Origin of the sequence: Klebsiella sp. Q2 (assembly GCF_009900705.1) — a bacterium.
Lineage (GTDB): Bacteria > Pseudomonadota > Gammaproteobacteria > Enterobacterales > Enterobacteriaceae > Klebsiella > Klebsiella quasipneumoniae.
The window spans coordinates 848963-962027 of sequence record NZ_JAAABE010000001.1; the positions used below are offsets into that span (position 1 = coordinate 848963).

The window sequence follows — 113065 nt, forward strand, 5'->3', positions numbered from 1 at the left end:
GGTGGCCTCGCAGTGAAGATGCTGTTTATCCAGTTCGTCCGGCTTCATCGCCCGCACCACGCGGTAAGATCCCATCAGCTTCAGCCCCAGCGTCTCCTGCACGTAGCGAAACACCGACCCCTCCAGATGGCTTTTGGTTAACCCCGGCACCAGCCCCACCGGCATGACCGTCAAATCCAGCGACACCGGCTCGCCGTTGAGCAGCCGCAGGCGGACAAAGTCATACACCGGGGCATCGGCGTCGATCAGCAGCGAACTCTGCTCCTTGTCAGTGGGAAAACGCACCTCGAAGCGCACCACTTCGCTTTGCACCTCGCCAAGATGTTCCCAGGTTTTGGTGGCGCCGAAATAGTCGCTACCGGGCAGCTCCCACTGCGACAGCTGAAGGAAATTTTTCCGCACAAAGGTGCCCTGCCCTTTGCGAGTATAGATAAGCCCTTCGACGATTAACTGGCGCATCGCCTGCTGGATGGTCATCCGGCTGGTGTTGAACTCCGCCGCCAGCGCAAACTGGTCGGGTAGCGGCGCGCTGGCAGGATACTGCTGGCTGATGATGCGTTTTTTTATTTCCCGCGCAATTTGCAGATACTTCGCCGTCATTCCCGGTCCTTTTACATTCAGTGAGTGACTGGCGGGCAGCATACTTGACCTGACCGCCAGAACATCGTTACATCACGTCGCCGTTGCTGTGGATCACCTGCTTCAGCCACGCATAGCTCTTCTTCGGCACCCGCCGCAGATCCTTGAGGTCATGGTTCTCGCGATTGACGTAGACCACGCCGTAGCGCTTACGCATATCACCCTGCGAGCTCAGGATATCGATTAATCCCCAACCGAGATAGCCGATCACCTGCGCCCCATCCTCAAACATGGCCGCTTTCATGGCGTTGATATGGTCGCGATGGTAGGCGATGCGGTAATCGTCGGCAACCGGATGTTCACCGTCCCACGACTCAATCACCCCGATGCCGTTTTCAATCGGGAACACCGGCAGGCGCCAGTCGTTATAATAGCGGGTGATGATGGTCCGGAAGCCCAGCGGATCGATCTGCCAGTTCCATTCTGTCGCTTTCAGGAACGGGTTATCCTGATTGCCAAACAGCATATAGTTGTTAACCGCCGTTCCCGCCGGGATGGTGTCGCTGTTCAGCGTCCGGCTGGCGTAATAGCTGAACGCCAGATAATCGACCTTCACCGTCGCCATCAGCGCCAGATCCTCAGGACGATAGATATCATCGAACCCTTCAGCGGCGACAAAATGCATCACTTCCGGGCTGTAGCCCTCCCCGGCGTAAGCCCGCAGCAGGTTCTGGTTTAAAAACTCGTCCAGCTGCTGGGCGCACAGGATATCGCGCGGTTTGCAGGTCGCCGGATAAACCAGGGCGTGGGCCAGCATTCCGCCCATCAGACACTGCGGCTTCGTCTGATGCAGGTGATCGGTCAGATGGACGTGCGCCATCATCACATGATGCTGGATCAGATACAGCTCGCGCAGGGTCTTCTCCCCCTGCAGGTAGCCGGAAATCAGAAACGCTTCCGGCGAATGGTACAGATTCTGTTCATTAAAGGTGAGCCAGTATTTCACCTTGTCGCCATAGCAGGCGATCATCTTCTGGCCATAGCGAATAAAGGCGTCCATCACCCGGCGGTCGGTGAATCCGTTGTAGCGCTCCGCCAGCGAGAGCGGCATATCGAAGTGGTACAGGCAGATCATCGGCTCGATGCCGCGGGCGATCAGTTCATCAATAAACTGATGGTAGAAGGCGATGCCCTCTTCATTAAATTCGCCGTCTCCCTCAGGACACACCCGGCTCCAGGCTATCTGAAAACGGTAGCAGTTCATGCCCAGATCCTGCATCAGATCGAAATCTTCCCGATAGCGATGATAGGAGTCGGTCGCCACCTTCCAGTCGGAAGCGAATTCCGCCGGTTGCCGGATATCGTACACCGACATCCCCTTGCCGCCCTCGTTCCACGCCCCCTCCGTCTGCATGCTGGAGACGGAATTACCCCATAAGAAATCTGCCGGTAGTCTGTTCTTCATCCTGCGCCTCGGTATATGACTAGTCATTTAAATTTCATGACTAGTCATATACCGAAAAGCGAAGGGATGCGCAAAGCCAGGGATCGTTTTCTGTGAGCCGGGCAAAAAAAAGATCGCCCCGAGGGGCGATCCTGTCGAACGGCGTGGAGGGCGGCGTACCGCTGCGAAAATCAGGCGCAGAGTTTGAAGAGCCAATAGCCGGTAAGGGCCGCCCACAGCAGCATGGGAATGGAGTAGAGATGGAAACGCCACCAGATCCGCCGATCGCCTGCCATGCGCAGCGCGATGATATTGGCCAGCGAGCCCGGCAGCAGACCAAAGCCGCCCACGTTAACCGCCCAGGCGAGCAGGATCGACGGCGGGACATAGTTGAGTAGCAGAATGGTCGAGGGCACATTGCTGATCACCTGCGACAGGCCGATGGCGGTCAGCCACAGTCCACCGCCGGAGAGCGCCCCGACCCCGCTCAGCACCTGGTGCAGCGCCGGAAGCTGGGTCAGCAGATGGACGTCGATAAACATCACCATAAACACCAGCAGCAGCGACCAGTCCACATGGACGATCACCGCCCGGGCCAGTATCAGGAAGCCCAGCAGCACCAGCGCCAGCCCCCACAGCGCCTGATTCATCTCCAGCGCGGTCAGGAACACCAGATACAATCCCAGACAGCTCCAGACCAGCTTTGGCTGCCACGATGGCGCCTTATCGCTACTCTGGTAGTTGAGCCGGTTTGCCGGGAAACAGAACCAGCACAGCGCCAGCAGGGTCAGCATCATTGCCGCCGCCAGCGGTAGCATCTGGCCGATGAATCCAGGGAAAGAGAGACCGGAGCGTCCCCACAGTAAGATATTCTGCGGGTTGCCGATCGGCGTCAGCAGCGACCCGGCGTTCACCGCCAGCGCTTCGAAAATAATCAGCCGGTTCACCGGGATGGCGCACCACTTCTTCAGCGTCAGGGTCAGGGGCACCACGATAAACAGCGCGACGTCGTTGGTGAGGAAAGTGGATAGCAGCGCCGCCGCCAGCACCATAAACATAGCCAGCTGGCGTTCGGTGACAAAGCGGCGGGCCATTTTACGCCCCAGCACGTCAAAATAACCGCTCAGTTCAATCCCCTTGGTCAACAGCATCAGGCCGCTGAGGGTGATGATAGTATGCCAGTCAATGGCCGCCGGCCAGCTTGCCGGGACAAACGGCACCATCACGCTGAGTACGCAGGCGATAATCAGCAGCAGATGGAGAAAACGGTCGCGCAGCAGCGACTGGACGAAGGGAAGAGTCATGCTTCCTGAGATCCCTGTGTTTGGGTAAATTTCAGGAACATCGCCAGCGTCTCCTCGCTCACGTGATGCTCCATTCCCTCCGCATCGCGGCGGGCAATCTCCGGGCTGACGCCGATAGCCAGCAGGAAGTTCTCCACGATTTGATGGCGCTCGCGGCTCTCCTGGGCCAGCTTCTCACCCTCCGCCGTTAAGAATATGCCGCGCCACGGGATCTGTTCGATAAGGCCGACACTGGCCAGCCGTTTGAGCATCTTGGCGACGGTGGGCTGCGAGACCCCCAGCCGGGCGGCCATATCCACCTGACGCGCCTCGCCCACCTCGCGGATGAGATCGGAAATCAGTTCAACATAGTCGTCAATCAGCTCGCGCCGATGCGCTTCCCGCACCTGGCGGAATCCTTCAACGTGCTCTTCAACATTTACCAACTGCGTCACTTTTTTTGTTATTGGCTTACCTGCGCGACGGTTCATTGTGCTTCCTCATTCGTGTGACGCGTCAAGCATCATATAAAAAGATCCACATTGTAATGGATTGCGCCAAGAGCACAAAAATTTAACGTTTTAGCCATAGCTATAAAATATAGCCTGTGCTATATCTGTATATAATGCAAACATCCATCAGGGAATGATGGAGCGAACAGGCAGGAGGAGAGCAGATGAACGAATTCAAGAGGTGCTTAAACGTGTTTAGTCATTCCCCCTTTAAAGTACGCTTAATGCTGCTCGGTATGCTGTGCGAGATGATCAACGGTAAACCGCAGCAGGACAAACCCCATTCCTGAGGAGGCGTCGCGGTACGCCGCTTCATTTTTCTGTCATCATCCGCCGCTAAACTGACCGGTTTATTCCGTTCCCCCCACCTTTTTTCAAGTTTTGTAAGCGCCCTCGCAAAACAATCTGTTATGTCTGGTTGACCTTACCATTTACAAGCCCTATCTTTGCACAGCCCTGCCACATTCGCGGCTCGCAGAGACCCTCTTCACGCACTGTCCAGCAGGTTTTACCCCTTGACGCCAGGGGATGCGCATGGCCTCTTTTTGATTGTTTACTATGAATGTCACCACCCTGAAAGATACGCTGGTCGCCCGCCGACTGGCACTGAACCCATGGACAGGATTCTACTTTTTACAATCGCTGTTGATTAACCTGGCGCTGGGCTATGAATTTAGCCTGCTCTATACCGTGGCATTTACCTGCGTGTTACATCTTCTGTGGCGCGCCTTTCCGCGCGTGCAGAAAGGGGTGGTCGGCGCCTATTCTCTACTGGCGGCCCTCTACTACCCGTTTGGCCAGGCTTACGGCGCGCCCAACTTCAACACCCTGCTGGCGCTGCACGCCACCAACGTGGAAGAGTCCACGGAAATTCTCACTATCTTCCCGTGGTACAACTATCTGCTGGCGGTATTTATCTTCGCGCTGGGGATCATTGCGGTCCGCCGCAGGATCGTCGAGCAGACCCGCTGGGGAAAAATGGAGACCCTGGGCCTGCTGTTCAGCATCGGGATCTTTTTTCTCCAGCCGGTGCAAAATCTCGCCTGGGGCGGGGTATTCAAGGTGATCGATACCGGTTACCCGGCCTTCCGTTTTGTCAAAGACGTGGTGGTGAATAATAACGAGGTGCTGGACGAGCAGGCGCGGATGGCGCAGCTGGCCGGCATGAAAGACAGCTGGCACGTGCTGGCGGTGAAGCCGAAGTACCATCTCTATGTGGTGGTGATCGGTGAAAGCGCCCGCCGCGACGCCCTCGGCGCCTTCGGCGGCCACTGGGATAACACGCCGTTTGCCAGTTCGGTGAACGGGTATCTGTTTAACAACTACGTCGCCGCCAGCGGCTCGACGCAAAAATCCCTCGGCCTGACGCTTAACCGGGTGGTCGATGGCAAACCGCAGTTTCAGGATAACTTTGTCACCCTCGCCAACCGCGCCGGTTTCCAGACCTGGTGGTTCTCCAATCAGGGACAGATCGGCGAGTACGACACCGCTATCGCCAGTATCGCCAAACGGGCGGATGAAGTGCAGTTCCTGAAAAACGGCGATTTCGAAGCCAATAAAAACACCCAGGACGAGCAGTTACTCAAGTTGACCGAGCAGGTGCTCTCCACCCAGCGCACCCAGCCGCAGCTGATTGTTCTGCACCTGATGGGCTCGCACCCGCAGGCCTGCGACCGGACCAAAGGCAAATACACGGTTTTCGTCCAGTCGAAAGAGACCTCCTGCTATCTCTACAGCATGACGCAAACCGATACCCTGCTGGCTAAGCTCTACAGTCAGTTGCAAAATTCCGGTGCCACCTTTTCCCTGACCTACTTTTCCGATCATGGCCTGGCGTTCAAGGAGCGAGGCAAAGAGGTGCAGTATCTGGCGCACGACGATAAGTTCCAGCAGAACTTCCAGGTGCCGTTTATGGTGCTCTCCAGCGATGACAAAGCGCATAAAGTGATTAAGGCGCAGCGCTCGGCGAATGATTTCCTCAGCTTCTTCTCGCAATGGACCGGAATCAAGGCGGCGGAAATCGCCCCGCGCTATCGGTTTATCTCTGAGCAGAAGGCCGGCCCGGTGTATATCACCAACTTCCAGCTGCAGAAGGTAGACTATTCACACCTCGGCAGCGATGAGTTCACCATCAACTAAAACGACGCGATCAGCGCCGGCCAACCAGCCGGGCTGGCGATCGCCAGACAAAAAAAATCCGCCCCGGAAGGCGGATTTTTTATATCACCGGAGTGATTAGAAGCGGTAACCCACGCCAGCAATCCAGGTGCCGACGTCAACGTTACGAATACGAGACTGCTCGTAGGAGAAGTCCAGGGCAACGTTTTCGATCGGGTTGAACTGCAGACCAGCACCGTAGGAGAAACCGTAGTCGCTCATATCGGATTTATTAGGGAAGTTGTTGTTCTGGAATTTACCGTAACCAACACCCACTACGCCGTAGATGCTTGCCCAGTCGTTCAGACGGTAAGCCGGACCTGCGGTGATGCCGTAGTACTGACCTTTGTTGTAAGTACCGTTGCTGTTGTTATCCTTCTCGGTGTAGGTGAAGGAACCGATAACACCCAGCGGGTTGTTATCTTGCTCGTAACGGTATTTCAGGTTGAAACCGCCAGCTTTGTTCGCTTTACCCTGCATGTCGCTCTGCGCGTAACCGCCGGTTACAGTAGAAGTTGCAGCAAATGCAGTGGTACCTACGGATGCAGCCAGAACAACGGCCAGTGCTGAAAGACGTGCAATTTTATTCATAACCACCTCAAATGTGTTTCTAATAAGTCCTAAGCCTTAAATATATCAAAAACTTTTGGGAAACTCTTTGGAGTTTACATTGTCTAACATACTTTTTCATGTAACCAAAAGTTTCCATATTTCTATAACAATATGGAAAACAACAGTTTTTGGCGTTAACTTACAGTTTAACGCTCATTAAGAAATTCGCAAGCATCCAGATTAATCCTAATCACCTGGTGAATTTCTCAGCAACTTTCGCCATTGTACTGTTTTTGCCCCTGTTTTTTTCAACATTAGCTCAACCGCCAGCAGCTAATTCCAGTACACTGGAACTTTTACCCCTTTTGACAAAAACTGACAGGAGAAAGGATGCCCGGTCCATCCCGAAAAGCGGCGGCATGGTTGCCGATAGTGGTGATTTTAATCGCTATGACCTCGATTCAGAGCGGCGCATCGCTCGCCAAATCGCTGTTCCCGGTGGTCGGCGCCCCGGGGGTTACCGCCCTGCGCCTGGCGCTCGGGACGCTGATCCTTGTGGTGGTGTTCAAGCCCTGGCGGTTGCGTTTCTCTCCGGCCCAGCGCGTGCCGCTGCTGCTGTACGGCCTGGCGCTCGGGGCGATGAACTATCTGTTTTATTTATCCCTGCAGCGTATTCCGCTCGGCGTGGCGGTAGCCCTCGAGTTTACCGGCCCGCTGGCGGTGGCGCTTTTCGGCTCGCGTCGCCCGCTGGATTTTGTCTGGGTGGCGCTGGCGATCCTCGGGCTGTGGTATCTCCTGCCGCTGGGCCAGAACGTGGCGCAGGTGGATTTAACCGGCGCGCTGTTCGCTCTCGGCGCCGGAGCCTGTTGGGCGGTCTATATTCTGACCGGCCAGCGCGCGGGCGAGGAGCATGGTCCAGCCACGGTGGCGATGGGGTCGCTTATCGCCTCGCTGGTCTTTGTCCCGTTAGGCATGGCGCAAGCTACCGATACGCTGTGGCAATGGTCGCTGCTGCCCCTGGGGCTGGGGATTGCCATTCTCTCCACTGCACTCCCCTACTCCCTGGAGATGATGGCCCTGACGCGTCTGCCGACGCGCACCTTCGGCACGCTGATGAGCCTCGAGCCGGCGCTAGCCGCCCTGTCCGGTATGGTCTTCCTCGGCGAAACCCTGAATCTCTCCCAGACCCTGGCGCTGGGCGCTATTATCATCGCCTCAATGGGCGCCACGCTGACCATGCAGCGGCAGAGCAAAATTAAGCAAGTCGATATCAATTAACATTCTGTTACGGCGGCGGCCCGCGCGAGTTACGGGCCCGCCAGCCTCCGCTAACCTTCTGACTTAGCTTGCTTTTTCAAATAGCCAACCACTTTACGCTATCGGAGTAATATGGCCTGCCGATGCCTCATACTTTAAAACCCTTGCTATACTTAGTCCCGAAGTTACCTGGGACAACGCTCCACATCATTCAGCTTTGAAGTGTGACGAGCATCAATATCAAGAGGATATGAAACGATGAGTACCGCTAAACTGGTTAAATCAAAAGCATCTAATCTGGTCTATACCCGCAACGATGTCGCTGACAGCGAAAAGAAAGCGACCATTGAGCTGTTGAATCGCCAGGTGATCCAGTTCATTGACCTGTCCCTTATCACCAAGCAGGCACACTGGAATATGCGCGGTGCGAACTTTATCGCCGTGCACGAAATGCTGGATGGCTTCCGTACCGCGCTCACTGAGCATCTGGATACCATGGCGGAGCGCGCCGTACAGCTGGGCGGCGTCGCCCTGGGCACCACTCAGGTGATCAACAGCAAAACCCCGCTGCAGAGCTATCCGCTGGATATCCATCATGTTCAGGATCACCTGAAAGCGCTGGCGGACCGTTACGCGGTAGTGGCGAACGATGTGCGCAAAGCGATCGGTGAAGCCAAAGACGAAGATACCGCAGATATCTTCACCGCCGCTTCCCGCGACCTGGATAAATTCCTGTGGTTTATTGAAGCGAACATCGAGTAAGGCTTTGCCGTCGGCCGTAGCGCGGTCGACGGCGCCTTTGCTTTCCCATCCCAACCCTTGCTGTTTTTCCCCTCCGCCTTTCCCTCACCCGCTGTCCTTGCACCATTTCAGGGCGTCAAATTGATGAAAATGCGCACAAAAGTAAAACAATTGTAATAATCACCTCACACAATCGTTACACCGAGATTGTTTTCCCATCAGGGTTTGCGCTAAAAATGGGCTCGTTATTCAGCGACCTCAGGATGCACCAAAATAACGCCCCGTTATGGTGCACTCTTTGCCTGAAATGATCGATATTGTGCAGCGGCTACCGCTTCGTTTGTTTAAAAACAACAGGTTGTAAAAGTGGCACGATTTTTTCATTAGGCTAGTCGTTCTCGCAGGGGATCGTCCCGTGGATATAAAAGGAAATGCTATGAAGTCTGTATTTAAAGTTTCACTGGCTGCACTGACCCTGGCTTTTGCGGTTTCTTCCCATGCCGCCAATAAGACCCTGGTTGTCGCCACCGATACGGCGTTCGTCCCGTTCGAATTTAAGCAAGGCGATAAGTATGTGGGTTTTGACGTTGACCTGTGGGCGGCCATCGCCAAAGAGCTGAAGCTCGACTACACCCTGAAGCCGATGGACTTCAGCGGCATTATCCCGGCGCTGCAAACCAAAAATATCGATCTGGCGTTGGCGGGGATCACCATTACCGACGAGCGTAAAAAAGCCATCGACTTTTCTGACGGCTACTACAAAAGCGGCCTGCTGGTGATGGTCAACGCCAATAATAACGACATCAAAGATGTGAAAGATCTGAACGGCAAAGTGGTCGCGGTGAAGAGCGGCACCGGCTCCGTTGACTACGCCAAAGCTAATATCAAAACCAAAGATCTGCGTCAGTTCCCGAACATCGATAACGCCTATATGGAGCTGGGTACCGGCCGCGCGGATGCCGTCCTGCACGATACGCCGAACATCCTCTACTTCATCAAAACTGCGGGCAACGGCAAATTCAAAGCGGTAGGTGAATCACTGGAAGCGCAAAACTACGGTATCGCCTTCCCGAAAGGCAGCGACGAGCTGCGTGAGAAAGTGAACGGTGCGCTGAAAACGCTGCGCGAGAACGGCACCTACAACGAAATTTATAAAAAATGGTTCGGCACTGAACCAAAATAATAAAAATGTCCTTCGCCGGGCGCAGGCCCGGCGACATCACAACGGTCTTCCGGCACAGACGCTGCGGGAGACCGTATTTTGGCGGAGGCTTTCCTCTGCTCTCGACACGGTAACAGGAACGTATTATGCAGTTTGACTGGAGTGCCATCTGGCCCGCCATTCCGATTTTGCTGGAAGGCGCCAAAATGACGCTGTGGATTTCCGTCCTCGGCCTGGCCGGCGGCCTGATCATCGGTCTGGTGGCCGGTTTCGCCCGCTGCTTCGGCGGCTGGATCGCCAACCACATCGCGCTGGTGTTTATTGAAATCATTCGCGGCACCCCGATTGTGGTGCAGGTTATGTTCATCTACTTTGCGCTGCCGATGGCCTTTAGCGATCTGCGCATTGACCCCTTCTCCGCGGCGGTAGTGACCATCATGATTAACTCGGGCGCCTATATCGCGGAAATTACCCGCGGCGCGGTGCTCTCCATTCATAAAGGCTTCCGCGAAGCGGGCCTGGCGCTCGGCCTGTCGCGTCGCGAAACCATTCGCCACGTGATCCTGCCGCTGGCGCTGCGCCGCATGCTGCCGCCGCTGGGCAACCAGTGGATCATCAGCATCAAGGATACCTCGCTGTTCATCGTCATCGGCGTCGCCGAACTGACCCGTCAGGGACAGGAGATCATCGCCGGCAACTTCCGCGCGCTGGAAATCTGGAGCGCCGTTGCCGTGATCTACCTGATCATCACCCTGGTCTTGAGCTTTATTCTGCGTCGTCTTGAAAGAAGGATGAAAATCCTGTGATTGAATTTAAAAACGTCTCCAAGCACTTTGGCCCAACCCAGGTGCTGCACGATATCTCTCTGAAAATCAATCAGGGTGAAGTGGTGGTCATCATCGGCCCGTCCGGCTCCGGTAAATCGACGATGCTGCGCTGTATCAATAAACTGGAAGAAATCACCAGCGGCGATCTGATTGTCGATGGCCTGAAGGTCAACGATCCAAAGGTGGACGAACGTCTGATTCGTCAGGAAGCCGGAATGGTGTTCCAGCAGTTTTACCTGTTCCCGCACCTGACGGCGCTGGAAAACGTGATGTTTGGCCCGCTGCGGGTACGCGGCGCCAGCAAACAGGCAGCGGAGAAGCTGGCGAAAGATCTGCTGGCGAAAGTCGGTCTGGCTGAGCGCGCGCATCACTATCCGTCTGAACTCTCCGGCGGCCAGCAGCAGCGTGTGGCCATCGCCCGCGCGCTGGCGGTGAAGCCGAAGATGATGCTGTTTGATGAGCCCACCTCCGCGCTCGACCCGGAACTGCGCCATGAAGTGCTCAAGGTGATGCAGGATCTGGCGGAAGAGGGTATGACGATGGTGATTGTGACCCACGAAATCGGCTTTGCCGAAAAAGTGGCCTCGCGACTGATCTTTATCGACAAAGGACGAATTGCCGAAGACGGCAATCCACAGGAGTTGGTGAACAACCCGCCAAGCCCGCGTCTGCGCGAATTCCTGCAGCACGTCGCCTGACCCACAACGGCTCTCTCCCTCGCGGAGAGAGCCGCTTTCCAGATTCCTCTTCCCTCCCCTTCCGCCAGCGGCTTCTATACTTACCCGTTTACGTTGCAACGGAGGTGCCCATGCCGTGGATCCTGCTTTTGCTCGCTGCGCTGTTTACTGCCCCGCTTTCCGCCGCCGCCCTGCCCGGCGTGCCGACCGCTAACGCCGATAAAACCAGCGCCAGCGAACCCGATGTAGAACAGAAAAGAGCGGCCTATGCCGCGCTGGCCGACGTGCTGGCCAACGACGCCGCCCGTCAGGAGCTCATTGACCAGCTGCGTAAAGCGGCCGCCACGCCGCCGCCCGACAGCACCCCGACGCTGACGCCGCCGGCGGTGAAAGAAGAGACCACCGTGCTGGAGAACGTCACGCAGATCAGCCGGGAATATGGCGATGAGCTCTCATCGCGCTTTTCCCAGTTGTGGCGCAATATTACCGGCTCGCCGCATAAGCCCTTTAATCCACAAACCTTTACCAGCGCCGCCTGGCATTTTTTACTGCTGGCCGGGCTGGTGTTTGCCTTCTGGTGGCTGGTACGCCTCGCGGCGCTGCCGCTGTATCGTAAAATGGGCGAATGGGGACGGCATAAAAACCGCGATCGCGGAAACTGGCTCCAGCTGCCGTTGACCATCGCCGGGGCGTTTATTATCGATCTGCTGCTGCTGGCGCTGACCCTGTTTGTCGGTCAGCTGTTGAGCGATCGTCTGGATGGCAACAACCCCACTATCGCCTTTCAGCAGAGCCTTTTCCTCAACGCCTTCGCGCTGATCGAGTTCTTTAAAGCCATCCTGCGGCTCATTTTCTGCCCGCGCATTCCAGCGCTCAGGCCCTTTAACCTCAGCGACGAGGCCGCCTCCTACTGGAGTCTGCGCCTGAGCGCCCTCAGCAGCCTGATCGGCTACGGCCTGATCGTCGCGGTGCCGATTATCTCTAACCAGGTGAATGTTCAGGTCGGCGCGCTGGCTAACGTCATCATCATGCTGTGCATTACGGTGTGGGCGCTGTATCTGATTTTTCATAACAAAGCGGTGATTACGCAGGGGCTGATCCATCTGGCTGACCGCTCGCTCTCCTTTTTTAGCCTGTTTATCCGCGCCTTCGCCCTGATTTGGCACTGGCTGGCCTGCGCCTACTTTGTGGTGCTCTTCTTCTTTTCCCTGTTCGACCCAGGCAACAGCCTGAAATTTATGATGGGCGCCACCCTGCGCAGCCTGGCGATTATCGGCGGCGCGGCGCTGGTGTCCGGCATCCTGTCGCGCTGGATAGCCAAAACCATCACTCTCTCCCCTGCCACCCAGCGCAACTATCCTGAGCTGCAAAAGCGGCTGAACGGCTGGATCTCCGCCTCGCTGAAGGCAGCGCGCATTCTCACCGTCTGTGTCGCCATAATGCTGCTCCTGAGCGCCTGGGGGCTGTTTGACTTCCGCGAATGGCTGCACAACGATGCCGGGCAAAAAACGGTGGATGTGCTGATCCGTATCGCTCTTATCCTCTTCTTCTCCGCTATCGGCTGGACGGTGCTGGCCAGCCTGATCGAAAACCGTCTGGCCTCGGATATCCATGGCCGTCCGCTGCCCAGCGCGCGGGCCCGTACGCTGCTAACCCTGTTTCGCAACGCGCTGGCGGTGGTGATCAGCACCATCACGGTGATGATTTTGCTCTCGGAGATTGGGGTCAATATCGCGCCGCTGCTGGCGGGCGCCGGGGCGTTAGGGCTGGCCATCTCGTTTGGCGCGCAAACCCTGGTTAAAGACATTATCACCGGCATTTTTATCCAGTTTGAGAACGGGATGAATACCGGCGACCTGGTCACCATCGGGCCTTTGACCGGCACGGTGGAACGGATGTCGATTCGCTCAGTGGGGGTGCGCCAGGATACCGGCGCCTATCACATTATTCCCTGGTCCTCGATCACCACCTTTGCCAACTTCGTGCGCGGCATTGGCTCGGTGGTGGCTAACTATGACGTCGATCGCCATGAGGATCTGGATAAAGCCAGCCAGGCGCTGAAGGCGGCAGTGGACGATCTGCTGGCCCAGGAGGAGATCCGCGGCCTGATCATTGGCGAACCGTCGTTCGCCGGGCTGGTGGGGTTGAGCAATACCGCCTTTACGCTGCGCGTCAGCTTCACCACCCTGCCGCTGAAGCAGTGGACGGTGCGCTTTGCCCTTGATACCCAGGTGAAAAAGCACTTCGATCGCGCCGGGGTTCGCGCCCCGGTACAGACCTGGCAGCAATTGCCGATGCCGGGCGCCGACAGCCCGGCCGTGGAGTAGTTAGAACGGACGGCGGCGTTTGGCGTCGTCCATAAAGCTCCAGGCGATAAAGCGGCTCTGCTTTTGCCCCTGGGCCATCTCTTTTTTCACCACTTTCACTGCCCCGACCTCGGTCAGCAGGCGGTAGAGCGGCGGCAGATTGTCGCCGCGCGACACCAGCGAGGTAAACCATTTCACCTGGCGGGCGAAGGCCTGACTTTCGCGGATCATCTGCGAGATAAAGGCCACTTCGCCCCCCTCGCACCACAGCTCCTGCTGCTGACCGCCAAAGTTAAGCCCGCTGTCGGCGCCGAGTCCGAGATTGCGGCGCTTGCGCTCGCCGCCCGCCCGGGCGCTCTCTGCGGAGTCATGGAACGGCGGATTGCACAGGGTGGCGTCATAGGTCTCGTTTTTGTGGATCACGCCGTGGAAGATGGCCTGGCTCTCTTTTTGCCGACGCAGACGGATCTGCCGGGTCAATCCCGGGTTGCCATTAACAATCGCCTGCGCGCTGGCGAAGGCTTCCGGGCTGATTTCGCTGCCGGTAAAGCGCCAGCCGTATTCGTGAACGCCGATCAGGGGATAGATGAGGTTGGCGCCGGTGCCAATATCGAGGATCGTGGCTTGCTTCGGCACTTCGCCGCTGTCCCCGGCCAGCAGATCCGCCAGATGATGAATATAATCGGCCCGCCCGGGCACCGGCGGACAGAGAAAACCGTCAGGAATGTCCCAGTGTTTGACCGCGTAGAAATGCGCCAGCAGCGCTTTATTCAACGCCTTAACCGCCTGCGGATTGGCAAAATCAATGGTCTGCTCACCCCGCGGATTGAGCGTAATGTATCCCTGCAGGTCAGGATGAGCCTGGCAGAGCGCGGGCAGGTCGTAGCGTTGATGGTGGCGGTTACGCGGGTGTAACCCCGGTTTCTGGGCTTTCATGACAATCTCCTTTGAACAGCCGCGTAAGATACCCGTTGACGGCGGCGCGGTAAATAAGGGAGTCTGGATATCTCCTTTATCCGTGACAGGTGCAGCATGTACTTTTATCAACCTTCGCAGGGCCACGGCCTGCCGCATGACCCGCTGAACGCGATAATCGGGCCTCGCCCGATAGGCTGGATCGCCTCGCAGGACGCCGAGGGCCAGCATAATCTGGCGCCATACAGCTTTTTTAACTGCTTTAACTATCGCCCGCCGATCATTGGTTTCGCCAGCAGCGGCTGGAAAGACAGCGTGCGAAATATCGTCGAAACGAAGGAGTTCGTGTGGAACCTGGCGACGCGCCCGCTGGCCGAAGCGATGAACGAAACCTCCGCCTCGATCCCGCACCATGAGGATGAATTCGTGCGCGCCGGGCTCACCGCCGCCGCCAGCCGCCTGGTCAAGGCCCCCCGGGTGGCGGAGAGCCCGGTGAACTTTGAGTGCCGCCTGTCGCAATGTATTCAGCTCGCCACCGCCGACGGCAATCTTGTCGATACATGGCTGGTGCTCGGCGAAGTGGTCGCCGTGCATATCGATGAATCACTGCTGGATAACGGCATCTATCAAACCGCCCGCGCTCAGCCGATCCTGCGCGCCGGAGGTCCGAGCGCCTATTACAGTATTGATGACAGCCTGCGTTTTGACATGATCCGCCCGGACGCCCGCTAAATAATTTACCGGCCAGAGTATCGCTACCCTGCGCCGGTAGCATGCAAAACGCCTTGTTTTTGCATAAAAAATTCCCTGCTGCGCGGTCTGGAAAGGCCTACACTTAAGCTATGTCCCATGCTGTTTATGAGGATATGCTGATGAAAATCACCTCGCTGCTGTTTGCCGCTGCGCTTGCCGCTCAGGCCAATGCGGCCTCTTCCCTGCCGCTGACACCTGAACTGCCCTATGACGGGCCACTGCGCCCTGTCGGCACCGTCTCCGCCTCCGGCGCCCCTACCCTTGACGACCTGGTTGCTGCCCTCGCGGATAAGGCCCACCGCCGTGGGGCGATAGCCTGGCGGGTCAATGCCGCCAGCAGCGGTAACCGGCTGTACGGTTCAGCTATAATTTATCAATAACCTTTTACAGGAGGCAGACGATGGCATCAGGTTGGGCAGGCGACGGCGCCGTTCAGGATCAGATCGACAGCACCATTGACGATGCGGTGGCTCGCGCCCGCCGCGAGCTTCCACGCGGCGAAAGCAACAAATTTTGTGATGAATGCGGAGAACCGATTCCGGAGGCTCGCCGACAGGCTATTCCTGGCGTCAGATACTGCGTGAAGTGCCAACAGGAGAAAGATTTACATAACAATACATTTTCAGGATATAATCGCCGTGGTTCCAAGGATAGCCAGCTACGCTGACTTTCCTTTACCGTTCATGACAGCTTTTCGCATTATCTTTTCGCGCACACTTTTTGGCGATAAATGTCGCAATATGTGCCCTTAAGCGTGCCGGTCTCCCTCGCTCCGCCATCAGACGAAAAGAATCAGAAATAATTTATTAATAATCAGTAAATTATTAGTCATTCAAAAAAATCGATGAAGACTGTGAATTTCCTTCGATTTTATCTCCCGCAAAAAAGCGTGATACTTATCACATCGACGGAACATCGTCCCCTGAACAGAACAACCTGCGAGAGATTAACTATGAAAAACATCAAATATGCTGCCGCTGCCATCGCACTGACCGCCCTTTCCTTCGGCGCCTTTGCCGCCGAGCCGGTTACCCCCGCTCAGGCTGAAAGCATGAATAAGATCGGTGTGGTGTCTGCGCAAGGCGCAACCACGTTAGATGGTCTGGAAGCGAAACTGGCTGCTAAAGCCGAAGCCGCTGGCGCAACCGGCTATAGCATCACTTCCGCTAACACCAACAACAAACTGAGCGGTACCGCGGTTATCTATAAATAATCGCAACTCAACCCTGTAAGCCACTGAATTAACCCTGAAAAGACCTTTAATACCCTTGCCTTGCCCGTCCGAGCCACCGGACGGGCTTTTTTTTATCCTGCCGATCCGCTCACCAGCAGTCGTTGACGCGGCTGAGACCCTGCTCCAGGGTTGAGACCTCGCCGCAGGCCAGCAGACAGCAGGCGAGCTGGATCTTCAGCGAGTGGGGTACCGGTTCGACGCCGGCGACGCAGCGCTCGATCCAGCGCGCGGTCACTTCGGGATCTTTCGAGGCCGGCAGAATAACTTCCGCCGCCGCCTCGGTCTGGCGGTCGCACAGCACCCGCACGCCCTGGTCATCAATCAGGCTGATCTGCGGGCAGCGCTGCGGGTTGGCGTACACTTCGCCTTCGGTACCGTGCATCAGCAGCGCGCGGCCACCGGTCTCGCGAAAGAAGCCCGCCACCCGGGGAACATATTCCGGATGCGACACGCTGGAGAGGCGTAGCGCCTCCCCTTCGCCAAACGGCGTGGCCAGTTTGGCCAGCGTATGGGCGCTGTTGCGTACGCCCATCCGCCAGCGCATCGCCAGCTGTTTCTCCAGCGGCGGGCAGAAGGCGCCCACCGGGATATACACCGGTTCATGCCCCTCCAGCTGCGCCTGCGCCTGACCGGCATGCCGGGTAGCCGGAATGTCCAGCAGGGTAAAAATGGTCTCGGTCAGCACCCGGGTCGGATCGTGACTGACGCCGTGAACCACGACCGGAAACCCCAGCTTATGCAGGAGCATCGCCAGCAGCGGCGTCAGGTTCGCCTGCTTGCGCGCGCCATTGTAGCTGGGGATAACGATCGGCATCGGCTTGCCTGCCGGCGGGGTCAGGCGCAGCGTATGCTGCTGCATCGCGGCGTAAAAGCCTTTCATCTCCGCTTCGCCTTCGCCTTTGATGCGCAGGGCGATTAATATTCCTCCCAGCTCCAGCTCCGGCACCTCGCCGTTCAGCATCCGCGCGTAGAGCGCACGGGCGGTCTCTTCATCCAGGTCGCGGGCATGATTCTTACCGCGGCCCACCTCTTTTATAATTTTGCTGTACTCCATGGCTCCCCCTGGTGCAACGCGCCGTCGTCAGCGACGTTTGCGGCCTGTCTGTTTTGCTGTCTGTTTTGCTTTCCGTTTTACTATAACCTCCGGAACGCCCGGCTGCTCAATGGGAAAAACAGGTAACGCGTTCAGTAGACGCGCGCCGTAGTTTTTGGTCAACAGACGCTTATCGTAAATCACCACCTCTCCCCAGCAGTGATGGCTACGGATCAAACGCCCCACCTGCTGAATAAGATTAAAGGAGGCGCTGGGCAAACTCTGTACCTCGAAGGGATAACGATTGAGGCTTTTCAGCCATTCGCCTTCGGTGATCACTACCGGGCTGTCGATGGGCGGAAAGGCGATTTTATGGATATGTACCTGGCTTAACAGATCGCCTTTTAAATCGAGACCTTCGGCAAAGGACTGCAGGCCCACCAGCACGCTGCGCTCGCCGCTTTCCACCCGTTTGCGATGCAGCTCCACCAGCCGGTAGCGCGGCTGGTCGCCCTGCACCAGCAGCATCAGACGCAGGTCGGTCACATGCTCCAGGAAGCGATTCATCGCTCGCCCACTGGCAAACAGCACCAGCATCCCGAGATGCTTCTTGCTCTCCACCTGCTGGCGAAAATAGGCCGCCATCTCGGCAATGTGCTGCTCTTCGTTATCTATCAACGGTTCATAGCGCATTTGAGGAATAATAATTTTCCCCTGCTCCACGTGGTTGAACGGCGAATCCAGCGCCACGAAGCGGTCACCCGCTTTTTCCTTCAGGCCGCTCATCTCCTGCAGGCGCGAGAAGCTGTTAAGAGAGCGCAGCGTCGCTGACGTCACCACGATATGCGGCACGCTGCGCCACAGCAGCCGCTCAAGCTGATCGCTGACGCGGATGCCGACGCAGTGGAACCAGACGTGGATCTGGCCGTCTCGCACTACCCGCGTCGCCCATTTGGTCACCGGCGCGCCAGAGGACTGCGCCAGCGACGCCAGACGCCACAGCTTGCTTTGGCTTTCAAACATGCCGAGGGCGCGGTTCATCTGCAGCAGCACCCGATGCAGACGCACCACGTCATGGCTGCCGGTCTTTTCGCTGAGATCGTTAAGAAACAGCTCCGCCAGCCCGCGCAGCGTCTCGGTGAGCTTCGCCAGCCGCTGGCAGATCTCCATCACCTCCTGCGGCAGTTCGCCCATCGGGAAGCGATGCTCCGCTTCCTGGCCGGCGGGCATGTAGAGATTGAGAATATTATTCAACGACGCAATCAGCTCGAACAGCTCTTCGCAATGGCCGGCGAGCCGCTCCGGATTGGCCAGCGGCGGCGTGGTTTTCGGGCGGAACTGCTCCATGCAGGTAGCCACCAGCTTGCAAAACAGATCCAGCTGCAGGCGAAACCAGGGGGCGGTGATCTCGGCGCTCATCTCCAACGCGTCGCGGGCGACGTCCGGCAGATGATGGCCTTCATCAAGGACCAGCAGCAGGTTTTTCGGCTCCGGCAGCACCGCCTCGCTCTCCATCGCCGCCATCACCAGCGCATGGTTGGCTACCACCACTTCCGCCTCCTGAATTTCCCGCCGCGCCACAAAGAACGGACACTCGCGATAATAGTGGCAGTTGCGGTTCAGGCAGCTGGCCTTATCGGTGCTCAGCCGGCTCCATAGTCCATCGTCGATGGCTTTGTCGGTATGGTCGCGCAGGCCGTCCCAGCGATAGCTGTCAAGGTCCTGCTTCAGCGTCGCGCACAGTTTCTGCTCCGCCTGGTTGTTCGGGGTGAGATCGTCGTCGAGGAAAGCCAGCAGATCCTGCTGCGTCGGCTCGGTGCTGGCCAGCGCCGCCAGGTTGCGCGGGCAGACGTAGCGTCCGCGACCAAAGGCGGCGGTGAAGCGCAGGTCGGGGATAATCTTGCGCAGCAGCGGCAGGTCTTTACTGTAGATTTGATCCTGCAGGGCGACGTTGGCGGTGCTGACCACCAGCGTTTTTTGTTCCTCACGGGCGATGGCAATGCCAGGGATAAGGTATGACAGCGTTTTACCGACGCCGGTCGGCGCTTCGATAGCCAGATGCCTGCCCTCATCCCCGGCGAGGGTTTTCGCCACATCAGCGATCATCTGCCGCTGCGGGGGGCGGGGAATAAAGTCCGGGATCTGTTCCTGAAGCGCCTTATACCAGGCGGCGATTTGCGCTTTCAGCGCAGCGGTCAAAGCCATGAGAAAACCTGAATACTGTATAAACAGCCACTATTGTGCCATTTTTACCCGTCCGGAGGTATTGCTTTCTGCTGTGTGTGGAAGCGTGCTCGACAAATAGTGTAATGGAAAGAAAAAGGCCCGCCGCCGCGTAGCGGACAGACGGGCCTGAGCCGTGCTTAACCGCGTTATCGCGGCCCGGGCATCAGCCTGTTATTCGCCAGCCGGCTTACGCGGGCGACGGCGGCGCGGCGGTTTGCCGTCCTGAGTGCGCGCTTTCGGCGCCTCGCCGTCCTGACGACGCGGGGCGCTGCTCTGGCTGCGCGGCTGTCCACTGCGCCCCTGCCCCTGGCCGCCGCGTCCCTGCCCCTGACCACGACCGCCGCCGCGCTGCTGGCGACCGTTCTGGATAGGTTCGGCTTTAATCGACGGGTCCGGCTCATAGCCGGCAATCGCGATGCGCGGAATCTCTTTTTTCAGCAGGCGCTCGATATCGCGCAGCAGCTTGTGCTCATCGACGCACACCAGCGACAAGGCTTCGCCGGTGGCCGCCGCGCGACCGGTACGCCCAATACGGTGGACATAATCTTCCGGCACGTTCGGCAGCTCGTAGTTCACCACGTGCGGCAGCTCTTCGATATCCAGTCCGCGGGCGGCGATATCGGTCGCCACCAGCACGCGAATGCCGCCGGATTTAAAGTCGGCCAGCGCGCGGGTACGCGCCCCCTGGCTCTTGTTGCCATGGATCGCCGCGCTGCGGATGCCGTCTTTGTTGAGCTGCTCCGCGAGGTGGTTGGCGCCATGCTTGGTGCGGGTAAAGACCAGCACCTGCTGCCAGTTGCCTTCGCCGATAAGCTGCGACAGCAGTTCGCGCTTGCGGTTCTTATCAACAAAATGGACGTGCTGGGTGATCTGCTCGGAGGCGGTGTTGCGACGCGCCACTTCCACTTCCAGTGGGTTGTGCAGCAGTTTCTCCGCCAGGCCTTTGATCTCGTCGGAGAAGGTCGCCGAGAACAGCAAGTTCTGCCGACGCGGCGGCAGTTTCGCCAGTACGCGGCGGATGTCATGGATAAAGCCCATATCCAGCATGCGGTCCGCTTCATCCAGTACGAGGATTTCCACTTTATCGAGGCTGACGGCGTTCTGATGTTCGAGGTCCAGCAGACGGCCCGGGGTGGCGACGAGGATATCGACGCCGCCGCGCAGCTTCATCATCTGCGGGTTGATACTCACGCCGCCGAACACCACCAGCGAGCGAATATTCAGATATTTGCTGTAATCCCGCACGTTCTCGCCCACCTGCGCCGCCAGCTCGCGGGTCGGGGTCAGGATCAGCGCGCGCACCGGACGACGGCCCTTCGCGTGCGGCTCGTTCTGGATCAGGCGCTGCAGCAGCGGCAGAGTAAAGCCCGCCGTTTTACCGGTGCCGGTCTGGGCGCTGGCCATCAGGTCGCGGCCCTGCAGTACCGCCGGGATCGCCTGCTGCTGGATAGGGGTCGGCTCAACGTAGCCCTGCTCAGCGACAGCGCGCAGGATATCGGGATTCAGGCCAAGGGAATCAAAAGACATAACAACTCCGAACCGCCCCGGCCCGGTGAAGGGCGTAGTTTTCAGGGAGATTATTGCGATAAGAGATGGCAAAAACCACAATGCCATGAAGGGGCGCAGTCTAGCAGATTTTGTGACAGGCCGCATAAAATCTGTAAAAGAATGCCGCGCCTGGCTGGCGGGAGGAAGAAGGCCGCTGAGAGCGCTCAGCGGCCAGGCGCGTCGCCGCAGCGCGGTTAACGCAGACGATACTTAATCTTTTCGACGATCTTCGCGGTGGAGATGCCGTAGCGATCGTGGAGGGTCGGCAGCGCGCCGGCCAACAGAAACGCGTCAGGCAGACCAACGGTATCCATCTCGCAGCGAACCCCCTTGCGCATCAGCAGGGCGGCCACCGCCTCCCCTAACCCGCCGACAGCGGTGTGGTTTTCGGCGGTGACCACCAGCCGACCCGGCTTCGACGCCTGTTCAATAATCGCTTTTTCATCCAGCGGTTTGATGGTCGGCACGTGCAGGACCGCCACGCTGATATTATCGGCCCGCAGCTTTTCAACCGCCTCCAGGGCGCGCATGGTCATCAGCCCGGAGGAGATAATCAGCACGTCGTTGCCGTCCTCAAGCAGCTTCGCTTTGCCCAGTTCGAACTGATAGTCGTATTTATCCAGCACCAGCGGCACCTTCCCGCGCAGCAGACGCATATACACCGGACCCTGGTGATCGGCAATGGCCGGTACCGCCTGCTCAATCTCCAGCGCATCGCAGGGATCGACGATGACCATGCCTGGGATACCGCGCATGATCGCCAGATCTTCGGTGGCCTGATGGCTGGGGCCATAGCCGGTCGTCAGGCCCGGCAGCGCCGCGCAGATCTTGACGTTCAGATGTTCTTCAGCGATCACCTGATGAATAAAATCATAGGCGCGACGGGTCGCAAAGGCGGCATAGGTGGTGGCGAAGGGAATAAATCCCTCCTTCGCCATGCCTCCCGCCGCCGCCATCAGCAGCTGCTCCGCCATTCCCATCTGGAAAAAACGATCCGGGAAGGCCTGGGCGAAAATATGCAGGTCAGTATATTTTGACAGGTCCGCGGTCATACCGACGATTTCAGGGCGCTGCGCCGCCAGTTTCGACAGCGCGACGCCGAAGGGCGCAGAGACGGTCGCCTGGCCTTCATCGGCAATCGAAGCAATCATCGCCGACGTTTTTAAACGGGGTTTACTCTGGCTCATTACAGCACTCCTTCCGGTTTGTTAGCGTCCAGCACCGCAATCGCTTTTTGCCATTCGTCGGCATCGACGCGAATAAAATGGTTCTTATCGCGGGTTTCGAGGAACGGCACCCCTTTGCCCATCAGCGTGTCGCATAAAATGACCCGCGGCTGGTTGCCGGAATAACTTTTCGCGTTGTCAAAGGCGGCCATCACCGCCGGCAGATCGTTACCGTCTACGCGCTGTACGTACCACCCGAAGGCGGCCCATTTATCCTGCAGCGGCTCAAAGCCGAGGATCTTGCGTGAATCGCCGTCGGCCTGCTGTTTGTTGACGTCGACAAGGTTAATCAGGTTGCTCAGGCCATAGTGAGCCGCCGACATCGCCGCTTCCCAGGTCGAACCTTCGTCCAGCTCCCCATCGGACATCGAGTTGTAGACCCAGGCCGTGCTCTGTTTCTGCCGCAGGCCGAGCGCCATGCCGACGGCGATAGACAGTCCCTGCCCCAGCGAGCCGCCGGACATCTCCATCCCCGGGGTGTAGGTCGCCATGCCGGACATCGGCAGGCGGCTGTCGTCGGAGCCGTAGGTTTCCAGTTCCGCTTCCGGAATAATGCCCGCCTCCAGCAGCGCGGCATAATAAGCGATAGCGTAATGGCCATGAGAAAGCAGGAAGCGATCGCGCCCCTCCCACTCAGGATCTTCCGGGCGATAGGTCATGGCGTGGCTGAAGGCGGTAGCCAGCACATCGGCATATCCCAGCGCCTGGCCAATATAGCCCTGCCCCTGCACTTCACCCATTTGCAGGGCGTAGCGGCGGATACGCCACGCCGCCGCAGCGACTTTTTGTGATTCGGTGATCTTCATCTCTGTGCCTCGCTTAGTGAATTAACATGCCGCCGTTAACGTCCAGGGTGATACCGGTGGAGTAGGAAGAGAGGTCGCTGCCGAGGAACAGCGCGGCGCGGGCGATGTCCACCGCGTCGCCGAGGCGGTTCATCGGAATGCCGGCAAGAATATTGGCCGTCATCTCGTCCGTCAGCTTGCCGGCGGTGATGTCGGTCTGAATCAGCCCTGGGGTAATGCAGTTAACGCGGACGTTATCCGGGCCAAGTTCGCGCGCCATCGCTCGCGCCAGGCCGAGCACGCCGGCTTTTGCCGCGCTATAGTGCGGACCGCCGAAGATACCGCCGCCGCGCTGGGCGGAAACGGACGAGATGCAGACGATGCTGCCGGATTTTTGCGCCCTCATCGTGGGGATCACCGCCTGCGACATCAGCAGCGTGCCGCGCAGGCTGACATCGAGCACCGCGTCATAGTTGGCGCGCTTGATATCCATCAGCTTCAGCGGCTGGGTGATCCCGGCGTTATTGACCAGCACATCGACCCGGCCGTATTTCGCCAAAATTTGTTCGATGGCCGCCTGCACCTGCACTTCGTCGGCGACGTTCGCCGCCAGGCCGAGATGGCCTTCGCCCAGTGCCGCCGCGGCGGTTTTACTGGCTTCGCCATTGAGGTCGATAATGACCACTTTCGCGCCGTTTTCGGCGAATAATTTCGCAGTCGCAAACCCCAAACCGCGTGCGGAGGCCGCGCCAGTAATAATGGCGACTTTATCTTTTAATAACATAGTTTCACTCCATGACATTACGTCATATTAATTAACAGGATCTATTTTCGTTATTGTGGCTCATCGAGGAAAAGAATCACCACCAAACCCAATGCGGCGCAGATACCAAAATAGGTAAATACAGAATTAAAGCTCCCCGTCTTATCCAGTAAGAAACCGGCCACCATCGGCGCTACAAATCCGCCGAGGTTACCGCCGCTATTTATAATAGAAGAGGCAATGGGATAAGTTTTCGTATCCGAAACCGCCATACCGTAGGCGGTAAAAGCCGGCCAGCCGATATTCAAACAGAAACCGACAAAGAATAAACCAATACAGACCGCCAGGGTGCTTGCCGGTATATTTAGCATAATTAACATCATGACTACGGTTGATACCGCTGTGAATATCATGGTGGGTTTGCGCCGGCGGCCTAATAATTTATCCGAAATCCATCCGCCGCCAATCGCGCCAATAAAGCCGCCAATGCACGGCATACTGGCTACGAAGCCCATACTCATCACATCGAAACCGCGCTCTTTCACTAAATACAGCGGAATCCAGGTTAATAACCCATATAACACGCTGACCATCATAAAATAGGCCAGGCAGTCTCCGAGAATATTTTTTGAGGTAAATAAGCCCTTCGCCGTATCCACAGGCGCCATTTTTTTCACCCGGATAATTTTATCCAGCCAGGTGAAGCGATCGGCGATTAATATATTTTCGCGTACACCGTCGTTATGATGGCTGTCGCGCCCGGCGTTAATCTCTGCCAGTTCGCTTTGAGATACAAATCCGCTCTCCGCGGGCTTTGACTTGACCAACAGGTACCACGCTATCGCCGCCACGATCCCGGGAATGGCAAAGGAGAAAAAGACCCACCGCCAGCCCCAGGTCACCGCAATCCACACCGCCAGCGGCGGCACGATAATCGGCGCAAACATGGTCGCCGCGATGTAAACGCCGGTTGCTGTGGCTTTCTCTTTCGGCGGAAACCAGTTATTTATCGTCGACGCCAGCCCCACCGGGCAGGGACCTTCGCTCAGCCCCAAGCCCAGCCGCACCAGCTTCAGACCAAACACGGAGCTCACCGTGCCCATCAGCCAGGTAAAAGCGGAAAAGCCGAAAATGGATAGCGAAACCAGCCCCCGGGTGCCGCGTCTGGCGATGAAAAAGCCGGCCGGGATCTGGCTGACCGCATAGCCGAGGAAAAACATACTGGCAATCGCTCCGGCCTCAAAATTATTGATATGAAATTCATCAATGATAAACGGCAGTACCGCGCCGATATTCGTTCTGTCGGCGTAATTGATGGCATACACCAGGAAAATCATCGTCAAAACCACAAAACGATATTTTGTTTTCCTGGCATCAGTACAGACCAGCGTATCTATACGTGACATAGGGTTTCCTCATCTTATACCTCATCCACTTCGCCGTAGGTTGCCGTCTGGGTCGCCGCGTTTCACGCGCCCCGGCGCAACAAGAGAGACATGTCTTTTTGCACAGCGAAACAGGTGGTTAGGTGTTTTATTATTACGATCCAAGCGCATCGCAGTTTGTGATCAGGCCTGTGAGGGGAATATAACAACCCAAAAATGAAAAGGTATTCAAAAAAGCTCAATTATGATTGAGAAAAATTGAGTTAGTGACTCCCCGCAAATTTTTAATGTTTACTGAGAGGCGTGCTTTTAACGAGATAAATTGTTAAGCCCATCACAAATTAAAATGGTTTTTTCGCTTTTCTCTGGGCTGTTCATCACGGCTGCGCCACGCTGTTCGCCATTTTCTTTTATTCGCGCCCCGCGCAGGATGCCGCCATGAGTCAACCACTGCCCAATAAAAATCTGCCGATGCCCTCTTTACGCAATATCCAGGCTTTTATTGAAGTCGCCGCGACCGGCAGCCTCAACCTGGCGGCAGAGAATCTCAACATTACCGCCTCGGCGGTCAGCCATCAGATAGCCAGTCTGGAGCACTTGCTGGGAAAAAAACTGTTCTCCCGCAGCAGCAAAGGCGTGATGTTAACCGCGGTGGGAGAAAAATATCTCAAAGAGGTCTCCGGAGCGCTGAATATGATTGGCCAGGCCACCAGCCAGGTGATTAACGATATTCATCAGGATTATTTACGCATTCACTCGGCGCCGAGCTTCGGCCTGCTGTGGCTAATGCCGCGGCTGGATAAATTCCGTCAGGCGTGGCCGGAGTTAAAAATCAGCCTCACCTGCTCTTACGAAAGCATCCAGTTTTCCCGGGATAATATTGATATCGATATTCGCCACGGGCTGTCGCAGTGGCCGACGCTGCTGGTCAGAACCATTAAAAATGAGTGCGTCCTGCCCTACAGCGCCGCCTCTTATTTAACCCGCCATGCGGTTCACGCCCCGGAAGATCTGCTGGCCTGCGATCTGATCCATTCCGACAGCACCTTAATTAACTGGAGCAACTGGCTGTCGTGGCACAAGGTCCGCGGCTGGCACAAAAACTTTATCTTTAATTTCGACCGGTCGTACATGAGCATCGAGGCGGCCCGGATGGGGATGGGGGTGATCCTGGAAAGCAATCTGCTGGCCGGCGGCCATGTGCGCCAGGGACAGCTGACGCCGGTGTTTGCCGACGAGCGGAGCATGCCAGTCGGCGCGCACCACTTCGTCCTTCCCCACGCTAATGAACAGAAGGAGAAGGTCCAGCGCTTCTTCGCCTGGGTCGCCGGTGAGCTAGAGGAAGACGGCTTTCATATTTAGCCTTGGCGGGTGGACAAAGCGCCAGTCGACGCCTAAAGTTAATCAATCGATTGATTAATTTTTAAGAGCGCGATGACCAGTAAAGGCGAACAGGCAAAAAGTCAGCTTATCGCGGCCGCTATCGCCCAGTTTGGCGAGTACGGCCAGCACGCCACCACCCGCGACATCGCCGCCCAGGCCGGGCAGAATATCGCCGCTATCACCTACTATTTTGGCTCGAAAGACGACCTGTATCTCGCCTGCGGCCAGTGGATCGCCGATTTTATCGGTGACAATTTTCGCCCGCACGCCGAAGCGGCGGAGGCCCTGCTCGCCGGAGAGTCGCCGGATCGCCAGGCGATCCGCGCCCTTATCCTCAGCGCCTGCCATAACATGATCCTGCTGCTGACCCAGGAGGATACGGTCAACTTGAGCAAATTTATTTCCCGGGAACAGCTGGCGCCCACCGCCGCGTACCATCTGATCCACCAGCAGGTGATCGCCCCCCTGCACCACTATCTCACCCGGCTAATCGCCGCCTGGACTGGCCGCGATGCCGGTGATACGCAAATGATCCTTCATACCCACGCCCTGCTGGGCGAGGTGCTCGCTTTCCGTCTCGGGCGTGAAACTATCCTGCTGCGCACCGGCTGGACGCAGTTTGACGCGCAAAAAACCGAACAGATTTTTGAGGTCATTACCTGTCATATCGATTTCATCCTGCATGGGTTATCGCAAAGGAGTTTGGGCTGATGAAAAAACCCGTCGTCGTCATTCTGCTGATCGTGATTCTTCTCGCCGCGCTGGGCGGCGGCTGGTGGTGGTACCAGAGCAGCCGGCAGCAGCCGCTGACCCTGTATGGCAATGTCGATATCCGCACCGTCAATATGAGCTTCCGCGTCGGCGGCAGGCTGGCCTCGCTGACCGTCGACGAAGGCGACAGCATCCGCGCCGGGCAAACCCTCGGCGCGCTTGACCGAGCTCCCTATGAAAACGCCCTGCTGCAGGCGCAGGCCAACGTCTCCACCGCCCAGGCGCAGTATGACCTGATGATGGCCGGCTACCGCTCGGAAGAGATTGCCCAGGCCGTGGCGGCGGTAAATCAGGCGCAGGCCGCTTACGACTACGCGCAAAACTTTTATCAGCGCCAGCTGGGTTTACGCGCCAGCAGCGCCATTTCCGCCAACGATCTGGAGAACGCCCGCTCCTCGCGCGACCAGGCGCAGGCAACGCTGAAGTCAGCGCAGGATAAACTGCGTCAATACCGCGCCGGCAACCGTCCGCAGGAGATAGCCCAGGCCAAAGCCAGCCTCGAACAGGCGCAGGCGGCGCTGGCGCAGGCCAAACTGGACCTGCACGATACGGTGCTGACCGCCCCTTCCGACGGCACGCTGATGACCCGCGCCGTCGAGCCCGGCACCATGCTCAACGCCGGCAGCACGGTGCTGACGCTGTCATTAACCCATCCGGTATGGGTCCGGGCCTACGTTGATGAGACAAACCTCGGCCAGGCGCAGCCGGGACAAGAGGTGCTGCTCTATACCGACAGCCGGCCGGATAAGCCCTATCACGGCAAAATCGGCTTTGTCTCGCCAAGCGCTGAATTCACGCCGAAGACCGTTGAAACGCCGGATCTGCGTACCGACCTCGTTTATCGTCTGCGTATTGTGGTGACCGATGCCGACGGCGCCCTGCGCCAGGGGATGCCGGTGACCGTCTCCTTTAACCACGGGAACGGACATGAGTGAGGCCGTCATCGCCTTAAACGGCCTGAGCCGCCGTTTCTCCGGGATGGACAGGCCAGCGGTGGCGCCGCTGACCTGTACGATCCGCGCCGGCTACGTCACCGGGCTGGTAGGCCCCGACGGCGCAGGGAAAACCACCCTGATGCGGATGCTCGCCGGGTTGCTCAAGCCTGATGAGGGCAGCGCCAGGGTGATCGGCTTTGATCCGCTAAAAGACGACAGCGCTCTGCACGCGGTGCTCGGCTATATGCCGCAGAAGTTCGGCCTGTATGAAGATCTGACGGTGATGGAAAACCTGACCCTGTACGCCGACCTGCGCAGCGTCACCGGCGAGGCACGGAAGAAAATTTTCGACCGCCTGCTGGATTTTACCGCCCTTGGCCCGTTCACCGAACGGCTGGCGGGCAAGCTCTCCGGCGGTATGAAGCAAAAACTGGGGCTCGCCTGTACCCTTGTGGGTGACCCGAAGGTGCTGCTGCTGGATGAACCCGGCGTCGGCGTCGACCCGATCTCCCGCCGCGAGCTATGGCAGATGGTGCACGAGCTGGCCGGCGACGGCATGTTGATCCTGTGGAGCACCTCTTATCTCGATGAAGCCGAGCAGTGTCGCGATGTGCTGCTGATGAACGAAGGCAAATTGCTTTATCAAGGAGAGCCGACGGCCCTGACGCAAACCATGGCCGGGCGCAGCTTTCTGGTCTCCAGCCCGCAGGAGAACAACCGCCGCCTGCTGCAGCGGGCGCTGAAGCTGCCGCAGGTTAGCGACGGCGTGATTCAGGGCAAATCGGTGCGTCTGATCCTGAAAAAGGAGGCCCGCATCGATGATGTTCAGGAACATGACGATATGCCGCCGCTGCAGGTGGCCGACACCGCGCCGCGCTTTGAAGACGCCTTTATCGACCTGCTCGGCGGCGCCGGCACCGCCGAATCGCCGCTGGGGGCGATTATCCATCGCGTTGACGGCAGTAAAGACGAAACGGTGATTGAGGCGCAGTCGCTGACGAAAAAATTTGGCGATTTCGCCGCCACCGACCACGTCGATTTCCAGGTCAAGCGCGGCGAGATCTTCGGCCTGCTCGGCCCCAACGGCGCCGGTAAATCCACCACCTTCAAAATGATGTGCGGCCTGCTGGTGCCCACCTCCGGCAAAGCGCTGGTGCTGGGGATGGATCTTAAGGTCAGCTCCGGCAAGGCGCGTCAGCATCTGGGCTATATGGCGCAAAAATTTTCGCTGTACGGCAACCTCAGCGTCGAGCAGAACCTGCGCTTTTTCTCCGGCGTCTACGGCCTGCGCGGTCGGGCGCAAAATGACAAAATCGCCCGCATGAGCGATGCCTTCGGTCTGAACAGCATTGCCCGCCACGCCGCCGACGAGCTGCCGCTCGGCTATAAGCAGCGGCTGGCGTTGGCCTGCTCGCTGATGCATGAGCCAGACATTCTGTTTCTCGACGAACCCACCTCCGGGGTCGATCCCCTCACTCGTCGCGAATTCTGGTTGCATATCAACAGCATGGTGGATAAAGGGGTGACGGTGATGGTCACCACTCACTTTATGGATGAGGCGGAGTATTGCGACCGCATTGGGCTGGTCTATCACGGCAAGCTTATCGCCAGCGGCACCCCGGACGCGCTGAAGGCCCAGGCGGCGGATGACAACCAGACGGACCCGACCATGGAGCAGGCGTTTATTACCCTGATTAACCGTTGGGATAAGGAGAATGGCCATGAGCAGTAACCTTCTCTCCTGGCGACGGGTCCGCGCCCTGTGCGTGAAAGAGACCCGGCAGATCGTCCGCGATCCCAGCAGCTGGCTGATTGCGGTGGTGATCCCGCTATTGCTGCTGTTTATCTTCGGCTACGGCATTAACCTCGACTCCAGCAAGCTGCGGGTGGGGGTTCTGCTGGAGCAGCAGAGCGAAGAGGCGCTGGATTTCGTCCATACCATGACCGGCTCACCCTACATCGACGCCACCGTCAGCGATAATCGCCAGCAGTTAATTCAGCTGATGCAGGCCGGTCGCATCCGCGCCATGGTGGTCATTCCGGTGGACTTCGACCGCCAGATGGCCCGCCCCGGCGCCAGCGCGCCGCTCCAGCTCATCACCGACGGCAGCGAGCCCAATACCGCTAACTTCGCCCAGGGCTACGTGGAGGGGATCTGGCAGATCTGGCAGCAGCAGCGGGCGGAAGATCGCGGCGAGACCTTTGAACCGCTGATCGACGTGCAGATGCGCTACTGGTTTAACCCGGCGGCTATCAGCCAGCACTTTATTATCCCCGGGGCGATCACCATTATCATGACCGTAGTCGGCGCGATACTGACCTCGCTGGTGGTGGCGCGGGAATGGGAGCGCGGCACCATGGAGGCGCTACTGTCGACGGAGATCACCCGCGCCGAACTGCTGCTGTGCAAGCTCATTCCCTACTACTTCCTCGGCATGCTGGCGATGCTGCTGTGTATGCTGGTGTCAGTATTTATTCTCGGCGTGCCCTATCGCGGTTCGCTGCCGATCCTGTTTGTCATCACCAGTCTGTTTTTGCTCAGCACCCTGGGGATGGGGCTGCTTATCTCAACCATTACCCGCAACCAGTTTAACGCCGCGCAGGTGGCGCTGAACGCCGCGTTTTTACCGTCGATTATGCTGTCCGGGTTTATTTTCCAGATAGATAGTATGCCGGCGGTGATCCGCGCCGTGACCTACGTGATCCCGGCGCGATATTTCGTCAACACCCTGCAAAGCCTGTTTCTGGCGGGCAATATTCCAGTGGTACTGCTGGTGAATGTGCTGTTTTTGATTGCTTCGGCGGTGATGTTTATCGGTCTGACATGGTTGAAAACCAAGCGGCGTCTGGATTAGGTTTTGCCCGATGGCGCTGCGCTGACCGGGCCTACGGTTTAACCAACATCGATTATACGGTTCGCCGATCCTCCCAGGCCGGGCAAACGCAGTGCCGCCCGGCGTTGTTGAATGGGCCAAAGGAGCTATTATGTTTCACCGTTTATGGACATTGATCCGCAAAGAGCTGCAGTCGCTGCTGCGCGAACCGCAGACGCGGGCGATTTTAATCATGCCGGTGCTGATTCAGGTGCTGCTGTTTCCCTTTGCCGCGACGCTGGAGGTGACCAACGCCACCATCGCCATCTATAACGAGGACAGCGGTCGCCACGCGGTGGAACTCACTCAGCGCTTCGCCCGCGCCAAAGCCTTTACCCACGTCCTGCTGCTGAAAAGCCCGCAGGCGATCCAGCCGACCATCGATGAACAAAAAGCCCTGCTGGTGGTGCGCTTCCCGGCGGATTTCTCACGCAACCTCGACAACTATCAAACCGCCCCGCTGCAGCTCCTGCTCGACGGGCGCAACTCCAACAGCGCGCAAATCGCCGCCAACTATCTGCAGCAGGTCGTGAAAAATTACCAGCAGGAACTGCTGGAGGACAAAGCGAAGCCGAACAATAGCGAACTGGTGGTGCGCAACTGGTATAACCCGAATCTCGACTACAAATGGTTCGTGGTGCCGTCGCTCATCGCCATGATCACCACCATCGGGGTGATGATCGTCACCTCGCTGTCGGTGGCCCGCGAGCGCGAGCAGGGCACCCTCGATCAGCTGCTGGTCTCGCCCCTCGCCACCTGGCAAATCTTTGTCGGTAAAGCGGTACCGGCGCTGATCGTCGCCACCCTGCAGGCGACTATCGTGCTGGCGATTGGTATCTGGGCCTATCAGATCCCGTTTGCCGGCTCGCTGCTGCTGTTCTATTTCACCATGGTGATTTACGGTCTGTCGCTGGTGGGATTTGGCTTATTGATCTCATCGCTATGTTCAACGCAACAGCAGGCGTTTATTGGCGTGTTCGTCTTTATGATGCCGGCGATTCTTCTCTCCGGCTATGTTTCACCGGTGGAAAACATGCCGCAGTGGCTGCAGGATCTGACGTGGATAAACCCGATCCGCCACTTTACCGATATCACCAAGCAAATTTATCTGAAGGATGCGAGTCTGGAGATTGTGTGGGGAAGTTTGTGGCCGCTACTGGTCATAGCGGCCACCACCGGCTCAGCGGCGTATGCGATGTTCCGAAGAAAGATTGCGTAATTTTTTATCTTTCGCCAGCAGCGAGACCACCGCCGGGCCTGCCAGTATCACCAGCCCGGCGAGAGCCAGCAGCAGGTTGTTGTGCAGTACGCGCGACAGCAGCCACAGCGCTATCATGGCGGCGCCGAAGTACCAGGTGGTGGTGAGCTCCTCAAGGAAGTCTCCCACATCGCGCCAGCGCGCCTCATGGTGACGCTGCAGAAACAGCATCGCCAGCAGCGTGACGCTGTAGAGGACGCACAGCCCTAATCCGACGCGCACCAGCGCGCCGCTCATCCATCCCATCACCAGCACTGCCACGACCAGTAGATGCAACATAATCTGCCAGCAACTAAGACCTGTTGCGACGCGTACACGTTGTTGCCACTTCATGGCTTCTCTCCTGAAGGATTTTTCTCTGCTACTCAGAGTACCGCACTTTACGGAAAATTCCGTATCACCGCATCTTTTTGTGACGTCTACTACACTATTTTATTCAGGAAAGTGACATTTACTGGAGAATTATGGCTGAGCCAACGTCGGGATTTTCGTTGAACGTGCTGACAATTAACACCCATAAAGGCTTTACGGCGTTTAATCGGCGTTTTATTTTGCCCGAGCTGCGCGAAGCCGTTCGCAGCGTCAGCGCTGACATAGTTTGCCTGCAGGAAGTGATGGGCGCTCACGAAGTTCACCCGCTGCATATCGAAAACTGGCCAGATAAGACCCATTACGAATTTCTTGCCGACACCATGTGGAGCGACTACGCCTACGGGCGCAACGCGGTCTATCCGGAAGGTCACCACGGGAATGCCGTGCTGTCGCGCTTTCCGATTGAATACTATGAAAATCGCGATATCTCGGTCGGCAACGGGGAGAAACGCGGCCTGCTGTACTGCCGCATCGTACCGCCGCAGAGCGGCGTTACGATTCACGTCATTTGCGTCCATCTCGGACTGCGTGCCGACCAGCGGCAGGCGCAGCTGGCGATGCTGGCGGAGTGGGTCAATACCCTACCCGCCGGCGAGCCGGTGGTGGTGGCCGGAGATTTTAACGACTGGCGTCAGCAGGCTAACCAGCCGTTAAAGGTCCAGGCAGGGCTGGAAGAGATCTTTACCCGCGCCCGCGGACGGCCGGCGCGCACCTTTCCGGTCAGTTTTCCGCTGCTGCGCCTCGATCGCATTTACGTCAAGAACGCCCACGCCAGCCGCCCGAAGGCGCTGGCCCTCAAACAGTGGCGGCATCTGTCCGATCATGCACCCCTTAGCGTGGAGATTCATTTGTGAAATGTCGTTGGCAGGAAGGCAACCGCATTACGCTACTGGAGAACGGCGACCAGTATTACCCGGCGCTGTTTGCGGCCATCGGTCGCGCCAGCCGGCGGGTGATCCTCGAATCCTTTATCTGGTTTGAAGATGAGGTCGGCTGGCGGCTGCACGCGGTTCTGCTGAAGGCAGCCCGCCGCGGCATCCAGGTGGAAGTGCTGCTTGACGGCTACGGCTCGCCGGATCTTAGCGATGAGTTTGTCGGTGAACTGACCGCCGCGGGGGTGATTTTCCGCTATTACGACCCGCGCCCTAAGCTGATGGGAATGCGTACCAACCTGTTCCGTCGCATGCACCGTAAAATCGTGGTGATCGACGACACCACCGCCTTTGTCGGCGGCATCAACTACTCCGCCGAACATATGAGCGACTATGGCCCGGAGGCCAAACAGGATTACACGGTGCAGGTCGAAGGGCCGGTGGTGCTCGATATTCTGCAGTTCGAACTGGAGAATCTGCCCAACAGCGAAACCGCCCGCCGCTGGTGGCGCCGTCGTCGCCATCAGCCGGAGATCAACCAGACCCCCGGCGAGGCGCAGGCGCTGTTCGTCTGGCGCGATAACCAGGATCACCGCGACGATATCGAACGCCACTACCTGAAGATGCTGACCAGCGCCCGCCGGGAGGTGATAATCGCGAACGCCTATTTTTTCCCCGGCTACCGTCTGTTGCATGCGATGCGCAATGCCGCGCGGCGCGGGGTGCGGGTGAAGCTGATCGTCCAGGGCGAACCGGATATTCCGATTGTGAAGTTCGGCGCCCACCTGCTCTACCACTACCTCGTCAAAGGCGGCGTGCAGATCTACGAATATCGCCGCCGTCCGCTGCATGGCAAAGTCGCCCTCGCGGACGACCACTGGGCCACCGTCGGGTCGAGCAACCTCGATCCGCTCAGCCTGTCGTTGAATCTGGAAGCCAATCTGATCATCCACGACCGGGTGTTTAACCAGACGCTGCGCGATAATCTTAACGGGCTTATCGCCCGGGATTGTCAGCGGATCGATAAAACGATGCTGCCGAAACGCAACTGGTGGCGGCTGGGGGTGAGCGTGATGGCCTTCCACTTTCTGCGCCACTTTCCGGCGTGGGTCGGCTGGCTGCCGGCCCATACTCCGCGGCTGGCCAGGGTCAGCCCGCCGGTGCAGCCGGAGATTGAAACTCAGGATCGCGTCGAGTCACCTACCAGGGATAATCCACTATGAGCAAATCGCACCCTCGCTGGCGGATGGCAAAAAGAGTGCTGACCGTACTCTTTTTTATCGCCGTGATCGTCCTGCTGGTGATTTACGCGCAGAAGGTCGACTGGCAGGAAGTATGGAAGGTGATCCGCGGCTATGATCGGCTGGCCTTGTTCAGCGCCATTGCGCTGGTCATCGTCAGCTATCTGATCTACGGCTGCTACGATCTGCTTGGCCGGGCCTATTGCGGGCATAAGCTGGCGAAACGCCAGGTGATGCTGGTGTCGTTTATCTGCTATGCCTTCAACCTGACCCTCAGCACCTGGGTCGGCGGCATCGGCATGCGCTACCGGTTGTACTCGCGGCTGGGGCTCAACGGCGGCACCATCACCCGTATTTTTTCATTAAGCATCACCACCAACTGGCTGGGCTATATCCTGCTCGGTGGGGTGATATTTACAGCGGATCTGGTGAAGCTGCCGCCGCACTGGTACATCAGTCAGACCACTCTGCGCATTATCGGCGGAGTGATGCTGTTTCTCACGCTGTGCTATCTGTTTGGCTGCGCCTTCGCCAAACGCCGTCACCTGACGATCAAAGGTCAGCGGCTGGTGCTGCCCTCCTGGCGATTCGCGCTGCTGCAGATGGGGGTCTCGGCGGCGAACTGGATGGCGATGGGGGCGATCATCTGGCTGCTGTTGGGCAGCGAGATTAACTATTTCCTTGTATTGGGGGTACTGCTGGTGAGCAGTATCGCCGGGGTGATTATCCACATTCCGGCCGGGATTGGCGTGCTGGAGGCGGTGTTCATCGCCATGCTCTCCGGGGAAGAGATTTCGAAGGGAGCGATCATCGCCGCTCTCCTCGCCTGGCGCGCGCTCTATTATTTCCTGCCGCTGCTGCTGGCGACGGTGGCCTATTTGCTGCTGGAGAGTCGGGCGAAAAAGTTGCGGCAAAAGAACCAGCGCAAGCTGGCCCGCGAATGAAATCGCCCGGCGGCGCTGCGCTTGCGCGGACCTACTGGGTCTGAGCCTGTGAAAGGATCCTGTAGGCCGGATAAGGCGCAGCCGCCATCCGGCAAGAATACAGGTACCCTGCCTGATATCTTGCCCGGCGGCGCTGCGCTTGCGCGGGCCTACGGGGTGTGAGCCTGTGAGAGGATCCTCCAGGCCGGATAAGGCGCAGCCGCCATCCGGCGAAATCACGGGTACCGTGCCTGACGTCTCGCCCGGCGGCGCTGCGCTTGCCGGGCGATCGGGGATGCAACCCTTTGATATAAACAGGTTAGCGGCGGTTGCCCATAATACGCAGCAGCATCAGGAACAGGTTGATGAAATCCAGATACAGCGTTAAGGCGCCGAGGATCGAGTATTTACGCAGATTGGCGCTGTCGCGGGTATCAATCTGCTCGCCGATGTTTTTCAGCTTCTGGGTATCGTAGGCGGTCAGGCCGACAAACAGCACCACCCCGATGTAGGTCACGGCCCACATCAGCGCCTCGCTCTTCAGCCACAGGTTAACCAGCGACGCCAACACGATGCCAATCAGCCCCATAAACAGCATGCTGCCGAAGCCGCTCAGGTCGCGCTTGGTGGTGTATCCGTACAGACTCATCGCCCCGAACATCCCGCCGGTGACCACAAAGGTGCTGGCGATGGAGGAGTAGGTGTAGGCGATAAAAATGCTCGACAGCGTCAACCCGGTGAGCGCCGAATAGAGCATAAACAGGGTGGTCGCCATCCCGGGGCTCAGCCGGTGCACCATCCCCGACAGCACAAACACCAGCGCCAGCTGGGCGATGATCAGCCCGAAAAAGGTGATTTTGCTCGAAAAGACGAACATCATCACCGCCGGGGTATTCGCCGCAAACCACGCGATAAACGCCGTCAGCAGCAGGCCGACCGTCATCCAGCCGTACACCTGCGCCATATAAGTCTGCAGGCCGCTGCGGCCCTGCACTATTGAATCGGAACGCGGATATCTGTCCATGACTCTCTCCTGATTAACAAAGTTTCACTCTGTAAGCGTATCACACTACCAGCGCTCTGCCGCCTGACGATCGCTGTCGCGGGCATCGACCCAGCGCTCGCCCTCCGGTGTCGCCTCGCGTTTCCAGAACGGCGCGCGGGTTTTCAGGTAGTCCATCATAAACTCGCCGGCGGCGAAGGCGCTGCCGCGGTGGGCGCTGGTGACGCCGACAAACACAATCTCTTCCCCCGGCCACATTTCGCCGATGCGATGGATAATGGTCACCCGGCCCAGCGGCCAGCGCTCGCGCGCCTGGTCGACAATCTCCGCCAGCGATTTCTCGGTCATCCCCGGATAGTGCTCAAGAGTCAGCGCTTTCACGCTGTCGCCGAGGTTGTGATTGCGCACTTTGCCGGTGAAGGTAACCACCGCGCCGTCTTCATCGCGTTCGGCCAGCCAGAGATACTCCTCGCCAACGCTAAAGCGCGCCGGGCTAACGACGATACGAGTTTGCGTCATGTCAGCCCCCGGTGACCGGTGGGAAGAACGCCACTTCATCCCCGCTGGCGACAGGATGGTCAAAGGCGGTCAGCGTCTGGTTAACCGCCGCCAGCAGCTTGCCCTCCTCCAGGGCCAGCGCCCAGCGATCGCCGCGAGCGGCAAGCTGCTGACGCACAGCCTCAACGGTGGCCAGCTCGCTGGCGTCGAGAGTCAGCGAATCAGTCCCCACCAGCTCGCGCACCTGGGCAAAAAACAGAACCTTAATCATGGCGTTCGTCCACCTTAAAATCGCCGGACTTGCCGCCGCTTTTCGCCAGCAGGCGCACCGGGCCAATCACCATATCCTTCTGCACCGCCTTGCACATATCGTAAATGGTCAGCGCGGCAACCGAGGCGGCGGTAAGGGCTTCCATCTCGACGCCGGTTTTGCCGGTCAGGCGGCAGAGCGATTCGATGCGCACCCGGTTATGTTCCGGCTGCGCCTGCAAATTGACTTCCACTTTGCTGAGCATCAGCGGATGGCACAGCGGGATCAGCTCCCAGGTGCGCTTGGCCGCCTGGATCCCGGCGATCCTCGCCGTGGCGAAAACGTCGCCTTTATGATGGCTGCCGTCGATAATCATCGCCAGGGTTGTCGCCTGCATCTCGACATAAGCCTCGGCGCGCGCTTCGCGTACCGTTTCCGCTTTGCCGGAGACATCCACCATATGGGCTTCGCCCGCGGCGTTAATATGGGTCAGTTGTGACATACATTATTTCTTCAGGTGAGGAATAAAATTACAAGGACGGGTGCGGGCATCCAGCTGCGGGGCAATGATGTTGTCCCACGCCGTGCGGCAGGCTTTCGTCGAGCCCGGCATAGCGAAGATCAGCGTGTGGTTGGCGACGCCGGCCACGGCCCGGGACTGCAGCGTCGAGGTGCCGATCTCTTCGAACGACAGCATGCGGAACACTTCGCCAAAACCTTCCACCTCACGGTCAAACAGCGGCAGCAGCGCTTCCGGCGCCTGGTCCCCTTCGGTGAACCCGGTCCCGCCGGTGATCAGCACCACCTGTACCTCATCGCTGGCGATCCACACCGATACCTGGGCGCGGATGGCGTAGCGGTTCTCTTTGACTATCGCCTTATCGACGACATGGTGCCCCGCCTCCTGCGCCGCCTCACGCAGCCAGTGGCCGGAAGTGTCGTCCGCTTCGCCGCGACGACTGGAAACGGTAAGAATAGCAATACGGGTCGGAATAAACTCAGCGCTAGCCTGGCTCATCTGAATGCTCCTTTCGAAAACGATTATCCGCCAATATAGGACAGGTTCTGCGTAATACCGGTGTTGCCCTGATGCAGGAAATGGGTCTGCTTTTTATGGGTTAAGGCTTCGGCGATCCGCGCTTCCAGCGCGGCCTGCTGCCGATCATCGGCCATCAGGTCGCGCAGGTCGACGCCGCCTTCGCCAAACAGGCACAGGTGCAATTTGCCGACGGAGGAGACGCGCAGACGGTTGCAGGTGGTGCAGAAGTCTTTTTCGTACGGCATGATGAGGCCGATCTCGCCGGCGTAGTCCGGATGACAAAAGACCTGCGCCGGACCATCGCTGCGCTGGCGGATCTGGTGGATCCAGCCACGACGCAGCAGCTCGTCGCGCAACACCATGCCGGAGAGATGGTGACGGCGGAACAGGTCGCTGCCCTCGCCGGTTTCCATCAGCTCAATAAAACGCAGCTGAATACGACGCGGCTGGATCCAGGCGAGGAAGGTATCAAGCTGGTGATGATTAACATCGCGCATCAGTACGGTATTCACCTTCACCTTGTCAAAGCCCGCGGCGAAGGCGGCGTCAATCCCGTCCATCACCTGGTGGAATTTATCCTGGCCGGTGATGGCATGGAACTGGCGGGCGTCGAGGCTATCGACGCTGACGTTGATCGCCGTCAGCCCGGCATCGCGCCAGCGTTCGACATCGCGCGCCAGGCGATAACCGTTAGTGGTGACGGCAATCTGACGGATCGCCGGGTTTTCACGCACGGCGGCGATGATCTCGGTGAAGTCACGGCGCAGGGAGGGTTCCCCACCGGTGAGGCGAACTTTTTCAGTGCCCAGCGCGGAGAAAGCGCGCGTGACCCGGCGCACTTCGTCTACGCTAAGAAAGCCGTTGTTATTGACGGCGCCGGGCTTGTAGCCATCCGGCAGGCAGTAGGTGCAACGGAAATTGCACACATCGGTAATCGACAGACGCAGGTAATAAAACTTACGCGCGAATGCATCGGTAAGCTGTGAGGCCATATACACCTTTCCAAATACGGGAGACGCGGTCATTTCTTCCCACGCCCTGGCGACAACCGGCGGCGTCGCGGCCAAACCGCCATATCTTTTGACACAGGCGAAGAGGCTAGAGTGTTAACAGGTTATGCCGATAGTAGCGCGTTCCAGACGGTTTCGCCATTTGCGATTTCGCTATATATTCTTGTATATATCGCTACCTTCGTGCATTTTCGCTACAGAATAGCCATAAATCATCTTTTTGCCTTGATATCGGTCAGTTTGTCGGGCTCCTCCCATCGTCTTTTAGGGGTAGATCGGGTAGTGTGTGGCCGTTTATGTGAAATAAGGAATTTCTATGCGCAATCGTACATTCGCTGACCTGGATCGGGTGGTGGCGCTCGGCGGCGGGCATGGTCTGGGTCGGGTAATGTCCTCCCTCTCCTCGCTGGGCTCACGGCTGACTGGCATTGTGACCACCACCGACAACGGGGGATCCACCGGGCGGATCCGCCGCTCGGAAGGCGGCATTGCCTGGGGCGATATGCGCAACTGCATCAATCAGTTAATCGCCGAGCCGAGCGTGGCGTCGGCGATGTTTGAGTACCGTTTTAGCGGCAATGGCGAGCTTTCCGGCCATAACCTGGGAAATCTGATGTTAAAGGCGCTGGATCACCTCAGCGTGCGGCCGTTGGAAGCGATCAATTTGATCAGAAACCTGCTCAAAGTGGACGCTTTTCTTATTCCGATGTCGGAACAACCGGTGGATTTGATGGCGCTCGATCATGAAGGCCATGAAGTTTACGGTGAAGTCAATATCGATCAGCTCGATAGCGTGCCGCAGGAGCTGATGCTCACCCCGCCGGTACCGGCCACCCGTGAGGCGGTGGAGGCCATCGCCGAAGCCGATCTGATCCTTATCGGCCCGGGCAGTTTCTATACCAGCCTGCTGCCAATCCTGCTGCTTGACGAGATGGCCCAGGCGCTGCGTCGCACTCCGGCGCCGATGGTGTTTATCGATAACCTCGGCAAAGAGCACAGCCCGGCCGCGAGGCTGTCGCTGGCGGAGCGCATCGCGATTATGGAGCGCTATGTGGGCAAGCGGGTGGTGGATGCGGTCATCGCCGGCCCAAAAGCCGATATCAGCGGCATCGACAACCGGCTGGTAATTCAGACGCCGCTGGAGGCCAGCGACGTTCCCTATCGCCATGACCGGGCGCTGCTGCGAGGGGCGCTGGAGAAAGCGCTCCAGCTGCCGGGCTGATCCTGCGCGCCGGAGGATCGGCTTTCGGCGCACCTTAAAATCTTAAGGTTGTCTTAAAACAGAGCTGGCATTATACCCATATCTCTTTCTGTAGGTAGGTGTTATGTCTTTATTGCCTCTGCGTCGGCCCGTTCTCAGCCGCACAACGTATCTGATTCTCTTTGCTTGCTATATCGGTATCTTTCTCAACCTGGCTTTTTATCGCCAGGTTTTCCCGCTACTGCCGGTAAATAGCCTGCATAACTGGCTGGTATTCCTCAGTATGCCAATCGTGGCCATTTGCGTGATGAATATCCTCACCACCCTCGCCTCGTTCCTGAAGCTGGACCGGCTGGTGATTAGCCTTTTTATTCTACTCAGCGCTTCGGCTCAGTACTTTATCTGGTCCTTCGGCGTGGTGATTGACCGTTCGATGATCGCCAATATCTTCGATACCACACCGGCGGAAAGCTTCGCTCTGTTGTCGACGAAAATGGTCATCGTGCTTGGAGTTTCCGGCCTGTTGATGGTTCTGGTGGCCTGGTGGATTAAAGTTCGTAAACCTGCCTCTTTCTGGCGCGGCGCGGCGATGCGTCTGCTCAATATCGCCGTTTCGGCACTACTGATAATTCTGGTGGCCGCGCTGTTCTACAAAGATTACGCCTCGGTGTTCCGTAACAACAAAGAGCTGGTGAAATCCCTGAGCCCCTCCAACAGCATTGTGGCGCTGAACTCCTGGTATGCGCACCATCGCATGGACAACCTGCCGCTGGTGAAGATTGGCGAAGATGCCACGCAGAAACCGGTGATGCATAACGGTCCCCGTAAGAACCTGACGATTGTGGTGCTCGGCGAGACTTCGCGAGCGGATAACTTCTCACTGGGCGGCTACGATCGGGAGACTAACCCGCGCCTGCAACAGGACAACGTGGTGTACTTCCCGAAAACCACCTCCTGCGGCACAGCAACTGCGGTTTCCGTGCCCTGCATGTTCTCCAATATGCCGCGCGCGCGCTATGACGAAGAGCTGGCCCATCACCAGGAAGGCGTCCTGGATATTCTGCAGCGCGCCGGCATCCAGGTGCTGTGGAACGACAACGATGGCGGCTGCAAGGGGGCATGCGATCGGGTACCGCATCAGAACGTGACCGATCTGAAGCTAACCGGACAGTGCATCGACGGCGAGTGCTACGACGACGTGCTGTTCCATAATCTCGACAGCTATATCGATAACCTGCAACAGGATGGCATTATTGTGCTGCATACCATCGGCAGCCACGGCCCAACCTATTACAATCGCTATCCGGCTGAGTTCAAAAAATTCACCCCAACCTGCGATACCAATGAAATCCAAAGTTGTACGCAACAACAGTTGACCAATACCTACGATAACACCATTCTGTATGTCGACTATGTCGTTGATAAAGCGATAAAACTACTGCAATCTAAACAGGACAAATTCACCACTAGCCTGGTTTATTTGTCCGACCACGGCGAATCGCTGGGCGAAAATGGCGTCTATTTGCATGGTCTGCCGTACTCCATTGCGCCGGATACGCAAAAGCACGTGCCCATGCTGCTGTGGCTGTCGCCGGATTACCAGCAACGTTACGGTGTTTCCAGCCAGTGTTTGCAACAACAGGCTAAGACGAAGGATTATTCACAAGATAATCTGTTCTCCACCCTGCTCGGCCTGCTCGGCGTCAGCACCCACGAGTACCAGGCGGCAGATGATATTTTAACGCCATGTAGAGAGGCTGGTTGATGAAAATCTTAGTCATTGAAGACGATGCGCTGCTGTTGCAGGGGTTGATACTGGCGATGCAAAGTGAAGGATACGTGTGCGACGGCGTCTCCACGGCGCACGAAGCGGCGCTGTCGCTGGCCAGCAATCACTACAGCCTGATCGTACTCGACCTCGGCCTGCCGGACGAAGACGGCCTACATTTTCTCGCCCGTATGCGGCGGGAGAAAATGACCCAGCCGGTGCTGATCCTCACCGCCCGCGATACCCTTGAGGATCGCATTAGCGGTCTCGACACCGGCGCGGATGACTATCTGGTGAAACCCTTTGCCCTGGAAGAGCTAAACGCGCGCATCCGCGCCCTGCTCCGTCGGCATAATAATCAGGGCGATAACGAAATCAGCGTCGGCGATCTGCGCCTCAACGTCACCCGCCGCCAGGTGTGGCTTGGTGAGACGGCGCTGGATCTGACGCCGAAGGAGTATGCCCTGCTGTCGCGGCTGATGATGAAAGCCGGCAGCCCGGTACATCGTGAGATCCTCTACAACGATATCTACAGCTGGGACAATGAGCCAGCGACCAATACCCTGGAAGTGCATATCCATAACCTGCGCGATAAGATTGGCAAATCGCGGATCCGCACCGTCAGGGGCTTCGGCTATATGCTGGCTAACCACATCGATACGGAATAGACCATGGCTCTGTTTGCAACCGAAAACTGGACCATGCGTCACCGGCTGCTGTTGACCATCGGCGCCATTCTGGTGGTCTGCCAGCTGATCAGCGTCTTCTGGCTATGGCATGAGAGCAAAGAGCAGATCCAGCTGCTGGTGGCCAGCGCCATCGAAGGGCACAACAACCAGAAGCATGTGGAGCATGAGGTTCGGGAAGCGGTCGCCAGCCTGCTGGTGCCGAGCCTGCTGATCGTGGGTCTGGCGCTGTATATCAGCATGCTGGCGGTACGCAAAATCACCCGCCCGCTGTCACGTCTGCAAAGCGAGCTGGAGAGTCGTACCCCGGACAACCTCACCCCCATCGTGCTCAGCGAATCGGTGCCCGAGGTGACGGCGGTGACCACCGCCCTGAATCAGCTGGTTTCCCGCCTCAATCTGACTCTCGATCGCGAACGGCTGTTTACCGCCGACGTAGCGCACGAGCTGCGCACCCCGCTGGCCGGGCTGCGGCTGCACCTTGAGCTGCTGGCGAAAGTGCACGGCATGGGCGTCGACCCGCTGATCCAGCGGCTCGACCAGATGACCACCAGCATTTCGCAGCTGCTGCAGCTGGCGCGCGTCGGTCAGTCCTTTTCCGCCGGCAGCTATCAGCAGGTGCTGCTGCTGGATGACGTGGTCAAACCGCTGCAGGATGAGCTGGAGACCATGCTGGCCGAGCGCCAGCAACGGCTGCTGCTGACGGATGTCGAAAGCGAGGCCGTCGTCTCTGGCGACGCGACGCTCATCCGCGTCATTCTGCGCAATCTGGTGGAGAATGCCCATCGCTACAGCCCGCAAGGGTCGACGATCCGCGTGTCGGTGAAAGCGGGTCTGATGCCGGTGATGGCAGTGGAAGATGAAGGACCGGGGATTGATGAGGCGAAAAGCGGCGAACTCAGTAAGGCCTTCGTGCGCATGGACAGTCGCTACGGCGGTATAGGGCTAGGACTGAGCATCGTCACGCGCATCGCTCAGCTGCATGACGCCCAGTTCTTTTTACATAACCGCCAGCCGGGGCCAGGGGTCCGCGCGTGGGTGTTATTCCCGCGGCGCGGGGGTCAGAACGTCAGCACCCACTGATGGAAGAAGGCAACAATAATGACCAGGGCGGTGGCGACCGCCAGATATTCACGGAAGTTGATTTTTTGCATGGGCGCTATCCTCATCAGGTTGAGGATAGTGTCGCCTGGCGAGATTAAGCAAACATTAAGAAGGCCGCTTTGCGGCCTTTTTTCTTCACCGCGAATGGTTATCTGGCTGCGGAACAGGGCGATAAGGGCCACGCCTTGTCTGCTTCCCGCACGTCCACCTCCCGGCAGTACACGCCGGGACTCAGGAGGCGGCGATAAACAGTTCGCGCAGCTGATGCAGCTGGTCGCGAATTTGCGCCGCCTCTTCGAACTCGAGGTTTTGCGCGTGCTGCATCATCTGCCCTTCCAGCTCGTGGATTTTCTGCTGCAGCGCTTTTGGCGTCATATCCACGCCGCTGAGCCCGGCAGGCTCGACGGCCTTCGCTTTACCGCGCCCTTTGGCTTTGGTTTTCGCCAGGCTCTGGCCCAGCTGCAGGATATCCACCACTTTCTTGTTGAGCCCCTGCGGCACAATGCCGTGCTCTTCGTTATAGCGCTGCTGTTTCTCCCGTCGACGCTCTGTCTCGCCGATGGCTTTCGCCATCGAGGGGGTGATCTTATCGCCGTACAGGATAGCCTTGCCGTTGACGTTGCGCGCCGCGCGGCCGATGGTCTGGATCAGCGAGCGTTCGGAGCGCAGGAAGCCCTCTTTGTCCGCATCCAGGATCGCCACCAGCGACACCTCCGGCATATCCAGCCCCTCACGCAGCAGGTTGATCCCGACCAGCACGTCAAACTCGCCAAGACGCAGGTCGCGGATAATCTCCATACGTTCGACGGTGTCGATATCCGAGTGCAGATAGCGCACCCGCTCGCCGTGCTCCTCAAGGTACTCGGTTAAGTCTTCCGCCATCCGCTTGGTGAGGGTGGTGACCAGCACGCGCTCGTTGATAGCCGTGCGCAGGCGTATCTCCGACAGCAGATCGTCGACCTGGGTGGCCACCGGCCGCACTTCGATGATCGGATCCAGCAGACCGGTCGGCCGCACCACCTGATCCACCACCTCGCCGCCGGATTTATCCAGCTCGTAGGCGCCGGGGGTCGCCGACACGTAGATGGTTTGCGGCGCCAGCGCTTCGAATTCTTCAAACTTCATCGGCCGGTTATCCAGCGCCGACGGCAGGCGGAAGCCGTACTCCACCAGCGTCTCTTTGCGCGCCCGGTCGCCGCGGTACATACCGCCGATCTGCGGCACCGTGACGTGGGATTCGTCAATCACCAGCAGGCCGTCTGCCGGCAGGTAGTCGAACAGGGTGGGCGGCGGCTCGCCGGGCCCGCGCCCGGAGAGGAAGCGCGAGTAGTTTTCAATGCCCGAGCAGTAGCCCAGCTCGTTCATCATTTCGAGGTCGAACTGGGTGCGCTGGGTTAAGCGCTGCTCTTCCAGCAGCTTGTTGTTGGCCAGCAGCACCTTGCGCCGCTCCGCCAGCTCCAGCTTAATCTCTTCCATCGCCTGGACAATGCGCTCCCGGGGCGTCACGTAGTGGGTCTTGGGATAAATGGTGTAGCGCGGCACCGTCGATTCCACATGGCCGGTGAGCGGGTCGAACAGCGACAGGCGCTCAACTTCTTCGTCAAACAGCTCAATGCGCAGGGCGATATCGTCCGATTCCGCCGGGAAGACGTCGATCACCTCGCCGCGCACCCGGAAGGTGCCGCGCTGGAAGGCCTGATCGTTGCGGGTATACTGCAGTTCGGCCAGGCGGCGCAGGATCGCCCGCTGGTCAATCAGCATCCCCACCGTCAGATGCAACATCATTTTCAGATACAGGTCCGGGTCGCCGAGGCCGTAAATAGCCGAGACAGAGGCCACCACCACCACATCGCGCCGCTCAAGCAGCGCTTTGGTGGCCGACAGGCGCATCTGCTCGATATGTTCGTTTACCGAGGCATCTTTCTCAATGAAGGTATCTGAGCTGGGGACATAGGCTTCCGGCTGATAGTAATCGTAGTAGGAGACGAAATACTCGACGGCATTCTCCGGGAAAAACTCTTTCATCTCGCCGTAGAGCTGGGCCGCCAGAGTTTTGTTTGGCGCCAGCACCATCGTCGGCCGCTGCAGATCGGCAATCACGTTGGCGATGGTAAAGGTCTTACCGGAGCCGGTGACCCCCAGCAGCGTTTGATGCGCGAGCCCATCCTCCAGCCCCTCTTCCAGGCGGCGGATGGCTTCCGGTTGGTCTCCGGAGGGGCGAAAGGCGGAATGCAGAACAAACGATTTACTCATCAATCAGAACCTGAAAAAGATTTAGCGGCCGGTGTTTAATTCTACCCCCCGGGCCGTTTTTTGCCAATAAATTATACTGGATATTTAAACAGTTCGTGCTTATGATAGCGCCACAATATGGCCTTTTTTGCCGGTAAGCAGGGTATAAAACGCGCGCCGGGCGGAATAATCCTCCGGCCGTCAGGGTTATCCCCAGAAATTTTTACCTTTTAACATTTGTCAAGCGGACGGGTGAAAGTTTTATGGCAGCAGATGACGCTTTTCTTACACCCATTGATTTTATCTAACAAGCTGATATTTAATGTTTTTAAAGAAAAGACGCCTTTCGCGCCAATTCAGCCGCAAGCCGCGTACGCTCTAGCTTACCGCAGGTTTTCTAACTCTAATACACAAGGTTATCCACAGGAATAGTGGATAACTGTCTGCAGCCCAAGACCGCCGCCGCCCGGCGCAAATCGTCTGGCGGCCTTAATCACGTGGCGAAAAATTTTTATCGAACTATTTTTGATAACTATCCGCTTAAAGCCGCTCGATTTTTGCTGCTTTTTGCACCACCCTTTAGCGTCGGGCACCGGAAAAGTGCACCCCAGGCGCTGGCTGTGCCTGATGGTATCGGCATTTAGCGTTTTTTTCCGAGCGTTCTTTTTCCTGGCAAGAGTTTTGCAGCATCTTTCTGTCGCCCTGACGCCAGGATAAGGAGAAAACGTCCATGTTGAATTTACAGGCAGTAAATCACTTTTACGGCAACCAGCATTCACTGTGGAATGTCGATCTTGAACTACGCCCGGGGGAGTGCATTGGCGTACTGGGACGCGAGGGCATGGGAAAAACCACCCTGGTTAACTGCATTGCCGGGCACCTGCCGGTGGCCAGCGGCCGGATGACCTGGCATGACATTGGCGCCCCGCCGCAGGATCTCACGCCCCTGTCGGCCCAGTCGCGCAGCGCCATCGGTATCGGCTATGTGCCGCAGGATAAACGCATCTTTTCGCAGCTCAGCGTGGAAGAGAATCTGCATATTGCCCTCGCGGCCGGGAAACCCGGGGCTAACGCCAGCGGCGGCGAAATCTATGAGCATTTTCCCGAACTCTATGCCCTACGGCAGCGCAAAGGCGCCTCGCTGAGCGACGACGATCAGTACCAGCTGGCGTTGGCCAGGGCGCTGATTGTCCAGCCACGGCTGCTGATCCTTGATGAACCCTCGCGCGGCAGAGGGCCGCGCTGTCTGCAAAAGCTGGCGGATCTGCTGCTGCGGTTGAATCGCGATATCGGCCTGACGGTGCTGCTCGCCGAGCAGCACCTGCCCTTTATCCGCCGGGTGGCGGATCGTTTCTGTGTTTTGCACCGGGGCCGTAACGTCGCCGAAGGCGATATTATGGCGCTGGATGAACCGCTGCTGGCGCAGTGGATGACGCCGGATCCAGCGCCCTGAGATCCAGATACTGGCCGAGATCGTCGCGCTGCGCGATATCGGCAAGCCACGGTATTTCGCCGAGGAACGGCGCGGCCAGCCGGTTTTTCAGCGTCGCCAGATACTCGGCGTGGCGCTTGCCCGGCGGCTGCACGTCATTGGCGATCCACCCCGCGAGCGGCAGCCCTGCCTGGCGTACCGCCTGGGCGGTAAGCATCGCGTGGTTGATGCAGCCGAGCTTGACGCCCACCACCAGAATCACCGGCAGCTGCTCCGCCTGCGCCCAGTCGGCAAAGGTCAGGGTTTCCGACAGCGGCGTAAACCAGCCGCCGGCCCCTTCCACCAGCACCCAGTCGGCGAGGCGTTCTAACTCGCGGAGCCCGCTGGAGAGCCTCGCCGCGGCGATCGGCCGCCCTTCGTCGGCGCTGATGATGTGCGGTGAGGTCGGCTCGGCGAAGGTATACGGGTTAACCTGTTCATAGCGCAGCGCGACCCGGCTATGACGCTGCAGCGCCAGGGCGTCTTCATTACGCAGCCCTGCGGCGGTAAGCTCGCTGCCGGAAGCCACCGGCTTGTAGCCAGCCGTGTGAAAACCCAGCTGATTCGCCGCCTGCAGCAGGGCGCTGCTGGCGATGGTTTTCCCGACTTCAGTATCGGTCCCGGTGACAAAAAAACGTTTAGTCACGCTCAATGACTCCTGTAAAAAGAGAATACGTCAGCGGGCAGACGCCCTGCCGCTGCGGCCAGGCCAGCTGTAGCTCGCGCAGTTTGCCGCGGCCAAGCGGGGCTGATGCCCGCCCCTGGTGCAAATGGGTGGCACCGATGCCCTTCAGCGATCGCATGGCGCTCAGCGCGTCGGCGAACGGCAGGCTAATCTGATGCACCTCGCCGGACGCCCGCAGGCCGCTCAGCGCCGCGCGCACCGCCGCTTCGCTGAGAAAACGGTTGGCATGCGGCCGGTCGTCGATGGCCTGCCACGCCTGATTGAGCTCCGGCAGCGAGTCGGCCAGCAGCGTGCTAAACGCCACCCTGCCGCCGGGGCGCACCACCCGGTACAGCTCGCCAAGGGCGGCGCGCAGATCGTCGCACCACTGCACCGCCAGATTGCTCCACGCCAGATCGACGCAGGCGTCCGGCAGCGGCAGCGCCTCAATGTCGCCCAGCAGGTAATACTGGGCGGCGTCGTTACGCTGCGCCTCGGCCAGCATCCCGGGGGAGAGATCCAGCGCGGTCACCACGCTGCCCGCCTCACGCCAGCGGCGGCTCATGCCGCCGGGGCCGCAGCCAGCATCCAGCACCCGGGGAAAATCGCGACGCGCCAGCTGGCGCAGCAGCAATTCCGCGCTGCGCCGCTGCAGTTCATCATGTTGCGAATAGCCGCCGGCCGCCCGGCCAAACGCCGCGGCCACCGCCTGCTTATTCACCGTGGCCATGCAGCACCTCCAGTAAACGGTTAATGTCCTCAGCCTGATGGGCGGCGGTCAGGGTCAGGCGCAGACGTGCGCTGCCGACCGGCACCGTCGGTGGACGGATCGCCGTCGTCCAGCAGCCCGCGTCGCGCAGACGTGAGGCCAGGCTCAGCGCCCGGCCGTTATCGCCGACGATCAGCGGCTGGATCGCGCTGACGGAGTCGGTCAAACCCAGCGACACCTCGCCCATCCCCTCACGGAACTGACGGATGCGGGCGGCCAGGATGTCGCGACGCTGCTGTCCTTCATTGCTGCGAATCACCCGTAGCGCGGCGCTCAGCGCCACCGCCTGGGCGGGCGGCATCGCGGTGCTGTAGATCAAATGACGGGCAAACTGCAGCAGATAATCGGCCATCGCTTCGTCGCACAGCACCGCCGCGCCGCTGACGCCGAAGGCCTTGCCGAAGGTAACCACCAGCAGCTCAGGGCGCACCGCCTGTGCGGCACAGCTCCCGCGTCCTTCGTCACCGACCACGCCGACGCCGTGGGCGTCATCCACCAGCAACAATGCCCCTGCTGCCTGCGCCGCGGCGTGAATGGCCGCCAGCGGCGCACTGTCGCCATCCATGCTGAAAATGCCTTCAGTGACCGCCAATTGTTCGCCCGCCAGCGGCTTAGCCAGCAGTTGCGCGAGCTGCTGCGGATCGTTGTGAGCGAAACGGCGTAGCTGCGCCGGGCTGAGGCTTGCCGCCTCCAGCAGGGAGGCGTGGCTCAGGCGGTCGGCCACGATCCGATCCTCTTTATCCGCCAGGGCGGCGATCAGCGCCTGATTGGCGGCAAAGCCGGAGATAAACAGCAATGCGCGCGGATAGCCCAGCCAGTCGGCAAGTTCCTCTTCCAGCGCGCGGTGGGCCTCGTTATAGCCGCTTACGTGTCCCGAACCGCCGGAACCGACGCCATAACGTTCCGCCCCCTGCTGCCAGGCGGCGATAATCGCCGGATGCTGGCTCAGGCCAAGATAGTCATTACTGGAGAAGTTAAGCCAGCGCTCCCCTTCCCGCGCCAGCCAGCGCCCGGCGCCGTGCGTCACCGGCAGGCGGCGGCGAAGAGCATCCGCCGCCCGTCGCTCGTCCAGCGCCCTATCGATTCGCTGCCGCCAGGTCATAGCACCGCCGCGTTGTAATATTCCTCAGTGTCCGGGGTGAGTAAGGCCTGCTCCAGACGCTGCTGCTGCTCATTGTCGCCCTCCAGCACCGCCGTCTGCTGCGGGTTGATCCCCAGCTTGCGGAACAGCTGCAGATCTTTGTCCTCTTCCGGGTTCGGCGTGGTCAGCAGCTTGCAGCCGTAGAAAATGGAGTTCGCCCCGGCCATAAAGCACATCGCCTGGGTCTGCTCGTTCATCTGCTCGCGGCCGGCGGAGAGACGCACGTAAGAGGTGGGCATCATGATGCGCGCGATGGCGATAGTGCGAATAAAATCGAAAGCGTCGACATCGTCGTTATCCGCCAGCGGCGTACCTTTGACCTTCACCAACATGTTGATCGGTACGCTTTCCGGCGGCGTGGGCAGGTTAGCCAACTGCAGCAGCAGGCCGGCGCGGTCTTTCACGGTCTCCCCCAGCCCGACGATACCGCCGGAGCAGACTTTGATCCCGGCGTCACGCACTTTGTCCAGGGTATCCAGGCGCTCCTGGTAGGTGCGGGTGGTGATGATGTTGCCGTAAAATTCCGGCGAGGTATCGAGGTTGTGGTTGTAGTAATCGAGGCCCGCCTCGGCCAGGCGCTGCGCCTGGCTGTCGGTCAGAGTGCCAAGCGTCATGCACGACTCCAGCCCCAGGGCCTTCACCCCTTTCACCATCTGCTCCAGATACGGCATATCGCGGTCATTGGGGTTTTTCCACGCCGCGCCCATGCAGAAGCGGGTCGAGCCGGCGTTTTTCGCCTGACGCGCTGATTCCAGCACCTGCTCGACTTCCATCAGGCGCTCTGTTTCGAGCCCGGTTTTATAGCGCGCGCTCTGCGGACAATATTTACAATCTTCCGGGCAGGCGCCGGTTTTGATCGACAGCAGGGTGCTGACCTGCACCTGGCGCGGATCAAAGTGTTGCCGGTGGATTTGCTGCGCTTCGAATAACAGATCGATGAGTGGTTTATTAAATAATTCATTTACTTGCGACATTGTCCAACGTACGTGGTGAGCCATTGGCCTCTCCAAAGGGTTTTGTTAATTTACGGTTCGGTTTATACTCGTAAACCTAAATGTTTTCAAAATGGTTTACAAGTCGCTTATGACCCTGGACGATCTCGCCTTCGATCGGCGCCACATCTGGCACCCCTACACCTCTATGACTTCCCCCCTGCCGGTCTACCCGGTGGTTTCCGCCCACGGTTGCGAGCTGTCCCTCGCCGGCGGCGAACAGTTGGTTGACGGTATGTCCTCCTGGTGGGCGGCAATCCACGGCTACAATCACCCGCGCCTGAATGCGGCGATGAAAGCGCAAATCGACCAGATGTCGCACGTCATGTTCGGCGGGATCACTCACCCCTCGGCGGTGGCCCTGTGCCGCCAGCTGGTGGCAATGACTCCGGAATCGCTAGAGTGCGTTTTCCTCGCTGATTCCGGTTCGGTGGCGGTTGAGGTGGCGATGAAAATGGCCCTGCAGTACTGGCAGGCGAAAGGCCAACCGCGTCGACGTTTCCTGACCTTCCGCAATGGCTATCACGGCGATACCTTCGGCGCGATGTCGGTCTGCGATCCGCAGAACTCGATGCACAGCCTGTGGCAGGGCTATCTGCCGGATAACCTGTTCGCCCCCGCGCCGCAGAGCCGCTTTGACGGCGAGTGGGATGAAATGGATATAGTGCCCTTTGCCCGCCTGATGGCCGCGCACCGTCACGACATCGCCGCGGTGATCCTCGAACCGATCGTACAGGGCGCGGGCGGGATGCGGATGTACCATCCGGAGTGGCTGAAGCGGGTGCGTAAAATGTGCGACCGGGAAGGGATACTGCTGATCGCCGATGAGATTGCCACCGGCTTTGGCCGCACCGGCAAGCTGTTCGCCTGCGAGCACGCCGGTATCGCCGCCGATATTCTGTGTCTGGGCAAGGCGCTGACCGGCGGCACCATGACCCTCTCCGCCGCGCTGACCACCCGCGAGGTGGCGGAAACCATCAGCAACGGTGAAGCCGGCTGCTTTATGCACGGCCCGACCTTTATGGGCAACCCGCTGGCCTGCGCGGTGGCCAGCGAAAGCCTGCGCCTGCTGGAGAGCGGCGAATGGCAGCGGCAAGTGGCGGCGATTGAAGCCCAGCTGCTGGCCGAGCTGGCGCCGGCGCGGGGATCCGCCCTGGTCGCCGATGTCCGCGTGCTGGGCGCTATTGGCGTGGTTGAAAGCCGTCGCCCGGTCAATATGGCTGCCCTGCAGCGCTTTTTCGTCGAGCAGGGGGTGTGGATCCGCCCGTTTGGCCGCCTGATCTATTTGATGCCGCCGTACATCATCGCGCCTGAACAGCTGTCCCGCCTGACCCGCGCCGTTAACCTGGCGGTGCAGGACGAAACATTTTTTAGCGAATAAATAGCGGAATTGCGTCGTGGTGCAGGCTACACTTCCAGGTTAATCAGCGCATTATCAATGAGGATGAAGCATGAAACTGATCAGTCACGATCTCCAGGACGGCGGTAAGCTGCCTAATCGTCACGTCTTCAACGGCATGGGCTACGATGGCGACAATATTTCGCCGCATCTGATGTGGGATGATGTGCCCGCGGGAACCAAAAGCTTTGTGGTGACCTGCTACGATCCGGATGCGCCGACCGGCTCCGGCTGGTGGCACTGGGTGGTGGCTAACCTGCCGGCCGATACCCGCGTCCTGCCGCAAGGGGCCGGTTCCGGTCAGGCGGAGCTGCCGGAAGAGGCCGTTCAGACTCGCACCGATTTTGGCAAGGCGGGATACGGCGGCGCAGCGCCGCCGAAGGGCGAAACCCACCGCTATATCTTTACCGTCCACGCCCTGGACGTCGAGAAAATTGAAGTGGATGCCGAGGCCAGCGGCGCAATGGTCGGCTTTAACGTCCATTTCCATTCCCTCGCCAGCGCCTCCATCACCGCCCTGTTCAGTTAATCTCCCCCCCGGATAGCGGCTGTCGCCTTATCCGGGCTACTTGCGGCGCCATTTGTTTTTCGGGTGGCGCTGCGCTTACCCGACCTACAATACCCCCAGTCCCACGCAAGCGCAGCGCCGCCGGGCGATTGCCGCGGGCACGGAGCCGCTTTTATGCCGGGCGGCGGCTGACGCCTTGCCCGGCCTACGGTCCGTGCCATTTGTAGCCCCGGTAAGCGCAGCGCCACCGGGGAAATTGGCCTTACTGTTCAGTGGCTACCTGCAGCGCCGTTTTACGCACCCGCGCGTACCACACCACCGTCAGCAGCCCGAGCCAGACCAGGCCGGCAATCAGCGCCATCCGCGTCTCAGCAAACATCCCCAGCACCGCGATAACCAGCCCCATAAACAGCAGCGTCAACAGCGGCGCAACCGGCCAGAACGGGACGGGGAAGGCAATCTGGCTGCGTTCTTCGGCAGACAAACTACGGCGCATGGCGAAATGGGACAGCAGGATCATCAGCCACACCCACACCGTGGCGAATGCCGCCAGCGAAGCAATCAGCACAAAGACCTGCTCGGGGATCAGATAGTTCAGCACCACCGCCGCCAGCAGCGCGCCGCCCATGACCACCACCGTCATCCAGGGGACGCCGTTGCTGGCGATGCGCTGGAAGCTTTTCGGCGCCAGCCCCTCTTTCGACATGCCGTACATCATGCGCCCGGCGCCGAAGATATCGCTGTTAATTGCCGAAATGCTGGCGCTGATCACGATGATGTTAAGGATTGTCGCCGCCGCCGGGATCCCCAGACCGTCGAAAATCAGCACAAACGGACTCCCCTGCTCGCCAAAGCTGTTCCACGGGAAAATCGCCATCAGTACCGCCAGGGTGCAGACGTAGAACAGGATAATACGCAGCGGAATGGTATTGATGGCCTGCGGGATGACCTTTTTCGGATCTTTCGCTTCCGCGGCGGTGACGCCGATAATCTCCACCCCGCCGAAAGCGAACATCACGATGCCAAGCGAAGCGATAACGCCCTGCCAGCCGTTAGGAGCAAAGCCGCCGTGGCTCCACAGATTTTCCAGCCCGGTAGCCGGGAAGCTATGGCCGAAGCCAAAGAAGATGATCCCGGCGCCCGCCAGCATCATGGCGATAATCGCCACCACCTTCACCAGCGACAGCCAGAACTCCATCTCGCCGAACACCCGCACGTTGCACAGGTTCATGGCGCCGATAAAGAAGATGATGCTGAGGATCCAGATCCAGCGCGGGACATCGGGATACCACAATCCCATATAGATGCCGAAGGCGGTGACGTCGGCCAGGGCGACGATCACCATTTCAAAAGTATAGGTCCAGCCGGTAATAAACCCGGCCAGCGGCCCGAGATACTGGCGGGCGTAGCTGCCGAAGGAGCCGGAAACCGGGTTGCGCACCGCCATCTCGCCCAGCGCGCGCATGACGATAAACACCGCCGCGCCGCCAATCAGATAGGTCAGCAGCACCGCCGGGCCCGCCGCCTTGATGGCGGAGGCCGAGCCGTAGAACAGCCCGGTGCCGATAGCGGAGCCGAGCGCAATAAATCGAATGTGTCGGGCATTGAGCCCGCGCAGCAGATGTGGCTTGTGTTGTTGTTGCATATACAGGTGTCCTGGTTTTTTTATATGACGACAAATATGCGATGTAGGGCGGTCGGGGGAATGACTTCCCCCGACGCGGGTACAGAGAACAACGGTGATTAGTGCAGGCCTGGCAGTACGGCAGGCAGCAGACGCGTCAGGTGACGGGCCGCCAGAAGCGCAATGGCATTATCGATATCCGGGGCGAAGTAGCGATCCTGCGTATAATGAGGGACACGTTCGCGCAGCAGATGACGCGCTTCTTCCAGCAGTGGGCTGGTGGTCAGCCCTTCGCGCATATCCAGCCCCTGCACCGCCGCCAGCCACTCAACGGCCAATACGCCGCGGGTGTTCTCGGCCATCGCCCACAGGCGGCGACCGGCCGCCGGCGCCATCGAGACGTGGTCTTCCTGGTTGGCGGAGGTCGGCAGGCTGTCGACGCTGTGCGGGTGCGATAGCGCTTTGTTTTCACTGGCCAGCGCCGCCGCCGTGACCTGGGCAATCATAAACCCGGAGTTCACCCCGCCATTTTTCACGAGGAACGGCGGCAGCTGCGACATATGGCTGTCCATCATCAGCGCGATGCGGCGCTCGGAGAGCGAGCCGATTTCGGCGATCGCCAGCGCGATATTATCCGCGGCCATCGCCACCGGTTCGGCGTGGAAGTTGCCGCCGGAGATGACGTCATTTTCGGCGGCGAAGACCAGCGGGTTATCAGAGACCGCGTTGGCTTCGGCCAGCAGCACTTCCGCCGCCTGGCGGATCTGGGTCAGGCAGGCGCCCATCACCTGCGGCTGACAGCGCAGGGAGTACGGGTCCTGCACCTTACTGCAGTTATGGTGCGACTGCGAGATCGCGCTATCGTCGGTCAGCAGATGGCGATACAGCGCCGCCGCATCAATCTGCCCGCGCTGGCCGCGTACCTCATGAATACGCGCATCGAACGGACGACGCGAACCCAGCGCCGCTTCGGTGGTTAACGCCCCGCAAACGACCGCGGAGGCGAACAGATCTTCGGCTTCGAACAAACCGCGCAGGGCAAAAGCGGTCGAGGCCTGGGTGCCGTTGAGTAGCGCCAGCCCCTCTTTCGCCGCCAGGGTAATCGGCTCCAGCCCAACCTGACGCAGCGCTTCGGTGGCCGGTAGCCATTCGCCGCCGCGTACCCGCGCTTTGCCTTCGCCAAGCAGGGTCAGCGACATATGCGCCAGCGGCGCGAGGTCGCCGGAGGCGCCGACGGAACCTTTCGCCGGGATCCACGGCGTCACGCCGGCATTCACCAGGCCAATCAGCGCCTGGATCACGCTCAGGCGGATCCCGGAGAAACCGCGGGACAGGCTGTTAATCTTCAGCACCATAATCAGCCGCGCCAGGTCATCGTCCAGCGGCTCGCCAACGCCCGCCGCATGGGACAGCACCAGCGAACGCTGCAGGTTCTCCAGATCTTCCGTCGAGATCCGGGTCTGCGCCAGCAGGCCAAAACCAGTGTTGATGCCGTAGGCGGTCCGCCCTTCGGCAAGGATGGCGTTGACGCAGGCCACGCTCTCGTCAATGGCGGCAAACGCGCCGCTGTCGAGGGTAATATTCACCGGGTGGCTGTAGATGTCGCGGAGCTGCGACAGGCTGAGTTGCCCCGGGATCAGAGTTAAAGATTTCATTTCGCGTTCCCCTGCGTTGCCGCGACCATCGGAAGATTGAGACCCTGTTCTGCTGCGCATTCAATGGCAATCTCGTACCCCGCGTCGGCATGACGCATCACACCGGTGGCCGGGTCGTTGTGCAGGACGCGGGCGATACGCGCCGCCGCTTCATCGGTGCCATCGCAGACGATAACCATCCCGGAGTGTTGCGAGAAGCCCATGCCTACCCCGCCGCCGTGGTGCAGCGACACCCAGGTCGCGCCGCTGGCGGTGTTGAGCAGGGCGTTGAGCAGCGGCCAGTCGGAGACCGCGTCAGAGCCGTCGCGCATCGCTTCGGTTTCGCGGTTTGGGCTGGCGACGGAGCCGGAGTCAAGGTGATCGCGGCCAATGACGATCGGCGCGGAGACTTCGCCGCTGCGCACCATTTCGTTAAACGCCAGGCCCAGCTTCTGCCGCCATTCCAGACCGACCCAGCAGATACGCGCCGGCAGCCCCTGGAAGCTGATGCGCTCGCGCGCCATATCCAGCCAGTGGTGCAGATGCTTATCATCCTTAATGATCTCTTTCACTTTGGCGTCGGTTTTGTAGATATCCTGCGGATCGCCGGAGAGCGCTACCCATCGGAACGGTCCGATACCCCGACAGAACAGCGGGCGGATATAGGCCGGCACGAAGCCCGGGAAATCAAAGGCGTTGCTGACGCCCACTTCCTGAGCCATCTGGCGAATGTTGTTACCGTAGTCAAAGGTCGGGACCCCCATCTCATGGAAGGCCAGCATCGCCTGCACGTGGTCGGCCATCGAGCGTTTCGCCGCCAGAATGGTGCCCTGCGGATCGGATTCGGCTTTCTGCTGATACTCTTCCCAGCTCCAGCCTTTCGGCAGATAGCCGTGCAGCGGGTCGTGGGCGCTGGTCTGGTCGGTGACCATATCCGGGCGCACGCCGCGTTTCACCAGCTCCGGCACGATCTCCGCGGCGTTGCCGCACAGGGCGATGGAGATAGCGCGACCTTCGGCAGTGTATTTCTTGATGCGCGCCAGGGCGTCATCCAGAGAAGTAGCTTGTTCGTCCACATAGCGGGTGCGCAGACGGAAATCGATGCGGCTCTGCTGGCATTCAATGTTCAGCGAGCAGGCCCCGGCCAGCGTCGCGGCCAGCGGCTGCGCGCCGCCCATGCCGCCCAGCCCGGCGGTTAGCACCCAGCGGCCTTTCAGGCTGCCCTGATAGTGCTGACGACCGGCTTCGACGAAGGTTTCGTAGGTGCCCTGCACGATGCCCTGGCTGCCAATGTAGATCCAGCTGCCAGCGGTCATCTGGCCGTACATCGCCAGCCCTTTGGCATCCAGCTCGTTGAAGTGTTCCCAGGTCGCCCAGTGCGGGACCAGGTTGGAGTTAGCGATCAGCACGCGCGGCGAGTTTTCATGGGTTTTGAAAACGCCCACCGGCTTGCCGGACTGGACCAGCAGGGTTTCGTCGCTTTCCAGGTTCTTCAGCGCCTTCACGATAGCGTCATAGCATTCCCAGTTGCGCGCTGCGCGACCAATACCGCCATAGACCACCAGCTCGTGCGGGTTTTCGGCGACATCGGGATCGAGGTTATTCATTAACATACGCAGCGGGGCTTCGGTCAACCAGCTCTTCGCGGTCAGCGTCGTGCCTCTTGGCGCACGGACGTCCAGCTGGCGATATTTGCTTTGCGACATCGGGGTTTCTCCTGACAATGAACGTTGTTTACGTAGATACATATACTTGTCTATACAAGCATGCGCAAGCCAGGATTTAACAGAAATGATACAATTTTGTTATATTGCGTCAGCAATCACGTTTTGCTGACGCCAGAGTGGATCAGGAGCCAAAGCGGCCCTGCAGACGATAACGGCTGCCGGGGAACAGCAGGCGCGCGTGGGAAACGATATGGGTTGTCGACCAGGTGCGGCGACGGATCAGCAGACAGGGATCGTGGGCGTGAATATGCAGCAGCGCGCACTCTTCCGCTGTGGCCTGCACCGCTTCAACAATATGTTCACCTTCGGTTAACGGGGCGATCAGCGACAGATAATCATGGGGCGTGGTGGCGGTATAATCCTGCTGGAGATAGTTCGGCACCACCGCGGCATTGACGCAGCGATCTTCGATTTGTACCGGCACCTCGTTTTCGTAATGCACCATCAGCGAGTGAAAGATGCGGGTGCCTTCCGCTACGCTGAGCGCCGTCGCCTGAATATGATCCGCCCGGGTCTCCTCCAGCAGCAGCACCTCGCAGCGGTGCTGATGGTGACGGGCAAGAATTTCTTCGGCAATGCTGCGCACCTCAAACAGCGCCGACTGCCCTTTCGGCTCGGCGACAAAGGTCCCCACCCCTTGCAACCTGACCAGCAGGCCTTCATCCGTTAGCTCGCGCAGCGCGCGGTTGATGGTCATCCGGCTGAAGCCGAACTGGGCCACCAGCTCCGCTTCCGAAGGGATACGGTCATGCGGTCGCCAGACGCCGCTGTGAATTTTTTCACCGATAGCCTGCTTCACCTTCTCATAAAAAGGCGCGGGCGCGGAACGGGGTTGCTGTGAAAACATAGCCTGGCTTTCCTTTTGCAAAATGGGCGGCGAAACACCCAGAATATACCGGAATGGCTACTGCCACCAATGGGCGATTTGCCATGCCAGACGGGCCGCCGCGCGGGCGCCCTGACCGTCAATGTCAAACTGCGGGTTGAACTCCACCAGATCCACCGCCTGCAGCTTACCGCTGCGGCACAACGGCTCTACGATGCGCAGCAGGGTCGCCAGCGGCACGCCCAGCGCCGCCGGCGCGGATACCGCCGGCATTTCGCGCGCCGGCAGCACGTCGAGATCGATAGTCAGATACAGACGGTCGAATTGCGCGATATTGCGCTCAAGCTCCGCCAGCACCCGGGTTTCGAAGGCCTCTAATACCTGTAGATCCTCCACAATAGCCACCTCGCGCCGCGCCGCTTCCTCCCAGAGCGCCTGGGTGTTGGCCGCCCGACTGACCCCAATGCAGGTATAGTGAAAACCGCGCTGCTGCGCGTCACACTCCAGCGCCAGCTGGCGGAACGGCGTCCCGGAGCTGGCGCACTCGGCAAAGCGCAGATCCAGATGCGCATCGAGGTTAATAATGCCCACTTTTTCGCCGGGGAAGGCATCCAGTATCCCGGCGCCGTGACCGAAGGCGGTCTCGTGGCCGCCGCCCAGTACCAGCGTGCGTTTGCCGGCGCGCTGGCAGGCGGTCACCGCCTCGCGCAGCGCCTGATGCGCGGCTTCCAGCTGGTCGCCTTCGACGCTAATCGTGCCCATATCCACGCAGCGGTCGTGGCCCTGATGGCTGGCCATATTGGCCAGCGCCCGGCGTAGGGTCGCCGGGCCGTCAGCCGCTCCGGTACGCCCTTTGTTGCGCCGGACGCCTTCGTCACAGGCGAAGCCGAGCAGCGCGATATCGCCGGGCATCTCCTGCGGCGCGAAGCGTTCGGCGCGGGGAATGGTCTGGAACAGACGCAGCGCATTCGGCGCTTCCGCGCTGTCGTCGCGACCTTGCCAAAGGTTAGCGGGGGTAGCTTGCCACAGCATCATTGTAGTTCTCCTCGTACCACACGCTGCCAGAGCGGACTGCGCCCCGGCTCATACACCATCTCGACCGGATGCTCAGCATCCCAGATGGCAAAGTTCGCCACAAAGCCCGCCGCCAGCTGGCCGTGGCTGTTCTGCCGCCCCAGCGCCCGCGCGGCATGGCGCGTCACGCCGGCCCACGTCTCTTCCGGCGTCAGGCCAAATTTGACGCAGGCCATGTTCATCGCCAGATGCAGGCTGGCGAAGGGGCTGGTGCCGGGGTTGAAATCCGTCGCCACCGCCATCGGCACCTGGTACTTGCGCAACAGTTCCACCGGCGGTTTGCGGGTTTCATTGAGGAAGTAGAACGCGCCGGGCAGCAGGGCCGCCACGGTGCCGCTCTCGCGCATCGCCGCCACCCCCTCTTCCGTCAGATATTCGATATGGTCGGCGGACAGTCCGTGATAACGGCTCACCAGCTGCGCGCCGCCCAGCGAAGAGAGCTGCTCAACGTGACCTTTAACCGGGATGCCTAGCGCCTGCGCCGCCTGAAACACCCGCTCGGTTTGCTGCGGGCTGAAACCGACGTTTTCGCAGAAGACGTCGACGCTTTCAAACAGTCCCTCCCGCCACAGCGTCGGCAGGATCGTCTCGCAGACCAGCGTAATATAGCCGTCGGCGTCGCCTTGATATTCCGGCGGCGTGGCGTGGGCAGAGAGCAGCGTCGCCGAAAGCTCGACGCCATTGTCGTCGGCCAGCTGGCGGGCGACCCGCAGCATTTTGCGCTCGTTTTGCAGATCGAGACCGTAGCCGGATTTGATCTCCAGAGTGGTCACCCCTTCACGCAGCAGGCGGGCCAGCCGCGGCTGGGCCAGCGCCAGCAGCTCGGCTTCGCTGCTGTCGCGGGTGGCGCGCACGGTGGCATTAATCCCCCCGCCGCTGGCGCTGATGGTCTGATAGGAGACGCCGTTCAGACGCTGCTCCCACTCCTGGGCCCGGCTGCCGCCGAAGACGAGATGGGTGTGGCAGTCGATTAATCCCGGCGTGACCAGCCGGCCTTCGAGATCGATCCTGCGCCCGCTGGGAAGGTCATCTTCGGCGACGATCGCCGCAATGCGACCGTCGTGGACCAGCAGCGCGTGGCGCTCCAGCAGACCGTACGGTTGAGCGTGATCGGGGTTCAAGGTGGCGAGACGGGCGTTTCGCCAGATAACGAGTTCGGAAGTGGCTTCAGTCATAGCGCTTAACTTGTCATGGGTTGTATAGACATTTATTTTCATAACGTCGGGAATGTCAACAAAAGCGCGACTAAATGTTATTTATTTGTGACTAGGGACCGTCCCGGGAAAGCGTTCATTGCGTAAAGAAGGTAAGTTTTTCAGCCCGCATCTTCCCGTTTCGTTCAAGTTAGTATAAAACAGCAGGTTTTAAAGGACTTATACCCTGGCGTCTCAGCCGGGGTATTTCACTACGCTTAATTTTGCCCGGAGCAACATGAACACATATTCCGTTTCCCGTCTGGCGCTGGCGCTGGCCTTCGGCGTGACGCTGTCCGCCTGTAGCTCGACGCCTGCCGATCAACAGCCCTCAACGCAGACTGCACCGGGCACCACCGCGCGTCCCATTCTGAACGCCGATGAAGCGAAAAACTTTACCCCGGCGGCCTATTTCCAGTCGCTGAACCCCAATGCCGCGGCCTGGACGCCGTCCGCCATCAGCCTGCCGGCGCAGCCTGACTTTATCGTCGGCCCGGCGGGAACCCAGGGCGTGACCCATACTACCGTCCAGGCAGCGGTGGATGCGGCAATTGCCCGCCACTCTAACCGTCGCCTGTTTATCGCCATCATGCCGGGCGAATACCCGGGCACCGTCTACGTTCCGGCGGCGCCGGGCGCCCTGACTCTGTATGGTACCGGCGATAAACCGATTGACGTAAAAATCAGCGAAGCCATTGATTCTGAGATGGATCGCAACACCTGGCGTCGTCTGGTCAATCCGGGTGGCAAATACATGCCGGGCAAACCGGCGTGGTATATGTTCGACAGCTGCCAGAGCAAATCCACCGCCACCGTCGGCGTGATGTGCTCCGCGGTCTTCTGGTCGCAGAATAACGGCCTGCAGCTGCAGAACCTGACCATCGCCAACAACCTTGGCGACAGCGTCGATGCCGGTACCCACCAGGCCGTTGCCCTGCGCAGCGATGGCGACCAGGTGCAGATCGATAAGGTGAACATTCTTGGCCGCCAGAACACCTTCTTCGTGACCAACAGCGGTGTGCAGAACCGTCTGCAGGACAACCGCCAGACTCGCACCCTGGTAACCAACAGCTATATTGAAGGCGACGTGGATATCGTTTCTGGCCGTGGCGCCGTGGTGTTTGATAACACCGACTTCCGCGTGGTGAACTCCCGTACTCAGAAAGAAGCCTATGTCTTCGCGCCGGCCACCCTGAAGAGCGTGACCTACGGCTTCCTGGCGACTAACAGCCGCTTCACCGCCTCCGGGGATAACGTCGCGCAGCTCGGCCGCGCGCTGGATGTTGACGGCAACAGCAACGGTCAGGTCGTGATCCGCGACAGCGCCATCAATGAAGGCTTTAACATCGCCCAGCCGTGGGCGGCAGCGGTAGGCTCCGGCCGTCCGTTCAGCGGCAACACCGGCAGCGCGGATGACAAAGGCAATCTGCAGCGCAACCTCAACGACAACAGCTTCAACCGCATGTGGGAATATAACAACCGCGGCGTGGGAAGCAGCGTGGTCGCCGAGCCGAAACAGTAAAGCGCAACAAGCGTGAAGCATAATAAAAGAGGGGGCGATGCCCCCTCTTTCCTTTTTCGTTCAGCGCTTCACGCCGTCAGGCGGTTCGCCATTTGCGGGTCAGCGGTTTTTCCAGTTCCACGATCAGGAACATGGCGAAGCCGATGATAAAGGTGATCACCCAGTAGCGGAACGGCAGCCCGGTGGTGCCAAACAGCATCTGCATAAACGGCGCATAGATAATCAGCAGCTGCAGCACCAGCAGCACGCCGCTGACGATCCAGATCCCCTTGTTAGCCAGCAGACCTTTGGTTAACGAGAAACCATCCGATACGCGGCAGTTCAGCATATAGAACCACTGGGCGGTGACCAGGGTCTGCAACAGCACGGTACGGATAAACTCCGGCGAATAGCCGCGCGGCTGCAGCCAGGCTTCGAGAATAAAGGCGCTGACTGCAATCATCGACCCCACAAACGCCACGCGCCAGATGGCAAACCCGTCCATGACGTGAATTTTCGGGTCGCGCGGCGGCCGCCGCATAATATTTTTCTCACCGGCTTCAAACGCCAGACCAAACGACAGCGTGGCGGAGGTGGCCATGTTCATCCACAGGATAAGCACCGGCGTCAGCGGCAGCACGTTGCCTGCCAGCAGCGCGATCACGATCAGTAAACCCTGCGCAAGGTTGGTCGGCATGACAAAAAGAATGGTTTTCTTCAGGTTGTCATACACCCGGCGCCCCTCGCGGACCGCGCTGGCGATGGTGGCGAAGTTGTCGTCGGTCAACACCATATCGGCGGCTTCCTTGGTGACTTCGGTTCCCTTGATCCCCATCGCCACGCCGACGTCAGCCTGCTTCAGCGCCGGGGCATCGTTCACCCCGTCTCCGGTCATGCCGACAATCTCTTTCTTGCTCTGCAGAGCCTGCACCAGACGGAACTTATCTTCCGGGCTGGTGCGGGCGAAGATATCGAACTGCTGCGCGGCGACGCTCAGCTGCGCGTCGTCCATCACCTCCAGCTCGCGCCCGGTGATGGCGTTACCCGCATTGCCAATCCCCAACATTTTGCCGATGCTCATCGCCGTTTGCGGATGGTCGCCGGTGATCATCTTCACGCGAATCCCGGCCTGCAGGCAGTCGGCAATCGCCGTGATCGCTTCCGGACGTGGCGGATCCATCATCCCGGCAACCCCTAATAAAATGACCCCCTGCTGCAGATCCTGATGGGTCAGCTCGGTCTGGCCTGCGGCAGCTGGCTTCCAGGCCGCGGCCACCATGCGCAGCCCCTCCCGGGCGTACTCTTCAATTTTGCTTTCCCAGTACGGGAGATCCAGCGGCTGCAGTCCGTTGTCGCTCTGCTGATACTGGCACAGGCGGAACAGAACGTCAGGCGCGCCGGTGACCAGCACCACCTCCTCTTCGCCCAGCCGGTAAAGCGTCGACATGTATTTATATTGCGAATCAAAAGGAATTTTACTACGCAGCTCGCTGGGCTGCGGCGGCAGTGTTATCTTCGCCGCCAGCACCTTCAATGCCCCCTCGGTGGGGCCGCCGGTAATTTTCCACAGCCCGCCTTCCTCTTTGATAAGCTGGCTGTCGTTACACAGATCGATGGTGCGCAGATAGCGCTCAAGAAGCGATCCTGGCGCCACGGCGATCGGCGTCGGGTCGTCGATGGCATGGATTTTACCGACCGGCTCATAGCTGTCCCCTTCCACCCGATAGACGCTGTCCGCGGTGATCACCGCCTTCACCGTCATTTCGTTCATGGTCAGGGTCCCGGTTTTATCCGAGCAGATAACGGTCATCGCACCGAGGGTTTCCACCGTCGGCAGCTTGCGGATAATCGCTTTCTGACGGGCCATCGCCTGCACGCCAAGCGACAGAATAATCGAGATAATCGCCGGCAACCCTTCCGGGACCGACGCCACCGCGAGGCTAATTAACGACAGCATCAGTTCGGAGACCGGCATATCGCGGAACAGCAGGCTAAAGACGAACAGCGCCGCCATCATCACCAGAATGAGGATAAAAATGGCTTTGCCCAGCTTATCCATCTGCACCAGCAGCGGCGTGCGATGTTTCTCAATGCCCGCCATCATCTGGTTGATGTGGCCCAGCTCGGTATCGCCGCCGGTGGCCACCACGATCCCTTTCCCCGCCCCTGAGCTGACGGTGGTCCCGGAAAACACCAGGTTGCTGCGATCGCCGAGCGGCAAATCACCGCTTAGCGGCTCGGTGGTTTTTTCCACCACCGTCGACTCGCCGGTGAGGATCGCCTCTTCCACCCGCAGGTTGTGCGCCTCAATCACCCGTAAATCGGCGGGGATTCGGTCGCCGGCGCGGATCACCACGATATCGCCGGGCACCAGCGAGGTGGTGGGGATGGTTTCATGGTTGCCCTGGCGGATCACCACCGCCTCGCTGGAGAGCATATTGCGGATACTCTGCAGCGATTTTTCCGCATTACTCTCCTGAATGAAGCCGATCAGCGCATTGACCACCGCCACCGCGAGGATCACTGACATGTCGATCCAGTGGCCCATTACCGCCTTGAGCAGCGCCGCCGCCAGCAGGACGTAGATCAGCACATCGTTAAAATGCACAATAAAACGCAGCCAGGCGGGTTTACCCGGCTTCTGCGGCAGGGCGTTTTCGCCATACTGCTGCAGGCGCGTGGCCGCCTCTGTTCCGCTAATCCCGTCCGGCGAACTCTGCACGCTGGCGAGCGTCTCCTCGACGGAGCGCTGATAGTAGGGCGTCCCCGGTTTATCTGTATTCATACTCTCTCCCTCGATTTATGAAGCGGAAGTCAGGACGACATCCCGCCGTCATCAGCGCACAACGAAAACCGGTACATGGGCATAGCGCACGATATTGGCCGCTTCCGAGCCCAGCAGGTGAGTCTGGATCCCCGGATTGCGTGAACCGACAATCACTACGTCCGCTTTTAGCTCATCGGCCAGGGCGATCACTTGATCGCGAACATTGCCACTGCGCACATAAAGATGGCTGGCGTCTTCCGCCAGGCCATTTTTTTTGACCAGCTCGGTCAGTTTTTCCTTAGCGGTAGTAATCAAATGGTCTTCCATCTTTCGGGCATCAGAGATAAATCCACGCGTTAACACCGGAGAGAATGCCGGAATGACATGGACAAGATGAATTTGCCCGGCAGAATGTTGGGCAAGGAATTTTGCATGAGAGAGCGCTTTGTCGGCCAGGCCTGCATCAAAAACGTCAACGGGAACAACGATATTTTTATACATGAGATAATCCTTTTATTACCAATACAATGCGTAGTGATGAATAACCCCATACTTGGGGAGGAACGAAATCTCAACAACAGAAGCGGCGAGCGGAATAGATGTTATTAAACGTAGCACAGGAAAATTAACATTAGAAAATGACGGATTAATAGACTGAAAAATATTATAAAAAGCTCTTATCTCCTGCGAATCTCCTGCCCTTTCCCCAACGATGCCGCCAACGCTCGGGGTATTCACTTTTTTAACACTTCACCTTTTCTCCGACTATGCTGATTACAAGCAGGAGTGCCGCTCCGAATGTCCAGTGGTCACAGCGAGGGCCGAATTAAATGACATTCGCGGTTCGGGTGGGTGTTAAGGGAGAAAATCATGTTTGGTTATAGCCTGTTACGTCTGGGATTCTTTGTCGCGTTGGCCATTGTCGCCTGCACGCTGGTGGGACTATTCACCTATCTGGTTGTCGCCGCCCTCGCCGAATAAGCGTGCGCCGCGTAATAAAAATGTAAAATAAATCCTGAATCTGAGGGGAATACTGTGAACCGTTATTTTTCTCTCATCCCGGTTGTTATTTTATTGACAACCGCTTGCGATCAGAAATCGCCGTCCGTCGAGTCCGCCCCGCGCATGGTCAAGGTGGCGCAGGTGACCGCCGTGGGCAATACCCAGCAGCGAACGTTTCCGGCACGTATCGAGTCTGGCGACTCCACCGAGCTGTCGTTTAAGCGGGGGGGCCAGGTGGAATCGCTGGATATTCGCCAGGGGGCGACCATCGCCCAGGGACAAACGCTGGCGCGCCTGAATGCCCGCGAGGCCCAACAGCGGGTCAATGAGCGACAAACGGCGGCCACCCTCGCCCAGCGTCAGTTCGACCGCTTCCAGACCCTGGCGGGACGTCAGGCCATCTCCCAGGCGGAAATGGACGTGCAGCGCGCCAATCGCGATGCCGCCAACGCGGCCTTAAAAATCGCCCGTGAAGAGCTGGCGCAAATGAGCCTCACCGCGCCCTTCGGCGGGATTGCCGCCGGCGTGCATATCCGCAACCATCAGGTGGTCGCCGCCGGCCAGCCGGTGATCACCCTGACGCGGACCGACCTGCTGGATGTAGTCTTCAGCATTCCCGAAAATCTGTTCACCTCCCTGGATATCCGTAATACCGCCTACCGTCCCGTCGTCAGGATCAATACCCTGCCGGGCCGCGAATTTACGGCGGAATACAAAGAGCATACCGGCAGCAGCGATAACAGCACCCTCACCTGGCAGATCATTTTAACCATGCCGCGGCCGGATGATTTTCCCACCGTCGGCGGGGTTAGCGGCACCGTGACGGTCAACCTCGGCAATTTACCGGCCAGCGCCGGAAGGGAAACCCTCGTGGTGCCAGTGGAGGCGGTGTTTAACCCGGATAACCGGCCGAAGAATGAACCCATCGTCTGGGTGGTGAAAGGGGACAATGCGCATCGGTTTCTTGAAGAGCGCAAAGTCACCGTCGGCGAGGTGACCGCGCAGGGAGTGACTATCACCGACGGTCTCCACGCGGGTGAGCAGGTGGTCGCGGCGGGCGTGAGCGAGCTGCATGCCGGGCAGCCGGTGCGGATCTGGACGCGTGAACGAGGATTATAAATGGACATTTCCCGTCAGTTTATTAATAACCCGACCCGCGTCTGGTTAGCCATTCTGCTGCTGGGGGTGGGGGGTCTGTTCGCCCTGCTCAATATCGGCCGTCTGGAAGATCCTGCCTTCACCATTAAAACGGCGGTGATCGTCACCCACTACCCTGGCGCGTCCGCTCAGCAGGTGGAGGAGGAGGTGACCCTGCCGCTGGAAAATGCGATTCAGCAGCTTCCCTCACTGGATAACGTCAGCTCCATCTCCTCAAATGGCTTATCGCAAATTACGGTGAATATCGCTTCGCAGTACCATTCCAGCGAGCTGCCGCAAATCTGGGATGAGCTACGTCGCCGCGTCGGTGACGCCAGCCGACTTTTCCCGCCTGGCGTCGTGACCCCTTTCGTCAATGACGACTTTGGCGATGTGTTTGGCTTTTTCTTCGCCATCTCGGGCGACAGTTTTACCAACCCCGAACTGGTGCGCTATGCCGAACAGCTGCGTCGGGAGCTGGTGCTGGTTCCTGGGGTCGGTAAAGTCGCTATCGGCGGCGTCATTCCGCAACAGATCAATGTTGATATCTCGCTGGCGAAGATGGCGGCGCGCGGGATCACGCTCAACCAGCTCGCCGCTATCCTGACCCGGCTCAACGTGGTGTCCAGCGCCGGAGAGATCCGCGTTGGCAGCGAATCGATCCGCCTTCACCCCACCGGGGAGTTTCAGAGCATCGATGAGCTGGGGGATCTGCTGGTCAGCCCTCACGGCGCCAGCGCCACCACCCGACTGCGGGATATTGCCACACTGTCGCGCGGGCTGACCGACTCGCCGTCCAGTATCTATCATGCCAACGGCCGCCAGGCGGTGACCATGGGGGTCTCTTTTATTCCTGGCGTCAACGTCATTGACGTCGGGCACGCCCTTGAAGCCCGCCTCCAGCAGATGGCCGCCGACAAACCGGCGGGGATCGACATCGCCATTTTTTACGATCAAGCGGTAGAGGTCGCCCACTCGGTCAATGGCTTTATTACCAACTTCCTGATGGCCCTGGCGATCGTGGTCGGCGTGCTGCTGGTGTTCATGGGGGTGCGCAGCGGGATCATTATCGCCCTATCGCTGGCGCTCAACGTTCTCGGCACCCTGCTTATCATGTATATCTGGGGGATAGAGTTACAGCGGATCTCCCTCGGGGCGCTGATCATCGCCCTGAGTATGCTGGTGGACAATGCCATCGTTATTGTCGAAGGGGTGCTGATCGCCCGCCAGCAAGGTTCGCCGCTGCTGGGCGCCATTAACTATGTAATCCGCCGCTCCGCCCTGCCGCTGCTCGGCGCCACGATCATCGCCATCCTCGCCTTCGCGCCGATTGGCCTCTCGCAGGACTCCACCGGGGAGTATTGCAAATCCCTGTTCCAGGTGCTGCTGATCTCGCTGATGCTAAGCTGGTTCTCCGCCCTGACCATCACGCCGGTACTCATTAAGTGGTGGTTGTTTAAACACGCCCCGTCGGCCGCCGCGTCGGCGGAAAAAGCCGATCCATACCGCGGCCGCTTTTATCGCGGCTATCAGCAGACGCTGCGAATACTGCTGCAGCAAAAGACCGTGACCCTGGTGCTGATGGGCGCCCTGCTGGCCGCGGCTATCTGGGGCTTCACCTTCGTTCGGCAGAATTTCTTTCCGTCATCGAATACGCCCATTTTCTTTGTCGACCTGTGGCTCCCCTACGGTACCGATATTAACGCCACCGAGCAGATGACCCGCGATATTGAGCGGTCGATCGCCGGCCAGCCGGGGGTAGTCACCACCGTCGCCACCATTGGCCAGGGCAGTATGCGTTTTATTCTTACCTACAGCGGCCAGCGGCAGTACAGCAACTACGCGCAAATTATGGTGCGGATGGACGACCAGCGCGGCATCGCCCCCGTCACCCGCCACGTGGAAGCCTGGATCGCCAGAAACTACCCGCAGGTGAACGCCAGCACTAAACGCATTATGTTCGGCCCCTCCGGGGATAGCGCAATTGAAGTGCGCATTAAGGGCCCTGACCCGGATACGCTGCGCGCGCTGGCCAGTCAGGTGAGCGATATTCTCGCCGAAGATCCGGCCACCGACAGCGTGCGTAACGACTGGCAGAACCGCAGCAAGGTGATCCGCCCGCAGTACTCCCCGGCGCTGGGGCGCGAGCTGGGGGTGGATAAACAGGACATTGATCATGCGCTGGAGATGAATTTCTCCGGCAGTCGCGCCGGGTTATATCGCGAGGGCGCCGATCTGCTGCCGGTGATCGTCCGGCCGCCGGCAACGGAGCGACAGGATGCCAACCACCTGAATAACGTGCTGGTCTGGAGCCAGAGCCGCCAGCAGTATATCCCGTTGAGTAACGTCATCCATGGCTTCTCACTGGAGTGGGAAGATCCATTGATTCTCCGCCGGGATCGCACCCGGGTGCTGACGGTCCAGACCGACCCCAGTCCGCAAAGCGGCCAAACCTCGGGTGATATTCTCGCCCGGGTGAAACCACGCATTGACGCATTGACGCTGCCGCATGGCTACCGTATCGAATGGGGCGGCGATGCGGAGAATTCCAGTGAGGCGCAGCAAGGGCTGTTCACGACCCTACCGCTTGGCTATCTGGTGATGTTTATCATTACGGTGCTGATGTTCAGTTCGCTAAAAAACGCCGTCGCCATCTGGCTGACCGTCCCGCTGGCGCTGATCGGCGTCACGCCCGGCTTTTTGCTGACTGGCATCCCCTTCGGCTTTATGGCTTTAATCGGCCTTCTCAGCCTCAGCGGCATGCTGATCCGCAACGGCATTGTGCTGGTGGAAGAGATAGAGCAACAAAAACAAGAGAAAGATCAACGACAAGCGATCATTGATGCGGCAACATCCCGTCTGCGGCCAATCCTGCTGACCGCCTTCACCACCGTGCTTGGCCTTGCCCCGCTGCTGCGCGATGTTTTTTTCCAGAGTATGGCGGTGGTGATTATGTTCGGTCTGGCCTTCGCCACCGTGCTGACGCTGCTGGTTCTGCCGGTGATTTACGCCTGCTTTCACCATAAGGATATGACGCCTCAACGATGAACAGTACCGGTCTGAGCATTATTAAGACACTCGGCTGTATGACAGCGGTGACTTTTTTCACCATCTATAACACCTGGGATCGCTTTGATTATGACTATCACTGGATCCTCGGGCTGCTGACCTTCGTCTCGACCATCGCCACGCCGCTGTTTTTTGTGGTAGCCGGCTATCTTGATGCGCAGACGCGTCACGACGCCAACTGGCAAATTGGCAAAATTAAAAGCGTGGTGATCGTCTTTCTGTTTTGGATGACGGTCTATTATGTCTGGGAGCCTTATCAGCGCGGCTACCTGATCCAGCCCTGGTTTATTTTCGCCCTGATCGTCATCTATACCTTCCATCCCCTGATTGCCTGGCTCAGTCAGCGGCGCGGCCTGTTTTTCACCGTGGTCCTGACGCTGCTGTGCTGCTCTTATGGTTACGACCTGCTCTCAGTGCTCTATCCGGAAAGACATCTTTTCAGCCTGGCGCCGCAGTATCGTCTGTGGACATGGCTACTTTTTTATTTAACCGGGCAGTTGTTTAACGATCCGCGAGTCACGGAGTGGATACGCGACCCGCGGGTCATTAAAGGTTCGATTATCGCCCTGCCCTTTGTCTATTTATTTACCTGGTTTTATGAGCGCCACTTTTTCTTCGCGCTGTTTAAAGCCGATCGCAATGCGTTCATTCTCACGGGGTCGCAGATTTATATTCTGATCGTCCTGCTGGTGATCGCCGCTAACGCCGTGCAGTTTAAAAAGAACCGCGAACTGAAGGAGGCGGTGCTGGCGACGGTTAGCAAAGCGATGACCGGGGTCTATATTCTGCACTACTCCGTTTTTCACCTGCTGGTGATGCTGATCCCTATACACTCGTTAGCCACCAAGCTGGGAGTGATTGCGCTAACGTTTGTCCTGTCGGTGCTCATTTCCCTTGCGGCGCTCTCCAGTACGCTGCTCAAGAAGGTGATAACCCTGTAACCGACAACGCGGCGATTTAGCGGAAGCTCCACTGAATGCTGATCACAAACACGCTGGGAATAATGATGCCACTCTCAAGAGCGAAATAGTCGGTAAAGTTGTACTGGATGGCATGGTAAATATAAGGTGAAAAGCCGATCCCGGTGGCATCCTTAAAATCTTTATAGGAGCCATGATCGCCGCAATGCTCGAAGGCGTCGAAGAAGAATTCGCCGGTATAGCCGTAAATGCCTTTGAAGGTCCATCCGCTGCCGTTGTGGTACCAGTCTCTTCTCACGCCCAGCGCCAGGCAGCGATCGTCGAAGCTATTATTCATAGTGCCAATCAGCAGACTGTATTTCGAGTCTTCTGAGAATTTACGTTCCACTGAGAAAAAGTGGTTTTCGAAATTCTCAGTATATTGCCCATGGTTATTGGTCAAATGGTAAACATAGGAACCGGTATTCATCGAATAGAGGTTAATCTCTTTCGCCTGCGCGAGAGTCGCTAACCCGGCCAGGAGCATTACGGTTCTACCGCGCATTTTCCCTCCTCAGTCTTCAAGGCCTGTCCCTGGACAGATAGCTTCTGCCATATTTATCCGTCGGGACAAGGGGAAAAGCCCGAGAGGGAAATGGGGGAAAGATAACGATGCCCAACCGCCACATCGTTATTAAAAAGCGTAGCACACCCCTTATCCGCCAACAAACTGAGCAAACCGACAACGAAATGACCGATGTGTTTCCCTTTACCTAATTGTGCAAAAAAAAGACAAAACCTCACCTGCTTTTCGTTATGATTAGCGTCCGACGCGGAAGAAAGCCACCTGTCGACGACAGAGTTGCTGTGTACCCCTTCCTGCGTCGGCGCTATTTCATCCAGCACGCCGGTCAAAACATCACCTTCTCATTATCGTCAGCCTCTTCCCGCCAGTTTTACAAAGGTATCTTGCACAAACCGGATTTTATGTACAAGTAATGCAAACAACAAAATTCTTTAAAATCAATTAATTAATACAAAATACAAAAATAAGTCGTTCCGTTGTACATATAGTCCTGAAAAAAGTTGTACATAGCAGAATCACCGTCTATAGTTTTGGAGTGTTAACTGCTTGTTGCGCAACGAAGCGGGGATGTTTAACGGTGGCGCGGCAAGTCAGGCGGTGGTTCCTGGTTTTGCATTTCCTGTTCGTGACTTAGCGCGTACCAATGGTACGTAGCGACTTTTATTGTCAGTTTGCGTTATACGTGGGAGAGTTCGAGCTATGCATATTAAAAATACCATTCCAGCAGAGTTTGTCTTCAATTCGGCCCTGATGAAGAATATTGAAAATACGCTCATTAAGCAGCACAGAACGATAAATAATGAGCGGATGATTACGGAAATCCAGCATCGCCTGCAAACGGAAAGTAATGAAATACTTTCCGACCTCTATTTGCAGGCGCTGGATATGCTGTCCAGCAAACCTCATCATTAATTAACCCCGCGGAGCTGGCAGCAGGCTCACCCCTGCGGTGCCGGCACGCCTGGGTCTCTATCGGCTAACTGAGGCAAATAAAATGTCACACCATAATACCTGCTATCGTACTGAACATTACGATCTGTGGTTTGATAATCGTTTTCTTCTCTACGGGATGTCGCTGATCCTGAATAGTCTGCCGGCATCTTACTTTCGCAAAAAACATGTTTTCTTTACCAGCGACAATTATTTTGCAGTACTGCAGCACAACTATAACCGTCGGGATACGTTATTTATTCTGTTAACCGAAGGCAACGATCTTAATTTTCTGAGTGAACTGCCTATGCTGCGCTTACCGGCCAATTCAACGCCGGAAGAGTTAAAGATATTTCTGCACCAGCCCACCCGCTACTATAAAACCCACCCGGCGCCGGGCGCCTCGGTGCAGTTTACCGAGCGGGAAAAGAAAGTGATTCAACTTATCAGCAATGGCGAAGCGGTCGCCAGCATTGGCCGGTCGCTGAATCTGCATATTAAAACCATTTATCAGATCCGGCTGAATCTGATTAAAAAGCTCGGCTGTAGCGGTAGGACCGATTTTTTTAATATCAGCCGCAGCGAAACCTTTAAATCCTGGAGCCAGATCCACCTGTAACCCGGCGCGTTAGCCCCGGTCTGCTTTGCGGATCGGGGCGATTAATTATTACCGTGAAAATGGATGCTGAAGCCCTGCTCTTGCCAGTGGCTGAGCAGCTCTTCCTGCAGAGGGGTGGCAGCGCGTCCGGTCCAGACGAAGATATGCTGGCCGGGAAACAGCTCGGGCCGCGGCGACTCCAGCGGTTCGGCGAGGACGTTGACGTGCCAGCCACGCTGGGAAAGACGCCATGCTTCCAGCCACAGACGGGTCCTGTCCTCATTGCTCCAGCCCACCAGCAGCGTCTCCCTGCCGTTCTTCTTACGCGCTTCGGCAAGAAACAGCGCCACGCAGTCAATCAACAGACCATCCAGCATACTGCTAATCACCAGCGAGGTATTCTGATCGAGCTTCAGACGCTGACGTACCGGCACTAACAGGCTATCGATGAGCGTGTCGACGGGGTGTTGATGGCTTAGCGCCATTAATTTGGCACGGATTCTGGCAGGCTGCATATAACGCAGAATGGACATCATCTCTTCCTGAAGATGCGCGGATTCGTCGCGCGCCGCCGGCAGGTTATCCTCCAGCAGCGCTTTAACTTTCCCTACTGATACACCACGCTCTATCCAGCGCTTGATCTCTTCAATGCGCAGGATATCTTCTTCATCAAATTGTCGATGCCCGCCTTCGCTACGCTGCGGCTTCAGTAGCCCGTAACGACGCTGCCAGGCGCGCAGGGTGACCGGATTGATTCCGCAACGTTCGGCGACTTCACCGATACTGTAAAACGCCATAGCAGCCTCACATCAACCTGATACTTTAATACCTAAACTAACGAATTCAGGCATCCTGTACAACTCTATTTTCTTGTACAGATAAAGATATCAGGTTGTGGCTCACAGCGCTTGGGAAAAAGATGAAAAAATAATTAGCTGATTTCGAGATGGATCATTTTTTCTCTGGCCAGGCGACGGCAGGCAAGCCCCCCAGGCGCGCGCTGGCGAACAAATTCCCCTGAAACTGTGAAATACCGGCTGATTCCAGCCACATCCACTCTTCAGCGCGCTCAACGCCGACGGCTGAGACCGCAATCTCCAGTGAAAAACAGCATTTGATAATCGCCTGTACAATCGACTGGCGCGGCCCATCCTGGTGGATATTGCGGATCAGCTCATGGTCGATTTTAATTCTGTCGGGCTGGTATTGCGCCAGCAGTGACAGCCCCGCAAACCCGGCGCCGAAGTGATCGATGGCGAGATTGATGCCCGCCCCCTTTAGCTTTCGCACCGCATCGGTAAAATCATCCATCCGCGAAATCACTTCCCGCTCGGTAAACTCGACAATAATCTGCTCAGGAATAAGATCATTACGCTGAATTTGATCGAGCAGGAAACCCACCGCGTTCGGCGCTTTAACCAGCGTCATCGGTAGTAGATTAATACTTAACGCCTTATTACGTAAGCCTAATTTCCCTGCCAGCGACAGCGCCACCCGTTTACTGTGCAGATCGGCGAGATAAATGTCGTCCCCGGAAAGCCCGGCAAAATAGGCGCCAGGCGACTGGCCGTCCGGTGCGCGTAACAGCGCTTCCCACGAAATAATTTCGCAGGCGAAAGGGTCGACGATCGGCTGGAAGGCAAAGGACCAGCTTTCCTTATTATCAATTATCGGGGTATCAGGATAGAAAGTATTCTGATCGGGGATGAATACCCAGCTGTCAGCGGAAGGAATCTCAAAATAGTTCGCTTTTTCCGTTGATTCGACGAAGGTGCGGAAAAATTGCAGTGCCCGGTCGTCATAGGTGAGCTGATATTTTGAGGTCCCGCGGTCCATCACCGTCTGCAGCACTTCCTCGCGATCATGTTCGCGTAAATCAAACAGTTCCATGCCGACATTACCGAAACGGCGGGACGGCGCATAGTCGCACAGAAGCTCCACCAGGTTATAGTGGCGGGGATCGCGGCAAATATGCTGATAAATATCCCGAACCTTTTCTTCAGGCCCCTCAATGAGTTGAAAAAAATGCGTCCCGTTAAAAAGTAAAATACCGGTGACGTCCGCCTGCCCATTTCTTTCGTTTGCCCTGGCGACCATGGCCTCGATCGATTTGAATGAGACATTGTCGCAGATATGGCTGCGATAAATGATGGTGGTTAGCATAGTGATTCCAGATGGGAGGGTAAGCATTCACAGTAGCAGTTATCAGGCTAATCGTCTTGTAAAACTAGGTTTTGTCTTAACAAAAAAGATACACTAAAAATCCCTTTTTTGTGCAAGGCTTTTTCATTTTTCTTTTCTTGTACAACATGCAACGCTAAACCCTACCTTCACAAGCCAGAAACACACTAAACATAAAAAATTAACCGATTATAAATCAAAATGTTAACACGTTTTGAATCATTTCTGTGCAACTTTGTGTGTACAGGTTAGTAAATATTGTATAAGTTTAATGGCAGTTAACAGATGAATGAAATGAAAGGAGCACATATGCAGCAGAATGGTTACATTCCAGATACAGCGAACGCAATTGCCCAGTATTTCAACAAAGCATCGTTACCTTCCCAGCAGGAAACGCTGGGTCAGATTGTGATGGATATTCTCAACGAAGGGCGTCATCTCAACCGCAAAGCGCTGTGCACCAAACTGTTGAGCCGCCTCGACCGCGCCCGTGCCCCCGAGGAAGAGAGTCACTATCAGACCTTAATTGGTCTGCTGTTTGCCGGTCAGGAATAACGTCATCGATCGTCGCCTGTTGCGCCGCAGTAGCAGATGAGGGGCGATCGCTTCCACAAACCTTCTGCTGACCTGAATGCCCGTTCGCAGATTCAGGGAGAGAGTGGCATGCAGAGAGACGGTTATGAATAGCAGTGAAACTGAGGAAATCACCGATGAGATCATCGGCGAGGCGGTGCTCGCGCTTCTGAAAACGAATCGCCCGATTACCACTCCGACCCTGCTGGTTCGACTTCGGTTGATGCAGGCGACAGAGTCAGACCGACAGCGAAGAAAGCTCATCGCTGCCGTGATCGAAGAAATTTGCGCGAAGCTTGCCCGTCAGCGCAAGCAAGCGCCTTTGCAGGTAAAGAAAATCAATGGCCGTTGGGAAACCCGAGGTTCGCCGACACAAAGCGCCATGGCGCTGGAAGGTAAAAAGATCCACTGAGTCTCCCAACCATGGTGAATAACACAGAGTGAGAATGTGATGAGACAGACTATGCATCAGCAACCCGATATTTACGCAGGACTGCAGGACACCGCGCTCTCCGACTATTTCCGTAACGCCGGTGATAAGCTGGTTGATGAGTCCGCCGTGATGTCGCTGGCCATCAACAGTATTCTCCAGTCCGAGGGTCACCTGAACAATAAGGCCATTATTTTATGGCTGATTCAGGCGCTGGAAAGCACCGATGACGTGGTGACCGCTGACGTGATCCGTAAAACGCTGGAGATTGTCGTCGGCTACACCATGGACGATATCTAAGGTTTTCACGCTTCAGGTCTACCAGGGCAACACCTTCCCTACAGAGCCTGTCCGCTCTGATCAAAAAAACCTCGCTCACGCGAGGTTTTTTCTTTTACCGCCTGACGGATCAGTGAGCGTTGACCACCACCCACATCGGTCCCTGCCCAACCGCATAGCGGCCTTTCTCCTGCAGCAGCCCCTGCTCGCCGGTAATTTCGTACACCGCGATATGGTGCGACTTCTGCCCGGCGGCAATCAGATACTTACCGCTGTGATCGAGATTAAAGCCGCGCGGCTGGGTCTCGGTCGGCTGATAGCCTTCCACCGCCAGCACGCTACCATCTTCCGACACGCTGAACACCGTGATGATGCTGGCGGTACGATCGCAGGCGTACAAATGACGCCCGTCCGGAGTGATATGAATATCCGCCGCCCAGCGCACGCCGGTGAAATCAGGCGGCATCATATCCAGAGTTTGTACACATTCGATGTTGCCATTCGGGTCTTTCAGCTCCCAAACGTCAACGGAGCTGTTGAGTTCATTGACGCAATAACCATACTGCTGGTTCGGATGGAACACCATGTGGCGCGGACCCGCCCCCTCGACGGTGGTGACTTCCGCTGGCTCCTGGGCGGAGAGGAAACCATCTTCGCTGAGGGTAAACAGGCAGATGCGATCCTGCTTCAGCGCCGGCACCCACAGGGTACGGTTGTCCGGGGAGATATTGGCCGAGTGGCAGCCTTCCAGCCCTTCCACCACGGTGATAGTTTCACCCGGCAGGCCATCCTGCAGCGGGGTCACGCTGACGCAGCCCTGATTGTAGGAGGCGCTGAAGACAAAGCGGCCATGATGATCGGTAGAAATGTGGGTCGGGCTGCCCGGCAGCGCCGCTTCTCCCGCAAAGGTCAACGCCCCGTTATCCGGCGTGATGCGATAAGCTAACACGCGAAACTCCGGACGAACGCCAACGTACAGATACTCCTTATTGGGACTGACCACCATCGGCTGGACCTGACCCGGGGCATCAACCACCTGCACCAGCGTCAGTTTGCCGTCCGCTTCAAGACTCCAGACGTGGATTTGTTGGCTTTCCGGGCTGGCGGTATAAACGGTTTGTTTCATGACTACTCCTTCCCTCACTGCACGTGGATTTTTCATTTTCAGGATAACAGCACCCTGAAAATTATAAGACATCCGCCCATGATACTCGCATCGCCGACCGAATTACCGACGGAAGGCGGCACAAAGGGCATACAGACATTCACGGCAGATGTGGAAAAATTGGTCCTGACGCCACGGCGGTGTACCATCATGGCCAGGTACTTTTCAACATCAACCGGAAATAACACATGACAACACGCGTGATTGCCCTGGATTTAGACGGCACCCTGCTTACCAGCAAAAAAACCATCCTGCCCGCTTCGCTGGAAGCGCTGGCCCGCGCCAGAGAGGCGGGCTACCAGGTGATCGTCGTTACCGGACGTCATCACGTCGCTATTCATCCTTTTTATCAGGCACTGGCCCTCGATACACCTGCAATTTGTTGTAATGGCACTTATTTGTATGATTATCACGCAAAAAAGGTTTTGGCGGCCGATCCTATGTCGGTGGAACACGCGGTAAGCCTCACCGCCATGCTCGCCGAACAGCAGATCCACGGTCTGGCCTATGTGGATGACGCGATGCTTTACGAACAGCCCACCGGGCATGTGATCCGCACCCGCAACTGGGCGCAGGCGCTACCGGAGGATCAGCGCCCGGTCTTCAGCCAGGTCGACTCGCTGGCGCAGGCGGTCCGCGAGGTCAAAGCGGTATGGAAATTCGCCCTCACCGACGATGACATTCCCCGTCTGCAGCGCTTTGCGCAGGAGGTCGGCGAGACGCTGGGCCTGGCGTGCGAATGGTCGTGGCACGACCAGGTGGATATTGCCCGCGCCGGCAACAGCAAAGGCAAACGCCTGGCGCAGTGGGTCGCTGACCAGGGGCTGTCGATGCAGAATGTGGTGGCCTTCGGCGATAACTACAACGATCTGAGTATGCTGGAAGCAGCAGGCACCGGGGTGGCGATGGGCAATGCGGTGGACGAGGTCAAAGCCCGCGCCAACGTGGTCATCGGCGACAATGAGTCCGCCAGCATCGCCGAGTTTATCTACCGTCAGCTGCTGTGATCAGGCGGCGATCGACACGCTTTTGATCTGGGCAAACACCTGCTGGCCTGGCGCTATCGCCAGGTCATCCCGCGCCCACGGGCTGATTCGAGCCCACAGAGGATGGCCGCTCACCCTGAGCTGAACCTCGATCTGTCCGTTGACCTCCAGACACTGAACCACCTCGGCGCGCAAGATGTTGCGGATGCTGGTGGCGGACGGTTGGGCCAGCACCAGCGAAACATCCGACGCCTGAATGCGGATCCGCGCGGTATCACCTGCGGGACGTTCGAGCCGGTTGACCCACAGCATTTGATCCCCCAGCGTCAGCGCGGTCATCGCGTACTGCGGATGCTGCGCGGCGATGGTGGCGCTGAGGATCGTACTCTGCTGTTCCGCCGGCAACCAGGGGTGCATCACGCTGCTGCTCCAGACCTCCTCCAGCGGACCGAAAGCCTTCACCTTACCGGCCTCCAGCACCAGCACGCGATCGGCCAGATGCTGGATCTCGTCCAGCGAGTGGCTGACGTAAAGCATCGGAATATGGATCTCCTGCGCTAGCCGCTGCAAATAGGGCAACAGTTCGCGTTTGCGCGGAATATCCAGCGAGGCCAGCGGCTCGTCCAGCAGCAGCAGCTCCGGCGCGGTCAGCAAAGCGCGGCCGATGGCTACACGCTGCTTTTCGCCGCCGGATAACCGGCCAGGCAGGCGATCCAGCAAGGGAGCGATCCCCAGCAGCTCCACCAGCTTATCGAACTGGCTGACCATGGATTTCGCCATGCCGTACTGTAGATTGCCGCGCACTTTATAGTGGGGAAACAGGCGCGCATCCTGAAAGACATAGCCGATCCGCCGCTGCTCCGGCGCCAGGCAGATACGCTGCGCGGTGTCGTTCAGCACCCTGCCGTTGAGCACGATCCGCCCCGCCTGCGGCCGGGTCAGGCCGCTGATAGCGTTGATCAACGACGTTTTCCCGGCGCCGGAGACGCCAAAGATGGCGGTGATCCCGCTGCTGGGCAGCGTTTCACGGATCTGCAGACAGTGGCTGCCGAGGGTCTGGGTAAAGTCCAGCTCCAGCATCATTATCCTCCTATGCGCTGGCGGCTCACGCGGGCCAGCCATTCTGATATCAAGAGCGAGACCAGCGCCAGGCCGATAGCGATGAGGCACAGGCGAGCCGCCGCCCCCTCCCCGCCCGGAGTCTGGATCAGGGTGTACATCGCCGAAGGCAGGGTACGCGTTTCGCCGGGAATATTGGAGACGAAGGTGATGGTCGCGCCAAATTCCCCTAACGAGCGGGCGAAGGCCAGCACCGTGCCAACAATAATTCCCGGCAGAGTCAGCGGCAGCGTAATGGTGAAAAATACCCGCCAGCGGCTGGCCCCGAGGGTTCTCGCCGCCTGCTCCAGTTTGATGTCCACCCCCTCCAGCGCCAGGCGGATGGCGCGCACCATCAGCGGGAAAGACATCACCGCCGCCGCCAGCACCGCCCCGCGCCAGCTGAAGGCAAAGCTGATGCCGAACCAGTCATACAGCCAGCTGCCAATAAACCCGCGCCGCCCCATGGCCACCAGCAGCAGATATCCCACCACCACCGGCGGCAGCACCAGCGGCAGATGGAGAAGGCTGTCGAGCAGCGCCTTGCCGGGGAAGGTGCGCCTGACCAGCAGCCAGGAAAAAAAGATGCCAAAGGGCAGGCTCAAGGCCACCGCCAGGGAGGAGACTTTCAGGCTCAGCAGCACCGCCTGCCATTCGGGTTCGCTCAGAAACATCAGCGGGTGGTAAATCCGTAACGTTGGAAAATCGCGGACGCTTCAGGCCCTTTCAGGTAGTCATAGAAAGCGCTCACGGCCGCATTGCGGTGGCCATCGACAATCGCCAGCGGGTATTCGACTTTCTGATGCGACGCCTCCGGGAAGGTGCCCACCACTTTCACCCCTTTGCTGGCCACAGCATCCGATCCGTAGACGATGCCCAACGGCGCTTCGCTACGCTCCACCAGCGCCAGCGCGCCGCGCACGTCTTCCGCCGGCGCAAGCTTCGGCGACAGGGTCTCCCAGGCGCCCAGTTTCTGCAGCGCTTCTTTGGCGTAGATCCCTGCCGGAACGTGCTGCGGATCGCCCACCGCCAGACGGCCCCCTTTCAGCAGGCTGGTCCAGTCGGTTTTCTCATCAATGGTAATCGCACCCTGCGCGCTGGCTTTCGGCGCCACCACCACCAGGCTGTTGCCAAGCAGGGTGGCGCGGGTCGCCGGATCGATGGCCTTTTTGTCAGCCGCGTAGTCCATCCACTTTTGATCGGCGGAGATAAACAGATCCGCCGGGGCGCCTGCTTCAATCTGCCGCGCCAGCGTCGACGACGAGGCAAACGACGAGACGACCTCGACGTTTTTCTCTTTCTTATACGCCTGGGCGATATCCTGCATCGCGTTGGTTAACGATGCGGCGGCGAAAACGGTCACTTTCCCCTCTGCCGCCAGCGCCTGACCCGCGACGCACAGCGTGAGTGATACCCCGATAACCCCGCGTAACCAAGAACCTGCCATCTGAATCTCCTGTCAATGCGTTATGTATTCGACAATATAACGATATGCAGAGCATTTTTATAGTGACACAGGACAATAAAACGAAGGGAAATGATACAGGAGGGAAATAGCACAGCGCCCGGTTAAACCGGGCGCCGGGAAATCAATGATTTTGCTGGCTGCGATCTTTGTGGCCTACGCCGGAGAAGAGGTTGAACACTTCGCCAAGACCGTAAATCAATCCCAGGATGACCGCCATCACCACCGGTACCATGATGACCGCAAAAACCAGACTTTTCAAAAGCTCTAACATGGTTCACTCCAGATAGTATGATTTGCTGATTGTAACGGTTTCAGCCGAAAAAACACGCCCCATTTGTGCGGTGGGTAATGACAAAACCGCGCACAGAGGTTTTGCAACTGGGTGACTATCGGTCACAATACGCTTTTTTGTCAGGAAACGATTATGCAGGCTGAAATTCTTCTCACCCTTAAGCTACAGCAGCGCCTGTTTGCCGACCCCCGGCGGATCGCCCTGCTCAAACAGATTGACCAGACCGGCTCGATAAGCCAGGGGGCGAAGCACGCGGGCATCAGCTATAAAAGCGCGTGGGATGCCATCAACGAGATGAACCAGCTCAGCGAACAGCCGCTGGTGGATCGCGCCACCGGCGGCAAAGGCGGCGGCGGCGCGGTGCTGACCCGCTACGGGCAGCGTCTGATCCAACTGTACGATCTGCTGGCGCAGATCCAGCAGAAAGCGTTTGATGTGCTCAGCGATGACGACGCCCTGCCGCTGGACAGCCTGCTGGCGGCCATCTCGCGCTTTTCCCTGCAGACCAGCGCCCGCAACCAGTGGTTCGGCACCATTACCGGCCGCGATCGCCAGCAGGTGCAGCAGCACGTTGAGGTGCTGCTGGCCGACGGTCAGACCCGCCTGAACGTCGCCATTACCGCCCAGAGCGCTGAAAAGCTGGGGCTCGATGAGGGCCAGGAGGTGCTGGTTCTGTTGAAAGCGCCCTGGGTCGGCATCACCCTCGACCCGGCGGTGGCCCGCCAGGCCGAGAACCAGCTGTCGGGTCGTATCAGCCATATCGAATGCGGCTCCGGGCAGTGCGAAGTGCTGATGACGCTGGCCGACGGTCAGACCCTGTGCGCCACTCTGCCGCAGGCGCAGACGTCTGGCCTGGCGGAAGGGACGGAGGCGATCGCTTACTTCAACGCCGATCGCATCATTCTCGCGACGTTATGCTGACCCCATTGACATTGCGCGCCTGAAGTCGTATCCCTGATGCACATCGCTGCAAAAAATGGGATACATCATGTCATCATTGCAAATTTCGCAAGGCACGTTTCGCCTGAGCGATACAAAAACCTTAAAAATAGACCACCTGAGCGTGGCGGCGGGTGAAAGCTGGGCGTTCGTCGGCAGCAACGGCAGCGGCAAATCCGCCCTCGCGCGAGCCCTGGCCGGTGACCTGACCCTGCTCAGCGGTCAGCGCGAAAGCCACTTCTCCCGCGTAACACGTCTCTCCTTCGAACAGCTGCAGAAGCTGGTCAGCGACGAGTGGCAGCGCAATAACACCGACCTGCTCAGCCCCGGAGAAGAAGATACCGGCCGCACCACTGCGGAGATTATTCAGGACGAGGTGAAAGATCCTGCCCGCTGCGCGCAGCTTGCCGAACAGTTTGCCATCAGCGCCCTGTTGGACCGCCGCTTTAAGTATCTGTCCACTGGCGAAACGCGTAAGACCCTGCTGTGCCAGGCCCTGATGAGCGATCCGCAGCTGCTGATCCTCGACGAGCCTTTCGACGGCCTCGACGTCAACTCCCGCCAGCAGTTGGCCGCGCTGCTGGCCGACCTGCATCGCGCCGGCCTCACCCTGGTGCTGGTCCTCAACCGCTTCGATGAGATCCCGGAGTTTGTGCAATACGCCGGCGTGCTGGCTGATTGCCTCCTCAGCGAGACCGGCGAGAAGCGCGCTCTTCTGCAGCAGGCGCTGGTCGCTCAGCTGGCGCACAGTGAAAAACTGGACGGCATCACCCTACCGGAGCCAGATGTACCACCAGCCCGTCATGCGCTGGCAGACTCGGCGCCGCGTATCGTGCTCAATGACGGCGTGGTCTCCTACAACGATCGTCCGGTCATCAACCATCTCTCATGGACCGTGAGCCCGGGCGAACACTGGCAGATCGTCGGCCCCAACGGCGCCGGTAAATCCACGCTGCTGAGCCTTATCACCGGCGATCATCCGCAGGGCTACAGCAACGATCTCACCCTCTTTGGCCGCCGCCGCGGCAGCGGCGAGACCATCTGGGATATTAAAAAGCATATCGGCTACGTCAGCAGCAGCCTGCATCTGGACTACCGGGTCAGCACCAACGTCCGCAACGTTATTCTGTCGGGCTATTTTGACTCGATCGGCATTTATCAGGCGGTGTCCGATAAACAGCATAAGCTGGTGCAGCAATGGCTGGATATTCTCGGCATCGATAAGCGCACCGCCGACGCGCCGTTTCAGAGCCTGTCGTGGGGCCAGCAGCGGCTGGCGCTTATCGTTCGCGCGCTGGTCAAGCATCCAACCCTGCTGATCCTCGATGAACCGCTGCAGGGGCTGGATCCCCTCAATCGCCAGCTGGTACGCCGCTTTGTCGACGTCCTGATTGGCGAAGGCGCCACGCAGCTGCTGTTTGTCTCGCACCATGCGGAAGATGCCCCGGACTGTATTACCCATCGCCTGGTATTCGTTCCCAGTGGAGACGGTTACACTTATCAGCTCGGCCCCGTGGCCTGACGCCTCCTGCCGGGGATCGAAAGATCCCTGGTATTTTTCAGAAAAATAGCGCCAACCTCATATAACCAATTGTATATAAAACAAAATAAATTAAATGATGTTGTTTCACCCTCAAGTGTAAACGATTCCACTAACTTGTTCTGTGTCACACTTTTCACTTCTTTGATATGCTATCTTCCTCATACACGATAAGCCGAATGGAGCGAATCATGAAAGTTCTGGTTACAGGTGGTAGCGGTTACATTGGAAGTCATACCTGCGTTCAACTGCTGCAGCAGGGGCATGAGGTGGTGATCCTCGACAATCTCTGCAACAGCAAGCGCAGCGTACTGCCGGTGATTGAGCGTCTCGGCGGCAAAAAAGCCACCTTTATTGAAGGCGATATTCGTAATGAAGCGCTGATGACCGAGATCCTCCACGACCACGCCATTGAAGCGGTGATCCACTTCGCCGGGCTGAAGGCCGTCGGGGAGTCCGTCGCCAAACCGCTGGAATATTACGACAATAACGTCACCGGCACACTGAAATTAGTCTCCGCCATGCGCGCCGCGGGCGTGAAGAACTTCATCTTTAGCTCCTCCGCCACCGTCTACGGCGACCAGCCGAAAATCCCGTATGTCGAAAGCTTCCCGACTGGCACCCCGCAAAGCCCCTACGGTAAAAGCAAACTGATGGTGGAGCAGATCCTGACCGACCTGCAGAAAGCCCAGCCGGAGTGGAGCATTGCCCTGCTGCGCTACTTCAACCCGGTCGGCGCCCATCCGTCGGGCGACATGGGTGAAGATCCGCAGGGGATCCCGAATAACCTGATGCCCTACATCGCCCAGGTCGCCGTTGGCCGTCGCGAATCGCTGGCCGTGTTTGGTAACGACTACCCGACCGAAGATGGCACCGGCGTGCGCGATTATATCCACGTGATGGACCTCGCTGACGGTCACGTCGCGGCCATGGAAAAACTGGCTGACAAAGCCGGGGTTCATATCTACAACCTTGGCGCCGGCGTCGGCAGCAGCGTGCTCGACGTGGTCAATGCTTTCAGCAAAGCCTGCGGCAAACCGATTAACTACCATTTCGCGCCGCGCCGCGATGGCGACCTCCCGGCCTACTGGGCGGATGCCGCCAAGGCCGACCGCGAGCTGAACTGGCGCGTGACGCGCAACCTGGACGAAATGGCGCAGGACACCTGGCACTGGCAGTCCCGCCATCCGCAGGGTTATCCAGACTAAGGAACCTTCATGAGCGTATTTAACCCCGTTGACCATCCGCATCGTCGTTATAACCCGTTAACCGGGCAGTGGATTCTGGTTTCTCCGCATCGCGCCAAGCGCCCCTGGCAGGGGGCGCAGGAAACGCCGGCAAAACAGACCTTGCCGGCCCACGATCCGGACTGTTTCCTGTGCCCGAGCAACACCCGGGTCACCGGCGACACGAATCCGAATTACACCGGTACCTACGTGTTTACCAACGACTTTGCGGCCCTGATGACCGACACCCCGGACGCCCCGGAGAGTGACGATCCGCTGATGCGCTGTCAGAGCGCGCGCGGCACCAGTCGGGTGATCTGCTTCTCGCCAGACCACAGCAAAACGCTGCCGGAACTGAGCCTTGAAGCGCTGGAAGGCGTGGTTAAAGCGTGGCAGGAACAGACCGCGGACCTCGGGAAAAGCTACCCGTGGGTCCAGGTCTTTGAAAATAAAGGGGCAGCGATGGGCTGCTCCAACCCGCACCCGCATGGTCAGGTGTGGGCCAATAGCTTCCTGCCCAATGAAGCGGAACGGGAAGACCGTCTGCAGAAAGAATATTACGCCAGCCAGGGCCAGCCAATGCTGCTGGACTATGCCCGGCGCGAACTGGCCGACGGCAGCCGCACCGTGGTCGACACCGAGCACTGGCTGGCGGTCGTGCCCTACTGGGCCGCGTGGCCGTTTGAAACGCTGCTGCTGCCGAAAGCGCCCGTGCAGCGTATTACCGATCTCACCGACGCCCAGCGTAGCGATCTGGCGCTGGCGTTGAAAAAGCTGACCAGCCGTTACGACAACCTGTTCCAGTGCTCATTCCCCTACTCCATGGGCTGGCACGGCGCGCCGTTTAACGACGAAAACCATAATCACTGGCAGCTCCACGCCCACTTTTATCCGCCGCTGCTGCGATCCGCGACGGTCCGCAAGTTTATGGTTGGCTACGAAATGCTGGCCGAAACGCAGCGCGATCTGACCGCCGAGCAAGCTGCTGAACGACTGCGCGCCGTCAGCGACGTCCATTTTCGTGAATCCGGAGTGTAATGATGAGTCTGAAAGAGAAAACCCAAACCCTGTTTGCTGAGGCCTTCGGTTACCCGGCCAGCCATGTCATTCAGGCGCCAGGCCGCGTCAACCTGATCGGCGAGCATACCGATTACAACGACGGCTTTGTGCTGCCCTGCGCTATCGACTACCAGACGGTGATCAGCTGTGCGCCGCGCGACGATCGTACCGTGCGGGTGATTGCCGCCGATTACGACAATCAGAGCGATGAATTCTCTCTCGACGCGCCGATTATCAGCCACGACACCCAGCAGTGGTCGAACTATGTCCGCGGCGTGGTGAAGCATCTGCAGCAGCGGAACAGCCACTTCGGCGGCGCGGATCTGGTGATCAGCGGCAATGTGCCGCAGGGTGCGGGGTTAAGCTCCTCAGCCTCGCTGGAAGTCGCCGTCGGCACCGTGTTCCAGCAGCTGTATCATCTGCCGCTGGATGGCGCGCAAATCGCCCTCAACGGCCAGGAGGCGGAAAACCAGTTCGTCGGCTGCAACTGCGGCATCATGGATCAGCTGATTTCGGCGCTGGGCAAAAAAGACCATGCGCTGCTGATCGACTGCCGTTCTCTGGGCACCAAAGCCGTCTCGATGCCGAAAGGCGTGGCGGTGGTCATCATCAACAGCAACTTTAAGCGCACCCTCGTCGGCAGCGAGTACAACACCCGTCGTGAACAGTGCGAGACCGGCGCGCGCTTCTTCCAGCAGCCCGCTCTGCGCGATGTCACCCTTCAGCAATTCAACGCCGTCGCCCATGAGCTGGATCCGGTCGTCGCGAAGCGGGTACGCCATGTGCTGACGGAGAATGCCCGCACCGTGGAAGCCGCCAGCGCCCTCGAAAAAGGCGACCTGAAGCGGATGGGCGAGCTGATGGCCGAATCCCACGCCTCGATGCGCGATGATTTCGAGATCACCGTCCCGCAGATCGACACCCTGGTGGAGATCGTCAAGGCGACAATCGGCGATAAAGGCGGCGTGCGCATGACCGGCGGCGGCTTTGGCGGCTGCGTGGTAGCGCTGGTCCCGGAAGATCTGGTCGATACCGTGCAGCAGGCCGTTGCCAACGAGTATGAAGCGAAAACCGGAATTAAAGAGACGTTCTATGTCTGCAAACCGTCACAGGGGGCTGGCCAATGGTAACACAAACCACCGCGCTGGCGCCGGACGGCCAGCCATGGCAGCAGGTAACCCTGCGCAATAAGGCGGGGATGACCGTCACCGTGGCGGACTGGGGCGCGACGCTGCTCAGCGCCGAGGTGCCGCTGGCCGATGGCAACCTGCGCCGCCCGCTGCTGGGCTGCGCCAGGCTGGAAGACTATACCCGCCAGGCCGCGTTTCTTGGCGCCTCGGTAGGCCGCTACGCCAACCGCATCGGCAATAGCCGCTTCCCGCTTGACGGCCAGCTCGTCAACGTCACGCCGTCAAACGACGCGGGCCACCAGCTCCACGGCGGCCCCGAAGGGTTTGATAAACGTCGCTGGCGCATCGTCCGCGCCGACGAGCAGGAAGTGCTCTTCGCCCTGACCTCGCCAGATGGCGATCAAGGCTTTCCCGGCACGCTGCAGGCTACCGCGCACTATCGTCTGACCGACGATAACCGCATCGCGATTACCTATCGCGCCACCGTGGATAAACCCTGCCCGGTGAACATGACCAATCACGTCTATTTCAACCTCGACGGTGACCAAGGCGACGTGCGCCAGCACCAGTTGCAGATCCTCGCCCAGAGGTATCTGCCGGTGGAAAGCGACGGTATCCCGGGTGGTGAACTCAAAGATGTTGCTAACACCAGCTTTGATTTCCGCCAGCCGAAAACCATCGCCGCCGACTTCCTCGCCGACGCCGATCAGCAAAAGGTGAAGGGATACGATCATGCCTTCCTGCTGGACGCCAGAGGCGACGCCAGCCAGCCTGCGGCGCAGGTCTGGTCGCAGGACGGCAAGCTGCAGATGACGGTCTATACCTCCGCTCCGGCGCTGCAGTTTTACTCCGGCAACTATCTCGGCGGCACCCCGTCGCAGACGACAGAGCCCTACGCCGACTGGCAGGGGCTGGCGCTGGAAAGCGAATTCCTCCCGGATTCGCCGAATCATCCGGAATGGCCGCAGCCGGACTGTGTGTTACGTCCGGGCCAGGAGTACGTCAGCCTGACGGAATATCAGTTTATCGCCCGATAATCGCCAGCGCCCTCCGCCGGGGGCGCTGCTTTTCGTCCCCCCTCCTCTCTGGCGCCTCTTTTTTCAGCAACCTGCTCTATTTTCCGTCACCAAAGGGCAAAAAAATAACCTGTGTTTTACAAGCACCTTACACTGAGCCACTATTTTCGCTATGGTTAGGGATAAGCATTGCCGTGAGCCAAATCACGGCAATATAATGAGAATAGTTATCAATCAATAACACATACACCAACATATTCAGCGCACCGTTCGCGGCGCGAGGGATGGCGTGTAGAGAGGAGTAAGAGAATGGCTGTAACTAAGCTGGTACTGGTTCGTCATGGCGAAAGCCAGTGGAACAACGAAAACCGCTTCACCGGTTGGTACGACGTTGATCTGTCCGAGAAAGGCGTTAGCGAAGCGAAAGCGGCAGGTAAACTGCTGAAGGCTGAAGGCTTCAGCTTTGATTTTGCTTATACCTCCGTGCTGAAACGTGCCATCCATACCCTGTGGAACGTACTGGACGAACTGGATCAGGCCTGGCTGCCGGTTGAGAAATCCTGGAAGCTGAACGAGCGTCATTACGGCGCGCTGCAGGGCCTGAACAAAGCGGAAACCGCTGAGAAATACGGTGACGAGCAGGTTAAACAGTGGCGTCGCGGCTTCGCTGTCACTCCGCCGGAGCTGACCAAAGACGACGAGCGCTACCCGGGCCACGATCCGCGCTATGCAAAACTGACCGACGCGGAACTGCCGACCACTGAAAGCCTGGCGCTGACCATCGACCGCGTCGTGCCTTACTGGAACGAAACCATTCTGCCGCGCCTGAAAAGCGGTGAGCGCGTGATCATCGCCGCTCACGGTAACTCCCTGCGCGCGCTGGTGAAATACCTCGACAACATGGGCGAAGACGAGATCCTCGAACTGAACATCCCGACCGGCGTACCGCTGGTGTATGAGTTCGATGAAAACTTCAAGCCGATCAAACATTACTATCTGGGCAATGCGGAAGAGATCGCGGCGAAAGCGGCTGCCGTCGCCAACCAGGGTAAAGCGAAGTAATTTCCCCGGTCAAAACAAAAAAGCGTGGAAATCTCCACGCTTTTTTTATGACCTGCGCTAACGCAGAGTAGCTTAGCCGCGACGGGTTTTCACTGCTTCCGCCAGCTGACGCAGGATCGTGTCGGTATCCTCCCAGCCGATGCAGGCGTCGGTGACGCTCTTGCCGTAGGTCAGCGGTTCACCGCTCTCGAGGCTCTGGTTGCCTTCCACCAGATGGCTTTCAATCATCACGCCCATAATGGCGCGCTCGCCGCCGGCAATCTGCTGGCATACGTCGGCGCCCACTTCCATCTGCTTCTTGAACTGCTTGCTGGAGTTGGCATGGCTGAAGTCGATCATTACCTGGGCCGGAAGACCCGCTTTCGCCAGACCGATTTTCACTTCCGCCACGTGCTTCGCGCTGTAGTTCGGCTCTTTGCCGCCGCGCAGAATAATATGGCAGTCGCCGTTGCCGCTGGTATTAACGATAGCGGAGTGGCCCCACTTGGTGACCGACAGGAAACAGTGCGGCGCGCCGGCGGCGTTAATCGCGTCGATAGCCACCTTGATGGTGCCATCGGTACCATTCTTAAAGCCCACCGGGCAGGAGAGCCCCGAGGCGAGCTCGCGGTGAACCTGAGATTCGGTGGTACGCGCCCCAATGGCGCCCCAGCTCATCAGATCGGCAACATACTGCGGGGTGATCATATCGAGGAATTCCCCCGCCGCCGGCAGACCGCTGTCGTTAATGTCCAGCAGCAGTTTGCGCGCAATGCGCAACCCGTCGTTGATGCGGAAGCTGTTATCCATATGGGGATCGTTGATAAGCCCTTTCCAGCCGACGGTGGTGCGCGGTTTCTCAAAATAGACGCGCATGACGATCTCGAGCTCGCCCTTCAACGCCTCGCGCAGGGTCAGCAGACGGGAAGCGTACTCTTTCGCCGCCGCCGGGTCGTGAATAGAACAAGGCCCAATCACCACCAGCAGGCGGTCATCATCGCCTTTGAGGATCTGGTGGATCGCTTTGCGAGCATGTGCAACGGTGTTTGCAGCATTTTCGGTAGCAGGGAATTTTTCCAGGAGCGCAACGGGAGGTAATAATTCGTTGATCTCTTTAATGCGTAAATCGTCGTTCTGATAATTCATCTTCTTTCCAGCGTTGCCATACTTATTCAATGAAATGCAATCCCTCCAATCTATCTCTTCGCTGAAATAGTGTAAACGTGATTTTACAGTAGTGATGGAATAATCCTGGAAATAGGCAAAAATACGCCATAAAGTAGCGAAACCAGGCTCATGAACTACAATATTTAACTGTTAAAGCTAATTAAGTCTTACGTTTCAGGATTATATAGTGACACTGCGATCGTCTGCGGAGTCTTAAACCATAGCGAGTCAGATCCCTGGCACACTTACCGCTGGAGGCGTTTTTTACCGCTTCCCGACCCAACAGGAGTATCCGATGAACATGAAAAAACTGACGACCCTTTTGCTCACCGCCACCTTAAGTCTTGCCAGCGGCGCGGCCCTGGCGGCAGACACCGGCGCCCAGTCCAACAATGGCCAGGCCAATTCTTCCGCTGATGCCGGCCAGGTGGCGCCGGATGCCCGTGAAAACGTGGCGCCGAATAACGTGGATAATAGCCAAATTAACTCTGGCTCTGGCGGCACCATGCTTCATCCTGACGGCTCGACGATGAGCCAGGACAATATGTCGAGCGATGAGGTACATAAAAACTCGATGTGTAAAGACGGCCGCTGTCCGGATACCGGTAAGAAACTGGACAACGGCGACAGCATGAACCATGACAACAGCAAAACCGACGGCACCACCCAGTAATTGATGCGGTGAGTGCAAACAGAGAAAAGGCGAGCTGGGCTCGCCTTTTCTCTGTTTGTTATCGTTCTCTGTTTATGCTGTCATAGCGTGATAATGATAACTATCAAGGGACGACACCATGGCGCATTCGCATTCGCACTCCCCTGCCCAGGCTCCGGATAACGGCAACGCTCGCCGGCTGCTTTGGGCGTTCATCGTCACCGCCGGTTTTATGCTGATAGAAGCCATCGGCGGCGCGATCTCCGGCTCGCTGGCCCTGCTGGCGGATGCCGGCCATATGCTCACCGACTCCGCCGCCCTGCTGTTTGCGCTGCTGGCGGTTCGCTTCGCCAGCCGTCCCCCGAACGCCCGCCATACTTTTGGCTGGCTGCGTTTGACCACCCTGGCGGCGTTTCTCAATGCCATTGCTCTGGTGGTGATCACCATGCTGATTGTCTGGGAGGCCATTCAGCGCTTCCAGCATCCGCAGCCGGTTGCCGGGGTGACGATGATGGTGATTGCGGTCGCTGGCCTGCTGGCCAACGTGCTGGCTTTCTGGATCCTGCATCGTGGCAGCGAAGAGCGGAATCTTAACGTGCGCGCCGCGGCGCTACACGTGCTCGGCGATCTGCTGGGTTCGGTTGGCGCGATTGTGGCCGCCGTGGTGATCCTCACTACCGGCTGGACGCCTGTCGACCCGATCCTTTCCGTGCTGGTTTCCTGCCTGGTGCTACGTAGCGCATGGCGGCTGCTGAAGGAGAGTCTGCATGAGCTGCTGGAAGGCGCACCGCGTTCGCTGGATGTGGCGGCCCTACAGCGGGATATCCGCCGCTCTATCCCGGAGGTGCGCGATGTTCACCACGTTCACGTCTGGCTGGTGGGGGAAAAACCGGTGATGACGCTGCATGTGCAGGTGGTCCCGCCGCACGATCATGATGCGTTACTCAACCGCATCCTGCATTTCCTGGAACATAAATATGAAATTGAGCATGCCACGGTGCAGATGGAGTACCAGCCCTGCAGCGGCCCGGAGTGCCATCTCAACACGATGCACGCCGGGCACGATCATCACCACCATCATTAGCCAGAAAACGCGTGAGAACCTCGCTCACGCGCGCTGTTTATCCACATTCGGCTGCCGTTCAGCGCAATGAACGTCAGCAAGAGATATTCCAGCGACATAGCATAGACGCCCTGACGGGCAAAAATCACCACGCTTATGACGTTGACGATGACCCACAGCAGCCAGTTCTCAACGTATTTGCGGGTCATTAAGATCATCGCCACTACCGACAGCACCGTCATACAGGAGTCCCAGAACGGGAAGGCATCCGGCTGCAGTTCCGGCATCGTGACCTGCAAACCAAGCGCTTGCATCAGGCTGACCGCGATTCGCGTCAGGAAGGCAAAAAACGGATTGATAAACAGGGTCAGCAAGCCGATCGCCACCACGCAGGCCGCCAGCCAGCCCAGGGCTTTACTGCGTGGTAGCCAGCGGATCTGCAGCTCGGCCTCATGATTGCTGCTTTGCCGCGACCAGGCATACCAGCCGTAAACGTTAGCGGCAAAGAAGAACAGCTGCAGCAACAGGCTGGCGTACAGCTGGATCTGAAAGAAGATGATGGCGAACAGCGTGACGTTGACCAGACCGAATGCATAGTTGCTGATCTTCTCCAGGCTCGCCAGCCAGATACACAGCAGCCCGGCGATGGTCCCCACGGCCTCTATCCAGGAGAGATCGTACCCCCCGGCGCCGATGGGTATATGTACTAAAATATTCTGCGTGCTAAAAAAATCCATTTTATCCTCTCAGCGTCAGATGACGCGGCAATAGGTTATCCCCGTAGTGTAGCCGCAAAATCCAGCATCCGGTTAAGGGGAATTAATGCGCCGGTCCGCAGCGCTTCGTCGACGTGGATTTCATGTTCAGCGCCGCCCTGCTCGAGCCCCTCGGCAATGGCTTTCAGGCCGTTCATCGCCATCCACGGACAATGCGCGCAGCTGCGGCAGGTCGCCCCTTCACCAGCGGTGGGCGCTTCCAGCAGCGTTTTCTCCGGCACCGCCTGCTGCATTTTATAAAAGATACCGCGATCGGTCGCCACGATCAGCTGGCGCTGGGGCAGGCTTTTCGCCGCCGCGATCAGCTGACTGGTGGAACCTACGGCATCGGCCATCTCGACGATTGCCTGCGGCGACTCGGGATGGACCAGTACAGCAGCTTCAGGATAGAGGGCCTTCATACGCGTCAGTGCCTGGGTTTTAAACTCATCGTGCACGATGCACGCCCCCTGCCAGCAGAGCACGTCTGCGCCGGTCTGACGCTGAACATAGCGGCCAAGATGGCGGTCCGGCGCCCAGAGGATCTTTTGACCAAGACTATCCAGATGGTCAATGAGTTCCACGGCGATGCTGGAGGTCACCACCCAGTCGGCGCGAGCCTTCACCGCGGCGGACGTATTGGCATAGACTACCACGGTGCGATCGGGATGGGCGTCGCAGAAGGCGTTGAATTCCTCAATCGGACAGCCCAGATCCAGCGAACACTCGGCGTTCAGGGTCGGCATCAGAATGGTCTTTTCCGGGCTAAGGATTTTGGCGGTTTCCCCCATAAAACGCACCCCGGCGACCAGCAGCGTGGAGGCCGAATGGCGGGCGCCAAAGCGCGCCATCTCCAGCGAGTCGGCTATACAGCCGCCGGTCTCTTCCGCCAGTTGTTGAATTTCAGGATCGGTGTAGTAATGCGCCACCATCACGGCATCGCGCTCGCGCAGCAGACGCTTGATTTTCTCGCGGTAAAACTGCTTTTCGTCGACGGTCAGCGGCTGCGGTTTCGGTGGGAAGGGATAAATCGCCGTTTCAGGATCAAACATTACGCTCATCATGCAATCTCGTTTTACTGGCTTAACTCTAAGACCGTCACTATGGCCTGTCTGCGCCTTAACACGGTCATGGTGTTTTATATGCTAAACAAGATAGCGGATTACGAGCAAAAAGTCGTGATGAATTTTGTACATGAGCACCTATTCCCCGGGGATGATGCTACGCATCTTCCCGGGCTACCGGTTCGTGCCTTATGGCGTCACGGTAAGCGGCGGCAGGGGGTCATGCTGAAGTAGGATTGTGGAGAATGACGCATAGCAAAAAGGCGCCTTTAGGGCGCCTTTTTACATTGGTGGGTCGTGCAGGATGACTCGGCTTCGCCTCGCCCTTCGGGCCGTCGCCGCAAGCGGCTCCGTTGTCTCACTACGTGAGACCCGAACCTGCCGCAGGTTCGAATCGTTGAGTTCAACGCATAGCAAAAAGGCGCCTTTAGGGCGCCTTTTTACATTGGTGGGTCGTGCAGGATTCGAACCTGCGACCAATTGATTAAAAGTCAACTGCTCTACCAACTGAGCTAACGACCCCTTGCGGGATTTTGCTACTGTAATCATTCAGGATGGTGGGTCGTGCAGGATGACTCGGCTTCGCCTCGCCCTTCGGCGCCGTTGCTGACGCAACGTTATCCTTCACTTTTCTACCAGTTACCATCATTAAAGATTGGTGGGTCGTGCAGGATTCGAACCTGCGACCAATTGATTAAAAGTCAACTGCTCTACCAACTGAGCTAACGACCCGCTCTGGTACTACCTGAATAATTTCACTCGACACCAATATTAAAATTGGTGGGTCGTGCAGGATGACTCGGCTTCACCTCGCCCTGGGGCGCCGTTGCTGACGCAACGTTATCCTTCACGTTCAACATCTGAGTTAAATGCTGAAATTGGTGGGTCGTGCAGGATTCGAACCTGCGACCAATTGATTAAAAGTCAACTGCTCTACCAACTGAGCTAACGACCCGAGTGGTGGGTGATGACGGGATCGAACCGCCGACCCCCTCCTTGTAAGGGAGGTGCTCTCCCAGCTGAGCTAATCACCCGAAACTGCGCTGGATACTACTGATACTGCCTCCACCGACCCCATCATTATAATGGTGGGTCGTGCAGGATTCGAACCTGCGACCAATTGATTAAAAGTCAACTGCTCTACCAACTGAGCTAACGACCCGGTGGTGGGTGATGACGGGATCGAACCGCCGACCCCCTCCTTGTAAGGGAGGTGCTCTCCCAGCTGAGCTAATCACCCGATACTACGCTGGATACTGCTAATTGGTGGGTCGTGCAGGATGACTCGGCTTCGCCTCGCCCTATGGGCCGTTGCTGTCGCAACGTTATCCTTCACGTTTTACTATCGCGTTCCACCAGAACGATTGGTGGGTCGTGCAGGATTCGAACCTGCGACCAATTGATTAAAAGTCAACTGCTCTACCAACTGAGCTAACGACCCACTCTGGCATCGCTTTGGGCTTGTTTGATATCCCTTGGCAACGGCGGCATATATTACTGATTTCAGAATTCAGCGCAACTAAAATTTCGATAAAGATCACTTAACTGCTGGCGATTCAGGCGACAAGACCAGAAATGACGCGATTTCTGGTCATGCCGTAATCAACCAAGGGCATTAAGTCGTTTTTGCGCTTGTTTCGCACCGTCGGTGCCGGGGAATTTGTTGATCACCTGCTGGTAAACCGCTTTCGCTTTCGCGGTATCACCTTTGTCCTGCATGATCACGCCGACCTTAAACATGGCGTCTGGCGCTTTTGGCGATTTCGGGTAGTTCTTCACCACCGAGGCGAAGTAAAACGCCGCATCGTCTTTTTTCCCCTTATTGTAGTTCAACTGTCCGAGCCAATAGTTGGCGTTCGGCTGATAAGTCGAATCCGGGTACTTTTTAACGAAGTTCTGGAACGCCGCCATGGCGTCATCCTGGCGTGAAGCATCCTTCACCAGGGCAATGGCCGCATTGTAATCGGTGTTCGCATCGCCGGTCATCGCCGGAGCGCCTGAAGAGCCCGCTGGCGCTGCGCTGGTAGCAGCCGCGCTCTGATCGCCGGAAGACGACGTCTGGGCGCCAGCCGCTGCTGCGCCACCCCCGCTCGTCAGCCCGTCAATCTGCAGCAGAATCTGCTTTTGACGCTCAACGATCTGATTCAGCTGATACTGGTTCTCCTGGATCTGACCACGGAGAGAATCAATGTCAGTCTGGTTATCAGAGAGTTGTTGCTGGAGTTGGGTTAAAAGCTGGCTGTGAGCATTGGAAATACGCTCAAGTTGAGTGACACGGTCTTCGACCGAGCCTGAGCCGACACTACTGATTGGCGCCTGAGCAAAAGCGGCCCAGGGGGCCGCTATGCCAACCAGTAACGACAGACTCAATAAATGATGTCTGAAGTTACTGCTCATGCAATTCTCTTAGTAAACCAGTACGGCGCGACGGTTTTTGGCATATGCCGCTTCGTCATGACCCAGTACTGCTGGTTTTTCTTTACCGTAAGAAACGATGGAGATCTGATCGGCAGAAACACCTTTGCCCTGCAGATACATCTTAACGGCGTTAGCACGACGCTCACCCAGCGCGATGTTGTATTCCGGCGTACCGCGCTCATCCGCGTGACCTTCTACAGTCACTTTGTAGGACGGGTTGCTGCGCAGGAAGTTAGCGTGCGCGTCCAGCATGGCAGCGAAGTCAGAACGGATATCGTACTTGTCCAGATCGAAGTAAACGATGTTGTTCTGCTGCAGCTGCTGCATCTGCAGACGAGCTTGCTCTTCAGAAGACATGTTGCCGCCGTTACCGTTAGCGTCCATACCAGTGCCGGCACCCAGCATGCCTTCACCGCTCTGGTCGTTGCTGGCGTTCTTGTTAGAAGAACATGCCGCGATTGCCATAACCGGCAGAGCGATCATCAGCCCTTTCAGCACTTTGTTCAGTTGCATTTCTTTGATTCCTTTAATAATCAATTATTTATTATCACAGATACGGCGACCAGGCAGGTGATTTTACCTGTCCATCAGTTGCCGGAAGACGCGCTTTGAAACGCCCATCTGTAGAAACCAGATTCAGCACGGATCCCATCCCCTGAGAAGAGCTGTAGATTACCATAGTGCCGTTAGGTGCCAGACTTGGCGTTTCGTCTAAAAACGTTGATGACAGAACCTGTACACCACCCGCTTCCAGATCTTGTTTGGCAATGTGCTGCTGGCCGCCGGCCGAGCTGACCATTACCATCGTTTTACCATCCGCGCTCACGTCAGCGTCCTGGTTCTGCGAACCTTCCCAGGTGATACGCTGCGGCGTGCCGCCATTAATATTGACTTTATACACCTGCGGACGACCGGCCTGGTCAGAGGTGAAGGCCAGGTTCTGGCTGTCCGGGAACCAGCTTGGTTCGGTGTTGTTGCTGCGACCGTTGGTCACCTGACGAATCTGACCCGAGCCCAGATCCATCACGTACAGGTTCAGGCTACCGGTTTTCGACAGCGCGAAAGCCAGTTTAGAGCCATCCGGCGAGAACGCCGGCGCGCCGTTGTGCTGCGGGAAGGAGGCAATCTGACGCACTGCGCCGTTCGCCAGGGTCTGCACCACCAGCGCAGAACGACCGCTTTCGAAGGTTACGTAAGCCAGTTTTGAACCGTCCGGAGACCAGGCCGGGGACATCAGCGGCTGGGAGGAGCGGTGAACCACGAACTGGTTGTAGCCATCATAATCGGAGACACGCAGCTCATACGGGAACTGACCGCCGTTGGTCTGCACCACGTAGGCGATACGGGTACGGAAGGCGCCTTTAATACCAGTCAGCTTTTCAAATACCGCATCGCTGGCAGTGTGCGCTGCATAGCGCAGGTACTGCTTAGTGACTTTGAAAGAGCCTTGCGCCAGCGTTGTGCCCGGCGCACCGCCGGTATCCACCAGCTGATACGCGACCTGATAAGAACCATCCGGGTTTGACGTCACCTGACCGACGACCACGGCGTCAATACCCAGCGCAGACCAGGCTGCAGGCTGCACTTCCTGGGGACTGGTCGGCTGCTGCGGCAGACGCGAGCGATCCAGCGGGTTGAATTTACCGCTGTTGCGCAGGTCAGCTGCCACGATACCGCCAACATCTTCCGGCGCAGCGCCCTGGCCGGCCCACTGGAACGGTACCACCCCGATGGGGCGCGCCGAGTCCACCCCCTGGGTGATCTCGATACGTACTTCTGCGTGCAGCACCGCCGCCCACAGCATTAAAAAACCAAATGCTACTCGTAATGCCTGCTTCATCATATCTCCCTTATCCGGGCGGAAAGCCCACGATAATTTAGCAGAATGTTAACAAACTCAAATACACAAAACTACCAAAACCCATGACCGCCCTATTTTCTTTCCCCCCGCTAACGCGGGGAGAAAAAGCGCTTAAGGTTTGAAGTCCAGTGGCGCATTTTTGAACGTTTCATAAACAGCCTGCGACGGCGGTTTAGGGAATTTGCTCATCCGACTGGTAGCCGCCAGCATTTGCTGGCAGAAAGCCGGATCGCCGCCTTCCGATTTCACACTCAACAACGTTCCATCCTGAGCCAGGTTTACGCGCAACGTACATACTTTACCCTTGTACGTATCCCAGTCATAGAGATGTCCTTTAATCGCGGCCTGCACCTGCGAAATATAGCTGGCAATCTCCGCCTGAGATGCACCGCCCTGCCCCGGTTTACTTCCTTTAGCAGGTGAAGAGCCACCTGTGCTACCGCTGGTGCTACCTTTCGGCGCATTCTTACCAGAGCTCAGATCGCCGAGCAGGTCGTCAACGCCGTCTGCTTCTTTCGCTGCAGCCGCTTTCTTCGCTGCCGCGGCTTTTGCTGCTGCCGCTTTGGCCGCTTTATCAGCCGCCGCCTTCTCAGCAGCTGCCGCTTTGGCTGCCGCTGCTTTTTCAGCTGCGGCGGCTTTCTCGGCGGCGGCCTTCTCCGCGGCCGCTTTTTGCGCGGCCGCTTTCTCAGCTGCTTTTTCGGCGGCTTTTTCTGCAGCCGCTTTTTCAGCCGCTGCCTGTTTAGCCGCTTCCTGCTGGGCCTTCTTCTCCGCTTCCTGTTGCGCTTTCTTCGCCGCTGCCGCTTCTGCTTTCTTCTGCGCCTCTGCCGCGGCTTTCGCCGCTTCGGCTTCCGCCTGTTTCTTCGCCTCGGCAGCGGCTTTCGCTGCAGCGGCTTCGGCCTGCTTCTTCGCGTCAGCAGCCGCCTTGGCCGCCGCCTGTTCTGCCGCTTTCGCCTGGGCATCCGCCTTCGCTTTCGCCTCGGCGGCCGCTTTGGCAGCGGCTTCCTGCGCTTCTTTTGCCTGTGCGTCCGCTTTGGCTTTTGCCGCCGCGGCGGCCTTGGCAGCCGCTTCTTCAGCCTGCTTCTGCTGCTCCTTCGCTTCTTTCGCCGCTTCCTGCGCCTGCAGCCGCTCCTGTTCGAGCTGTTTCAGCCGTTCCTGTTCCGCCGCCTGTTTCTCACGTAACTCTTCCGCCTGCTGCTGCGCCTGTTTTTCACGCTGTTCAGCGGCGCGACGTGCGCTGGCCTGCTGCTGTTGCTGACGGTTATAATTATTTACCACCGCCCCCGGATCGACCATGACGGCATCAATCGACGATCCCCCGCCGCCGCCGGCAGAGGCATCCAGATGCTCGTCAAACGAACTCCAGATCAGCAGCGCGATCAGTATGATGTGCAGCGCGACTGAAATGATGATCGCTCGTTTAAGCTTGTCGTTTTGTTCGGTTGCCTTTGACACTATCGGTTCCCAAAAACTGTTCGCCTGTACCCGCGATGCGCACCGACGGCGAGCGATACTCGCCGCCGAACGCCGCGCGGACGCACCTACCTGAAGCGATTAAATAGGTTTGGTCATCAAGCCGACCGATTTAACCCCTGCACTATGCAACAGGTTCAGCGCTTTAATAATTTCATCGTAAGGGACGTCTTTCGCACCGCCGATCAGGAATACCGTTTTCTCATTGGCTTCAAGACGACGCTTCGCTTCGGCAATCACCTGCTCCGGCGGCAGCTGGGACAGCGTCTCCTGCCCCACTTTCACGCTGTACTGCCCTACCCCGGAGACTTCCACAATCACCGGCGGATCGTCATTGCTTTTCACCGCTTGCGATTCCGTGGCGTCCGGCAGATCGACTTCCACGCTCTGCGTAATGATCGGCGCCGTTGCCATAAAGATCAGCAACAGCACCAGCAGGACATCCAGCAGCGGAACGATGTTGATCTCGGACTTCAGTTCGCGACGTCCGCGTCCACGTGCTCTGGCCATGGCTTACCCCTTATTGCTTTCGCTGGTGGTAAAAGCCTGACGGTGCAGAATGGCGGTGAACTCTTCCATAAAGTTGTCGTAATTCAGTTCAAGCTTGTTCACGCGCTGGTTCAGGCGGTTATACGCCATGACCGCCGGGATAGCAGCGAACAGACCGATCGCAGTGGCGATCAGCGCTTCGGCGATACCCGGCGCCACCATCTGCAGGGTGGCCTGCTTCACCGCGCCAAGAGCGATAAAGGCGTGCATGATCCCCCAAACGGTACCGAACAGACCGATATACGGGCTGATGGAGCCTACGGTGCCGAGGAACGGAATATGGGTCTCCAGCGTTTCCAGCTCGCGGTTCATCGAAATACGCATCGCGCGCGATGCCCCTTCGACGATCGCCTCCGGCGCATGGCTGTTGGCCCGATGCAAGCGCGCAAACTCTTTGAAGCCGCTGTAGAAGATCTGCTCCGAACCGGTCAGATTATCGCGACGCCCCTGGCTTTCCTGATACAAACGGGACAGTTCAATCCCGGACCAGAATTTGTCCTCGAACGCTTCAGCTTCGCGCGCGGCCGAGTTAAGGATACGCGTTCTCTGAATAATGATAGCCCAGGAAGCGATAGAAAAACCAATCAAAATCAACATGATAAGTTTAACCAGAAGGCTCGCCTTCAGGAACAAATCAAGGATATTCATGTCAGTCACTGCTTAAACTCCGCGACAATAGACTTGGGAAGCGCACGTGGCTTCATTAAGAGTGGATCAACGCACACAATGAGAACCTCAGCTTCGTTTAACACTGTATTCTCGGCGTTGACGATTCGCTGCGTGAAAACCAAAGAGGTGCCGCGCATCGAGGTAATTTCCGTCTGGACTTCGAGCATGTCGTCGAGTCTGGCGGGGGCAAAATACTCCAGCGTCATTTTGCGAACCACGAAGGCAACGCGTTCAGCCAACAGAACCTGTTGACTAAAGTGATGGTGGCGCAGCATCTCTGTGCGTGCTCTTTCATAAAAAGCGACGTAACTGGCGTGGTAAACCACACCACCGGCGTCGGTATCTTCGTAGTAGACCCGAACCGGCCATCGAAACAGCGTTGTATTCACTTTACATCCCGGTAATGCAAAAAAAGGTTAGAGCTTTCAAACTTCGCTACTATACGCGCGGGAAAGGTGGTTTGGAATGGGGGAAAGTAAACGGGGCGTAAATTTTTATGGGCTTATGCAAGCCCATAGCATTAACAGAGATCTCTTATTCAAAAGAAGAAAAAGAAGAGACCTAAAGCGAGCACGATATCAGCGATAAGCGGACAAAAAATCCCCTGCCAGTGAACGGCACGCGGGCGGAAGCCCACGCCGTGAATAACGCCGCTGCAAACTGCCCACATCAGCAAGAAACCATGCCAGATTTCCAGCTCGCTGGTCTTCGCGGCAAAGCGCGACGGATCCCAGAAGATGCAGCCTGCCAGCAGCAGCGCCATCAATAAGGAAAGCGCCCTGAGCGGGCGCTTGTCCATTATCGCGTACAGAGTAGCGATAAATTTCATCAGATTTCTTCTTTCTTCCCGGCTTTGGTGGCTTCCACGTGCTCAAGCGCCAGCGCGGTAATCACCCCAAAGGCACAGGCAAGAAGCGTTCCCAAAATCCATGCGAAGTACCACATATATAGCTCCTTACCTTAGTACAGCGAGTGGGTGTTCTTTTCGATGTCTTCGCGCGTGATGCGGCCAAACATTTTCCAGTAACACCAGCTGGTGTAGCCCAGAATGATCGGCACGAAGACAATCGCCACGTAGGTCATCAGATTCAGCGTCCGCTGGCTGGAGGTCGCGTCCCACATCGTCAGGCTGGCGTTCAGCATAGTGCTGGACGGCATGATGAACGGGAACATCGCGATACCGGCAGTCAGAATGATGCAGGCCAGGGTCAGCGAGGAGAACAGGAATGCCCAGGCGCCTTTATCCGCTTTGGTCGAAACGACGGTCAGCAGCGGCAGCACCACGCCCAGGGCAGGGATCGCCCACAGCGCTGGCATATTGTTAAAGTTCACCATCCACGCGCCAGCTTCACGCACCACTTCTTTGGTCAGCGGATTAGACGGGCCGGTATGGTCAATCACCGATTTCACCACATAGCCGTCGATACCGTAGTAGACCCACACGCCCGCCAGCGCGAAGCAGACCAGCGTCACCAGCGCCGCCACCGTGGAGACGGTGCGGGTGCGCAGGTGCAGTTCGCCTACGGTACGCATCTGCAGGTAGGTCGCGCCCTGGGTCAGGATCATCGCCACGCTGACGATACCGGCCAGCAGACCAAACGGGTTCAGCAGCTGGAAGAAATTACCGGTATAGAAGAGACGCAGGTATTCGTCGACATGGAACGGCACGCCCTGCAGCAGGTTGCCGAAGGCCACGCCAATCACCAGCGGCGGCACGAAGCTGCCGATGAAGATGCCCCAGTCCCACATGTTGCGCCAGCGGGTGTCCTCGATCTTGGAACGGTAGTCGAAACCGACCGGACGGAAGAACAACGAGGCCAGCACCAGAATCATCGCCACATAGAAACCGGAGAACGCCGCGGCGTAGACCATCGGCCAGGCAGCGAACAGCGCGCCGCCGGCGGTGATCAGCCACACCTGGTTACCGTCCCAGTGCGGGGCGATGGCGTTGATCATAATCCGACGCTCGGTGTCGTTACGGCCGAGGAAGCGGGTGAGCATGCCCACCCCCATGTCGAACCCGTCGGCGACGGCGAAGCCAATCAGCAGGATGCCAATCAGCAGCCACCAGATAAAACGCAATACTTCATAATCGATCATTTGACGACTCCTGTCTTAGCGTGCCGACTGAATAGCCGCAGAGGACTGTTCAAAGTGATAGCGGCCGGTTTTCAGGCTGCTAGGTCCTTTGCGGGCAAACTTGAACATCAGGAACAGTTCAGCCACCAGGAACAGCGTGTACAGGCCGCAGATCAGCAACATAGAGAAGATCAGATCGCCCGCGGTCAGCGACGAGTTGGCCACCGCCGTCGGCAGGACTTCACCAATCGCCCACGGCTGACGGCCGTATTCGGCAACAAACCAGCCCGACTCCACGGCAATCCATGGCAGCGGCAAGCCATAGAACGCGGCGCGCAGCAGCCATTTTTTCTCGCCGATACGGTTACGGATCACGCTCCAGAAGGAGGCGCCGATAATCAACAGCATCAGGATGCCGCACGCCACCATGATACGGAAGGCGAAGTACAGCGGTGCGACGCTTGGAATAGAGTCTTTGGTCGCTTTGGCGATCTGCTCTTCCGTGGCGTCAGCGACGTTCGGGGTATAGCGTTTCAGCAGCAGACCATAGCCAAGATCTTTCTTCACGTTATTGAACTGGTCGCGAACGGCCTGGTCGGTGGAACCGGCGCGCAGTTGCTCCAGCAACGCATAGGCCTTCATGCCGTTACGGATACGCTCTTCGTGCTGAACCATCAGATCCTTCAGACCGATAACCGGCTTATCCACCGAGCGGGTGGCAATGATGCCCAGCGCGTAAGGGATCTGGATGGCGAAGTGGTTGGTTTGCGCATTCTGATCGGGAATACCAAACAGGGTAAAGGCCGCCGGCGCAGGCTGGGTTTCCCACTCTGCTTCGATAGCCGCCAGTTTGGTTTTCTGCACGTCGCCCATTTCGTAACCAGATTCGTCACCCAGCACAATAACGGAGAGGATCGCTGCCATACCGAAGCTGGCTGCGATGGCGAAGGAGCGCTTAGCAAAGGCAAAGTCACGGCCTTTCAGCATGTACCAAGAGCTGATAGCCAGGATGAACATCGCACCGGTGACATAGCCAGACGCCACGGTGTGAACGAATTTCACCTGAGCAACCGGGTTGAGCACCAGTTCGGAGAAGCTAACCATCTCCATACGCATGGTTTCAAAGTTGAAGTCCGATGCGATAGGGTTCTGCATCCAGCCGTTTGCGACGAGGATCCACAGCGCGGAGAGGTTGGAGCCCAGTGCGACCAGCCAGGTGACGGCCATGTGCTGAACTTTACCCAGACGATCCCAACCGAAGAAGAACAGACCTACAAAGGTGGATTCGAGGAAGAAGGCCATCAGACCTTCAATGGCCAGCGGCGCACCGAAGATATCCCCCACGTAGTGTGAGTAATACGACCAGTTAGTCCCGAACTGGAACTCCATGGTCAGACCGGTCGCCACACCCAGCGCGAAGTTGATACCAAACAACTTGCCCCAGAATTTGGTCATATCTTTATAAATCTGTTTGCCGGAAAGGACGTAGACCGTTTCCATAATGGCCAGCAGGAACGCCATACCGAGCGTCAGTGGCACAAACAGGAAGTGGTACATCGCGGTCAAGGCAAACTGTAAGCGCGACAGTTCGACTATATCTAACATCATGACTCCTTGCTCATCGCATGAAGACTCCGAAAATGAACCGAGAAGCTCTGGCTCATACGCATGCCCCAATACAAATTTTTATTTGTCGCCCGCCCGGAGCGGGTTTCAACCGAAAGTGAAACCACGCCAGGACAAGGTTACAAATACGTTAACGAAAAACCCAATTGATTCCCCAATATATTACGCCGCAATAACCTTACAATAAATATGTTTTTATTGTTCCAGTTTTACATTTTTCGACGGTGATCAATATATAGCGAAGATGGCCAGTTTAGGCCAATTTGACTTGAGACAATTTAACGTTTTTTGAAGGATTTTTCCAAGCATTAAGTATTGATATAAATCAATTTTTACTCTACGTGTTAATTATGTAGCCCAATAAAGAATATTGGTAAACTTAATGTTAATACTGTGTTTAAAGTATACTTTGATTGGTTACTAAAAAGGGAGAGATGAGAATCATAGGTAATATTATTTAACGCCGCAGGAAAAAAAAGAAAAAAAAGAGCCGATCCGATTAATGCTAGACCGCTCACAGTATTTTTTCCTGTTTTCTTATCCCCTCCCCCACTTTTTTTAGTGTCTGTTTTGCTTCCCTCCGGTACGGCCAGGGCATATTTTCCTTTCCGACAACCGCACGTCGAGAATATTTATGAAATAATTTTTAAAATCAATATGATAGATAAGGTTTTCGCCAAACGCGGGGTTTGCTGGCTCAGCGGCTTTCGGGAGAAGCGGATAACGGCCAAAAAAAAGGCCACCTGACGGTGGCCAACCATGTCGAAATCGGACAGATTTCTGCTTGCGGACAAGCAGAGAGGGTTTACTTGATGATCGCTTTCAGCGCTTCGCCGATATCGGCCAGGCTGCGAACGGTTTTCACACCGGCTGCTTCCAGGGCTGCGAATTTCTCATCAGCAGTACCTTTACCGCCAGCGATGATGGCGCCCGCATGGCCCATACGCTTGCCTTTCGGCGCGGTCACGCCCGCGATGTAGCCGACAACCGGCTTGGTCACGTGCTCTTTGATGTAGGCAGCCGCTTCTTCTTCCGCGCTGCCGCCGATCTCACCGATCATGACGATCGCTTCGGTCTGCGGGTCTTCCTGGAACAGCTTCAGGATATCGATGAAGTTAGAGCCCGGGATCGGGTCGCCGCCGATACCGACGCAGGTAGACTGGCCGAAGCCGTAGTCGGTGGTTTGCTTAACCGCTTCATAGGTCAGGGTACCGGAACGGGAAACGATGCCCACTTTACCCGGCTTGTGAATGTGACCCGGCATGATGCCGATTTTGCATTCGCCCGGGGTGATCACGCCTGGGCAGTTCGGGCCGATCATGCGCACGCCCGCTTCGTCCAGTTTCACTTTCACGGTCAGCATATCCAGGGTCGGGATACCTTCGGTGATGGTGATGATAAGCTTAATGCCCGCGTCAATCGCTTCCAGAATGGAATCTTTGCAGAACGGCGCCGGAACGTAGATCACGGTCGCGGTAGCGCCGGTCGCTTCAACGGCTTCGCGCACGGTGTTGAACACCGGCAGGCCCAGGTGCGTGGTGCCGCCTTTGCCTGGCGTCACGCCGCCAACCATTTGCGTACCGTAAGCGATCGCTTGTTCAGAGTGGAAGGTCCCCTGGCTACCGGTGAAGCCCTGGCAGATAACCTTGGTATCTTTATTAATTAAAACTGACATTATTTCCCCTCCACTGCGGCAACAACCTGCTGTGCTGCGTCCGTCAGACTTTTCGCTGCAATAATATTCAGGCCGCTGTCAGCCAGTTTTTTCGCGCCCAGTTCGGCGTTGTTACCTTCCAGACGAACCACCACCGGAACGTTAACCCCAACTTCCGCTACCGCACCGATGATACCGTCAGCGATCAGGTCGCAGCGTACGATACCGCCGAAGATGTTAACCAGCACCGCTTTCACGTTGTCATCAGAGAGGATGATTTTGAACGCTTCGGTGACGCGCTCTTTGGTGGCGCCGCCGCCCACGTCGAGGAAGTTAGCCGGTTCGCCGCCGTGCAGTTTAACGATGTCCATGGTACCCATCGCCAGGCCCGCGCCGTTAACCATGCAACCAATGTTGCCGTCCAGCGCGACGTAGTTCAGTTCCCACTGCGCAGCCTGCGCTTCACGCGGATCTTCCTGAGACTGGTCGCGCATTTCGCGCAGATCCGGCTGGCGGAACAGTGCGTTGCCGTCAGCACCCAGTTTGCCGTCCAGGCAGATCAGGTCGCCCTGCTTGGTGATCACCAGCGGGTTAATTTCGATCAGCGCCAGGTCGCGCTCCAGGAAAATGGTCGCCAGGCCCATGAAAATCTTAGTGAACTGCTGAACCTGCTTACCTTCCAGGCCCAGTTTGAACGCCAGTTCACGGCCCTGGTAAGGCATCGGGCCAGCCAGCGGATCGATGGCGATCTTGTGGATCAGGTGCGGGGTCTCTTCCGCCACTTTTTCGATTTCCACGCCGCCTTCAGTAGAGGCCATGAACACCACGCGACGGGAACTACGGTCAACGACCGCGCCCAGGTACAGCTCTTTGTCAATATCGGTCGCCGCTTCAACCAGGATCTGGTTAACCGGCTGGCCGTTCGCATCTGTTTGATAGGTCACCAGACGTTTGCCCAGCCAGTGCTCGGCAAATGCGCGGATCTCTTCTTTGCTCTTCACCACTTTCACACCGCCCGCTTTGCCGCGGCCACCAGCGTGAACCTGACATTTCACTACCCACGGACCCGCGCCGATTTTTGAAGCGGCTTCTTCTGCTTCACGCGGAGTAGTACAGGCATAACCCACCGGCGCCGGTAAGCCATAGCGGGCAAAAAGTTGTTTTGCCTGATATTCATGTAAGTTCATGTGTTCAGTCCATCCTTCAGGGTGTAATTATCTTTAAACCTGTAGGCCTGATAACGGCGCTAACGCGTGTTATCCGGCCTACGGTAGGTAATACGCTTGCTGACTACACGTCCAGCAGCAGACGGGTCGGATCTTCCAGCAGCTCTTTAATCGCCACCAGGAAGCCTACCGACTCACGTCCGTCGATCAGACGGTGGTCGTAGGAGAGCGCCAGGTACATCATCGGCAGGATCTCTACCTTGCCATTCACCGCCATCGGGCGGTCTTTAATGGCATGCATACCCAGGATGGCGCTCTGCGGTGGGTTGATGATCGGCGTGGACATCAGGGAGCCGAACACGCCGCCGTTGGTAATGGTGAAGTTACCGCCGGTCAGGTCATCTACGGTCAGCTTGCCGTCGCGGCCTTTCACTGCCAGCTCTTTAATATTCTTTTCGATATCCGCCATGCCCAGCAGGTCGACGTCACGCAGAACCGGGGTGACCAGGCCGCGCGGAGTGGATACGGCCATGCTGACGTCGAAGTAGTTGTGGTACACCACGTCGTCGCCATCGATGGAAGCGTTCACTTCCGGATAGCGTTTCAGCGCTTCCACTACCGCTTTCACGTAGAAGGACATAAAGCCCAGGCGGATGCCATGACGTTTTTCGAACGCCTCACCGTACTGCTTACGCAGATCCATGATGGGCTTCATGTTGACTTCGTTAAAGGTCGTCAGCATGGCGGTAGAGTTTTTCGCTTCCAGCAGACGTTCGGCTACGCGTTTACGCAGGCGGGTCATCGGGACGCGTTTTTCCGAACGGTGGCCCAGCTGCGGCGCCGGCGCGGCTGCCGGGGCGGCGGCTGGCGCTTTGGCTTCTGCCGGCGCCGGGGCTTTCGCCAGATGTTTCTCAACGTCTTCGCGGGTCAGACGGCCGCCGACGCCAGTGCCTTTGATGGCCGCTGGGTCAAGGTTGTGTTCAGCCAGCAGACGACGGATCGCCGGGCTCAGCGCGTCGTTGTTCTGCTCTTCCAGAGAGGCCTGCTGACGCTGCGCCGGAGTGGACGCTTTCGCATCGGCTTTTTCGCTGCTTTCTTTACCTGCGCTGTTACCTTCGCGCAGGCGGCCAAGGATCTGGCGAGACAGGACGGTAGCGCCCTCGTCTTCCAGCACTGCATCCAGAATGCCGTCCGCTGATGCCGGTACTTCCAGTACCACTTTGTCAGTTTCGATTTCGACCAGGACTTCGTCACGGACGACCGCGTCGCCCGGTTTTTTGTGCCAGGTGGCGACGGTTGCGTCAGCTACGGACTCAGGCAGGTCGGGAACCAGAATATCTACGCTACTCATTGTGTATCCTTTAATTAATCGACGTTCAGCGCGTCATTGACCAGATCTTGTTGCTGTTTCTGGTGAACGGACATATACCCTACCGCCGGAGAGGCGGAGGCCGGGCGGCCTGCATAACGCAGAGAGGCCCCAAACGGAATCACTTCACGGAAGTGATGCTGGCTGCAGTACCATGCGCCCTGGTTGAGCGGCTCTTCCTGGCACCAGATAAAATCATGCACGTGCGCATACGCTTTCAGCGCTTCCTGCACCGCCTGATGCGGGAACGGATAGAGCTGCTCGATACGAACGATAGCGACATCTTTTTGCTCGTTTTTGCGGCGCTGTTCCAGCAGGTCGTAGTAAACCTTACCAGAGCACAGCACAACGCGCTTCACAGCCTGCGGATCAAGTTGATCGATTTCACCGATGGCCGGCAGGAAAGTGCCGTTCGCCAGCTCATCCATGCTGGAGACTGCCAGCGGATGACGCAGCAGCGACTTCGGCGACATCACCACCAGCGGACGACGCATACCGCGCAGCGCCTGACGACGCAGCATGTGGTACACCTGCGCCGGTGTAGACGGTACGCAGACCTGCATGTTCTGCTCAGCGCACAGCTGCAGATAACGCTCCAGACGCGCGGAGGAGTGCTCCGGACCCTGGCCTTCATAGCCGTGCGGCAGGAGCATCACCAGGCCGCACATCCGGCCCCACTTCTGCTCACCGGAGGAGATGAACTGGTCGATCACCACCTGAGCGCCGTTGGCGAAGTCGCCAAACTGCGCTTCCCAGATGGTCAGGGTGCGCGGCTCAGCGGTGGCGTAACCATATTCAAACGCCAGTACGGCTTCTTCAGACAGCACCGAGTCCCAAACGCGGAACTGGCCCTGACCGTTATGGACATGCTGCAGCGGGGTGTAAGTTGAACCATTGGTCTGGTTATGGATCACCGCATGACGATGGAAGAAGGTGCCGCGACCGGAGTCTTCCCCGGACAGACGCACCGGAATACCTTCGTCAACCAGCGTGGCGTAGGCCAGGTTTTCGGCGCCGCCCCAGTCGAACAGCTTCTCACCTGCCGCCATCGCCTGGCGGTCGGCGTAAATTTTCGCTACGCGGGACTGCATTTCGATACCTTCCGGCACCGTGCTGATGCGTTTCGCCAGCTCCTGCAGACGCTTCGGCTCCACTTTATCCGGATAGCTCTCGTCCCACTCATGATTGAGGTACGGCGACCAGGTAAAGGAGTGCATGTTCATCGGACGCCATTCCTGCACCACGCATTCGCCGGCATCCAGCGCATCGCGGTAGAGGTTAACCTGCTCGGTCGCGTCTTCCAGAGTCGCCACCTTCTCCTGCTCCAGCTTGTCAGCATAGATTTTGCGCGGGGTCGGGTGCTTTTTGATCTTCTGATACATCAGCGGCTGAGTTGCGCTCGGCTCATCGGCTTCGTTATGGCCGTGACGGCGGTAGCACACCAGATCGATGAAGACATCGCGTTTGAAGGTATTGCGGAAATCCAGCGCCAGACGAGTGACGAACGCGACCGCTTCCGGATCGTCGGCATTGACGTGGAAAATCGGCGCCTGCACCATTTTACCGATGTCGGTGCAGTACGGGGTCGAACGCGCATCCAGCGGGTTAGAGGTCGTGAAGCCCACCTGGTTGTTGATAACGATGCGCACGGTACCGCCCACTTCGTAACCGCGGGCTTTCGACATGTTCAGGGTTTCCTGAACCACGCCCTGACCGGTGACGGCGGCGTCGCCGTGGATAGTGATCGGCAGAACCTTGTTGCTGCTCGGCTCGTCCAGACGATCCAGACGGGCGCGTACGGAACCGATAACCACCGGGCTGACGATCTCGAGGTGCGACGGGTTAAACGCCAGCGCCAGGTGCACCAGACCGCCTTCGGTTTCCATATCGGATGAGAAGCCCATGTGGTACTTCACATCGCCGGTACCGAGATGTTCTTTATGTTTGCCGGCGAACTCGTCGAACAGATCCTGCGGTTTTTTACCCAGCACGTTGACCAGCACGTTGAGACGACCGCGGTGCGCCATGCCCAGCACCACTTCGCGGGTGCCGCTCTTGCCCGCATGGCGGATCATCTCTTTGAGCATCGGGATCAGGGCATCGCCACCCTCCAGCGAGAAGCGCTTCGCCCCCGGGAATTTGGCGCCGAGGTAGCGCTCCAGGCCTTCCGCGGCGGTCAGTTCGCTGAGGAAGCGTTTTTTCTCTTCCGCGGTAAAGCTCGCTTTGCCGGCTACCGATTCAATGCGCTGCTGGATCCAGCGTTTTTCTTCGGTAGAGGTGATATGCATGTATTCCGCGCCGATGGAGCCGCAGTAGGTTTGCTTGAGGGCGGCAATCAACTCGCCCAGCTTCATCGTGTCTTTACCGATGGCAAATGAACCTACGTTATAGCTTTCCTGGAAATCGGCCTCGGTCAGATCGTGGTAGGCCGGATCGAGATCCGCCACTCTCTCTTGCTTCCACAGCCCCAGCGGATCGAGATTCGCATGCTGGTGGCCACGGAAACGGTATGCGTTGATGAGCTGCAGGACTTTAACCTGCTTCACATTGGTGTCTGGGTCGGAAATCGAAGAAGTGTAACGTGAGGCATCCTTCGCCAGTCGACGGAAATAATCACGCGTTTTGGAATGAAATTGATCCGGTTTAACTCCGGTGCCAGGTAACTGCTGGAACATTGAACGCCAGTTGGCGTCAACAGAGTCAGGATCGGTTAAGAAGTCTTCATAGAGCTGTTCTATCCAGCTCTGGTTCGAACCAGAGAGGTAAGAAGAGTCCAGCCAGGCTT

General features: G+C 58.1%; 110 protein-coding genes, 7 tRNA genes, 1 other RNA gene, 1 pseudogene and 1 riboswitch (2 of these 120 cut by a window edge). Of the genes and pseudogenes, 49 read left to right on the forward strand and 70 right to left on the reverse strand.

Annotated elements, in window-relative coordinates; all coding sequences use genetic code 11:
- The 4 genes from GT756_RS04200 to mntR all read right to left on the reverse strand — a co-directional run.
- A protein-coding gene (locus GT756_RS04200) for a GntR family transcriptional regulator (protein WP_004886227.1) crosses the window boundary here: on the reverse strand, nucleotides 1-600 show its 5' portion. 117 nt of this gene lie to the left of the window's left edge; 600 of the gene's 717 nt are visible here — the first part of the coding sequence; its start codon is at nucleotides 598-600; its stop codon lies off the left edge, out of view.
- A gap of 67 nt (nucleotides 601-667) precedes the next feature.
- Nucleotides 668-2044, reverse strand: a complete 1377-nt coding sequence (locus GT756_RS04205) for a glycoside hydrolase family 1 protein (protein WP_004886222.1) — start codon at nucleotides 2042-2044, stop codon at nucleotides 668-670.
- A gap of 170 nt (nucleotides 2045-2214) precedes the next feature.
- Complete coding sequence (locus tag GT756_RS04210) at nucleotides 2215-3327, reverse strand: anion transporter (RefSeq protein WP_023320026.1); 1113 nt, start codon at nucleotides 3325-3327, stop codon at nucleotides 2215-2217.
- Entirely contained in the window at nucleotides 3324-3797 is a 474-nt protein-coding gene (gene mntR, locus GT756_RS04215; RefSeq protein WP_004886216.1) for a manganese-binding transcriptional regulator MntR, read from the reverse strand. The genes GT756_RS04210 and mntR overlap by 4 nt, the downstream gene beginning before the upstream one ends.
- A gap of 185 nt (nucleotides 3798-3982) precedes the next feature.
- On the opposite strand from mntR, the gene mntS reads away from it, so the two are divergent.
- A complete protein-coding gene (gene mntS / locus GT756_RS04220; RefSeq protein ID WP_004886214.1) occupies nucleotides 3983-4108 on the forward strand; it encodes a manganase accumulation protein MntS in 126 nt (41 codons plus the stop codon).
- A gap of 268 nt (nucleotides 4109-4376) precedes the next feature.
- Nucleotides 4377-5957 carry a phosphoethanolamine transferase gene (locus tag GT756_RS04225; RefSeq protein WP_004886211.1) on the forward strand — a complete coding sequence of 527 codons (1581 nt, stop codon included), beginning with the start codon at nucleotides 4377-4379 and terminating at the stop codon, nucleotides 5955-5957.
- Nucleotides 5958-6053: 96 nt separating this feature from the next.
- Here GT756_RS04225 and ompX read toward each other — a convergent pair whose 3' ends face one another.
- Nucleotides 6054-6566: an outer membrane protein OmpX gene (gene ompX / locus GT756_RS04230; RefSeq protein ID WP_004886207.1), complete on the reverse strand. Its 513-nt coding sequence runs from the start codon at nucleotides 6564-6566 to the stop codon at nucleotides 6054-6056.
- 351 nt (nucleotides 6567-6917) lie between these two features.
- On the opposite strand from ompX, the gene rhtA reads away from it, so the two are divergent.
- The 6 genes from rhtA to ybiO all read left to right on the forward strand — a co-directional run bounded on the left by rhtA (nucleotide 6918) and on the right by ybiO (nucleotide 13518).
- A complete protein-coding gene (gene rhtA, locus GT756_RS04235; RefSeq protein WP_004886203.1) occupies nucleotides 6918-7805 on the forward strand; it encodes a threonine/homoserine exporter RhtA in 888 nt (295 codons plus the stop codon).
- A 237-nt stretch (nucleotides 7806-8042) separates the two neighbouring features.
- Nucleotides 8043-8546 (forward strand): DNA starvation/stationary phase protection protein Dps, encoded by a 504-nt coding sequence (dps, locus tag GT756_RS04240; RefSeq protein WP_004886200.1) that lies wholly within the window; start codon nucleotides 8043-8045, stop codon nucleotides 8544-8546.
- Between the two features lie 415 nt (nucleotides 8547-8961).
- Nucleotides 8962-9708: a glutamine ABC transporter substrate-binding protein GlnH gene (glnH, locus tag GT756_RS04245; RefSeq protein ID WP_004886198.1), complete on the forward strand. Its 747-nt coding sequence runs from the start codon at nucleotides 8962-8964 to the stop codon at nucleotides 9706-9708.
- A 125-nt stretch (nucleotides 9709-9833) separates the two neighbouring features.
- Nucleotides 9834-10493 carry a glutamine ABC transporter permease GlnP gene (gene glnP / locus GT756_RS04250; RefSeq protein WP_002895837.1) on the forward strand — a complete coding sequence of 220 codons (660 nt, stop codon included), beginning with the start codon at nucleotides 9834-9836 and terminating at the stop codon, nucleotides 10491-10493.
- Nucleotides 10490-11212, forward strand: coding sequence for a glutamine ABC transporter ATP-binding protein GlnQ (glnQ, locus tag GT756_RS04255; RefSeq protein ID WP_004212183.1), 723 nt, complete (start codon nucleotides 10490-10492; stop codon nucleotides 11210-11212). The genes glnP and glnQ overlap by 4 nt, the downstream gene beginning before the upstream one ends.
- Before the next feature lie 110 nt (nucleotides 11213-11322).
- Nucleotides 11323-13518 (forward strand): mechanosensitive channel protein, encoded by a 2196-nt coding sequence (gene ybiO, locus GT756_RS04260; RefSeq protein ID WP_160124566.1) that lies wholly within the window; start codon nucleotides 11323-11325, stop codon nucleotides 13516-13518.
- Here ybiO and rlmF read toward each other — a convergent pair whose 3' ends face one another.
- Nucleotides 13519-14433, reverse strand: a complete 915-nt coding sequence (rlmF, locus tag GT756_RS04265; protein ID WP_017900155.1) for a 23S rRNA (adenine(1618)-N(6))-methyltransferase RlmF — start codon at nucleotides 14431-14433, stop codon at nucleotides 13519-13521. It abuts the gene before it with no gap.
- 96 nt (nucleotides 14434-14529) lie between these two features.
- On the opposite strand from rlmF, the gene GT756_RS04270 reads away from it, so the two are divergent.
- From GT756_RS04270 to ybiJ, 4 genes are all read left to right on the forward strand, one after another.
- Nucleotides 14530-15144 (forward strand): flavin reductase family protein, encoded by a 615-nt coding sequence (locus tag GT756_RS04270; protein ID WP_004886190.1) that lies wholly within the window; start codon nucleotides 14530-14532, stop codon nucleotides 15142-15144.
- Nucleotides 15145-15284: 140 nt separating this feature from the next.
- On the forward strand, nucleotides 15285-15545 hold the full coding sequence (locus tag GT756_RS04275; protein WP_025999233.1) for a DUF1471 domain-containing protein: 261 nt from the start codon (nucleotides 15285-15287) through the stop codon (nucleotides 15543-15545).
- A 20-nt stretch (nucleotides 15546-15565) separates the two neighbouring features.
- A complete protein-coding gene (locus tag GT756_RS04280) occupies nucleotides 15566-15832 on the forward strand; it encodes a DksA/TraR family C4-type zinc finger protein (protein ID WP_002895824.1) in 267 nt (88 codons plus the stop codon).
- Nucleotides 15833-16117: 285 nt separating this feature from the next.
- Nucleotides 16118-16378 carry a DUF1471 family protein YbiJ gene (gene ybiJ, locus GT756_RS04285; RefSeq protein WP_004176772.1) on the forward strand — a complete coding sequence of 87 codons (261 nt, stop codon included), beginning with the start codon at nucleotides 16118-16120 and terminating at the stop codon, nucleotides 16376-16378.
- 109 nt (nucleotides 16379-16487) lie between these two features.
- On the opposite strand, the gene ybiB is transcribed toward ybiJ, so the two are convergent.
- The 8 genes from ybiB to GT756_RS25755 all read right to left on the reverse strand — a co-directional run bounded on the left by ybiB (nucleotide 16488) and on the right by GT756_RS25755 (nucleotide 25812).
- Nucleotides 16488-17453 carry a DNA-binding protein YbiB gene (gene ybiB / locus GT756_RS04290; RefSeq protein ID WP_004886183.1) on the reverse strand — a complete coding sequence of 322 codons (966 nt, stop codon included), beginning with the start codon at nucleotides 17451-17453 and terminating at the stop codon, nucleotides 16488-16490.
- Between the two features lie 27 nt (nucleotides 17454-17480).
- On the reverse strand, nucleotides 17481-19637 hold the full coding sequence (gene dinG / locus GT756_RS04295) for an ATP-dependent DNA helicase DinG (protein ID WP_064189342.1): 2157 nt from the start codon (nucleotides 19635-19637) through the stop codon (nucleotides 17481-17483).
- A 192-nt stretch (nucleotides 19638-19829) separates the two neighbouring features.
- Nucleotides 19830-21185 (reverse strand): ATP-dependent RNA helicase RhlE, encoded by a 1356-nt coding sequence (gene rhlE, locus GT756_RS04300; RefSeq protein WP_004886179.1) that lies wholly within the window; start codon nucleotides 21183-21185, stop codon nucleotides 19830-19832.
- Between the two features lie 215 nt (nucleotides 21186-21400).
- Nucleotides 21401-22393, reverse strand: a complete 993-nt coding sequence (locus tag GT756_RS04305; RefSeq protein ID WP_017900160.1) for a transketolase family protein — start codon at nucleotides 22391-22393, stop codon at nucleotides 21401-21403.
- On the reverse strand, nucleotides 22393-23238 hold the full coding sequence (locus GT756_RS04310) for a transketolase (protein ID WP_049092359.1): 846 nt from the start codon (nucleotides 23236-23238) through the stop codon (nucleotides 22393-22395). The genes GT756_RS04305 and GT756_RS04310 overlap by 1 nt, the downstream gene beginning before the upstream one ends.
- A 13-nt stretch (nucleotides 23239-23251) precedes the next feature.
- Nucleotides 23252-24001, reverse strand: coding sequence for an SDR family NAD(P)-dependent oxidoreductase (locus GT756_RS04315; RefSeq protein ID WP_017900162.1), 750 nt, complete (start codon nucleotides 23999-24001; stop codon nucleotides 23252-23254).
- Between the two features lie 50 nt (nucleotides 24002-24051).
- On the reverse strand, nucleotides 24052-25386 hold the full coding sequence (locus tag GT756_RS04320) for an MFS transporter (RefSeq protein WP_004886173.1): 1335 nt from the start codon (nucleotides 25384-25386) through the stop codon (nucleotides 24052-24054).
- 288 nt (nucleotides 25387-25674) lie between these two features.
- Nucleotides 25675-25812, reverse strand: a complete 138-nt coding sequence (locus GT756_RS25755) for a hypothetical protein (RefSeq protein ID WP_174562420.1) — start codon at nucleotides 25810-25812, stop codon at nucleotides 25675-25677.
- On the opposite strand from GT756_RS25755, the gene GT756_RS04325 reads away from it, so the two are divergent.
- From GT756_RS04325 to GT756_RS04350, 6 genes are all read left to right on the forward strand, one after another.
- Nucleotides 25804-26727: a LysR substrate-binding domain-containing protein gene (locus tag GT756_RS04325; RefSeq protein ID WP_023320018.1), complete on the forward strand. Its 924-nt coding sequence runs from the start codon at nucleotides 25804-25806 to the stop codon at nucleotides 26725-26727. The genes GT756_RS25755 and GT756_RS04325 overlap by 9 nt on opposite strands.
- A gap of 57 nt (nucleotides 26728-26784) precedes the next feature.
- A complete protein-coding gene (gene cecR / locus GT756_RS04330) occupies nucleotides 26785-27459 on the forward strand; it encodes a transcriptional regulator CecR (RefSeq protein WP_085956527.1) in 675 nt (224 codons plus the stop codon).
- The gene (gene hlyD / locus GT756_RS04335; protein ID WP_049092361.1) at nucleotides 27459-28454 is read left to right on the forward strand and encodes a secretion protein HlyD; all 996 of its coding nucleotides are present in this window, start codon (nucleotides 27459-27461) and stop codon (nucleotides 28452-28454) included. Before cecR ends, hlyD begins: the two co-directional genes overlap by 1 nt.
- A complete protein-coding gene (locus tag GT756_RS04340) occupies nucleotides 28447-30186 on the forward strand; it encodes an ATP-binding cassette domain-containing protein (protein WP_160124567.1) in 1740 nt (579 codons plus the stop codon). Before hlyD ends, GT756_RS04340 begins: the two co-directional genes overlap by 8 nt.
- A complete protein-coding gene (locus GT756_RS04345) occupies nucleotides 30176-31309 on the forward strand; it encodes an ABC transporter permease (RefSeq protein WP_004886164.1) in 1134 nt (377 codons plus the stop codon). The genes GT756_RS04340 and GT756_RS04345 overlap by 11 nt, the downstream gene beginning before the upstream one ends.
- A 130-nt stretch (nucleotides 31310-31439) precedes the next feature.
- On the forward strand, nucleotides 31440-32546 hold the full coding sequence (locus GT756_RS04350; RefSeq protein WP_004886162.1) for an ABC transporter permease: 1107 nt from the start codon (nucleotides 31440-31442) through the stop codon (nucleotides 32544-32546).
- Here the strand turns inward: GT756_RS04350 and GT756_RS04355 are convergent.
- Nucleotides 32508-32918, reverse strand: a complete 411-nt coding sequence (locus GT756_RS04355) for a YbhQ family protein (protein WP_012542390.1) — start codon at nucleotides 32916-32918, stop codon at nucleotides 32508-32510. The genes GT756_RS04350 and GT756_RS04355 overlap by 39 nt on opposite strands.
- A gap of 131 nt (nucleotides 32919-33049) precedes the next feature.
- On the opposite strand from GT756_RS04355, the gene GT756_RS04360 reads away from it, so the two are divergent.
- From GT756_RS04360 to GT756_RS04370, 3 genes are read left to right on the forward strand one after another with little or no spacing between them, the layout of a single operon-like run.
- A complete protein-coding gene (locus GT756_RS04360) occupies nucleotides 33050-33811 on the forward strand; it encodes an endonuclease/exonuclease/phosphatase family protein (protein WP_017900168.1) in 762 nt (253 codons plus the stop codon).
- The gene (gene clsB, locus GT756_RS04365) at nucleotides 33808-35052 is read left to right on the forward strand and encodes a cardiolipin synthase ClsB (RefSeq protein ID WP_004886156.1); all 1245 of its coding nucleotides are present in this window, start codon (nucleotides 33808-33810) and stop codon (nucleotides 35050-35052) included. Before GT756_RS04360 ends, clsB begins: the two co-directional genes overlap by 4 nt.
- Entirely contained in the window at nucleotides 35049-36014 is a 966-nt protein-coding gene (locus GT756_RS04370) for a YbhN family protein (protein WP_017900169.1), read from the forward strand. The genes clsB and GT756_RS04370 overlap by 4 nt, the downstream gene beginning before the upstream one ends.
- 298 nt (nucleotides 36015-36312) lie before the next feature.
- On the opposite strand, the gene GT756_RS04375 is transcribed toward GT756_RS04370, so the two are convergent.
- From GT756_RS04375 to moaA, 6 genes are all read right to left on the reverse strand, one after another.
- A complete protein-coding gene (locus GT756_RS04375) occupies nucleotides 36313-37017 on the reverse strand; it encodes a Bax inhibitor-1/YccA family protein (protein ID WP_004886153.1) in 705 nt (234 codons plus the stop codon).
- Between the two features lie 45 nt (nucleotides 37018-37062).
- On the reverse strand, nucleotides 37063-37515 hold the full coding sequence (gene moaE, locus GT756_RS04380) for a molybdopterin synthase catalytic subunit MoaE (RefSeq protein ID WP_004886150.1): 453 nt from the start codon (nucleotides 37513-37515) through the stop codon (nucleotides 37063-37065).
- A gap of 1 nt (nucleotide 37516) precedes the next feature.
- A complete protein-coding gene (gene moaD, locus GT756_RS04385; protein ID WP_004886145.1) occupies nucleotides 37517-37765 on the reverse strand; it encodes a molybdopterin synthase sulfur carrier subunit in 249 nt (82 codons plus the stop codon).
- Nucleotides 37758-38246 (reverse strand): cyclic pyranopterin monophosphate synthase MoaC, encoded by a 489-nt coding sequence (moaC, locus tag GT756_RS04390; RefSeq protein ID WP_004886142.1) that lies wholly within the window; start codon nucleotides 38244-38246, stop codon nucleotides 37758-37760. The genes moaD and moaC overlap by 8 nt, the downstream gene beginning before the upstream one ends.
- 3 nt (nucleotides 38247-38249) lie before the next feature.
- Complete coding sequence (moaB, locus tag GT756_RS04395) at nucleotides 38250-38762, reverse strand: molybdenum cofactor biosynthesis protein B (RefSeq protein ID WP_004886139.1); 513 nt, start codon at nucleotides 38760-38762, stop codon at nucleotides 38250-38252.
- Nucleotides 38763-38785: 23 nt separating this feature from the next.
- Entirely contained in the window at nucleotides 38786-39775 is a 990-nt protein-coding gene (moaA, locus tag GT756_RS04400) for a GTP 3',8-cyclase MoaA (protein WP_004886137.1), read from the reverse strand.
- Nucleotides 39763-39901: riboswitch (molybdenum cofactor riboswitch) on the reverse strand. (Overlaps the previous gene by 13 nt.)
- 208 nt (nucleotides 39902-40109) lie before the next feature.
- Between moaA and yvcK the strand changes: the two genes are divergently transcribed.
- The 4 genes from yvcK (at nucleotide 40110) to pmrB (ending at nucleotide 44531) form a co-directional block, all read left to right on the forward strand.
- Nucleotides 40110-41015, forward strand: coding sequence for a uridine diphosphate-N-acetylglucosamine-binding protein YvcK (gene yvcK, locus GT756_RS04405; RefSeq protein WP_004886135.1), 906 nt, complete (start codon nucleotides 40110-40112; stop codon nucleotides 41013-41015).
- A gap of 103 nt (nucleotides 41016-41118) precedes the next feature.
- A complete protein-coding gene (eptA, locus tag GT756_RS04410) occupies nucleotides 41119-42759 on the forward strand; it encodes a phosphoethanolamine transferase EptA (RefSeq protein WP_004886132.1) in 1641 nt (546 codons plus the stop codon).
- Nucleotides 42759-43430, forward strand: a complete 672-nt coding sequence (pmrA, locus tag GT756_RS04415) for a two-component system response regulator PmrA (RefSeq protein WP_004886130.1) — start codon at nucleotides 42759-42761, stop codon at nucleotides 43428-43430. The genes eptA and pmrA overlap by 1 nt, the downstream gene beginning before the upstream one ends.
- A gap of 3 nt (nucleotides 43431-43433) precedes the next feature.
- On the forward strand, nucleotides 43434-44531 hold the full coding sequence (gene pmrB, locus GT756_RS04420; RefSeq protein ID WP_004886129.1) for a two-component system sensor histidine kinase PmrB: 1098 nt from the start codon (nucleotides 43434-43436) through the stop codon (nucleotides 44529-44531).
- Here the strand turns inward: pmrB and GT756_RS25760 are convergent.
- The gene (locus GT756_RS25760) at nucleotides 44510-44734 is read right to left on the reverse strand and encodes a hypothetical protein (RefSeq protein WP_162489144.1); all 225 of its coding nucleotides are present in this window, start codon (nucleotides 44732-44734) and stop codon (nucleotides 44510-44512) included. The genes pmrB and GT756_RS25760 overlap by 22 nt on opposite strands.
- 49 nt (nucleotides 44735-44783) lie before the next feature.
- On the reverse strand, nucleotides 44784-46805 hold the full coding sequence (gene uvrB, locus GT756_RS04430; RefSeq protein WP_004886127.1) for an excinuclease ABC subunit UvrB: 2022 nt from the start codon (nucleotides 46803-46805) through the stop codon (nucleotides 44784-44786).
- 410 nt (nucleotides 46806-47215) lie between these two features.
- Between uvrB and GT756_RS04435 the strand changes: the two genes are divergently transcribed.
- Entirely contained in the window at nucleotides 47216-47428 is a 213-nt protein-coding gene (locus GT756_RS04435) for a hypothetical protein (protein WP_004886124.1), read from the forward strand.
- An 86-nt stretch (nucleotides 47429-47514) separates the two neighbouring features.
- Nucleotides 47515-48237 carry an ABC transporter ATP-binding protein gene (locus GT756_RS04440; RefSeq protein ID WP_017900923.1) on the forward strand — a complete coding sequence of 241 codons (723 nt, stop codon included), beginning with the start codon at nucleotides 47515-47517 and terminating at the stop codon, nucleotides 48235-48237.
- Here the strand turns inward: GT756_RS04440 and bioD are convergent.
- The 4 genes from bioD to bioB are packed head-to-tail and all read right to left on the reverse strand — an operon-like array spanning nucleotide 48179 to nucleotide 51827.
- Nucleotides 48179-48901 carry a dethiobiotin synthase gene (gene bioD / locus GT756_RS04445; protein WP_023320010.1) on the reverse strand — a complete coding sequence of 241 codons (723 nt, stop codon included), beginning with the start codon at nucleotides 48899-48901 and terminating at the stop codon, nucleotides 48179-48181. The genes GT756_RS04440 and bioD overlap by 59 nt on opposite strands.
- Complete coding sequence (gene bioC, locus GT756_RS04450) at nucleotides 48894-49649, reverse strand: malonyl-ACP O-methyltransferase BioC (RefSeq protein ID WP_004886115.1); 756 nt, start codon at nucleotides 49647-49649, stop codon at nucleotides 48894-48896. Before bioC ends, bioD begins: the two co-directional genes overlap by 8 nt.
- Entirely contained in the window at nucleotides 49633-50790 is a 1158-nt protein-coding gene (bioF, locus tag GT756_RS04455; protein ID WP_065878965.1) for an 8-amino-7-oxononanoate synthase, read from the reverse strand. The genes bioC and bioF overlap by 17 nt, the downstream gene beginning before the upstream one ends.
- Nucleotides 50787-51827 (reverse strand): biotin synthase BioB, encoded by a 1041-nt coding sequence (gene bioB, locus GT756_RS04460; RefSeq protein WP_043521800.1) that lies wholly within the window; start codon nucleotides 51825-51827, stop codon nucleotides 50787-50789. The genes bioF and bioB overlap by 4 nt, the downstream gene beginning before the upstream one ends.
- 85 nt (nucleotides 51828-51912) lie before the next feature.
- On the opposite strand from bioB, the gene bioA reads away from it, so the two are divergent.
- Complete coding sequence (gene bioA, locus GT756_RS04465) at nucleotides 51913-53202, forward strand: adenosylmethionine--8-amino-7-oxononanoate transaminase (RefSeq protein WP_160124568.1); 1290 nt, start codon at nucleotides 51913-51915, stop codon at nucleotides 53200-53202.
- A gap of 70 nt (nucleotides 53203-53272) precedes the next feature.
- Nucleotides 53273-53749 carry a kinase inhibitor gene (locus GT756_RS04470; protein WP_002895575.1) on the forward strand — a complete coding sequence of 159 codons (477 nt, stop codon included), beginning with the start codon at nucleotides 53273-53275 and terminating at the stop codon, nucleotides 53747-53749.
- A 241-nt stretch (nucleotides 53750-53990) separates the two neighbouring features.
- On the opposite strand, the gene GT756_RS04475 is transcribed toward GT756_RS04470, so the two are convergent.
- From GT756_RS04475 to hutI, 6 genes are all read right to left on the reverse strand, one after another.
- Nucleotides 53991-55373, reverse strand: coding sequence for an amino acid permease (locus GT756_RS04475; protein ID WP_160124569.1), 1383 nt, complete (start codon nucleotides 55371-55373; stop codon nucleotides 53991-53993).
- Nucleotides 55374-55471: 98 nt separating this feature from the next.
- Entirely contained in the window at nucleotides 55472-57007 is a 1536-nt protein-coding gene (gene hutH, locus GT756_RS04480; RefSeq protein WP_032455741.1) for a histidine ammonia-lyase, read from the reverse strand.
- Entirely contained in the window at nucleotides 57004-58692 is a 1689-nt protein-coding gene (hutU, locus tag GT756_RS26115; protein ID WP_004886099.1) for a urocanate hydratase, read from the reverse strand. Before hutU ends, hutH begins: the two co-directional genes overlap by 4 nt.
- 142 nt (nucleotides 58693-58834) lie before the next feature.
- Nucleotides 58835-59560 (reverse strand): histidine utilization repressor, encoded by a 726-nt coding sequence (locus GT756_RS04490; RefSeq protein WP_017899626.1) that lies wholly within the window; start codon nucleotides 59558-59560, stop codon nucleotides 58835-58837.
- A gap of 57 nt (nucleotides 59561-59617) precedes the next feature.
- Complete coding sequence (gene hutG, locus GT756_RS04495; protein WP_023320005.1) at nucleotides 59618-60574, reverse strand: formimidoylglutamase; 957 nt, start codon at nucleotides 60572-60574, stop codon at nucleotides 59618-59620.
- Nucleotides 60571-61830 carry an imidazolonepropionase gene (hutI, locus tag GT756_RS04500; protein WP_174562421.1) on the reverse strand — a complete coding sequence of 420 codons (1260 nt, stop codon included), beginning with the start codon at nucleotides 61828-61830 and terminating at the stop codon, nucleotides 60571-60573. The genes hutG and hutI overlap by 4 nt, the downstream gene beginning before the upstream one ends.
- A 214-nt stretch (nucleotides 61831-62044) precedes the next feature.
- On the opposite strand from hutI, the gene GT756_RS04505 reads away from it, so the two are divergent.
- A complete protein-coding gene (locus GT756_RS04505) occupies nucleotides 62045-63328 on the forward strand; it encodes a putative acyl-CoA thioester hydrolase (protein WP_004886081.1) in 1284 nt (427 codons plus the stop codon).
- 76 nt (nucleotides 63329-63404) lie between these two features.
- Here GT756_RS04505 and GT756_RS04510 read toward each other — a convergent pair whose 3' ends face one another.
- Both GT756_RS04510 and GT756_RS04515 read right to left on the reverse strand, forming a co-directional pair.
- Nucleotides 63405-66092 (reverse strand): cation-transporting P-type ATPase, encoded by a 2688-nt coding sequence (locus GT756_RS04510; RefSeq protein ID WP_160124571.1) that lies wholly within the window; start codon nucleotides 66090-66092, stop codon nucleotides 63405-63407.
- A gap of 51 nt (nucleotides 66093-66143) precedes the next feature.
- Nucleotides 66144-66575: a universal stress protein gene (locus GT756_RS04515; RefSeq protein WP_004886076.1), complete on the reverse strand. Its 432-nt coding sequence runs from the start codon at nucleotides 66573-66575 to the stop codon at nucleotides 66144-66146.
- A gap of 534 nt (nucleotides 66576-67109) precedes the next feature.
- Between GT756_RS04515 and GT756_RS04520 the strand changes: the two genes are divergently transcribed.
- The 3 genes from GT756_RS04520 to GT756_RS04530 are packed head-to-tail and all read left to right on the forward strand — an operon-like array spanning nucleotide 67110 to nucleotide 72223.
- On the forward strand, nucleotides 67110-68195 hold the full coding sequence (locus tag GT756_RS04520; RefSeq protein ID WP_004886070.1) for an efflux RND transporter periplasmic adaptor subunit: 1086 nt from the start codon (nucleotides 67110-67112) through the stop codon (nucleotides 68193-68195).
- On the forward strand, nucleotides 68196-71261 hold the full coding sequence (locus GT756_RS04525; protein WP_160124572.1) for an efflux RND transporter permease subunit: 3066 nt from the start codon (nucleotides 68196-68198) through the stop codon (nucleotides 71259-71261).
- Between the two features lie 38 nt (nucleotides 71262-71299).
- Nucleotides 71300-72223, forward strand: a complete 924-nt coding sequence (locus GT756_RS04530; RefSeq protein WP_074186554.1) for an acyltransferase — start codon at nucleotides 71300-71302, stop codon at nucleotides 72221-72223.
- 16 nt (nucleotides 72224-72239) lie between these two features.
- On the opposite strand, the gene GT756_RS04535 is transcribed toward GT756_RS04530, so the two are convergent.
- Nucleotides 72240-72746 carry a hypothetical protein gene (locus GT756_RS04535; protein ID WP_017899621.1) on the reverse strand — a complete coding sequence of 169 codons (507 nt, stop codon included), beginning with the start codon at nucleotides 72744-72746 and terminating at the stop codon, nucleotides 72240-72242.
- A gap of 53 nt (nucleotides 72747-72799) precedes the next feature.
- Nucleotides 72800-73096, reverse strand: a complete 297-nt coding sequence (locus tag GT756_RS25775) for a hypothetical protein (protein ID WP_165455318.1) — start codon at nucleotides 73094-73096, stop codon at nucleotides 72800-72802.
- A gap of 370 nt (nucleotides 73097-73466) precedes the next feature.
- Here GT756_RS25775 and GT756_RS04540 point away from each other — a divergent pair, with 370 nt between their 5' ends.
- Both GT756_RS04540 and GT756_RS04545 read left to right on the forward strand, forming a co-directional pair.
- Entirely contained in the window at nucleotides 73467-73679 is a 213-nt protein-coding gene (locus GT756_RS04540; protein ID WP_004886058.1) for a biofilm development regulator YmgB/AriR family protein, read from the forward strand.
- Between the two features lie 82 nt (nucleotides 73680-73761).
- The gene (locus tag GT756_RS04545; protein WP_017899620.1) at nucleotides 73762-74316 is read left to right on the forward strand and encodes a helix-turn-helix transcriptional regulator; all 555 of its coding nucleotides are present in this window, start codon (nucleotides 73762-73764) and stop codon (nucleotides 74314-74316) included.
- 41 nt (nucleotides 74317-74357) lie between these two features.
- On the opposite strand, the gene GT756_RS04550 is transcribed toward GT756_RS04545, so the two are convergent.
- Nucleotides 74358-75092 carry a MerR family transcriptional regulator gene (locus GT756_RS04550; RefSeq protein ID WP_017899619.1) on the reverse strand — a complete coding sequence of 245 codons (735 nt, stop codon included), beginning with the start codon at nucleotides 75090-75092 and terminating at the stop codon, nucleotides 74358-74360.
- A gap of 154 nt (nucleotides 75093-75246) precedes the next feature.
- On the reverse strand, nucleotides 75247-76458 hold the full coding sequence (locus GT756_RS04555; protein ID WP_004886055.1) for a diguanylate phosphodiesterase: 1212 nt from the start codon (nucleotides 76456-76458) through the stop codon (nucleotides 75247-75249).
- Between the two features lie 327 nt (nucleotides 76459-76785).
- On the opposite strand from GT756_RS04555, the gene ycgZ reads away from it, so the two are divergent.
- The 3 genes from ycgZ (at nucleotide 76786) to GT756_RS04570 (ending at nucleotide 77779) form a co-directional block, all read left to right on the forward strand.
- Nucleotides 76786-77031 carry a regulatory protein YcgZ gene (gene ycgZ, locus GT756_RS04560; RefSeq protein WP_004151693.1) on the forward strand — a complete coding sequence of 82 codons (246 nt, stop codon included), beginning with the start codon at nucleotides 76786-76788 and terminating at the stop codon, nucleotides 77029-77031.
- Between the two features lie 124 nt (nucleotides 77032-77155).
- The gene (locus GT756_RS04565; protein ID WP_017899616.1) at nucleotides 77156-77461 is read left to right on the forward strand and encodes a hypothetical protein; all 306 of its coding nucleotides are present in this window, start codon (nucleotides 77156-77158) and stop codon (nucleotides 77459-77461) included.
- Nucleotides 77462-77512: 51 nt separating this feature from the next.
- Nucleotides 77513-77779: a biofilm development regulator YmgB/AriR family protein gene (locus GT756_RS04570; RefSeq protein ID WP_004886050.1), complete on the forward strand. Its 267-nt coding sequence runs from the start codon at nucleotides 77513-77515 to the stop codon at nucleotides 77777-77779.
- 109 nt (nucleotides 77780-77888) lie between these two features.
- Here GT756_RS04570 and pgl read toward each other — a convergent pair whose 3' ends face one another.
- Nucleotides 77889-78884: a 6-phosphogluconolactonase gene (pgl, locus tag GT756_RS04575; protein ID WP_049004305.1), complete on the reverse strand. Its 996-nt coding sequence runs from the start codon at nucleotides 78882-78884 to the stop codon at nucleotides 77889-77891.
- A 227-nt stretch (nucleotides 78885-79111) separates the two neighbouring features.
- On the opposite strand from pgl, the gene GT756_RS04580 reads away from it, so the two are divergent.
- A complete protein-coding gene (locus GT756_RS04580; RefSeq protein ID WP_004886041.1) occupies nucleotides 79112-79930 on the forward strand; it encodes a pyridoxal phosphatase in 819 nt (272 codons plus the stop codon).
- Here the strand turns inward: GT756_RS04580 and modC are convergent, their stop codons facing one another.
- The 4 genes from modC to GT756_RS04600 form a co-directional block, all read right to left on the reverse strand.
- Nucleotides 79931-80989: a molybdenum ABC transporter ATP-binding protein ModC gene (gene modC, locus GT756_RS04585; protein ID WP_004886036.1), complete on the reverse strand. Its 1059-nt coding sequence runs from the start codon at nucleotides 80987-80989 to the stop codon at nucleotides 79931-79933.
- A 2-nt stretch (nucleotides 80990-80991) separates the two neighbouring features.
- Nucleotides 80992-81681 carry a molybdate ABC transporter permease subunit gene (gene modB / locus GT756_RS04590; protein ID WP_004886033.1) on the reverse strand — a complete coding sequence of 230 codons (690 nt, stop codon included), beginning with the start codon at nucleotides 81679-81681 and terminating at the stop codon, nucleotides 80992-80994.
- Nucleotides 81681-82454, reverse strand: a complete 774-nt coding sequence (gene modA, locus GT756_RS04595) for a molybdate ABC transporter substrate-binding protein (protein WP_004886031.1) — start codon at nucleotides 82452-82454, stop codon at nucleotides 81681-81683. Before modA ends, modB begins: the two co-directional genes overlap by 1 nt.
- A 142-nt stretch (nucleotides 82455-82596) precedes the next feature.
- A complete protein-coding gene (locus tag GT756_RS04600; protein WP_002895156.1) occupies nucleotides 82597-82746 on the reverse strand; it encodes an AcrZ family multidrug efflux pump-associated protein in 150 nt (49 codons plus the stop codon).
- A gap of 153 nt (nucleotides 82747-82899) precedes the next feature.
- On the opposite strand from GT756_RS04600, the gene modE reads away from it, so the two are divergent.
- From modE to gpmA, 7 genes are all read left to right on the forward strand, one after another.
- Complete coding sequence (gene modE, locus GT756_RS04605; protein ID WP_017899612.1) at nucleotides 82900-83688, forward strand: molybdenum-dependent transcriptional regulator; 789 nt, start codon at nucleotides 82900-82902, stop codon at nucleotides 83686-83688.
- A gap of 67 nt (nucleotides 83689-83755) precedes the next feature.
- Nucleotides 83756-85228: a molybdate ABC transporter ATP-binding protein ModF gene (gene modF / locus GT756_RS04610; protein WP_048294399.1), complete on the forward strand. Its 1473-nt coding sequence runs from the start codon at nucleotides 83756-83758 to the stop codon at nucleotides 85226-85228.
- Nucleotides 85229-85437: 209 nt separating this feature from the next.
- On the forward strand, nucleotides 85438-86454 hold the full coding sequence (gene galE / locus GT756_RS04615) for a UDP-glucose 4-epimerase GalE (RefSeq protein WP_004886025.1): 1017 nt from the start codon (nucleotides 85438-85440) through the stop codon (nucleotides 86452-86454).
- A 9-nt stretch (nucleotides 86455-86463) separates the two neighbouring features.
- The gene (gene galT / locus GT756_RS04620; protein WP_160124573.1) at nucleotides 86464-87510 is read left to right on the forward strand and encodes a galactose-1-phosphate uridylyltransferase; all 1047 of its coding nucleotides are present in this window, start codon (nucleotides 86464-86466) and stop codon (nucleotides 87508-87510) included.
- Between the two features lie 2 nt (nucleotides 87511-87512).
- Nucleotides 87513-88661 (forward strand): galactokinase, encoded by a 1149-nt coding sequence (galK, locus tag GT756_RS04625; RefSeq protein WP_065696729.1) that lies wholly within the window; start codon nucleotides 87513-87515, stop codon nucleotides 88659-88661.
- Nucleotides 88655-89698 carry a galactose-1-epimerase gene (galM, locus tag GT756_RS04630; protein WP_160124574.1) on the forward strand — a complete coding sequence of 348 codons (1044 nt, stop codon included), beginning with the start codon at nucleotides 88655-88657 and terminating at the stop codon, nucleotides 89696-89698. Before galK ends, galM begins: the two co-directional genes overlap by 7 nt.
- Nucleotides 89699-89986: 288 nt before the next feature.
- Nucleotides 89987-90739: a 2,3-diphosphoglycerate-dependent phosphoglycerate mutase gene (gene gpmA / locus GT756_RS04635; protein ID WP_002895089.1), complete on the forward strand. Its 753-nt coding sequence runs from the start codon at nucleotides 89987-89989 to the stop codon at nucleotides 90737-90739.
- A gap of 72 nt (nucleotides 90740-90811) precedes the next feature.
- Here gpmA and aroG read toward each other — a convergent pair whose 3' ends face one another.
- A complete protein-coding gene (aroG, locus tag GT756_RS04640; protein WP_057214035.1) occupies nucleotides 90812-91864 on the reverse strand; it encodes a 3-deoxy-7-phosphoheptulonate synthase AroG in 1053 nt (350 codons plus the stop codon).
- A gap of 316 nt (nucleotides 91865-92180) precedes the next feature.
- Between aroG and GT756_RS04645 the strand changes: the two genes are divergently transcribed.
- Nucleotides 92181-92558 (forward strand): YbgS-like family protein, encoded by a 378-nt coding sequence (locus tag GT756_RS04645; RefSeq protein ID WP_017899606.1) that lies wholly within the window; start codon nucleotides 92181-92183, stop codon nucleotides 92556-92558.
- Between the two features lie 118 nt (nucleotides 92559-92676).
- On the forward strand, nucleotides 92677-93621 hold the full coding sequence (gene zitB / locus GT756_RS04650) for a CDF family zinc transporter ZitB (RefSeq protein ID WP_048294396.1): 945 nt from the start codon (nucleotides 92677-92679) through the stop codon (nucleotides 93619-93621).
- Here zitB and pnuC read toward each other — a convergent pair.
- Nucleotides 93618-94337: a nicotinamide riboside transporter PnuC gene (gene pnuC, locus GT756_RS04655; RefSeq protein ID WP_004151689.1), complete on the reverse strand. Its 720-nt coding sequence runs from the start codon at nucleotides 94335-94337 to the stop codon at nucleotides 93618-93620. The genes zitB and pnuC overlap by 4 nt on opposite strands.
- A 35-nt stretch (nucleotides 94338-94372) precedes the next feature.
- Nucleotides 94373-95416, reverse strand: coding sequence for a quinolinate synthase NadA (gene nadA, locus GT756_RS04660; protein WP_023319994.1), 1044 nt, complete (start codon nucleotides 95414-95416; stop codon nucleotides 94373-94375).
- A gap of 69 nt (nucleotides 95417-95485) precedes the next feature.
- On the opposite strand from nadA, the pseudogene GT756_RS26120 reads away from it, so the two are divergent.
- Nucleotides 95486-95648 (forward strand): annotated as a pseudogene (locus tag GT756_RS26120) (hypothetical protein).
- Nucleotides 95649-95707: 59 nt separating this feature from the next.
- Here the strand turns inward: GT756_RS26120 and GT756_RS04665 are convergent.
- The 23 genes from GT756_RS04665 to sucA form a co-directional block, all read right to left on the reverse strand.
- Nucleotides 95708-95829, reverse strand: a non-coding RNA gene (locus tag GT756_RS04665) — RtT sRNA.
- A gap of 36 nt (nucleotides 95830-95865) precedes the next feature.
- Nucleotides 95866-95941: transfer RNA gene (locus tag GT756_RS04670), tRNA-Lys, on the reverse strand.
- A 134-nt stretch (nucleotides 95942-96075) separates the two neighbouring features.
- Nucleotides 96076-96151, reverse strand: a tRNA-Lys gene (locus GT756_RS04675).
- Between the two features lie 147 nt (nucleotides 96152-96298).
- A tRNA-Lys gene (locus tag GT756_RS04680) sits at nucleotides 96299-96374 on the reverse strand.
- Between the two features lie 3 nt (nucleotides 96375-96377).
- A tRNA-Val gene (locus GT756_RS04685) sits at nucleotides 96378-96453 on the reverse strand.
- A 52-nt stretch (nucleotides 96454-96505) separates the two neighbouring features.
- Nucleotides 96506-96581: transfer RNA gene (locus tag GT756_RS04690), tRNA-Lys, on the reverse strand.
- A 2-nt stretch (nucleotides 96582-96583) separates the two neighbouring features.
- Nucleotides 96584-96659: transfer RNA gene (locus tag GT756_RS04695), tRNA-Val, on the reverse strand.
- Nucleotides 96660-96784: 125 nt separating this feature from the next.
- A tRNA-Lys gene (locus GT756_RS04700) sits at nucleotides 96785-96860 on the reverse strand.
- Nucleotides 96861-97021: 161 nt separating this feature from the next.
- Complete coding sequence (gene cpoB, locus GT756_RS04705; protein WP_048294395.1) at nucleotides 97022-97816, reverse strand: cell division protein CpoB; 795 nt, start codon at nucleotides 97814-97816, stop codon at nucleotides 97022-97024.
- A gap of 9 nt (nucleotides 97817-97825) precedes the next feature.
- The gene (gene pal, locus GT756_RS04710; RefSeq protein ID WP_002895068.1) at nucleotides 97826-98350 is read right to left on the reverse strand and encodes a peptidoglycan-associated lipoprotein Pal; all 525 of its coding nucleotides are present in this window, start codon (nucleotides 98348-98350) and stop codon (nucleotides 97826-97828) included.
- A 34-nt stretch (nucleotides 98351-98384) separates the two neighbouring features.
- Complete coding sequence (tolB, locus tag GT756_RS04715; RefSeq protein ID WP_004885999.1) at nucleotides 98385-99677, reverse strand: Tol-Pal system beta propeller repeat protein TolB; 1293 nt, start codon at nucleotides 99675-99677, stop codon at nucleotides 98385-98387.
- 132 nt (nucleotides 99678-99809) lie between these two features.
- A complete protein-coding gene (gene tolA / locus GT756_RS04720) occupies nucleotides 99810-101150 on the reverse strand; it encodes a cell envelope integrity protein TolA (protein WP_048294394.1) in 1341 nt (446 codons plus the stop codon).
- A gap of 99 nt (nucleotides 101151-101249) precedes the next feature.
- Complete coding sequence (tolR, locus tag GT756_RS04725; protein WP_002895061.1) at nucleotides 101250-101678, reverse strand: colicin uptake protein TolR; 429 nt, start codon at nucleotides 101676-101678, stop codon at nucleotides 101250-101252.
- 3 nt (nucleotides 101679-101681) lie between these two features.
- Nucleotides 101682-102374, reverse strand: coding sequence for a Tol-Pal system protein TolQ (tolQ, locus tag GT756_RS04730; protein ID WP_004152221.1), 693 nt, complete (start codon nucleotides 102372-102374; stop codon nucleotides 101682-101684).
- Nucleotides 102371-102775: a tol-pal system-associated acyl-CoA thioesterase gene (gene ybgC, locus GT756_RS04735; RefSeq protein ID WP_002895056.1), complete on the reverse strand. Its 405-nt coding sequence runs from the start codon at nucleotides 102773-102775 to the stop codon at nucleotides 102371-102373. Before ybgC ends, tolQ begins: the two co-directional genes overlap by 4 nt.
- A 149-nt stretch (nucleotides 102776-102924) precedes the next feature.
- The gene (gene ybgE / locus GT756_RS04740) at nucleotides 102925-103215 is read right to left on the reverse strand and encodes a cyd operon protein YbgE (protein WP_002895053.1); all 291 of its coding nucleotides are present in this window, start codon (nucleotides 103213-103215) and stop codon (nucleotides 102925-102927) included.
- Complete coding sequence (gene cydX, locus GT756_RS04745) at nucleotides 103215-103331, reverse strand: cytochrome bd-I oxidase subunit CydX (RefSeq protein ID WP_002895051.1); 117 nt, start codon at nucleotides 103329-103331, stop codon at nucleotides 103215-103217. The genes ybgE and cydX overlap by 1 nt, the downstream gene beginning before the upstream one ends.
- Nucleotides 103332-103346: 15 nt before the next feature.
- A complete protein-coding gene (cydB, locus tag GT756_RS04750; protein ID WP_004885993.1) occupies nucleotides 103347-104486 on the reverse strand; it encodes a cytochrome d ubiquinol oxidase subunit II in 1140 nt (379 codons plus the stop codon).
- A gap of 15 nt (nucleotides 104487-104501) precedes the next feature.
- Nucleotides 104502-106070, reverse strand: coding sequence for a cytochrome ubiquinol oxidase subunit I (gene cydA / locus GT756_RS04755; RefSeq protein ID WP_002895047.1), 1569 nt, complete (start codon nucleotides 106068-106070; stop codon nucleotides 104502-104504).
- A gap of 826 nt (nucleotides 106071-106896) precedes the next feature.
- A complete protein-coding gene (gene sucD, locus GT756_RS04760; protein WP_004885990.1) occupies nucleotides 106897-107766 on the reverse strand; it encodes a succinate--CoA ligase subunit alpha in 870 nt (289 codons plus the stop codon).
- A complete protein-coding gene (gene sucC, locus GT756_RS04765) occupies nucleotides 107766-108932 on the reverse strand; it encodes an ADP-forming succinate--CoA ligase subunit beta (RefSeq protein WP_002895039.1) in 1167 nt (388 codons plus the stop codon). Before sucC ends, sucD begins: the two co-directional genes overlap by 1 nt.
- 103 nt (nucleotides 108933-109035) lie before the next feature.
- The gene (gene odhB / locus GT756_RS04770) at nucleotides 109036-110262 is read right to left on the reverse strand and encodes a 2-oxoglutarate dehydrogenase complex dihydrolipoyllysine-residue succinyltransferase (protein ID WP_004142209.1); all 1227 of its coding nucleotides are present in this window, start codon (nucleotides 110260-110262) and stop codon (nucleotides 109036-109038) included.
- A gap of 14 nt (nucleotides 110263-110276) precedes the next feature.
- On the reverse strand, nucleotides 110277-113065 hold the 3' portion of the coding sequence (gene sucA, locus GT756_RS04775; protein ID WP_160124575.1) for a 2-oxoglutarate dehydrogenase E1 component. 19 nt of this gene lie beyond the right edge of the window; only the last 2789 of its 2808 coding nucleotides appear in the window; its start codon lies beyond the right edge, outside the window; its stop codon occupies nucleotides 110277-110279.

What these genes read in the sequence shown, in the direction of transcription:
- GT756_RS04205 (WP_004886222.1), bottom strand. Translation starts at nt 2,044, where the DNA reads ATGAAGAACAGACTACCGGCAGATTTCTTATGGGGTAATTCCGTCTCC.
- GT756_RS04210 (WP_023320026.1), bottom strand. Translation starts at nt 3,327, where the DNA reads ATGACTCTTCCCTTCGTCCAGTCGCTGCTGCGCGACCGTTTTCTCCAT.
- mntR (WP_004886216.1), bottom strand. Translation starts at nt 3,797, where the DNA reads ATGAACCGTCGCGCAGGTAAGCCAATAACAAAAAAAGTGACGCAGTTG.
- mntS (WP_004886214.1), top strand. Translation starts at nt 3,983, where the DNA reads ATGAACGAATTCAAGAGGTGCTTAAACGTGTTTAGTCATTCCCCCTTT.
- GT756_RS04225 (WP_004886211.1), top strand. Translation starts at nt 4,377, where the DNA reads ATGAATGTCACCACCCTGAAAGATACGCTGGTCGCCCGCCGACTGGCA.
- ompX (WP_004886207.1), bottom strand. Translation starts at nt 6,566, where the DNA reads ATGAATAAAATTGCACGTCTTTCAGCACTGGCCGTTGTTCTGGCTGCA.
- rhtA (WP_004886203.1), top strand. Translation starts at nt 6,918, where the DNA reads ATGCCCGGTCCATCCCGAAAAGCGGCGGCATGGTTGCCGATAGTGGTG.
- dps (WP_004886200.1), top strand. Translation starts at nt 8,043, where the DNA reads ATGAGTACCGCTAAACTGGTTAAATCAAAAGCATCTAATCTGGTCTAT.
- glnH (WP_004886198.1), top strand. Translation starts at nt 8,962, where the DNA reads ATGAAGTCTGTATTTAAAGTTTCACTGGCTGCACTGACCCTGGCTTTT.
- glnP (WP_002895837.1), top strand. Translation starts at nt 9,834, where the DNA reads ATGCAGTTTGACTGGAGTGCCATCTGGCCCGCCATTCCGATTTTGCTG.
- ybiO (WP_160124566.1), top strand. Translation starts at nt 11,323, where the DNA reads ATGCCGTGGATCCTGCTTTTGCTCGCTGCGCTGTTTACTGCCCCGCTT.
- rlmF (WP_017900155.1), bottom strand. Translation starts at nt 14,433, where the DNA reads ATGAAAGCCCAGAAACCGGGGTTACACCCGCGTAACCGCCACCATCAA.
- GT756_RS04270 (WP_004886190.1), top strand. Translation starts at nt 14,530, where the DNA reads ATGTACTTTTATCAACCTTCGCAGGGCCACGGCCTGCCGCATGACCCG.
- GT756_RS04275 (WP_025999233.1), top strand. Translation starts at nt 15,285, where the DNA reads ATGAAAATCACCTCGCTGCTGTTTGCCGCTGCGCTTGCCGCTCAGGCC.
- GT756_RS04280 (WP_002895824.1), top strand. Translation starts at nt 15,566, where the DNA reads ATGGCATCAGGTTGGGCAGGCGACGGCGCCGTTCAGGATCAGATCGAC.
- ybiJ (WP_004176772.1), top strand. Translation starts at nt 16,118, where the DNA reads ATGAAAAACATCAAATATGCTGCCGCTGCCATCGCACTGACCGCCCTT.
- ybiB (WP_004886183.1), bottom strand. Translation starts at nt 17,453, where the DNA reads ATGGAGTACAGCAAAATTATAAAAGAGGTGGGCCGCGGTAAGAATCAT.
- dinG (WP_064189342.1), bottom strand. Translation starts at nt 19,637, where the DNA reads ATGGCTTTGACCGCTGCGCTGAAAGCGCAAATCGCCGCCTGGTATAAG.
- rhlE (WP_004886179.1), bottom strand. Translation starts at nt 21,185, where the DNA reads ATGTCTTTTGATTCCCTTGGCCTGAATCCCGATATCCTGCGCGCTGTC.
- GT756_RS04305 (WP_017900160.1), bottom strand. Translation starts at nt 22,393, where the DNA reads ATGAGCCAGAGTAAACCCCGTTTAAAAACGTCGGCGATGATTGCTTCG.
- GT756_RS04310 (WP_049092359.1), bottom strand. Translation starts at nt 23,238, where the DNA reads ATGAAGATCACCGAATCACAAAAAGTCGCTGCGGCGGCGTGGCGTATC.
- GT756_RS04315 (WP_017900162.1), bottom strand. Translation starts at nt 24,001, where the DNA reads ATGTTATTAAAAGATAAAGTCGCCATTATTACTGGCGCGGCCTCCGCA.
- GT756_RS04320 (WP_004886173.1), bottom strand. Translation starts at nt 25,386, where the DNA reads ATGTCACGTATAGATACGCTGGTCTGTACTGATGCCAGGAAAACAAAA.
- GT756_RS04325 (WP_023320018.1), top strand. Translation starts at nt 25,804, where the DNA reads ATGAGTCAACCACTGCCCAATAAAAATCTGCCGATGCCCTCTTTACGC.
- hlyD (WP_049092361.1), top strand. Translation starts at nt 27,459, where the DNA reads ATGAAAAAACCCGTCGTCGTCATTCTGCTGATCGTGATTCTTCTCGCC.
- GT756_RS04340 (WP_160124567.1), top strand. Translation starts at nt 28,447, where the DNA reads ATGAGTGAGGCCGTCATCGCCTTAAACGGCCTGAGCCGCCGTTTCTCC.
- GT756_RS04345 (WP_004886164.1), top strand. Translation starts at nt 30,176, where the DNA reads ATGAGCAGTAACCTTCTCTCCTGGCGACGGGTCCGCGCCCTGTGCGTG.
- GT756_RS04350 (WP_004886162.1), top strand. Translation starts at nt 31,440, where the DNA reads ATGTTTCACCGTTTATGGACATTGATCCGCAAAGAGCTGCAGTCGCTG.
- GT756_RS04355 (WP_012542390.1), bottom strand. Translation starts at nt 32,918, where the DNA reads ATGAAGTGGCAACAACGTGTACGCGTCGCAACAGGTCTTAGTTGCTGG.
- GT756_RS04360 (WP_017900168.1), top strand. Translation starts at nt 33,050, where the DNA reads ATGGCTGAGCCAACGTCGGGATTTTCGTTGAACGTGCTGACAATTAAC.
- GT756_RS04370 (WP_017900169.1), top strand. Translation starts at nt 35,049, where the DNA reads ATGAGCAAATCGCACCCTCGCTGGCGGATGGCAAAAAGAGTGCTGACC.
- GT756_RS04375 (WP_004886153.1), bottom strand. Translation starts at nt 37,017, where the DNA reads ATGGACAGATATCCGCGTTCCGATTCAATAGTGCAGGGCCGCAGCGGC.
- moaE (WP_004886150.1), bottom strand. Translation starts at nt 37,515, where the DNA reads ATGACGCAAACTCGTATCGTCGTTAGCCCGGCGCGCTTTAGCGTTGGC.
- moaD (WP_004886145.1), bottom strand. Translation starts at nt 37,765, where the DNA reads ATGATTAAGGTTCTGTTTTTTGCCCAGGTGCGCGAGCTGGTGGGGACT.
- moaC (WP_004886142.1), bottom strand. Translation starts at nt 38,246, where the DNA reads ATGTCACAACTGACCCATATTAACGCCGCGGGCGAAGCCCATATGGTG.
- moaB (WP_004886139.1), bottom strand. Translation starts at nt 38,762, where the DNA reads ATGAGCCAGGCTAGCGCTGAGTTTATTCCGACCCGTATTGCTATTCTT.
- moaA (WP_004886137.1), bottom strand. Translation starts at nt 39,775, where the DNA reads ATGGCCTCACAGCTTACCGATGCATTCGCGCGTAAGTTTTATTACCTG.
- yvcK (WP_004886135.1), top strand. Translation starts at nt 40,110, where the DNA reads ATGCGCAATCGTACATTCGCTGACCTGGATCGGGTGGTGGCGCTCGGC.
- eptA (WP_004886132.1), top strand. Translation starts at nt 41,119, where the DNA reads ATGTCTTTATTGCCTCTGCGTCGGCCCGTTCTCAGCCGCACAACGTAT.
- pmrA (WP_004886130.1), top strand. Translation starts at nt 42,759, where the DNA reads ATGAAAATCTTAGTCATTGAAGACGATGCGCTGCTGTTGCAGGGGTTG.
- pmrB (WP_004886129.1), top strand. Translation starts at nt 43,434, where the DNA reads ATGGCTCTGTTTGCAACCGAAAACTGGACCATGCGTCACCGGCTGCTG.
- uvrB (WP_004886127.1), bottom strand. Translation starts at nt 46,805, where the DNA reads ATGAGTAAATCGTTTGTTCTGCATTCCGCCTTTCGCCCCTCCGGAGAC.
- GT756_RS04440 (WP_017900923.1), top strand. Translation starts at nt 47,515, where the DNA reads ATGTTGAATTTACAGGCAGTAAATCACTTTTACGGCAACCAGCATTCA.
- bioC (WP_004886115.1), bottom strand. Translation starts at nt 49,649, where the DNA reads ATGGCCACGGTGAATAAGCAGGCGGTGGCCGCGGCGTTTGGCCGGGCG.
- bioF (WP_065878965.1), bottom strand. Translation starts at nt 50,790, where the DNA reads ATGACCTGGCGGCAGCGAATCGATAGGGCGCTGGACGAGCGACGGGCG.
- bioB (WP_043521800.1), bottom strand. Translation starts at nt 51,827, where the DNA reads ATGGCTCACCACGTACGTTGGACAATGTCGCAAGTAAATGAATTATTT.
- bioA (WP_160124568.1), top strand. Translation starts at nt 51,913, where the DNA reads ATGACCCTGGACGATCTCGCCTTCGATCGGCGCCACATCTGGCACCCC.
- GT756_RS04470 (WP_002895575.1), top strand. Translation starts at nt 53,273, where the DNA reads ATGAAACTGATCAGTCACGATCTCCAGGACGGCGGTAAGCTGCCTAAT.
- GT756_RS04475 (WP_160124569.1), bottom strand. Translation starts at nt 55,373, where the DNA reads ATGCAACAACAACACAAGCCACATCTGCTGCGCGGGCTCAATGCCCGA.
- hutH (WP_032455741.1), bottom strand. Translation starts at nt 57,007, where the DNA reads ATGAAATCTTTAACTCTGATCCCGGGGCAACTCAGCCTGTCGCAGCTC.
- hutU (WP_004886099.1), bottom strand. Translation starts at nt 58,692, where the DNA reads ATGTCGCAAAGCAAATATCGCCAGCTGGACGTCCGTGCGCCAAGAGGC.
- GT756_RS04490 (WP_017899626.1), bottom strand. Translation starts at nt 59,560, where the DNA reads ATGTTTTCACAGCAACCCCGTTCCGCGCCCGCGCCTTTTTATGAGAAG.
- hutG (WP_023320005.1), bottom strand. Translation starts at nt 60,574, where the DNA reads ATGATGCTGTGGCAAGCTACCCCCGCTAACCTTTGGCAAGGTCGCGAC.
- hutI (WP_174562421.1), bottom strand. Translation starts at nt 61,830, where the DNA reads ATGAAAATAAATGTCTATACAACCCATGACAAGTTAAGCGCTATGACT.
- GT756_RS04505 (WP_004886081.1), top strand. Translation starts at nt 62,045, where the DNA reads ATGAACACATATTCCGTTTCCCGTCTGGCGCTGGCGCTGGCCTTCGGC.
- GT756_RS04510 (WP_160124571.1), bottom strand. Translation starts at nt 66,092, where the DNA reads ATGAATACAGATAAACCGGGGACGCCCTACTATCAGCGCTCCGTCGAG.
- GT756_RS04515 (WP_004886076.1), bottom strand. Translation starts at nt 66,575, where the DNA reads ATGTATAAAAATATCGTTGTTCCCGTTGACGTTTTTGATGCAGGCCTG.
- GT756_RS04525 (WP_160124572.1), top strand. Translation starts at nt 68,196, where the DNA reads ATGGACATTTCCCGTCAGTTTATTAATAACCCGACCCGCGTCTGGTTA.
- GT756_RS04530 (WP_074186554.1), top strand. Translation starts at nt 71,300, where the DNA reads ATGACAGCGGTGACTTTTTTCACCATCTATAACACCTGGGATCGCTTT.
- GT756_RS04535 (WP_017899621.1), bottom strand. Translation starts at nt 72,746, where the DNA reads ATGCGCGGTAGAACCGTAATGCTCCTGGCCGGGTTAGCGACTCTCGCG.
- GT756_RS04540 (WP_004886058.1), top strand. Translation starts at nt 73,467, where the DNA reads ATGCATATTAAAAATACCATTCCAGCAGAGTTTGTCTTCAATTCGGCC.
- GT756_RS04545 (WP_017899620.1), top strand. Translation starts at nt 73,762, where the DNA reads ATGTCACACCATAATACCTGCTATCGTACTGAACATTACGATCTGTGG.
- GT756_RS04550 (WP_017899619.1), bottom strand. Translation starts at nt 75,092, where the DNA reads ATGGCGTTTTACAGTATCGGTGAAGTCGCCGAACGTTGCGGAATCAAT.
- GT756_RS04555 (WP_004886055.1), bottom strand. Translation starts at nt 76,458, where the DNA reads ATGCTAACCACCATCATTTATCGCAGCCATATCTGCGACAATGTCTCA.
- ycgZ (WP_004151693.1), top strand. Translation starts at nt 76,786, where the DNA reads ATGCAGCAGAATGGTTACATTCCAGATACAGCGAACGCAATTGCCCAG.
- GT756_RS04565 (WP_017899616.1), top strand. Translation starts at nt 77,156, where the DNA reads ATGAATAGCAGTGAAACTGAGGAAATCACCGATGAGATCATCGGCGAG.
- GT756_RS04570 (WP_004886050.1), top strand. Translation starts at nt 77,513, where the DNA reads ATGCATCAGCAACCCGATATTTACGCAGGACTGCAGGACACCGCGCTC.
- pgl (WP_049004305.1), bottom strand. Translation starts at nt 78,884, where the DNA reads ATGAAACAAACCGTTTATACCGCCAGCCCGGAAAGCCAACAAATCCAC.
- GT756_RS04580 (WP_004886041.1), top strand. Translation starts at nt 79,112, where the DNA reads ATGACAACACGCGTGATTGCCCTGGATTTAGACGGCACCCTGCTTACC.
- modC (WP_004886036.1), bottom strand. Translation starts at nt 80,989, where the DNA reads ATGCTGGAGCTGGACTTTACCCAGACCCTCGGCAGCCACTGTCTGCAG.
- modB (WP_004886033.1), bottom strand. Translation starts at nt 81,681, where the DNA reads ATGTTTCTGAGCGAACCCGAATGGCAGGCGGTGCTGCTGAGCCTGAAA.
- modA (WP_004886031.1), bottom strand. Translation starts at nt 82,454, where the DNA reads ATGGCAGGTTCTTGGTTACGCGGGGTTATCGGGGTATCACTCACGCTG.
- GT756_RS04600 (WP_002895156.1), bottom strand. Translation starts at nt 82,746, where the DNA reads ATGTTAGAGCTTTTGAAAAGTCTGGTTTTTGCGGTCATCATGGTACCG.
- modE (WP_017899612.1), top strand. Translation starts at nt 82,900, where the DNA reads ATGCAGGCTGAAATTCTTCTCACCCTTAAGCTACAGCAGCGCCTGTTT.
- modF (WP_048294399.1), top strand. Translation starts at nt 83,756, where the DNA reads ATGTCATCATTGCAAATTTCGCAAGGCACGTTTCGCCTGAGCGATACA.
- galE (WP_004886025.1), top strand. Translation starts at nt 85,438, where the DNA reads ATGAAAGTTCTGGTTACAGGTGGTAGCGGTTACATTGGAAGTCATACC.
- galT (WP_160124573.1), top strand. Translation starts at nt 86,464, where the DNA reads ATGAGCGTATTTAACCCCGTTGACCATCCGCATCGTCGTTATAACCCG.
- galK (WP_065696729.1), top strand. Translation starts at nt 87,513, where the DNA reads ATGAGTCTGAAAGAGAAAACCCAAACCCTGTTTGCTGAGGCCTTCGGT.
- galM (WP_160124574.1), top strand. Translation starts at nt 88,655, where the DNA reads ATGGTAACACAAACCACCGCGCTGGCGCCGGACGGCCAGCCATGGCAG.
- gpmA (WP_002895089.1), top strand. Translation starts at nt 89,987, where the DNA reads ATGGCTGTAACTAAGCTGGTACTGGTTCGTCATGGCGAAAGCCAGTGG.
- aroG (WP_057214035.1), bottom strand. Translation starts at nt 91,864, where the DNA reads ATGAATTATCAGAACGACGATTTACGCATTAAAGAGATCAACGAATTA.
- GT756_RS04645 (WP_017899606.1), top strand. Translation starts at nt 92,181, where the DNA reads ATGAACATGAAAAAACTGACGACCCTTTTGCTCACCGCCACCTTAAGT.
- zitB (WP_048294396.1), top strand. Translation starts at nt 92,677, where the DNA reads ATGGCGCATTCGCATTCGCACTCCCCTGCCCAGGCTCCGGATAACGGC.
- pnuC (WP_004151689.1), bottom strand. Translation starts at nt 94,337, where the DNA reads ATGGATTTTTTTAGCACGCAGAATATTTTAGTACATATACCCATCGGC.
- nadA (WP_023319994.1), bottom strand. Translation starts at nt 95,416, where the DNA reads ATGAGCGTAATGTTTGATCCTGAAACGGCGATTTATCCCTTCCCACCG.
- cpoB (WP_048294395.1), bottom strand. Translation starts at nt 97,816, where the DNA reads ATGAGCAGTAACTTCAGACATCATTTATTGAGTCTGTCGTTACTGGTT.
- pal (WP_002895068.1), bottom strand. Translation starts at nt 98,350, where the DNA reads ATGCAACTGAACAAAGTGCTGAAAGGGCTGATGATCGCTCTGCCGGTT.
- tolB (WP_004885999.1), bottom strand. Translation starts at nt 99,677, where the DNA reads ATGAAGCAGGCATTACGAGTAGCATTTGGTTTTTTAATGCTGTGGGCG.
- tolR (WP_002895061.1), bottom strand. Translation starts at nt 101,678, where the DNA reads ATGGCCAGAGCACGTGGACGCGGACGTCGCGAACTGAAGTCCGAGATC.
- ybgE (WP_002895053.1), bottom strand. Translation starts at nt 103,215, where the DNA reads ATGAAATTTATCGCTACTCTGTACGCGATAATGGACAAGCGCCCGCTC.
- cydX (WP_002895051.1), bottom strand. Translation starts at nt 103,331, where the DNA reads ATGTGGTACTTCGCATGGATTTTGGGAACGCTTCTTGCCTGTGCCTTT.
- cydB (WP_004885993.1), bottom strand. Translation starts at nt 104,486, where the DNA reads ATGATCGATTATGAAGTATTGCGTTTTATCTGGTGGCTGCTGATTGGC.
- cydA (WP_002895047.1), bottom strand. Translation starts at nt 106,070, where the DNA reads ATGTTAGATATAGTCGAACTGTCGCGCTTACAGTTTGCCTTGACCGCG.
- sucD (WP_004885990.1), bottom strand. Translation starts at nt 107,766, where the DNA reads ATGTCAGTTTTAATTAATAAAGATACCAAGGTTATCTGCCAGGGCTTC.
- sucC (WP_002895039.1), bottom strand. Translation starts at nt 108,932, where the DNA reads ATGAACTTACATGAATATCAGGCAAAACAACTTTTTGCCCGCTATGGC.
- odhB (WP_004142209.1), bottom strand. Translation starts at nt 110,262, where the DNA reads ATGAGTAGCGTAGATATTCTGGTTCCCGACCTGCCTGAGTCCGTAGCT.